The 114357-nt window shown below is 60.1% G+C and carries 102 protein-coding genes and 4 tRNA genes (1 of these 106 only partly in view); 54 read left to right on the top strand and 52 right to left on the bottom strand.

The features are described 5' to 3' along the window. From AACY31_RS18005 to AACY31_RS17990, 4 genes are all read right to left on the bottom strand, one after another. Positions 1–678, bottom strand: the 5' portion of a protein-coding gene (locus AACY31_RS18005; protein WP_339481714.1) for a C4-dicarboxylate transporter DctA. It extends 636 nt beyond the left edge of the window; 678 of the gene's 1314 nt are visible here — the first part of the coding sequence; it begins with the start codon at positions 676–678; the stop codon falls past the left edge of the window. A 460-nt stretch (positions 679–1138) separates the two neighbouring features. Continuing rightward, on the bottom strand, positions 1139–1669 hold the full coding sequence (locus tag AACY31_RS18000) for a hypothetical protein (RefSeq protein ID WP_339481713.1): 531 nt from the start codon (positions 1667–1669) through the stop codon (positions 1139–1141). 208 nt (positions 1670–1877) lie between these two features. Continuing rightward, positions 1878–3131 carry a serine hydroxymethyltransferase gene (gene glyA, locus AACY31_RS17995; RefSeq protein WP_072347783.1) on the bottom strand — a complete coding sequence of 418 codons (1254 nt, stop codon included), beginning with the start codon at positions 3129–3131 and terminating at the stop codon, positions 1878–1880. Positions 3132–3324: 193 nt separating this feature from the next. Further along, on the bottom strand, positions 3325–7173 hold the full coding sequence (locus AACY31_RS17990) for a sensor domain-containing protein (protein ID WP_339481712.1): 3849 nt from the start codon (positions 7171–7173) through the stop codon (positions 3325–3327). A gap of 271 nt (positions 7174–7444) precedes the next feature. On the opposite strand from AACY31_RS17990, the gene ettA reads away from it, so the two are divergent. Further along, positions 7445–9109 (top strand): energy-dependent translational throttle protein EttA, encoded by a 1665-nt coding sequence (gene ettA / locus AACY31_RS17985; protein WP_339481710.1) that lies wholly within the window; start codon positions 7445–7447, stop codon positions 9107–9109. Between the two features lie 87 nt (positions 9110–9196). On the opposite strand, the gene lanM is transcribed toward ettA, so the two are convergent. The 9 genes from lanM to AACY31_RS17940 all read right to left on the bottom strand — a co-directional run bounded on the left by lanM (position 9197) and on the right by AACY31_RS17940 (position 18438). Beyond that, positions 9197–12280 (bottom strand): type 2 lanthipeptide synthetase LanM, encoded by a 3084-nt coding sequence (lanM, locus tag AACY31_RS17980; protein ID WP_339481709.1) that lies wholly within the window; start codon positions 12278–12280, stop codon positions 9197–9199. An 85-nt stretch (positions 12281–12365) separates the two neighbouring features. Next, the gene (locus AACY31_RS17975; RefSeq protein ID WP_339481708.1) at positions 12366–12521 is read right to left on the bottom strand and encodes a hypothetical protein; all 156 of its coding nucleotides are present in this window, start codon (positions 12519–12521) and stop codon (positions 12366–12368) included. A gap of 146 nt (positions 12522–12667) precedes the next feature. Further along, the gene (locus AACY31_RS17970; RefSeq protein ID WP_339481706.1) at positions 12668–12811 is read right to left on the bottom strand and encodes a hypothetical protein; all 144 of its coding nucleotides are present in this window, start codon (positions 12809–12811) and stop codon (positions 12668–12670) included. 203 nt (positions 12812–13014) lie between these two features. Next, positions 13015–13506 carry a GreA/GreB family elongation factor gene (locus AACY31_RS17965; RefSeq protein ID WP_339481705.1) on the bottom strand — a complete coding sequence of 164 codons (492 nt, stop codon included), beginning with the start codon at positions 13504–13506 and terminating at the stop codon, positions 13015–13017. Positions 13507–13574: 68 nt separating this feature from the next. Then, positions 13575–13931 (bottom strand): hypothetical protein, encoded by a 357-nt coding sequence (locus tag AACY31_RS17960; RefSeq protein ID WP_339481704.1) that lies wholly within the window; start codon positions 13929–13931, stop codon positions 13575–13577. 115 nt (positions 13932–14046) lie between these two features. Beyond that, positions 14047–14616: a hypothetical protein gene (locus AACY31_RS17955; protein WP_339492094.1), complete on the bottom strand. Its 570-nt coding sequence runs from the start codon at positions 14614–14616 to the stop codon at positions 14047–14049. Then, positions 14613–15875, bottom strand: coding sequence for an AAA family ATPase (locus AACY31_RS17950; RefSeq protein WP_339481701.1), 1263 nt, complete (start codon positions 15873–15875; stop codon positions 14613–14615). Before AACY31_RS17950 ends, AACY31_RS17955 begins: the two co-directional genes overlap by 4 nt. 132 nt (positions 15876–16007) lie before the next feature. Further along, a complete protein-coding gene (locus tag AACY31_RS17945) occupies positions 16008–17861 on the bottom strand; it encodes an Lnb N-terminal periplasmic domain-containing protein (RefSeq protein WP_339481700.1) in 1854 nt (617 codons plus the stop codon). Between the two features lie 88 nt (positions 17862–17949). Further along, positions 17950–18438 carry a DUF3015 domain-containing protein gene (locus tag AACY31_RS17940; RefSeq protein WP_003185616.1) on the bottom strand — a complete coding sequence of 163 codons (489 nt, stop codon included), beginning with the start codon at positions 18436–18438 and terminating at the stop codon, positions 17950–17952. A gap of 273 nt (positions 18439–18711) precedes the next feature. Between AACY31_RS17940 and AACY31_RS17935 the strand changes: the two genes are divergently transcribed. From AACY31_RS17935 to AACY31_RS17920, 4 genes are all read left to right on the top strand, one after another. After that, entirely contained in the window at positions 18712–21150 is a 2439-nt protein-coding gene (locus AACY31_RS17935; RefSeq protein WP_339481699.1) for a Lon protease family protein, read from the top strand. Between the two features lie 358 nt (positions 21151–21508). Further along, on the top strand, positions 21509–21850 hold the full coding sequence (locus AACY31_RS17930; RefSeq protein ID WP_339481697.1) for a PA4575 family protein: 342 nt from the start codon (positions 21509–21511) through the stop codon (positions 21848–21850). A 132-nt stretch (positions 21851–21982) separates the two neighbouring features. Then, positions 21983–22471 carry a TIGR00645 family protein gene (locus AACY31_RS17925; RefSeq protein ID WP_339481696.1) on the top strand — a complete coding sequence of 163 codons (489 nt, stop codon included), beginning with the start codon at positions 21983–21985 and terminating at the stop codon, positions 22469–22471. Between the two features lie 204 nt (positions 22472–22675). Continuing rightward, positions 22676–23293, top strand: coding sequence for an FKBP-type peptidyl-prolyl cis-trans isomerase (locus AACY31_RS17920; RefSeq protein ID WP_003205746.1), 618 nt, complete (start codon positions 22676–22678; stop codon positions 23291–23293). A 133-nt stretch (positions 23294–23426) separates the two neighbouring features. Here AACY31_RS17920 and AACY31_RS17915 read toward each other — a convergent pair whose 3' ends face one another. From AACY31_RS17915 to AACY31_RS17905, 3 genes are all read right to left on the bottom strand, one after another. Continuing rightward, positions 23427–23684, bottom strand: coding sequence for a PA4570 family protein (locus AACY31_RS17915; protein ID WP_339481694.1), 258 nt, complete (start codon positions 23682–23684; stop codon positions 23427–23429). A gap of 206 nt (positions 23685–23890) precedes the next feature. After that, complete coding sequence (locus tag AACY31_RS17910; protein ID WP_339481693.1) at positions 23891–24235, bottom strand: zinc ribbon domain-containing protein YjdM; 345 nt, start codon at positions 24233–24235, stop codon at positions 23891–23893. A 205-nt stretch (positions 24236–24440) separates the two neighbouring features. Beyond that, positions 24441–25409, bottom strand: a complete 969-nt coding sequence (locus tag AACY31_RS17905) for a polyprenyl synthetase family protein (protein WP_339481691.1) — start codon at positions 25407–25409, stop codon at positions 24441–24443. A gap of 239 nt (positions 25410–25648) precedes the next feature. Between AACY31_RS17905 and rplU the strand changes: the two genes are divergently transcribed. From rplU to AACY31_RS17880, 5 genes are all read left to right on the top strand, one after another. Further along, positions 25649–25963: a 50S ribosomal protein L21 gene (gene rplU, locus AACY31_RS17900; protein ID WP_003176051.1), complete on the top strand. Its 315-nt coding sequence runs from the start codon at positions 25649–25651 to the stop codon at positions 25961–25963. 35 nt (positions 25964–25998) lie between these two features. Continuing rightward, positions 25999–26256 carry a 50S ribosomal protein L27 gene (gene rpmA, locus AACY31_RS17895; RefSeq protein WP_003176049.1) on the top strand — a complete coding sequence of 86 codons (258 nt, stop codon included), beginning with the start codon at positions 25999–26001 and terminating at the stop codon, positions 26254–26256. 190 nt (positions 26257–26446) lie between these two features. After that, a complete protein-coding gene (cgtA, locus tag AACY31_RS17890; RefSeq protein WP_339481689.1) occupies positions 26447–27670 on the top strand; it encodes an Obg family GTPase CgtA in 1224 nt (407 codons plus the stop codon). A 325-nt stretch (positions 27671–27995) separates the two neighbouring features. Then, positions 27996–29114, top strand: coding sequence for a glutamate 5-kinase (proB, locus tag AACY31_RS17885; RefSeq protein WP_339481724.1), 1119 nt, complete (start codon positions 27996–27998; stop codon positions 29112–29114). A gap of 9 nt (positions 29115–29123) precedes the next feature. Beyond that, on the top strand, positions 29124–29579 hold the full coding sequence (locus tag AACY31_RS17880) for a CreA family protein (RefSeq protein ID WP_339481687.1): 456 nt from the start codon (positions 29124–29126) through the stop codon (positions 29577–29579). A 580-nt stretch (positions 29580–30159) separates the two neighbouring features. Here AACY31_RS17880 and rpsT read toward each other — a convergent pair. Continuing rightward, positions 30160–30438 carry a 30S ribosomal protein S20 gene (gene rpsT, locus AACY31_RS17875; protein ID WP_003185593.1) on the bottom strand — a complete coding sequence of 93 codons (279 nt, stop codon included), beginning with the start codon at positions 30436–30438 and terminating at the stop codon, positions 30160–30162. Positions 30439–30692: 254 nt separating this feature from the next. Between rpsT and murJ the strand changes: the two genes are divergently transcribed. The 6 genes from murJ to ispH all read left to right on the top strand — a co-directional run bounded on the left by murJ (position 30693) and on the right by ispH (position 38069). Further along, positions 30693–32231, top strand: a complete 1539-nt coding sequence (gene murJ / locus AACY31_RS17870; protein ID WP_339481685.1) for a murein biosynthesis integral membrane protein MurJ — start codon at positions 30693–30695, stop codon at positions 32229–32231. A 129-nt stretch (positions 32232–32360) separates the two neighbouring features. Further along, on the top strand, positions 32361–33299 hold the full coding sequence (gene ribF, locus AACY31_RS17865) for a bifunctional riboflavin kinase/FAD synthetase (protein ID WP_339481683.1): 939 nt from the start codon (positions 32361–32363) through the stop codon (positions 33297–33299). A 13-nt stretch (positions 33300–33312) separates the two neighbouring features. Further along, positions 33313–36144: an isoleucine--tRNA ligase gene (gene ileS / locus AACY31_RS17860; protein ID WP_339504905.1), complete on the top strand. Its 2832-nt coding sequence runs from the start codon at positions 33313–33315 to the stop codon at positions 36142–36144. Next, positions 36137–36649, top strand: a complete 513-nt coding sequence (gene lspA, locus AACY31_RS17855) for a signal peptidase II (RefSeq protein ID WP_339481680.1) — start codon at positions 36137–36139, stop codon at positions 36647–36649. The genes ileS and lspA overlap by 8 nt, the downstream gene beginning before the upstream one ends. Next, positions 36642–37079: an FKBP-type peptidyl-prolyl cis-trans isomerase gene (gene fkpB / locus AACY31_RS17850; protein ID WP_339481679.1), complete on the top strand. Its 438-nt coding sequence runs from the start codon at positions 36642–36644 to the stop codon at positions 37077–37079. The genes lspA and fkpB overlap by 8 nt, the downstream gene beginning before the upstream one ends. Positions 37080–37121: 42 nt before the next feature. Next, the gene (gene ispH, locus AACY31_RS17845) at positions 37122–38069 is read left to right on the top strand and encodes a 4-hydroxy-3-methylbut-2-enyl diphosphate reductase (RefSeq protein ID WP_339481678.1); all 948 of its coding nucleotides are present in this window, start codon (positions 37122–37124) and stop codon (positions 38067–38069) included. Here ispH and AACY31_RS17840 read toward each other — a convergent pair. After that, on the bottom strand, positions 38023–38562 hold the full coding sequence (locus tag AACY31_RS17840) for a GspH/FimT family pseudopilin (protein ID WP_339481677.1): 540 nt from the start codon (positions 38560–38562) through the stop codon (positions 38023–38025). The genes ispH and AACY31_RS17840 overlap by 47 nt on opposite strands. Before the next feature lie 120 nt (positions 38563–38682). Between AACY31_RS17840 and AACY31_RS17835 the strand changes: the two genes are divergently transcribed. The 9 genes from AACY31_RS17835 to AACY31_RS17795 all read left to right on the top strand — a co-directional run bounded on the left by AACY31_RS17835 (position 38683) and on the right by AACY31_RS17795 (position 47201). After that, the gene (locus AACY31_RS17835) at positions 38683–39156 is read left to right on the top strand and encodes a GspH/FimT family pseudopilin (RefSeq protein ID WP_339481675.1); all 474 of its coding nucleotides are present in this window, start codon (positions 38683–38685) and stop codon (positions 39154–39156) included. Further along, entirely contained in the window at positions 39153–39614 is a 462-nt protein-coding gene (gene pilV / locus AACY31_RS17830) for a type IV pilus modification protein PilV (protein ID WP_339481673.1), read from the top strand. Before AACY31_RS17835 ends, pilV begins: the two co-directional genes overlap by 4 nt. Beyond that, positions 39611–40327: a PilW family protein gene (locus tag AACY31_RS17825; RefSeq protein ID WP_339481671.1), complete on the top strand. Its 717-nt coding sequence runs from the start codon at positions 39611–39613 to the stop codon at positions 40325–40327. The genes pilV and AACY31_RS17825 overlap by 4 nt, the downstream gene beginning before the upstream one ends. An 11-nt stretch (positions 40328–40338) precedes the next feature. Then, on the top strand, positions 40339–40809 hold the full coding sequence (locus tag AACY31_RS17820) for a pilus assembly PilX family protein (protein WP_339481669.1): 471 nt from the start codon (positions 40339–40341) through the stop codon (positions 40807–40809). Beyond that, entirely contained in the window at positions 40796–43900 is a 3105-nt protein-coding gene (locus AACY31_RS17815) for a pilus assembly protein (RefSeq protein WP_339481667.1), read from the top strand. Before AACY31_RS17820 ends, AACY31_RS17815 begins: the two co-directional genes overlap by 14 nt. Positions 43901–43911: 11 nt before the next feature. Then, positions 43912–44313 (top strand): type IV pilin protein, encoded by a 402-nt coding sequence (locus tag AACY31_RS17810; protein WP_339481666.1) that lies wholly within the window; start codon positions 43912–43914, stop codon positions 44311–44313. 57 nt (positions 44314–44370) lie between these two features. Then, the gene (gene thiO, locus AACY31_RS17805) at positions 44371–45471 is read left to right on the top strand and encodes a glycine oxidase ThiO (protein WP_339481665.1); all 1101 of its coding nucleotides are present in this window, start codon (positions 44371–44373) and stop codon (positions 45469–45471) included. 182 nt (positions 45472–45653) lie between these two features. Then, complete coding sequence (locus tag AACY31_RS17800; protein WP_185047044.1) at positions 45654–45818, top strand: hypothetical protein; 165 nt, start codon at positions 45654–45656, stop codon at positions 45816–45818. Positions 45819–46835: 1017 nt separating this feature from the next. Then, positions 46836–47201: a DUF6124 family protein gene (locus AACY31_RS17795; RefSeq protein WP_339492085.1), complete on the top strand. Its 366-nt coding sequence runs from the start codon at positions 46836–46838 to the stop codon at positions 47199–47201. Positions 47202–47282: 81 nt separating this feature from the next. On the opposite strand, the gene AACY31_RS17790 is transcribed toward AACY31_RS17795, so the two are convergent. The 4 genes from AACY31_RS17790 to AACY31_RS17775 all read right to left on the bottom strand — a co-directional run bounded on the left by AACY31_RS17790 (position 47283) and on the right by AACY31_RS17775 (position 51583). Next, the gene (locus AACY31_RS17790; RefSeq protein ID WP_339504901.1) at positions 47283–48629 is read right to left on the bottom strand and encodes a sigma-54-dependent transcriptional regulator; all 1347 of its coding nucleotides are present in this window, start codon (positions 48627–48629) and stop codon (positions 47283–47285) included. Next, positions 48626–50215 (bottom strand): two-component system sensor histidine kinase NtrB, encoded by a 1590-nt coding sequence (locus tag AACY31_RS17785; protein WP_339481662.1) that lies wholly within the window; start codon positions 50213–50215, stop codon positions 48626–48628. The genes AACY31_RS17790 and AACY31_RS17785 overlap by 4 nt, the downstream gene beginning before the upstream one ends. After that, a complete protein-coding gene (locus AACY31_RS17780) occupies positions 50205–50441 on the bottom strand; it encodes a PP0621 family protein (RefSeq protein WP_339481661.1) in 237 nt (78 codons plus the stop codon). The genes AACY31_RS17785 and AACY31_RS17780 overlap by 11 nt, the downstream gene beginning before the upstream one ends. Positions 50442–50566: 125 nt before the next feature. Further along, positions 50567–51583, bottom strand: coding sequence for an outer membrane protein assembly factor BamD (locus tag AACY31_RS17775; RefSeq protein WP_339481660.1), 1017 nt, complete (start codon positions 51581–51583; stop codon positions 50567–50569). 150 nt (positions 51584–51733) lie between these two features. On the opposite strand from AACY31_RS17775, the gene rluD reads away from it, so the two are divergent. The 8 genes from rluD (at position 51734) to AACY31_RS17735 (ending at position 58754) form a co-directional block, all read left to right on the top strand. Then, positions 51734–52696: a 23S rRNA pseudouridine(1911/1915/1917) synthase RluD gene (gene rluD, locus AACY31_RS17770; protein ID WP_339481658.1), complete on the top strand. Its 963-nt coding sequence runs from the start codon at positions 51734–51736 to the stop codon at positions 52694–52696. Next, positions 52693–53418 (top strand): peptidoglycan editing factor PgeF, encoded by a 726-nt coding sequence (gene pgeF, locus AACY31_RS17765; RefSeq protein ID WP_339504899.1) that lies wholly within the window; start codon positions 52693–52695, stop codon positions 53416–53418. The genes rluD and pgeF overlap by 4 nt, the downstream gene beginning before the upstream one ends. A gap of 130 nt (positions 53419–53548) precedes the next feature. Then, positions 53549–56113 carry an ATP-dependent chaperone ClpB gene (gene clpB / locus AACY31_RS17760; RefSeq protein ID WP_339492079.1) on the top strand — a complete coding sequence of 855 codons (2565 nt, stop codon included), beginning with the start codon at positions 53549–53551 and terminating at the stop codon, positions 56111–56113. Positions 56114–56570: 457 nt separating this feature from the next. Then, a tRNA-Asn gene (locus tag AACY31_RS17755) sits at positions 56571–56646 on the top strand. 7 nt (positions 56647–56653) lie between these two features. Further along, positions 56654–56730 (top strand) — tRNA-Pro (locus AACY31_RS17750). Positions 56731–56735: 5 nt separating this feature from the next. After that, a tRNA-Lys gene (locus AACY31_RS17745) sits at positions 56736–56811 on the top strand. Positions 56812–56904: 93 nt separating this feature from the next. Then, positions 56905–56981 (top strand) — tRNA-Pro (locus AACY31_RS17740). Between the two features lie 147 nt (positions 56982–57128). After that, on the top strand, positions 57129–58754 hold the full coding sequence (locus tag AACY31_RS17735; RefSeq protein ID WP_339481653.1) for a methyl-accepting chemotaxis protein: 1626 nt from the start codon (positions 57129–57131) through the stop codon (positions 58752–58754). A gap of 128 nt (positions 58755–58882) precedes the next feature. Here AACY31_RS17735 and AACY31_RS17730 read toward each other — a convergent pair whose 3' ends face one another. From AACY31_RS17730 to AACY31_RS17710, 5 genes are all read right to left on the bottom strand, one after another. After that, positions 58883–60181, bottom strand: a complete 1299-nt coding sequence (locus tag AACY31_RS17730; protein WP_339504896.1) for an NAD(P)/FAD-dependent oxidoreductase — start codon at positions 60179–60181, stop codon at positions 58883–58885. Positions 60182–60250: 69 nt separating this feature from the next. Continuing rightward, positions 60251–60424, bottom strand: coding sequence for a DUF3094 domain-containing protein (locus AACY31_RS17725; protein ID WP_003185543.1), 174 nt, complete (start codon positions 60422–60424; stop codon positions 60251–60253). A gap of 52 nt (positions 60425–60476) precedes the next feature. Continuing rightward, positions 60477–61004 (bottom strand): MOSC domain-containing protein, encoded by a 528-nt coding sequence (locus AACY31_RS17720; RefSeq protein ID WP_339492077.1) that lies wholly within the window; start codon positions 61002–61004, stop codon positions 60477–60479. Then, entirely contained in the window at positions 61001–61627 is a 627-nt protein-coding gene (locus tag AACY31_RS17715; RefSeq protein WP_003205682.1) for a DUF1780 domain-containing protein, read from the bottom strand. Before AACY31_RS17715 ends, AACY31_RS17720 begins: the two co-directional genes overlap by 4 nt. Positions 61628–62246: 619 nt before the next feature. Beyond that, positions 62247–63146: a LysR substrate-binding domain-containing protein gene (locus tag AACY31_RS17710; RefSeq protein WP_339481648.1), complete on the bottom strand. Its 900-nt coding sequence runs from the start codon at positions 63144–63146 to the stop codon at positions 62247–62249. Positions 63147–63296: 150 nt separating this feature from the next. On the opposite strand from AACY31_RS17710, the gene AACY31_RS17705 reads away from it, so the two are divergent. From AACY31_RS17705 to AACY31_RS17695, 3 genes are all read left to right on the top strand, one after another. Further along, on the top strand, positions 63297–63710 hold the full coding sequence (locus AACY31_RS17705) for a tautomerase family protein (protein WP_339481646.1): 414 nt from the start codon (positions 63297–63299) through the stop codon (positions 63708–63710). Between the two features lie 37 nt (positions 63711–63747). After that, a complete protein-coding gene (locus tag AACY31_RS17700; protein WP_339504893.1) occupies positions 63748–64434 on the top strand; it encodes an energy-coupling factor ABC transporter permease in 687 nt (228 codons plus the stop codon). 63 nt (positions 64435–64497) lie between these two features. After that, positions 64498–64713 (top strand): hypothetical protein, encoded by a 216-nt coding sequence (locus AACY31_RS17695; protein WP_339481642.1) that lies wholly within the window; start codon positions 64498–64500, stop codon positions 64711–64713. On the opposite strand, the gene yacG is transcribed toward AACY31_RS17695, so the two are convergent. From yacG to pilB, 5 genes are read right to left on the bottom strand one after another with little or no spacing between them, the layout of a single operon-like run. Beyond that, on the bottom strand, positions 64710–64910 hold the full coding sequence (gene yacG, locus AACY31_RS17690; protein WP_339481640.1) for a DNA gyrase inhibitor YacG: 201 nt from the start codon (positions 64908–64910) through the stop codon (positions 64710–64712). The two genes, AACY31_RS17695 and yacG, sit on opposite strands and share 4 nt — an antisense overlap. Then, positions 64907–65530 (bottom strand): dephospho-CoA kinase, encoded by a 624-nt coding sequence (gene coaE / locus AACY31_RS17685; RefSeq protein WP_339481639.1) that lies wholly within the window; start codon positions 65528–65530, stop codon positions 64907–64909. Before coaE ends, yacG begins: the two co-directional genes overlap by 4 nt. Further along, the gene (locus tag AACY31_RS17680) at positions 65530–66399 is read right to left on the bottom strand and encodes a prepilin peptidase (protein WP_339481638.1); all 870 of its coding nucleotides are present in this window, start codon (positions 66397–66399) and stop codon (positions 65530–65532) included. Before AACY31_RS17680 ends, coaE begins: the two co-directional genes overlap by 1 nt. Before the next feature lies 1 nt (position 66400). Continuing rightward, positions 66401–67618 (bottom strand): type II secretion system F family protein, encoded by a 1218-nt coding sequence (locus AACY31_RS17675; RefSeq protein WP_339504891.1) that lies wholly within the window; start codon positions 67616–67618, stop codon positions 66401–66403. A gap of 2 nt (positions 67619–67620) precedes the next feature. Continuing rightward, positions 67621–69321, bottom strand: coding sequence for a type IV-A pilus assembly ATPase PilB (gene pilB / locus AACY31_RS17670; RefSeq protein WP_339481635.1), 1701 nt, complete (start codon positions 69319–69321; stop codon positions 67621–67623). Between the two features lie 224 nt (positions 69322–69545). Here pilB and AACY31_RS17665 point away from each other — a divergent pair, with 224 nt between their 5' ends. Both AACY31_RS17665 and AACY31_RS17660 read left to right on the top strand, forming a co-directional pair. Continuing rightward, complete coding sequence (locus AACY31_RS17665) at positions 69546–69980, top strand: pilin (protein ID WP_339481633.1); 435 nt, start codon at positions 69546–69548, stop codon at positions 69978–69980. Positions 69981–70297: 317 nt separating this feature from the next. Beyond that, positions 70298–70651, top strand: a complete 354-nt coding sequence (locus AACY31_RS17660; RefSeq protein WP_339481631.1) for a BON domain-containing protein — start codon at positions 70298–70300, stop codon at positions 70649–70651. A 335-nt stretch (positions 70652–70986) separates the two neighbouring features. Here the strand turns inward: AACY31_RS17660 and AACY31_RS17655 are convergent, their stop codons facing one another. Further along, positions 70987–71286 (bottom strand): DUF2845 domain-containing protein, encoded by a 300-nt coding sequence (locus AACY31_RS17655; protein ID WP_339481630.1) that lies wholly within the window; start codon positions 71284–71286, stop codon positions 70987–70989. A gap of 1 nt (position 71287) precedes the next feature. Beyond that, positions 71288–74221: a DUF748 domain-containing protein gene (locus AACY31_RS17650; RefSeq protein ID WP_339481722.1), complete on the bottom strand. Its 2934-nt coding sequence runs from the start codon at positions 74219–74221 to the stop codon at positions 71288–71290. A gap of 852 nt (positions 74222–75073) precedes the next feature. Here AACY31_RS17650 and AACY31_RS17645 point away from each other — a divergent pair. After that, complete coding sequence (locus AACY31_RS17645; protein ID WP_339504888.1) at positions 75074–76510, top strand: alanine/glycine:cation symporter family protein; 1437 nt, start codon at positions 75074–75076, stop codon at positions 76508–76510. 409 nt (positions 76511–76919) lie between these two features. Here AACY31_RS17645 and AACY31_RS17635 read toward each other — a convergent pair whose 3' ends face one another. From AACY31_RS17635 to dksA, 12 genes are all read right to left on the bottom strand, one after another. Next, positions 76920–77936 carry a class I SAM-dependent rRNA methyltransferase gene (locus AACY31_RS17635; RefSeq protein WP_339481628.1) on the bottom strand — a complete coding sequence of 339 codons (1017 nt, stop codon included), beginning with the start codon at positions 77934–77936 and terminating at the stop codon, positions 76920–76922. A 97-nt stretch (positions 77937–78033) separates the two neighbouring features. After that, a complete protein-coding gene (gene acs, locus AACY31_RS17630) occupies positions 78034–79971 on the bottom strand; it encodes an acetate--CoA ligase (RefSeq protein WP_339481626.1) in 1938 nt (645 codons plus the stop codon). A gap of 244 nt (positions 79972–80215) precedes the next feature. Beyond that, positions 80216–81880, bottom strand: coding sequence for a glucose-6-phosphate isomerase (pgi, locus tag AACY31_RS17625; protein WP_339481625.1), 1665 nt, complete (start codon positions 81878–81880; stop codon positions 80216–80218). Positions 81881–82205: 325 nt separating this feature from the next. After that, a complete protein-coding gene (gene panC / locus AACY31_RS17620) occupies positions 82206–83066 on the bottom strand; it encodes a pantoate--beta-alanine ligase (RefSeq protein WP_339481624.1) in 861 nt (286 codons plus the stop codon). Next, positions 83063–83863: a 3-methyl-2-oxobutanoate hydroxymethyltransferase gene (gene panB, locus AACY31_RS17615; protein ID WP_339481623.1), complete on the bottom strand. Its 801-nt coding sequence runs from the start codon at positions 83861–83863 to the stop codon at positions 83063–83065. Before panB ends, panC begins: the two co-directional genes overlap by 4 nt. A 266-nt stretch (positions 83864–84129) precedes the next feature. Beyond that, positions 84130–84615, bottom strand: coding sequence for a 2-amino-4-hydroxy-6-hydroxymethyldihydropteridine diphosphokinase (folK, locus tag AACY31_RS17610; RefSeq protein ID WP_339481621.1), 486 nt, complete (start codon positions 84613–84615; stop codon positions 84130–84132). A gap of 3 nt (positions 84616–84618) precedes the next feature. Further along, positions 84619–86016 carry a polynucleotide adenylyltransferase PcnB gene (locus AACY31_RS17605; protein ID WP_339492072.1) on the bottom strand — a complete coding sequence of 466 codons (1398 nt, stop codon included), beginning with the start codon at positions 86014–86016 and terminating at the stop codon, positions 84619–84621. Between the two features lie 716 nt (positions 86017–86732). Then, on the bottom strand, positions 86733–88166 hold the full coding sequence (locus AACY31_RS17600; RefSeq protein ID WP_339481618.1) for a sigma-54-dependent transcriptional regulator: 1434 nt from the start codon (positions 88164–88166) through the stop codon (positions 86733–86735). 22 nt (positions 88167–88188) lie between these two features. Continuing rightward, positions 88189–91143 carry a sensor histidine kinase gene (locus AACY31_RS17595; protein WP_339481617.1) on the bottom strand — a complete coding sequence of 985 codons (2955 nt, stop codon included), beginning with the start codon at positions 91141–91143 and terminating at the stop codon, positions 88189–88191. After that, entirely contained in the window at positions 91127–91303 is a 177-nt protein-coding gene (locus tag AACY31_RS17590) for a hypothetical protein (RefSeq protein WP_003176118.1), read from the bottom strand. The genes AACY31_RS17595 and AACY31_RS17590 overlap by 17 nt, the downstream gene beginning before the upstream one ends. A 78-nt stretch (positions 91304–91381) precedes the next feature. After that, positions 91382–92272, bottom strand: a complete 891-nt coding sequence (gene gluQRS, locus AACY31_RS17585; RefSeq protein WP_339481616.1) for a tRNA glutamyl-Q(34) synthetase GluQRS — start codon at positions 92270–92272, stop codon at positions 91382–91384. Between the two features lie 150 nt (positions 92273–92422). Continuing rightward, entirely contained in the window at positions 92423–92866 is a 444-nt protein-coding gene (gene dksA / locus AACY31_RS17580) for an RNA polymerase-binding protein DksA (RefSeq protein WP_339481615.1), read from the bottom strand. Between the two features lie 350 nt (positions 92867–93216). On the opposite strand from dksA, the gene AACY31_RS17575 reads away from it, so the two are divergent. Both AACY31_RS17575 and sfsA read left to right on the top strand, forming a co-directional pair. Next, positions 93217–94389, top strand: a complete 1173-nt coding sequence (locus AACY31_RS17575; RefSeq protein WP_339481614.1) for a pyridoxal phosphate-dependent aminotransferase — start codon at positions 93217–93219, stop codon at positions 94387–94389. Further along, the gene (gene sfsA / locus AACY31_RS17570) at positions 94389–95135 is read left to right on the top strand and encodes a DNA/RNA nuclease SfsA (RefSeq protein WP_339481613.1); all 747 of its coding nucleotides are present in this window, start codon (positions 94389–94391) and stop codon (positions 95133–95135) included. The genes AACY31_RS17575 and sfsA overlap by 1 nt, the downstream gene beginning before the upstream one ends. On the opposite strand, the gene AACY31_RS17565 is transcribed toward sfsA, so the two are convergent. After that, the gene (locus tag AACY31_RS17565; RefSeq protein WP_339481611.1) at positions 95091–95408 is read right to left on the bottom strand and encodes a Rieske (2Fe-2S) protein; all 318 of its coding nucleotides are present in this window, start codon (positions 95406–95408) and stop codon (positions 95091–95093) included. The genes sfsA and AACY31_RS17565 overlap by 45 nt on opposite strands. A 248-nt stretch (positions 95409–95656) precedes the next feature. Between AACY31_RS17565 and AACY31_RS17560 the strand changes: the two genes are divergently transcribed. Genes AACY31_RS17560 through AACY31_RS17545 form a run of 4 tightly spaced genes read left to right on the top strand, consistent with a single transcriptional unit; the run spans position 95657 to position 99210 of the window. After that, entirely contained in the window at positions 95657–96535 is an 879-nt protein-coding gene (locus AACY31_RS17560) for a heme/hemin ABC transporter substrate-binding protein (RefSeq protein ID WP_339481610.1), read from the top strand. A 50-nt stretch (positions 96536–96585) separates the two neighbouring features. Beyond that, the gene (locus AACY31_RS17555; protein WP_339481720.1) at positions 96586–97569 is read left to right on the top strand and encodes a FecCD family ABC transporter permease; all 984 of its coding nucleotides are present in this window, start codon (positions 96586–96588) and stop codon (positions 97567–97569) included. Beyond that, positions 97569–98336, top strand: coding sequence for a heme ABC transporter ATP-binding protein (locus AACY31_RS17550; protein WP_339481607.1), 768 nt, complete (start codon positions 97569–97571; stop codon positions 98334–98336). The genes AACY31_RS17555 and AACY31_RS17550 overlap by 1 nt, the downstream gene beginning before the upstream one ends. Before the next feature lie 22 nt (positions 98337–98358). Further along, a complete protein-coding gene (locus AACY31_RS17545; protein WP_339481606.1) occupies positions 98359–99210 on the top strand; it encodes a ChaN family lipoprotein in 852 nt (283 codons plus the stop codon). 240 nt (positions 99211–99450) lie between these two features. Here AACY31_RS17545 and ltrA read toward each other — a convergent pair whose 3' ends face one another. The 4 genes from ltrA to AACY31_RS17525 form a co-directional block, all read right to left on the bottom strand. Continuing rightward, the gene (gene ltrA, locus AACY31_RS17540) at positions 99451–100743 is read right to left on the bottom strand and encodes a group II intron reverse transcriptase/maturase (RefSeq protein WP_339504886.1); all 1293 of its coding nucleotides are present in this window, start codon (positions 100741–100743) and stop codon (positions 99451–99453) included. Positions 100744–101412: 669 nt separating this feature from the next. After that, positions 101413–101685: a TfoX/Sxy family protein gene (locus tag AACY31_RS17535; protein WP_339481604.1), complete on the bottom strand. Its 273-nt coding sequence runs from the start codon at positions 101683–101685 to the stop codon at positions 101413–101415. 220 nt (positions 101686–101905) lie between these two features. Beyond that, positions 101906–102247 (bottom strand): pentapeptide repeat-containing protein, encoded by a 342-nt coding sequence (locus AACY31_RS17530; RefSeq protein ID WP_339481603.1) that lies wholly within the window; start codon positions 102245–102247, stop codon positions 101906–101908. Between the two features lie 88 nt (positions 102248–102335). Beyond that, positions 102336–103892 (bottom strand): bifunctional aminoglycoside phosphotransferase/ATP-binding protein, encoded by a 1557-nt coding sequence (locus tag AACY31_RS17525; protein WP_339481602.1) that lies wholly within the window; start codon positions 103890–103892, stop codon positions 102336–102338. 129 nt (positions 103893–104021) lie between these two features. Here AACY31_RS17525 and mrcB point away from each other — a divergent pair, with 129 nt between their 5' ends. From mrcB to AACY31_RS17510, 3 genes are read left to right on the top strand one after another with little or no spacing between them, the layout of a single operon-like run. Continuing rightward, a complete protein-coding gene (gene mrcB / locus AACY31_RS17520) occupies positions 104022–106340 on the top strand; it encodes a penicillin-binding protein 1B (protein WP_339481600.1) in 2319 nt (772 codons plus the stop codon). Between the two features lie 16 nt (positions 106341–106356). Beyond that, the gene (locus tag AACY31_RS17515; RefSeq protein ID WP_339504883.1) at positions 106357–107070 is read left to right on the top strand and encodes a hypothetical protein; all 714 of its coding nucleotides are present in this window, start codon (positions 106357–106359) and stop codon (positions 107068–107070) included. Next, the gene (locus AACY31_RS17510; RefSeq protein ID WP_339481598.1) at positions 107070–107399 is read left to right on the top strand and encodes a YqcC family protein; all 330 of its coding nucleotides are present in this window, start codon (positions 107070–107072) and stop codon (positions 107397–107399) included. Before AACY31_RS17515 ends, AACY31_RS17510 begins: the two co-directional genes overlap by 1 nt. 6 nt (positions 107400–107405) lie before the next feature. On the opposite strand, the gene AACY31_RS17505 is transcribed toward AACY31_RS17510, so the two are convergent. Beyond that, the gene (locus AACY31_RS17505) at positions 107406–107822 is read right to left on the bottom strand and encodes a DUF4124 domain-containing protein (protein WP_339481718.1); all 417 of its coding nucleotides are present in this window, start codon (positions 107820–107822) and stop codon (positions 107406–107408) included. A 407-nt stretch (positions 107823–108229) separates the two neighbouring features. Here AACY31_RS17505 and AACY31_RS17500 point away from each other — a divergent pair, with 407 nt between their 5' ends. The 6 genes from AACY31_RS17500 (at position 108230) to msrQ (ending at position 114208) form a co-directional block, all read left to right on the top strand. Beyond that, positions 108230–109954, top strand: coding sequence for an acetolactate synthase 3 large subunit (locus AACY31_RS17500; RefSeq protein ID WP_339481597.1), 1725 nt, complete (start codon positions 108230–108232; stop codon positions 109952–109954). Between the two features lie 2 nt (positions 109955–109956). After that, positions 109957–110448: an acetolactate synthase small subunit gene (ilvN, locus tag AACY31_RS17495; protein ID WP_003205610.1), complete on the top strand. Its 492-nt coding sequence runs from the start codon at positions 109957–109959 to the stop codon at positions 110446–110448. A gap of 45 nt (positions 110449–110493) precedes the next feature. Beyond that, positions 110494–111510: a ketol-acid reductoisomerase gene (gene ilvC, locus AACY31_RS17490; protein WP_339481596.1), complete on the top strand. Its 1017-nt coding sequence runs from the start codon at positions 110494–110496 to the stop codon at positions 111508–111510. Between the two features lie 143 nt (positions 111511–111653). Continuing rightward, complete coding sequence (pssA, locus tag AACY31_RS17485) at positions 111654–112499, top strand: CDP-diacylglycerol--serine O-phosphatidyltransferase (protein ID WP_339481595.1); 846 nt, start codon at positions 111654–111656, stop codon at positions 112497–112499. A 75-nt stretch (positions 112500–112574) separates the two neighbouring features. Beyond that, on the top strand, positions 112575–113588 hold the full coding sequence (gene msrP, locus AACY31_RS17480; RefSeq protein WP_339481593.1) for a protein-methionine-sulfoxide reductase catalytic subunit MsrP: 1014 nt from the start codon (positions 112575–112577) through the stop codon (positions 113586–113588). Beyond that, the gene (gene msrQ, locus AACY31_RS17475; RefSeq protein WP_339481592.1) at positions 113588–114208 is read left to right on the top strand and encodes a protein-methionine-sulfoxide reductase heme-binding subunit MsrQ; all 621 of its coding nucleotides are present in this window, start codon (positions 113588–113590) and stop codon (positions 114206–114208) included. Before msrP ends, msrQ begins: the two co-directional genes overlap by 1 nt. The last annotated feature ends 149 nt before the right edge of the window (positions 114209–114357 follow it).

Here is a 114357-nt window from a genome sequence, read left to right as displayed (position 1 = left end):
CAGACCGACGAGGCTGCCCAGGTGCTGTAGCGACTCCAGGCCATATTTGCTGGTGGTGAAGGCAATGGCCCCGAAGACGCCGATCGGGGCCAGGCGCACGATCATGCCCATGATGCGGAAGATCACGTGGCTGAGTTCGTTGATCAGGCGTGAGATACCGCAAGCGGCATCACCGACGAGATTCAGCGCGCTGCCAAACAGCACGGCAAACAGCAACACCTGCAGGATGTTGTTTTCCGCGAACGCTCCAATCACCGAGGTCGGGATCAGGTTCATCAGGAACTGGGTGGTGGTGACCATGTGCTGGCCGCGTTGGGCGATATCGTTCACGTCCGCGCTGGAGAGCTGCTCCAGGTGGATATTCGCGCCGCTGCCAATGCCTGTACTGAAAGCAAGGACCAAGCCGATGACCAGGGCGATGGAGGTGAGTATTTCGAAGTAGATGACCGACTTGAGGCCGATGCGCCCGACCTTCTTGAGATCACCGGCGCCGGAGATACCGCTGACCACCACGCAGAACACGATCAGGCCGATGAGCATCTTGATCAGCTTGATGAAGCCGTCGCCGAGGGGTTTGAGCTGTGCTGAGTATTCGGGAAGGGTAAGCCCGCAGACGATGCCGAGCACCAGTCCGAGGACAACTTGAAGGAAGATCGACCGCGAGCACCATTTGAGCATGGGAGGGATTCCTGGTTCGGTGTCCTTGTTCGCCAGGGAGGGCTGGCGTCGGGACTTCATTATTGTGGTCTTACCGGTTTGTCCAGTGCAGGCGCAGTCTAGGTGCTGTTTTTACGGGGATGCAAGCTTGATTGTGATGATTTGGCTTTACCGGTCTGACCAGTTGAGGTGAAAGGCTTGTGCTTGAGCCTTTTCTCGGCTGAAAAAAATTTGCCGCCAGATGCCTGAGCCAATAGTGAGGAGATCACACCAGATTGTGGCGAAAGCGCGCTCCCGCTGGGCCGGTAGGCGCTGCGTAGGAGCTGTCGAGTGTAACGAGGCTGCGATCTTGTCCCAGACAATTAAGTCGCGAGCGAAAGATCAAGATCAAGATCAAGATCAAAGGATCGCAGCCTTCGGCAGCTCCTACAGGGCAACCCAGTTCCCTCGCCAAGTGTAAGAGTGTTCTACGCGTTCTTTTTTAAGGGATGCTCAGAATGAACGTCGCTTTTGACTGTTCTTTCGTCTCGGCAAGATAGAGATAAGGCGAACCTCGCAACCTTAATCCCCCTACATGTTTTTTATTGGCGGTCATGAGCGAAATGAGTGTGTGGCCGGACTTGATGTTTTTCGGCGTAATGACATTCTGTTGAAAGTCGATAAGGGTAAAAAACGTCGGTTTTTTTGTATCTGCATCCTTTGCACCAAGTACTTCAAACCAGCTTTTACTGAGCAATTTGTTGTAGTGCTCGCCGGTGTTTTTTATGGTCAGGAGGTAGCCACCCTCCGTGTGCCGGAAATGCAGTCGCAAGGGCTCGCCGCGTGTTCTAGGCTCTTCGGCGCGCATGCCAAGCAGGTGTGAGTGATCTTGGGTCTGGGGTTTGCCGGTAAAAAAACCACCGCTGAAAGCGCTGACGGTCGCCAACGCGGGTTTGCCGTGCAGCCTTTCCAGTAGATTGACGTGAGCGCTGAACATATCAAGGGTTGCATGAAAGGAATGTTCACTGTCCATGTGAATATTGACTCCTGAGTTGATTGGTAAAGTTAAAGTGGAACGAGCTGGATCTTATTGAGTTATTAGTCGTTTGTGGGGCTGTCTGTATTGCAGGACGTTAAAGGCAGGGTGGTATTAGTTGTTTGATCGTATGTTTATCGCGCCAATAAAAAAAGGCCCGCATCTTTCGATGCGGACCTTATTTAACTGCGTTCTAGCGGGCGAATTAAGCGCCGTAGACCGGCAGCTTCTTGCAGATAGCCTTGACCTTCTCACGTACGGCGTCGATGACCGCTTCGTTGTTCAGGTCCGCCAGGATGTCGCAGATCCAGCCAGCCAGTTCCTTGCACTCGGCTTCCTTGAAGCCGCGAGTGGTCACGGCCGGGGTGCCGAAGCGCAGGCCCGAGGTGACGAACGGAGAGCGTGGGTCGTTTGGCACCGAGTTCTTGTTGACGGTGATGAACGCCTTGCCCAGCGCCGCGTCGGCGTCTTTGCCGGAAATCTCTTGCTTGATCAGCGAGAGCAGGAACAGGTGATTTTCAGTACCGCCGGACACCACGTCGAAGCCGCGTTCGATGAACACGCCGGCCATGGCCTTGGCATTCTTCACCACTTGTTGCTGGTAAGCCTTGAACTCAGGTTGCAGGGCTTCCTTGAAGCAGATCGCCTTGGCTGCGATCACGTGCTCCAGCGGGCCACCCTGGGCGCCCGGGAAGACGGCGGAGTTCAGCTTTTTCTCGATGTCGGCATTGGCGCGCGCCAGGATCAGGCCGCCACGTGGACCGCGCAGGGTCTTGTGGGTGGTGGTGGTGACCACGTCGGCGAATGGCACCGGGTTCGGGTAGACGCCAGCGGCGACCAGGCCGGCAACGTGGGCCATGTCGACGAACAGGTAGGCACCGACCTTGTCGGCGATCTCGCGGAAACGCGGGAAGTCGAGGACCTGGGAATAGGCGGAGAAACCGGCCACGATCATTTTCGGCTTGTGCTCGAGGGCCAGGCGCTCGACTTCGTCGTAGTCGATCAGGCCGTTGCCGTCGATGCCGTACTGGACGGCGTTGTACAGCTTGCCGGAGGAGGAAACGCTGGCGCCGTGGGTCAGGTGACCGCCGTGGGCCAGGCTCATGCCCAGGATGGTGTCACCGGCCGACAGCAGCGCCAGGTACACGGCGGAGTTGGCTTGGGAACCTGCGTGCGGCTGGACGTTGGCATAGTCGGCACCGAACAGTTGCTTGGCGCGGTCGATGGCCAGTTGCTCGACCACGTCGACGTACTCGCAACCACCGTAGTAACGCTTGCCCGGGTAGCCTTCGGCGTACTTGTTGGTCAGTACCGAGCCTTGAGCTTCCATCACCGCTGGGCTGGTGTAGTTTTCCGAAGCGATCAGCTCAATATGCTCTTCCTGGCGCTGAGCTTCTTGCTCCATGGCGGCAAAGAGATCGGCGTCGTACTTGGCAATAGTCAAATCACGGCTGAACATGGCGGTCCTCAAGGATCGGGGGCAGAAAAGGGGAGCATTCTACATCAACCGGTTTTGGAAGGCATATGAAAGGGCGTCATGTCGCGGACGAATGGGTTTCAAGCAAGAGGGGCGTTGCCTGTACTGGCCTCATCGCGGGCAAGCCTTGCTCCCACAGAAGCCCGCGAGAGGCCGACCCAGATAGTACAAGGCTTCAGTCGAGCATGAACAACGCATCATTGCTGAACTGCGCTTCAAACCGGGTGGCCGGCATCGGGCGGCCGAACAGGTAGCCCTGGACTTCGTCGCAGCCGTGTTCGCGCAAAAAGTCCAGTTGCTCGTGGGTCTCGACACCTTCGGCGATGACCGCCAGGTTGAGGCTATGGGCCATGGCGATGATCGCCCGGGCGATCTGCGCATCTTGCTCGCCGGACGGCAGGCCGTCGACGAAGGAGCGGTCGATCTTGAGCACGTCGATGGGGAATTGCTTGAGGTAGTTGAGCGATGAATAGCCGGTGCCGAAGTCATCGACGGCAATGCTCAGGCCCAGGTTTTTCAGCCCGGCCAGGATCTGCATCGCCTCGCTGACTTCGCGCATCAGGATACTTTCCGTCAGTTCCAGCTCCAGGCAGGCTGGGGGCAGGCCGGTGCTGCGCAGGATATTGGCGATGCGCGTGCCCAACTGGCCGTCGGAGAACTGCCGGGCCGAAATGTTGACCGAGACCTTCGGCACCCGGACCTTGGCCAAGTGCCAGGTCCTGAGCTGCCGACAGGCTTCGGTGATGACCCAGTCGCCGACGTCCACCACCAGGCCGAGTTCTTCGAGCACCGGGATGAAGTCCCCTGGCGGCACCAAGCCGCGTCGCGGATGGCGCCAGCGCAGCAGGGCCTCGGCACCGGTCAAGCGCTTGCCATCACCGCTGAACTGCGGCTGGTAATACAGCACGAACTCGTTCTGTTCCAGGGCGTGGCGCAGGTCGCTTTCCAGCTCCAGGCGCTCCAGGGCGCTGGCGTTCATGTCGGCCTGATAGAACTGGAAGTTGTTTTTGCCGCGCTCCTTGGCGTGATACATGGCCGTGTCGGCGTTCTTCATCAACTGGCTCAGCTCGTTGCCGTCCTGGGGGCTCAGGGCGATACCGATACTGGCGGTGACGAAGAATTCCCGGCCCTCGAGCACGAATGGCCGGACCAGGCTGGCGAGGATCTGCTCGGCAACGTTGATGGCCCGGTTCAGCGCCATTTCGCGGTTGGCGCGCGGTTGCAGCAGCAGGGTGAATTCATCGCCACCCATGCGTGCCACGGTGTCGTCGTCGGCGACGCAGCCGAGCAGGCGCGTGGCCATTTCCTTGAGCATCCGGTCGCCGGCGGCATGCCCCAGGGAGTCGTTGATCGGCTTGAAGCGGTCCAGGTCGAGGAACATCAGCACGACCCAGGTCTTCTGCCGGTCGGCCGATTGCAGCGCGGTGTGCAGGCGATCCTGGAACAGCGTGCGGTTGGGCAGGTGAGTCAGGGCGTCGTAATAGGCCAGGCGATGAATGCGCTGCTCGCTGGCCTTGCGCTCGCTGATGTCGCTAAAGAAGCATACATAGCTGGCCAGGTCGCCTTCGTCATCCAGCACGGCCGTGATGCCGACCCAGGCCGGGTAATGTTCGCCATTGCGGCGCTTGAGCCAGACTTCGCCTTCCCAGGTGCTGTACTGTTGCAACTGCTTGAGCACGTAGCGCAAGTGGGCTTCCTGCTGTTCGTCCACGGTCAGCATGTTGGGCAACTGGTCCAGCACTTGCGACACGGCATAACCGCTGACGCGACTGAAGGCTTCGTTGGCCTGGACAATGTAGCCGGCCGGGTCGGTGATCAGGATCGCCGAGGTCGAGTGCTCGAAGACCGTCGCGGCCATGCGCAGGTCTTTTTCGGCGCGACGCTGCTGGCTGATGTCGCGACCGACGCCGAGCACGCCTTCGAACGCGCCGCGTTCATCCCACACCAGTACCAGCCGCAGCTCGATGGGAATCTTGCGCCCGTCGGCACGCAGGCAGTCGAACAGGAACAACTGGGTCTGCATCTGGTTGCGCAGCTCGGCCAGTTGTTCGGGCTTGTCGAGGGCCTTGCTGACCCGGTCCATCAGGTTGTAGATGCCGGTCAGTTGTTGCGGATTGGCGATGATCGATTGCCAGCCGTTCTGGAAGATCCAGTCGGCGGTATAGCCCAGCACGGCTTGCACCGACGGGCTGACGTAGTTGAGCGAAAGCGTGTTGTCGGTGGAGAAAATCACGTCGCTGATGCTTTCGGCGAGCATTCGGTAGCGTTGCTCGCTGTCACGCAGCGATTCGCTGGCCTCGATCTGCTCGGTGACGTCCTTGGCCACGCCGATGATTCGTGTCACCTGGTTGTCCCGGTCTCGGGCCAGGGCCTGTTCGCGGATGTCGAAGCAGCGCCATTTGCCATTGCGATGGCGAAAGCGTAGTTGGCATTGCAACAATTGCGTGTACCCGCCCCGCCGTTGTGCCTGGCGCAGGCTGTGGTAGTGATCGGCATCGTCGCTGTGCAGCAGAATTTCCCAGAAGTATTCGCCCATCTGGTGCAGTTCGGTGCGGTCGTACCCCAGGGTCTGGCCCAGGTGGTGGTTGCTGAAGATCATCCGCTGGCTAATGACGTCCTGCACATAGAGATGATCCGGCACGGTGCGCACCACGTCGGACCAGAACCCCTCGCGTTCGAGCAACGAGAGCTCGATCAGCTTGCGGCTGGTGATGTCGCTGATGCTCAGAATGACCGCGTTATGGTCTTGCTGTTTTTCCGGCAGACGCAGCACCAGCCACAGGTGCTGGTCGCGGCCATGGGCGTCCTGGAGCTTGATTTCCAGTTCCAGTTGCTTGTGTTGATCGAGCAGCGCTTCGAGCAGCGTCGAGCCAACGGGGTTGTTGTCCTGTGCCCCCTTGCCGACCAGCAGTTGCCAGGCCTGATCGCAGGAGTCGACGTTGAGCAGTTTCAACGCCATCTGGTTGACTTCGGTAACGCGGACTTCCTGGCGCAATTGCTCGAGTTGATGGGAGGTTTTTGTCCAGGCGCGCAATTGATCACCAGTGTGCAGGCCGACCCGCTCAAAAAAGGCCTTGAGCCCCGACAGGTCGAGCACGCACAGGGCCACGCCAGTGCCTTCGAAAATATCCTGGTAGCGCCGCCGACCTTCATGCAACTGGCGCTGACGTCGGCGCATGTTCAAGAGCGCAATCACCGGTAACAACGAAAATGCCAGGCCCAGCAGGCATTTGCCGATGAAGGCCGGTAGCAGTTGTTCGATCACCTGGCGACGGTCGAACAGCCCACGCAGTTGCCAGTCGCTGCTGCTCAGGGGCACTGTCAGTACGGTGTTTTTCAGGTCATCCGGGGATAGATGGGTAGGGCTGCTCGAGGGCAGGCTTTCGTCGCGGCTGATGATCTGCTGGTTGAGACGGTTTTCCACCAGCCACAGCGGGCGCAGCCCCATATCGGTCTGCTTGGTCAGGGTGGCGAAAAAGTTCGGGTTCAGTCGCAGGGCCCAGTAGCCACGGCTGCTACCGCTGGCCTGGTGCAACAATAGATGCACGACGGAGCCGTCTTCGGCATTGCTGAAATAATGGGCCTGGGCCCGGCTGCGCCGCACCAGTTCGCCCAGGTAATCGGCGTCGTGGCTGTCGGCGTCGCTGTCACTGAGCACTCGGCCGGAGGGGCTCAGCAGGGCCAGGCTGCGCAATTCGGGGAGCGATTGCTGGAGCTTGCGAACCAGGGCTTGCTGTTCGTCGGCCGTTTGAGGTTGTTCGACGATCGGTAGCAGGTTGAGGGCGATTTGCGCGTTCAGGGCCATGTTCAGGCTGACCTGCGCGGCGAGATCGGCGGTGTAGTCGATGGTGTATTGGCGCTGTTGCTGTTGGGTTTCGTGCAGTTGGTCGAGCAATTGCCAGAACAGCAAGCCGAGCAACAGCAACACCAGCGTGGCCAGCGCACTCTTCAATGTCCCGCGCAGGGGCGAGCCGGGCACGACAGCGGGTGCGCGAGGGGGCAGGGGCGGAGTGACGTTGGACAAGCTGTAATCCTGCAGTTTGCTGGACTGGCGCGACGTGCACTATAAGCCGGACGCCCGAAGGGCGGCTAGCATGCCTTGACTTGTGGCGAAGTGCCAGTCCCTGGCGGCTAGACCTTGACCGACGGTTGAGGTAGCTTTGCCGGTCAAACAAGAGCGTTCCAGCTCCAGATTCCCAGGCTCTATCCACGCGCAGGCATTGATGACCGTCAAGTGCCGGTGCCGCGCATGGCCTGGCTCGTTCTTTTCACTTGTCACTGACGCTAGGTTCACCATGGCTCAATACGTCTTCACCATGCATCGGCTGAGCAAAGTTGTTCCGCCGAAGCGGGAAATCCTGAAAAATATTTCACTGTCCTTCTTCCCCGGCGCCAAGATCGGCGTACTGGGCCTCAACGGTTCGGGTAAATCCACGCTGCTGAAGATCATGGCCGGTGTCGATAACGAATTCGACGGCGAAGCCCGCCCGATGCCGGACCTGAACATCGGCTACCTGCCCCAGGAGCCGCAGCTGGACCCGAGCAAGACCGTCCGTGAAGTGGTCGAGGAAGCGGTCAGCGTGATCAAGGACGCCCAGGCGCGCCTCGATGAAGTCTATGCCGCCTACGCCGATCCGGATGCCGACTTCGACAAGCTGGCCGCCGAACAGGCCAAGCTCGAAGCGATCCTGCAGGCCAGCGACGGCCACAACCTGGACCGCCAGCTGGAAGTCGCCGCCGATGCGCTGCGCCTGCCGGCCTGGGACGCGAAGGTCGAACACCTGTCCGGTGGTGAGAAGCGTCGCGTGGCCCTGTGCCGCCTGCTGCTGTCGGCCCCGGACATGCTGCTGCTCGACGAACCGACCAACCACCTGGACGCCGATTCCGTCGCCTGGCTCGAGCACTTCCTGCACGACTTCCCAGGCACTGTGGTTGCGATCACGCACGACCGTTACTTCCTGGACAACGTCGCCGGCTGGATCCTGGAACTCGACCGCGGCGCAGGCATTCCGTACGAGGGCAACTATTCGGGCTGGCTGGAAGCCAAGTCCGATCGTCTGGCCCAGGAATCCAAGCAGCAGTCGGCCCATGAAAAAGCCATGAAGGAAGAACTGGAATGGGTGCGCAAAGGCGCCAAGGCCCGCCAGTCCAAATCCAAGGCTCGCCTGCAACGCTTCGAGGAAATGCAATCCCAGGAATTCCAGAAGCGCAGCGAAACTAACGAGATCTACATCCCGGCCGGTCCGCGCCTGGGTGACAAGGTCATCGAGTTCAAGAACGTCACCAAGGGTTATGGCGACCGCGTGCTGATCGACAACCTGTCGTTCGCCATGCCTAAAGGCGCCATCGTGGGTGTGATCGGGGGTAACGGCGCGGGTAAATCCACGCTGTTCCGCATGCTGATGGGCAAGGAAACGCCGGATTCGGGCAGCATCGAAATCGGTGAGACCGTGCAACTGGCCTGCGTCGACCAGAGCCGCGAAGACCTGGAAGGCAGCAAGACCGTGTTCCAGCAGATCTCCGACGGTTCCGACCAGATCCGCATCGGCAACTATGAAATCCCGTCGCGCACGTATGTGGGTCGCTTCAACTTCAAGGGCGGCGACCAGCAGAAGTTCGTCAAGGACTTGTCCGGTGGTGAGCGCGGTCGCTTGCACCTGGCGTTGACCTTGAAGGAGGGCGGCAACGTCCTGCTGCTCGATGAACCGTCCAACGACCTCGACGTCGAAACCCTGCGTTCCCTGGAAGAGGCATTGCTGGACTTCCCGGGCGCCGCCATTGTGATCTCCCACGATCGGTGGTTCCTCGACCGCGTGGCGACCCACATCCTGGCATACGAAGACGACTCGCAAGCGGTGTTCTTCGAAGGCAACTACACCGAGTACGAAGCCGATCGCAAGAAACGCCTCGGCGAAGCTGCTGCCCAGCCGCATCGCGTACGGCACAAGAAATTGGCCTGATTCGGTCGGTTGCATAAAAAACGGAGCCTTCGAAAGGCTCCGTTTTTTTATGTAAGCAAATCCATTGTTAGAGCTTAATTGGCAGGGCTACCCGAGCACCGCGAAATCGAGCGAGAGAACGTTGGGGATCGTCGGGTCGATCTCATACAGCAATGCGTAGCCTGCGCCTGTAATTCCCGTCAGCAGACTGACATCGGGCACCCGGTCGCTATCGAGATAAGGCCCTTCGAAAAACTGCCGGGCGACTTCGTCAAGTGCCTCTCTGACTCTGCCCATGCCTTCAGGATTATCTGAATGCCGATACAAGTCATACAGACAGATCAGATTGCCGAAATCACCATGACAAAGGTTATAGCCCTCGCCAAACCCATGCGCCCAGAGATTGTTCTCGCATCGTCGTATATCGTCGAGCACTGTCTGCCGGGTCGCTTCGTTCAGGGCATCCCCCATTGACTCCATGAGCTGTCGCCTGGCGATGAGGATACCTCCGTCACCGTGGCACCATTTGGACGTATGGTCCACCGGCCCGAGGTTTCGCAGGTCCAGCCAGAAACCATCCCGACTCAAGCGGTTTTCACCCTCAAGCACCTGGATGGCCAAGGGCACCAAAGCCGGGTCGCCGGTCACGTCATAGGCTTTGCACAATGCATGGATGACGCCGGAGAGTCCATGGGACAGGCCCGTCAAAATGACGGAGCGATCGCTGCGTCGTAGCAGTTGGCCGTCTTCAATCAGGATTTGATCCTTGATGTAGTCGACCATGCGTCGAATGGCCGGCAGCACATCCTGCTGTGTAGACAACGCATGGATATTGGCCAGCAGCGTCACCGTTCCACAACAACCTCCCAGGAAGTCGAACTCATAATTTTCAGGAGGCACTTCGATCAGTTGGGCCAACAGATCAGCAATTTTTTCATCGTGCCAGGCATCTCCCGTGACCTGGCGACGATTGATGAGCAGATAAATGTAAGCCCCCAGGCCGTGATAAGCACTGACCGTCAAATCGGTTTTGAAAAAGCCGAAGCGTTGTTCCAGTGAGTACAGGACTTGATCCAGGCGCGACAGAAAGACGGGTTGACCACTCACTTTAAACAGGCTCAGGTAAAACAACCCAATCCCGGCGATACCGGAGTAAAGCCCGTGATCCATGGGCGACGGGTATTTTCTGCGCGTCGTGGGATGCGTATGAAAATACAACCAGCTTACGTCCGTTGTTGTTCCCACTACCGCGAGTGCCTCAAGGCGGGAAGTGATGCTCGAGATGGCGTTGAGTCGGTCCGCCTTGAGCGTCTTTTTTACGTCCCCAGGCACCTGCGCGACACGGGATGACGGATGTCCAAGCGGCTCTGGAAACAAACAGATTTCGAGCAATGTGCGTTGTAAAGCCCAGTCTTTTCGGGACAGGTTGGCGATCTTTTGTAGACAGCTTTTTATCGGTGGCTCCACGGTTGCCATCTCTATTGTTTCACCCTGTGCGCTCGTAAAATGGTTGGCGCTCAGAGGCAGGGTGAAACACGGAATGCTGGATCTCTGCAGGTCGGCTATTTCATAGCGGGGAATGCCCATTTTCCGATAGGGTTCTTTCAGGTCTTTCCACAGGGTTGCGAGCAGAAGTTCTCTGTCGAGCATGTTTTGTGTAAAGCGTGGATGACGGATCAACCCGATAAAATCGGCATAGCGCTGAGAATTTTTGAGCAATACGCGGGTGGTCAGTTCACCTGCGGATTGTTCCAGCATCCGCATGATCTTGTATCGATGAAGCATCAATTCCTTATAGGCATATTCAAAACCTTGGAACAGTTCGGTTTTATAGGCTTCCAGTCCCTTGCGCTCACCCTGCAAAAGCGGCAGGTGTTTTTGTATCAGCTGATGCTCGAATGAGGTTTTACGCAAATGATAAAAGCCATCCTCGAAAACCAGCGAATGGCGGGTGGCGATGAATAGCTCTTGCCGACTCAGCCCGCTCTGGTCGTTATTGGGGTGCTGTGAAAAGGGGAGAAAGCCGCTGGAGCATACTGACTGCTGGACCGATTTAAAGCTGTTGGACAATGCACTGTCAGCGGGCAGGTCGCTCAGCAGGTCGCTGGTGGAAGCGGTGAATAAGCACTCAAGGTCAATCATGACCGGACTGCTGCCGCACGCAATAATATTCTCGTAGTGAAAGTCGATGCCGTTCAATGCATGAATGACAGCTATCTGCGCGCCCATTTTCTTATAGAACAGTTCAACGTCCGCTGCGTTGTCGCAGGGCACGTTGTCGATTTTTTCCACCCAGCTACGCCGCTCACGGCTGAGAATCCTTGGTGCGCGGATGGAAAAACAATCCGCTTCTGTCCATTCATGCAGTTGGCCGAGAAGGCGGTTGAAGAAAAGCGCCTCTCGGCTTGCCCTCGGTTTGTAGACCAATGAAATCGCGCAGATTTTAACCTGACAGACCGTTTCACCACGGCCGTGGGGGTCCCCCAGGCCGAGTTCAATAGCGTCGATTTGTCGAGACGGAACAGAAAACTCAGCTTCCAGCGACTCGATATCGGCAGCGAAGTCGAGAATGACCGCATAAAGATAGTTGAGGGTGTCTTCCAGCAGATCAAACAACAACGTCGCCAGCACCGGGTAGGCTTCGAAGAACTTCAGCAGCGGCAATGTGCGCAGCTGTTCATGGAACGTGCTCAAGTCAATGTCATCGCCGCGGGCGATTCGCGTGTTCAAATAATGGACCAGGCTTTGTTCTGACGTGCGGCCAACCCGAGCCAGGACATAGGCTTCCAGGCTTGTAAAAAAAGCGTGCTCGTTAATGTGTGTTGACGCATGGGGATAGCGCCCGTCCGCTTGGAAAGTATCGATGAAATAAAGAAAAAAACGATAGCTAAACCAATAGAAATTATCTTTGTCGCTCGAGCTTGTTGTTGTATGTATATTAATACTGTCAAGCCGAGCAAGCTTTCCCTTCAGGGTGTTCAGGACGGTTTCACCGTCGACAGGCAGGTGCTCGTTGTTGGCGGGGGCATTGATATGAGAAAACAGTTGTTCCCTGCCCACTCCAAAGTGATCCAGCAAGGCCTGATCATCAGTATGTAGACGGTTCAGGTTGTTTTCAAAAAGGGCAACGCAACCTTCGGAAGAAAATCCGTACTTCCCTCGCTGATTCAACTTTAAAGCATTGACAAGCATGCCGTAGCTCCTGACATGGATAGAGCAGGCGCTGCCTGCTCTATATTAACGTTTGTTGCAAGTTTCGATGGTCAGTCAGGCGTTATTAACACCCAAGTGTCGAACACCCAATGTTGGTGCAGGTTCCGAAGGTGTTGCATTCCATCGTCGTTGCCAGGATCTCGCCAGTGTTGGCGGGCGCTTGATAGGCGTTGAACTCGAAATCGAAGTCACCGGACATGTTCAGGATTTTTTCGCTCATAGGTAGTTCCTCATCAGGTTATACAATCTAATACAGTGACCAGCGGTCAATCGGGTGCCGGAAAGCCCCCGAGCTGTAGGATGTAATGAAGTTGTTTAGGGGGATTAGGAGGTATCAAATACCTGCGCTGCAGGTTATTACAGGGTTTAACAAAAAATCGCGGTGCACTCTATGGTGCCGCATTTGATAATGGTCAGCGCCGCTGATTCGATACCGAGGTTGTTCACCTGTTGGTAGGACTTTAGGTCGCTGTCGAAGTCACCAGGCATTGCCAATATTCGTTCGCTCATTATGTGTTTCCCTTTTTTGTTGTGCACGGGTTGAAGTGCGGGAAAACAGTAGCACGCTGTTGGTTTAACACAAATTTGTCGTTATAACTTTATGTTGCGGTTACATGTTGCTGCAGGTGTGTAAGTCAGTGTTCTCTAGTTGCAGTTCGACGGAGCTGGTGCGCGTTCTTGTCACCGCACCGACAAAACTCTGTCGTCCAGGATCACTCAAGGCCGATAGCAATGACTTCAATGATGAGATTCCCGGCTGGCCGCTCCCAAGTCACCTCATCCCCTGGCTTGGCCCCCAGCAACGCCCGCCCCAGCGGCGAGCCCCAGTTGATCAGCCCATTGGCCGCATCGGCCTGGTCTTCCCCGACCAATTGCACCCGCTGCTCATGATCATGCTCATCGACAAAGGTCACCCAGTGTCCGATCCGCACTTGATCGGACGAAGTCGGTGCAACAACCTGGGCGCTTTGCAGGCGCTGCGTGAAATAGCGCAGATCCCGTTCAAGGTCGGCGATCCGTTGCTTGTCCGCCAGCTCCCCTCTTGTCGCCTGCTGGCCATGCAACGCCTGCAACTCGGCGACCCGGGCCTGTAGCTGGGTAAGCCCGGTGGGCGTGACGTAATTGGGTTGCGCACTGACTTGGCGTTCGACCGGCTGGTCGGCCTGGGCTGCGGCGTTGTCTTCGTTGACGAAGGCGCGACTCATGGCATTTGCTCCTCTATTGGAGTTTGATGGTCGCAGGGTTTTAGTTTCGACGGATGTCTGCACGCGACTTACGGCGAACGATAAGCCCGGGCGGCGTCCTGGTCTTTCTGTTGCTGCCAGGCCCGTTCGCGTTCGTCCCAATGGCGCTCGCGATAGGCATTGCGCTCTTCGCTCTCGCGCATGGCCTGGCACTGGCGCAAACCATCGCTCCAGCCCTCGGCATAGCGAGGGTCCTTGAGGTAACGCGGCACGTCTTTCCTGAATTGGCCGGTGATCACCCCGGCCGCTTGCCGGCCACTGCTGCAACCGTCGTCGTAGCCGTCGGCGAACGCCGGTGGATAACCCCGGGCGATCAGGTCTTCGTGGGTGGTTTCACAGCCGCTGACCAGCAACATCACACTCAATATCGTTACCGCGCGCCACATGCCTGTCTCCCTACCGCATTGGCGGCCTTACAAGGAGAGTCTAGAGGTGAAGTTGTTGGCGAGTGGTGAAAAAACGATCAAAAAAGTCTGTTGTTGTAGGCCAATGAGCCTGTCTTCATAGGGCCGCTTTTTCGACGGCATCCGCAATCAACGGCGCAACTTCACGGAGTCCTTCGAGGGTCAGCTTGTTTTGTTTGTACATGTTGTACCAACTCTGGCGCCAGCGAATGACGCGCTCACCGTCGCGCAATTTAAGTCGCTTGAGCGTGTACTCGGCTTTTTCACGGTAAGCCGGAGGAATCGCATCTGTGGTGCGCATTTGAAGTGATGGCAAGATGATTTCGAACCAGTCTTTACCGACCTCATAAGGGTCAAGCACCGTGTCATCAGCCGTCTTCTTGCTCGAATTCAGAGTGCTGGAGGCGAAGCGGTAATTGTTCCACTCATAGGTCAGTCCCGGATGATTTTTGTAACTGAGGTAGTGGTCGACCGTTCCGCCAGTAGGGTCAAGCATGGCCGCATAGGCACATAGGTTGGCGTAATGATCGGCCAGTGCTTGCGAGCATTTGTTCCAGAGCGGTGAGGGACGAGGAGCGCCCGGATTATCCTTGAGCCATTGTGTTCCGGGTGTCCTGACATTTTTATCAAAATCGACGGGTTCCTTTGGTCGGGTCACCGGGATCATTGATTACCCTCGCCATTGAACTTCAGGAGGCCGCTCTCGATCAGCCAGCGTGGCCAGAACTCATCGTGGGCAGGAAGCAGTTTTTGTAGCGCCCTGTGGATGGACGCACGGGTCTTGAGTCCTTCAGGTAGTTGCTTCTCGCCACGCATGAACGCTTCGGCCGCCTCGATGGCTTTTTCTGCCTCCAGGGAGCGCGCCTGTTCCAGTCCAAACGTGTCAGAGACCAACCAACTGCTGGCGTCACCCTGGGCCGCCCAGTGGCCTTGTGTCAGCGTGACTTTATGGTCCTGGATCGACAATTGAATCTGATCGTCCTGCTCTTCATCGAATACCGGCTCAAGGGAGGCGGCGACAAGCGGCGAGTGCGTAGCAACCAGGAGTTGGGGGGGCGCGGCGCCGTGGCTCCCGCGCAAGGTCTTGATAGCTTGCAAGAGGCTGGGCATCAGCGTGCGTTGCCACCTTGGATGTAAATGAGTCTCGGGCTCGTCGAACAGGATGACAAACCGACGCTCGGGTTTTTTGTCGAGCAGCTCGGCAGCTGCCTGGTGTTCATACCAGGCCCACACAAGAAAGTAAGCCAGGCCCAATATTCGTCTTACGCCTGCCGAGGCCAGCGTGACAGGCACGTTCTGATTGCCGATGGTGAGTGTCGGTCGTTCTCGACCCTCACCCAGGTAGACGCGTCTGGGCGCTCCGACGCATAGCGGTTCAGTGGCGGGGGAGAGGTCGCGCAAGGCGTTTTCCAGCGCTTTGAATTGGGGTTTGCGGCCGTTTTGCCAGTTGACCCAGTCACGCTCCAACCCTTCACAGACTCTTTGCCCGTTGACATCGAGGCCATCCCACACAGCGTCGGCGGAGAAGTGATACGCGGCGGGCCGATCCTTATCGGAGCGCCAGTAATTGCGGGCCGGATCCCATACGGAAAAGCCGCCGTCGATGCGTACGTAAACCACGATGCCGGGCATGGTGGGACGGCTTTGTTTCAAGGGCCAGGAGCTGTCTTCGCGTTTATAGGTCGATACGACAGGCTGAGCGACGCCGGATTTACCTTTTACAACGTATTCAATTGACGACTTGCCGGGGTTTACGGGAAGCGCTGGCGTATTGGCCCAAGTGCGCGTCAACGCCCACCAGGCCAAGTCCAGCAAAAAGCTTTTCCCCAGGCCATTGTCGCCCGTAATCAGATTGATTCGTGGCGCCCAGTTAACTTCGAGCTCAGGAGCAGGCCCCACGTTTTTCATGTGCAGATAATCAAGCATCGCAGCATTCAATTCCGACTAAAGGTTTATCCAAGCCAATCTACTTGATTTTGGCTGACTTCGAAATGAGCCCGGACCCTCGCCTGATTCGACTTGAGGTGGTGCTTCGTTTCCCCGTTCTCTCGCTCAGATTCAATAGTGGTACCACTTCACCTCGAGCATCACCTCGTTCTCCGGCGAGGCCAATTGGCTGAACTCCCGCTGGGCACTCAGGCGCAGGCCCAGGTTGCGGGACAATTCCCATTGCTGATTGAGGCTCAGGCTGCGACGCACTTCGCCGTTGACGAAATAATCACCCTTGGCTTCCAGGCTCAGGTTGCCCAGTGGGTTTTTCCACAGCACACCGCTATTGAAGCCGGCGGCCGGGGCGATGAATTGGGCGAAGTCGTTGTTGTGCTCGACCCGCACCGTGCCCAGGGCAAAGCCCAGCAGCTCTTCCCCCAGCGCCCAGGTGCCGCCGGCGCCGCCGTTGATGTGGCTGACCAGGGTTTCATCGTCGTGCTTGCCTGGCACCCGCTCCAGGCCGCCGGTGACCTGCCAGGACAGCGGTTGCAGCAGCTCGTTGCGTGGGGTCAGGGAGCGAATGGTCGCCAGGTCCAGTTGTTGCACCTGCCAGTCATTGCCTTCGTACTGGCGCAGTTTCAATTGCAGGATTTCGATCTGTGCCCCCAACGGGAAACTTTCGGCGTTGTCGTTGAGGTCGTGATAGGCCATGCGCAAGCCATACTCGCCGAACGCCCGACCGCCCCGCGTGCCGAGGCCGACCTGCCAGGTGCGCGATGGGTGACCGTCCTCGGGCAGGCCTGGTTGCGGGATATCGAGTTCCGGCGCGGGGTTCTGGTTGATCGCCCGCAACAGTTCGAAACTACGCTGGGCGCGTTGTGGATCGCGTTCCTGGCCGTTGGCGCGATAGCGCTCCAGGCGATAGGCCGCATCGATGATCAGCGCCTGGCGTTCGCGCGGCAACACCTTGAAACCGGGGGCTTGCAGTTGCTGCTGGTCGGCGCTGACGTTCAGTACCCATTGCTGTTCGTCATCGCTGAGCGGTTCGGCGCGGCTGAGCAGTTCCCGTTCACGGGACGGTCGATACTGGATGCTTTCCACCAGGCCAGCTGCTTTTACTGCCTTGACGGTGTCGGTGGGAATTGCCGTCAGCGGGAATTGTTCGGTCAGGCGCAGACTGGGCCGGGCCACTTGCAGCAATTCGAGCAGGCGATAAGAACAATTTTCGTCGAAGAAAAAATAGTCGAACTGAATCTGCTTGAGTTCCCAGACGTGCTCGACCATGCGTTCTGTTTCCGCCTGGCTCAGGTTCAGGCGGTATTCCCACAGGTCGCGGTTCTCCAGGCTACGATACTCGGAGAGTTTTTCCTGGTACGGCACCAGCGCGAACAGGCCAGGATAGCCGCCCATCAGGCCCTTCCAGGCATAGAGAATGCTGTTGTCCGAGCCTTCGATGTAGGCGCCGAAATTGATCGCATAGCTGAGCAGGGCGGTCTTGTCGCTTTGTACATCGGCCTGGTCGATGCGTAGCAGGGTGTGGCCGAACATCGAGGACGGGCTGTTCAGGTACGCAGCGGGGAAAATCAACACCGCGCTGTGGGGCGAGACGTCCTTGAACCACTGAGTGAACTCGTTGCAGTTGACGGTCGGCAGGTCCGTCAGGTTGAGCTGGGCCTTGAGCCAGCGCGTTCGCGCCGGGTACACGCACTGGGCATGCTGCTGGCCGGCGCTGGCCGGGCCGTACAGGGCTTTTAGCGTGGCGGTCAGTTCACGGTCGGGATGTTCGTTGCCATCGGGCGCGAGGAAAAACTTCTTGTCGTTGATATAGCTACGCCAACCGCCGAGCTTGGCGGTTTCGTAGTGGCCCAGGGAAATCCAGAAGCGGTCATTGGCCAGTTGCTGCAAACGTTGAGGGTCGACATGAGGCGCGGCGGACAGCGGGGCGCACACACAGAGCGCCAGCCAGGCAAGACGTTTGAGCATAGTCGGCTACTTGGAAAGGCGAAAAATAAAGACCGAAGGGGCCCCAAAAAGAAAACCCGCTCCCCGAGAGGAGCGAGTGGTGTCGAGCTTAAGCTTGAGTGGCGTATTTGGCCAGGCGAGGATCGCTTTTCAGCACGGCCAGAGTGTTGGTATGCACGTCTTCGGCGGTCACGTCAGCTTTGCTGAAGATCTGTTGGAAGTGCTCGTGGGTGACGGCAGAGAAATGTGCGCGGTCTTCCGGCGCTACGCCCAGTACCACGGCATAGGTGGTCAGCGCTTCGCCTTGACCTTTGGCCATGTCCTCGGACAGCTCGTTCATCATGCCATTCATGGCCAGCCAGGACTTGCCACCATAGGTCAGTGCCGCATTGGTCGAGCAACCGTTGGTGCCGGATGTCATGCCGAAGGTAGCGTTACCGGAAGTGCCGTTGGTGGTGGATGCGAGGAAGTGTGCCGGAGTGCCACGCTGACCTTCGAACAGCATGTTGCCCCAGCCGCAATCCGGACCGCCTGGCGCCTGAGCCATGGCGTTGATGGATACAGCGGTGAAGAGAGTACCGAGAAGAATCCGTTTCATAGCTATGTTCTCTTTATGTGCATACCGATGGACAGGGTTTGGCCCTACAGCAGCCAGTGGGCCGGTTATTGTTCCAGCCGCGCAGTTTGGAGTTTAGGCACGATCCTGGGGTTCCGTGGCATTTTGCAAAAACATTACGGGGGATCACCTGCCTACCGGGCCCCGCCCGAGGTTTTCCCGTTGACTATGCTTTGGGCTGAGGCGCTCCTTGCCAGTCAGGTACAGGCGGCGCCAGAATGCCGCTATCTGCCCCGCCTGATGTAAGGAAGCCCGATGCCTGATCCTGTTGCTGCCAGCTTGCGTCTAGCGCCCGAAGCGCTGACCCGTCCGTTTTCCGCTGAACAGTTCAGCTTCTCTACCACCAATGATCTGGAGCCCTTCCGCGGTGTGCTTGGCCAGGAACGTGCGGTCGAAGCCTTGCAGTTCGGCGTGGCCATGCCGCGCCCCGGTTACAACGTATTCGTCATGGGCGAGCCCGGCACTGGCCGGTTTTCGTTTGTCAAACGCTACCTCAAGGCCGAAGGCAAGCGCCTGCAGACCCCGGCGGACTGGGTCTACGTCAACAATTTCGATGAGCCCCGCGAACCCCGTGCCCTGGAACTGCCGTCGGGCACGGCCGGTGCTTTCATCGCCGACATCAACGGCCTGATCGACAACCTGCTGGCGACTTTCCCGGCGGTGTTCGAGCACCCGTCCTACCAGCAGAAGAAAAGCGCCATTGACCGCGCCTTCAACCAGCGCTACGACCGGGCCCTGGATGTGATCGAACGCCTGGCGCTGGAGAAGGATGTCGCGCTGTACCGTGACAGCAGCAACATCGCCTTCACGCCAATGAGCGAAGGCAAGGCCCTGGATGAAGCGGAATTCGCCCAGTTGCCGGAAGCCGAGCGCGAGCGTTTCCATGAGGACATCTCGGGCCTGGAAGAGCGCTTGAACGAAGAACTCGCCAGCTTGCCGCAATGGAAGCGCGAGTCCAGCAACCAATTGCGCCACCTCAACGAAGAAACCATCACCCTGGCCCTGCAACCGTTGCTGGCACCGCTGTCGGAAACGTACGCGGAGAACGCTGCGGTCTGCGGCTACTTGCAGGCCATGCAGGTCTATCTGCTCAAGACCGTGGTCGAGCAATTGGTGGACGACAGCAAGACCGACGCCATCGCCCGCAAACTGCTGGAGGAGCAGTACGCGCCGAGCCTGGTGGTCGGGCATCCGTTCAGCGGTGGTGCGCCAGTGGTGTTCGAGCCGCACCCGACCTACGACAACCTGTTCGGTCGGATCGAATACAGCACCGACCAGGGTGCGCTCTACACCACGTACCGGCAGTTGCGCCCGGGCGCCTTGCACCGGGCCAACGGCGGTTTCCTGATTCTGGAAGCGGAAAAAATGCTCAGCGAACCGTTTGTGTGGGATGCGCTCAAGCGCGCCCTGCAATCGCGCAAGCTGAAGATGGAGTCGCCGCTGGGTGAGCTGGGCCGGCTGGCCACGGTGACCCTGACGCCACAGCACATCCCGTTGCAGGTCAAGGTCGTGATCATTGGCGCTCGCCAGCTCTACTACGCCTTGCAGGACCTGGACCCGGACTTCCAGGAAATGTTTCGCGTGCTGGTGGATTTCGACGAAGACATCCCGATGGGCGACGAGAGCCTGGAGCAGTTTGCCCAGTTGCTCAAGACCCGCACTTCGGAAGAGGGCATGGCGCCGCTGACTGCCGATGCGGTGGCGCGCCTGGCGACCTACAGTGCGCGCCTGGCCGAACACCAGGGACGCTTGTCGGCGCGCATCGGGGACCTGTTCCAACTGGTCAGCGAGGCGGATTTCATTCGCCAACTGGCCGGTGACGAGATGACTGACGCCGGCCACATCGAACGTGCCCTCAAGGCCAAGGCCACCCGCACCGGGCGCGTCTCGGCACGGATCCTCGACGACATGCTGGCCGGGATCATCCTGATCGACACCGCTGGCGCGGCTGTGGGCAAATGCAACGGGCTGACAGTGCTTGAGGTCGGCGACTCTGCGTTTGGTGTGCCGGCGCGGATTTCCGCCACGGTGTACCCGGGCGGCAGCGGCATTGTCGACATCGAGCGGGAGGTCAACCTTGGCCAGCCGATCCACTCCAAGGGTGTGATGATCCTTACCGGTTACCTGGGTAGCCGTTATGCCCAGGAATTCCCGCTGGCGATCTCGGCCAGCATCGCACTGGAGCAGTCTTACGGTTACGTGGACGGCGACAGCGCGTCCCTGGGCGAGGCTTGCACGCTGATTTCAGCTTTGTCGAAGACGCCGCTGAAGCAGTGCTTCGCCATCACCGGTTCGATCAACCAGTTCGGCGAAGTGCAGGCGGTGGGCGGGGTCAATGAAAAGATCGAAGGCTTCTTCCGCCTCTGCGAAGCCCGCGGGTTGACCGGTGAGCAGGGGGCGATCATTCCCCAGGCCAACGTCGCGACCCTGATGCTCGATGAGAAAGTACTGGCCGCCGTGCGCGCCGGGCAATTCCACGTTTATGCCGTGCGTCAGGCCGACGAAGCCCTGAGCCTGTTGGTGGGCGAGCCTGCTGGCGAGCCGGATGAAAACGGTGAATTCCCGGAGGGCAGCGTCAACGCCCGCGTGGTGGAACGGCTGCGGGTGATCGCGGAGATGATCAGCGAAGACGACATCAAGGAAGCGGAAAAGGAACTGGCACAGCAGGCATTGACGGAGGCCAAGCCGGCTTGAGGCTTTCCTGACCGCAGCAAGACCCCCTGTGGGAGCGAGCGTGTGGGAGAACAGCCTGTGGGAGCAAAGCTTGCTCGCGATAGCGTTTGTCCAGTCAACAGAAGTGTTGCATGTGACCACCCCATCGCGAGCAAGCTTTGCTCCCACAAGCGCTCGCTCTGTTTGGTGGATTCCCTCTAAAACGCCACCACTTTGGCGTCAATATTCACACTGTGACCGCTCGGCGCATTCTGGTCTCGAAAGTCCTTGCGACCAGAACTTTTCTTCTATCCTCAGCTCAAGGATAACGAGAGTCATCGATCGGATCGAAACAGCCTCCTCCTGGGGCTGAATACCGGATCTACCGAGGGGCGCCGCCATGTCGCGCAACCTTTGCCTCACTCGTCAATGCCTGGGCCTTGTCACCCGTATCGAATGCGCCATTCGCCCCCTGGCGGGGGATACCGGGATGTGGACCTTGCTCTTCGCCGCCGGAATGGCTGGCGAACAACCCTCCGCCATCAAGGCCCAAGGGCCATTCCCCGGCCCGACTGCCGCCGAATCCATCCTCGACACCATTGTGCAGAACCTGACATTGCACGGCTACGAGCTGGCCGACGACCCGCAGATATGGTCCCTGCACATGCAAGCCCAGCTGCGTGAAATCAATGGAGGCCGTTGTCGCAACGTCGGTGGCTTCGAGTTTCGTCCGCTGCATTAAAGGCCAGCACTGCACGGGCACCGGCAGTAAAATTTTGACACAAGGGCAGGGATCAGGGAGGGTCCCGACGTTTGTGGGGCCGATCGTGGCTGATATACTCGCCGCGATTTTTCAGCCCAGGTGTGAGATTCAATGGAACGCTTTATCGAAAACGCAATGTACACCTCCCGTTGGCTGCTAGCGCCGATCTACTTCGGGCTGTCCCTGGGCTTGCTAGCCTTGGCGCTGAAATTCTTCCAGGAGGTCTTTCACGTCATCCCCAACGTGTTTTCCATGGCTGAGTCCGACCTGATCCTGGTGCTGCTGTCGCTGATCGACATGGCACTGGTGGGTGGCCTACTGGTGATGGTGATGATTTCCGGCTACGAGAACTTCGTCTCGCAACTGGACATCGCCGAGGACAAGGAAAAGCTCAACTGGCTGGGCACCATGGACTCTTCATCGCTGAAGATGAAAGTCGCCGCCTCGATCGTGGCTATTTCCTCCATCCACCTGCTGCGCATTTTCATGGACGCCAAGAACGTCGATCCCGAGCACCTGATGTGGTACGTGATCATCCACATGACTTTCGTGGTCTCGGCATTTGCCATGGGGTACCTGGACAAACTGACCAAGCACTGAGGCCCGTTCACCGCGCTGGCGCAACGCCCGCCTGGCAAATTGCAGGCGGGCGTTGTCGTTTCTGGCAGGTCGCTTTGACGCCGGGGGGGCTCGTCACCAGCAGTGGCATCTGTGCTAGTCTGCTCGCCCTTTTGGTTCCGGGCGCTCCGGGAGACGCCGTGGCACACGGCAACTCTCGAGCCGTCCGCACAGCGGAGCAGCATCATGTCCGAAGTTAACCTGTCCACCGACGAAACCCGCGTCAGCTACGGCATTGGCCGTCAGTTGGGCGACCAACTGCGCGACAACCCGCCACCGGGCGTGAGCCTGGATGCGATCCTGGCCGGCCTGACCGACGCGTTCGCCGGCAAGCCAAGCCGCGTGGGCCAGGACGAGATGTCCGCCAGCTTCAAGGTCATTCGTGAAATCATGCAAGCCGAAGCCGCAGCGAAGGCTGAAGCCGCCGCTGGCGAAGGCCGTGCGTTCCTGGCCGAAAACGCCAAGCGTGAAGGCATCACCACTCTGGCTTCCGGCCTGCAATTCGAAGTGCTGACCCAGGGTGAAGGCGCCAAGCCGACCCGTGAAGACCAGGTGCGTACCCATTACCACGGCACCCTGATCGACGGCACTGTGTTCGACAGTTCCTACGATCGTGGCCAGCCAGCCGAATTCCCGGTAGGCGGCGTGATCCCAGGCTGGACCGAAGCACTGCAACTGATGAATGCTGGCAGCAAATGGCGCCTGTACGTGCCAAGCGAACTGGCTTACGGCGCTCAAGGCGTTGGCAGCATTCCACCACACAGCGTGCTGGTGTTTGATGTCGAGCTGTTGGACGTACTGTAAGGCCCTGTCCGGTTTTACCGCCGGATAAAAACTGTGGGAGCGAGCTTGCTCGCGATGGCGGTGTGTCAGTAACGAAAATGTCGACTGACCGACCGCCATCGCGAGCAAGCTCGCTCCCACAGGTTCTTTGTGCTCATCCGTGGAACCTGCCGCTGAAATCACCCGTGGGGCGCAACGCCCGGGCGTAGCAGAACAGGAACAGGTTGCGCACCAGTTCCTTGAGCACCATCGGCTCACTGGAGTTGAGACTGTTGAGGTCCAGATCCCCCTGGTCCTGCAGCTCGTTCAAGGCTTCTTCTTCAAGCACCGCACAGACTTCCCCGGTTTCCCGATGCAGGATCCTGAGGTAGGGGTGTGGGCGGTCCAGCCAGGCATCGATCAAATAAGTCATGGTTCTCATCTCCTTGATGGGGTTCGATGAGAATAATTCTTATTCGCTAAATAGCAAGTCTCTATTGGCGTTGCGATTGTTTTTCTGACGATGGGTTATGGCGGCTCAGAACGGCTGGCGCTTGGATAGCGCCCGAGAAATGGGGTCGAAGCGGAGAGGGCGAAGTTCCATCCCACATGTGGGGTGTGGGATGGAATACAGCAGGATCAGACTTTTCTGACGAACTCGGATTTGAGTTTCATCGGGCCGATGCCGTCGATCTTGCAGTCGATGTCATGGTCGCCATCGCACAGGCGGATGTTCTTGACCTTGGTGCCGACCTTGACCACCAGCGACGTGCCCTTGACCTTGAGGTCCTTGATCACGGTGATGGTATCGCCGTCCTGCAGGACGTTGCCGACCGAATCTTTCTTCATCACGGTATCGTCGGACACTGTTTCAGCTTCGCCGCTGGCGGACCATTCGTGGGCACACTCCGGGCAGACCAGTTGAGTACCGTCTTCGTAGGTGTATTCGGAATTGCATTTCGGGCAGGGAGGCAACGTGCTCACTAAGGTTCCTTGGGTATCAGGAGGGCAAAAGGGCGCACATTATATAGGGTTTTGTTGCAGAGGAGGGGCGGTGCTGCGTTCGAAGCCCTGTGGCGAGGGGACTTGTGGGAGCAAGGCTGCCCGCGATACAGGCGACTCGGTGTCTGAAGGACCGCATCGTCGCCATCGCGGGCAAGCCTTGCGCCCACGAAAAGCCCCTTGTGGATCAGTGGGTACGCGCCACCGCAAACTCGCTCAGTTCCACCAGCGCATCGCGGTATTCGCTGGCCGGCAGGGCGTCGAGGCATTTGATCGCGCGGGCAATGTAGTCCCGGGCCAGTTTGGCGGTGTAGTCCAGCGAGCCGGACGCTTCAACTGCGACACGGATGCTTTCCAGGTCTTCGATCCCGCCTTTCTGGATCGCCTGGCGGACCAGAGCGGCCTGTTCTGGTGTGCCTTCGCGCATGGTGTAGATCAGCGGTAGGGTCGGCTTGCCTTCGGCCAGGTCGTCACCGACGTTCTTGCCCAGGGTCTCGGCATCGCCCTTGTAGTCGAGCAGGTCGTCCACCAACTGGAAGGCCACGCCCAAGTGGTCGCCGAAGGTGCGCAGTGCTTCGCTCTGCTCGGCGCTGGCACCGGCCAGGGCGGCGGCGCTGTGGGTCGAGGCTTCGAAGAGCATCGCGGTCTTGCCGCGGATGACTTCCATGTAGGTTTCTTCCGTGGTGCTGGCATCGCGCACCTTGGACAATTGCAGCACTTCGCCTTCGGCGATGATGCGTGTGGCCTGGGACAGGATTTTCATCACCGGCATCGAGCCCAGTTCGACCATCATTTCGAACGAGCGCGAATACAGGAAGTCGCCCACCAGCACGCTGGGAGCATTGCCCCACATGGCGTTGGCGGTCGAACGGCCGCGCCGCATGCCGGACATGTCGACCACGTCATCGTGCAGCAGGGTCGCGGTGTGCAGGAATTCGATGGTGGCGGCCAGCAGGCGCATGTCGTCGCCTTCGCGACCCAGGGCCTTGCCGCACAACAACACCAATAAAGGCCGCAGGCGTTTACCGCCGGCCGATGTGATGTAGTCGCCGATTTTCGATACCAGCGGCACTCGGGAAGTCAGCTGCTTCTTGATGATGCCGTCGACGGCGCTAAAATCGTCCGCCACCGTGCGGTAGAAAGCTTGGGGTTGCATCAGCGACAGGTGCTCCAGAAGGGTTGCGCGGCATGCTAGGACCCCCACCCAGGCCTGTCAAGGCGCGATGGACGGCTACTTGCAAGGCTGTTGCGCCTTGCGTACAATCGCGCACCCTGAACTTCCTGGGCAGCACCTGCCTTACGCAATTGCATTAGGGCCTTCCAGCCCATGCAGCCATGCCAGCCAATACCTCTTCTTATAAAGCGCTGGGTGAGCAGGATTATCGGAGAAATACCATGTCGTACGCAGTAATTGTTACTGGTGGCAAGCAATACAAGGTCGCCCCAGGTGAATACCTGAAGATCGAAAAACTGGAAATCGCTACCGGCGAATCCGTGACTTTTGATCGCGTTCTGTTGGTCGCCAATGGCGATGACGTGAATATCGGCGCTCCAGTCGTTGCTGGCGCTACCGTTGTGGCTGAAGTGATCTCCCAGGGTCGTCACGATAAAGTCCGCATCATCAAGTTCCGTCGCCGTAAGCACCACATGAAGCGTATGGGCCACCGCCAGTGGTACACCGAGATCAAAATCACCGGTATTCAGGCTTAATTTCAGCCTAATTCCTCACTAGGAGAATTGAACTCATGGCACACAAAAAAGCTGGTGGTAGTACCCGTAACGGTCGCGACTCAGAAGCCAAACGCCTTGGCGTGAAGATGTATGGTGGCCAGAAAATCATTCCGGGCAACATCATCGTGCGTCAGCGCGGCACCCAATTCCACGCCGGTTACGGTGTTGGCATGGGTAAAGATCACACCCTCTTCGCGAAAATCGAAGGCGTGATCAAGTTTGAAGTAAAGGGCGCGTTCAACCGCCGTTACGTGAGCGTTGTCGCAGCTTAATTGCGAGATCGCTGGAAAAGCCCTGTCTTGCGACGGGGCTTTTTCGTTTGTGGGGTGAGTCTCTTGCAAAACTGTTTGTATGGGCTGTCGGCGCTGCGGTTGGGGCGTGTTATCAGGTCGCTGCGCTCATTTTTGCAAGAGTCTTATGTCTTGTTTTTTTGGCTCGTCCGTATGGCGAGAGGCGTGTGTCATGAAGTTTGTTGATGAAGTATCGATTCGAGTAAAGGCTGGCGACGGCGGCAATGGTTGCATGAGTTTCCGTCGGGAAAAATTCATTGAAAACGGTGGTCCTAACGGTGGTGACGGAGGTGACGGCGGCTCGATCTACATGCTCGCCGACGAAAACCTCAACACCCTGGTTGACTATCGTTACACCCGGCACTTCGATGCTGAGCGTGGCTCCAACGGCGGCAGCACCGACTGCACCGGCAAGAAGGGCGAAGACCTGGTCCTGCGCGTGCCGGTCGGCACCACGGTGATCGATTCCGCGACCCAGGAAGTGATTGGCGATCTGACCAAGGCAGGCCAGCGTTTGCTGGTCGTCCATGGCGGCTGGCACGGCCTGGGCAATACCCGCTTCAAATCCAGTACCAACCGTGCGCCACGCCAGACCACGCCGGGCAAGCCGGGCGAGCAGCGTGACCTGAAACTGGAAATGAAAGTGTTGGCCGACGTGGGTCTGCTGGGTCTGCCGAACGCCGGTAAAAGTACCTTCATTCGCTCGGTGTCGGCGGCCAAGCCGAAAGTGGCCGATTACCCGTTCACCACTCTGGTGCCGAACCTGGGCGTGGTCAGCGTCGATCGCTGGAAGAGTTTCGTGGTCGCGGACATCCCGGGGTTGATCGAAGGCGCTTCCGAGGGCGCGGGCCTGGGGATTCGTTTCCTCAAGCATTTGTCCCGTACCCGTCTGTTGCTGCACCTCGTGGACATGGCGCCGTTGGATGAGACCAATGCCGCCGATGCTGCCGAGGTCATCGTCAACGAACTGACCAAGTTCAGCCCGGCCCTGGCCGAGCGCGACCGTTGGTTGGTGTTGAACAAGTGCGACCAGATCCTTGAAGAAGAGCATGAGGCGCGGGTCAAGGAAATCGTTGATCGCTTAGAGTGGGAAGGTCCGGTCTACGTGATCTCGGCCATCGCCAAAGAGGGCACCGAGCGCCTGTGCCACGACATCATGCGTTACCTGGAAGATCGCGCTGACCGCCTGGCCAACGATCCGGCCTACAAGGAAGAGCTGGCCGAACTCGATCAGCGCATCGAAGATGAGGCTCGTGCCCAGTTGCAGGCGCTGGACGACCAGCGTGCCCTGCGTCGCAGTGGCGTCAAGTCGGTCCATGACATTGGTGACGACGATTGGGACGAAGAAGATGTGGATGACGAAGACGGTCCGGAAATCATCTACGTTCGTGACTGATCTTGTGCTGATGCCGCCCAGTTGGGGCTAAGGCCCATGTGGGCGAACCTGTGGGAGCAAAGCTTGCTCGCGATAGCGATTTTACGGCCGGCAAAGATGTTGGGTGTGATGACGTCATTGCGAGAAGGTTTTGCTCCCGCAGGCTCATCCCTCCAAGGATTCTCGGGGGCAGGTTCAAGTGTTTCGGTGCGGTGTTATCATCGCAACCAGCCGGTTTCCAAGGCGCCGCTCATTCGAGCGGCGTTTTGGTGTCTGTAAGACGCAAATACGAATAATCCTATGGGCGGCGCTGGGTCGCGCCGTTCGCTGGCAAAGGTTGAAGATGATGCGGAGCAAGGTGACGGGGGCGCGGCGCTGGGTCGTGAAGATCGGCAGCGCACTGCTGACAGCGGATGGCAAGGGCTTGGATCGTCAGGCGATGACGGTGTGGGTCGAGCAGATGGTGGCCTTGCATGAGGCTGGCGTCGAGCTGGTATTGGTCTCTTCGGGGGCTGTGGCAGCCGGTATGAGTCGTTTGGGCTGGGCGTCGCGACCCAGCGCGATGCATGAGCTGCAGGCTGCCGCCGCCATTGGCCAGATGGGCTTGGTGCAGGCTTGGGAATCAAGTTTCGCCGAGCACGGTCGCCATACGGCGCAGATCCTGCTGACCCACGACGACCTGTCCGACCGCAAGCGCTACCTCAATGCCCGCAGTACCTTGCGGGCGCTGGTGGAGCTGAAAGTCATCCCGGTGATCAACGAGAACGACACGGTGGTTACCGACGAGATCCGTTTCGGCGATAACGACACCCTGGCCGCGCTGGTGGCGAACCTGGTGGAAGCGGACCTGCTGGTGATTCTCACGGATCGCGACGGCATGTTCGACGCCGATCCGCGCAACAATCCCGATGCCAAACTGATCTACGAAGCCCGTGCCGACGATCCGGCGCTGGACGCGGTGGCGGGCAGCACTGGTGGTGCGCTGGGCCGTGGCGGCATGCAGACCAAGCTGCGCGCTGCGCGTCTGGCGGCGCGGTCCGGGGCTCACACCATCATTGTTGGTGGACGCTTGGAGCGGGTGCTGGATCGTCTGAAAGCCGGCGAGCGCATCGGCACCTTACTCTCCCCGGAGCGCGGCATGTTGGCGGCACGCAAGCAGTGGCTGGCTGGGCATCTGCAGACCCGTGGCACCTTGGTGCTGGACGCTGGCGCGGTGTCGGCTCTGTCCCAGGGCAACAAAAGCCTGTTGCCGGTCGGTGTGAAGCTGGTCCAGGGCAGTTTCCGTCGGGGCGAAATGGTGGTGTGTGTGGCCCCGGACGGTCGCGAGATCGCTCGGGGCCTGGCCAACTACAGCGCGCTGGAAGCGCAGAAAATCATCGGTCAGTCGTCTGATGCGATTGTCGGTCTGTTGGGTTACATGGCGGAGCCCGAGCTGGTTCACCGTGACAACTTGATCCTCGTCTAAGGAAAAATCATGAGTTTGGCAAAAGGGTTGATCGGCTTGCTGTTGGCAGTACCGCTGCTGGCTTCGGCCGAAGAAATTGGTCGGGTGTCGACGGTGTTCAAGTTTGTCGGGCCGAACGATCGGATCGTGGTCGAGGCGTTCGACGATCCCAAGGTGGACGGCGTGACCTGTTACCTGTCGCGGGCCAAGACCGGCGGCGTGAAAGGCGGTCTGGGCCTGGCCGAGGATCGCGCCGAGGCGTCCATCGCCTGCCGTCAGGTGGGGCCTATCAGCTTCAAGGGTGAGCTCAAGGATGGCGAAGAGGTATTCCGCGAGCGCACTTCGCTGGTGTTCAAAACCATGCAAGTGGTGCGATTCCTCGACAAGAAGCGCAATACGCTGGTGTACCTGGTCTACAGTGATCGCGTGATCGAGGGCAGCCCGCAGAACGCGGTGACGGCTATTCCGATCTTGCCTTGGCGTTAAGTCGCGAATAGCGGGCGAGCCGATCGGCTCGCTTTTTTTTTCATGGATTTGTTGTGCTTTTGGCGCGAAGGGATTCGTGTGCGTGTGTTTTTGTTGTTGTTTGCATTGGGGTGTTCGGTTTTTGTCGGGGCTTCGGCGTTGGCGGCGTTCCGGCTTCGGTGGGGTAGTCGCCAGAGGGTCCTTGGCGCGACACCTGCAAAAAAGACTTTCCAGTGGTGCGAAGGGCGCTGGTTCGCGCTGACTTATGAGTGCGTGCCGCCTCGGGGCGAGGGAAATTGTAACGGGTGTCCAGATTGGTGACCGGTTCAGTCCTTCGCCCAAGCCGGTGGTTTTCAGTTTTGGGGGGTAGTGCGGGGCGTTAGTGCAGGTGTCTGTTTTCACTGGCGCCATCGCGAGCGGGCTCGCTCCCACAAGGGGCCTGTGGTGAGCAGTGGATATACAGCGTCCGAGAACCAATGTAGGGGTGAGCCTGTGCGCTCAGTATTGGGACAAGCGGATCCATCGCTCCCGCAAGGAGGGGTATTAAACCGCAGGCAATAAAAAACCGACCCTGAGGTCGGTTTTTTAATGAGCGTGTCGCTTAGGCAGCAGCGGCAACGTTCAGGGCCTTTACGTGGCCATTCAGGCGGCTCTTATGACGAGCAGCCTTGTTCTTGTGGATGATGCCTTTATCGGCCATACGGTCGATAACTGGCACAGCCAGAACGTAAGCAGCTTGAGCTTTTTCAGCGTCTTTTGCGTCGATGGCCTTAACTACGTTCTTGATGTAGGTACGGACCATGGAACGCAGGCTGGCGTTGTGGCTGCGACGCTTCTCAGCCTGTTTTGCACGTTTTTTGGCGGAAGGTGTGTTGGCCACCGTCGAGCTCCTCGAAAGACTTTTTGGGAAATAGCAAACAAAATAGGCCGCGAATCATGCCGATGAGTTGAAGTCTTGTCAAGGGCGGGTGACGCGTTCCGCTGAATGGCAGGTGCTGCGCACCGAAGGATTTCTTTCCGGCGTGCGACCTGTAAACTCGCGGGCTTTGGCTCTGCACTGTTTAGCGGCGCGGAGTATCGCACAAGTGGGCGCGTTGTTCGCCTGCTGTTTATCGACAGGCAAAAACTCTTTTCATGAATCTGCTCAAATCGTTGGCTGCCGTCAGCTCTATCACGATGCTTTCCCGCGTCCTGGGGTTCGTTCGCGATACGTTGATTGCGCGGATATTTGGTGCCGGGATGGCCACCGACGCCTTCTTCATCGCCTTCAAATTGCCCAACCTGCTGCGGCGGATCTTCGCTGAGGGGGCGTTCTCCCAGGCCTTCGTGCCGATCCTGGCGGAATATAAAAGCCAAAAGGGCGACGAAGCGACCCGCACATTCATTGCCTACGTCACCGGTCTGCTGACGTTGGTGCTGGCGCTGGTCACGGCTGCCGGTATGCTCGCCGCGCCCTGGGTGATCTGGGCCACGGCCCCGGGTTTCACTGACACCCCGGAAAAGTTCCAGCTCACCTCGGACCTGCTGCGGGTGACCTTTCCTTATATATTGCTGATTTCCCTGTCGTCCCTGGCGGGGGCGATCCTCAATACCTGGAACCGCTTTTCCGTACCGGCCTTCGTGCCGACCTTGCTCAATGTCAGCATGATCGTGTTCGCAGTATTCCTGACGCCGTATTTCGATCCTCCGGTGATGGCCCTGGGCTGGGCAGTGCTGGTGGGCGGCCTGGCGCAATTACTCTATCAACTGCCGCACCTGAAAAAGATCGGCATGTTGGTGCTGCCACGGCTGAACCTGCGCGACAGCGGCGTGTGGCGGGTGATGAAGCAGATGTTGCCGGCGATCCTCGGGGTGTCGGTGAGCCAGATTTCCCTGATCATCAACACCATCTTTGCCTCCTTCCTGGTGGCCGGCTCGGTGTCGTGGATGTATTACGCCGACCGTTTGATGGAGTTGCCGTCCGGCGTGCTGGGTGTGGCCCTGGGTACGATCCTGCTGCCAACCCTGGCCAAGACCTACGCCAGTCAGGACCGCCAGGAATACTCGCGAATCCTCGACTGGGGCCTGCGCCTGTGTTTCGTGCTGGTCTTGCCCTGTTCCCTGGCCCTGGGAATCCTGGCTGAGCCGCTGACGGTTTCGCTGTTCCAATATGGTCAATTCAATGCGTTCGACGCCTTGATGACCCAGCGTGCGTTGATCGCATACTCGGTGGGCTTGCTCGGGATCATCGTGATCAAGGTGCTGGCGCCGGGGTTCTATGCCCAGCAGAACATTCGCACACCAGTGAAAATCGCCATTTTCACCCTGGCGATGACCCAATTGTTCAACCTGTTGCTTATCGGCCCGTTGGCCCACGCCGGCCTGGCCCTGGCGATCAGCGCCGGCGCGTGTCTCAACGCCGGGTTGCTGTTTTACCAGTTGCGCAAGCAGAAGATGTATCAACCGCAGCCGGGCTGGGGCAAGTTCGGCCTCAAGCTGCTGGTCGCCGTGGCGGTGATGTCGGCGGTTTTGCTGGGGGCGATGCATTTCATGCCGGCTTGGGGCGAAGGGCAGATGCTCGAGCGTTTCCTGCGCCTGGGGGCTCTGGTGGTTGCCGGCGTGGTGGCGTATTTCGGCATGTTGCTGCTGATGGGGTTCCGTCTGCGCGACTTCAACCGCAAGGCCTTGAGCTGAGGAGCGGCCCTCGATAATCCCGGGTCGGGCAGTGGTTTTGTCGGTTCGATCACTTTGGGGTGCGGTGTTGCCTGTCGTCGACCGCCGGGTGTGGTTATAATCGGCCACTTTATGAGCAAGAAGCGCGTTATGCAGCTGGTTCGAGGCCTCCACAACCTGCGCCCCCAACATCGGGGCTGTGTCGCCACTATTGGCAACTTTGACGGTGTTCACCGTGGTCACCAGGCTATCCTGGCGCGGCTGCGCGAGCGTGCGCTGGAATTGGGCGTGCCGAGCTGCGTGGTAATCTTCGAGCCGCAGCCGCGGGAGTTTTTCGCCCCGGAAACCGCCCCGGCCCGTCTGGCCCGGTTGCGGGACAAGCTGCAACTGCTGGCCGCCGAAGGCGTCGACCGGGTCCTGTGCCTGGCCTTCAACCAGCGCCTGAGCAAGCTCAGTGCCGCCGAATTCGTCGATACCATCCTGGTGGGCGGTCTTGATGTGAAGCATCTGGAAGTCGGCGATGATTTCCGCTTTGGCTGCGACCGCTCCGGGGATTTCGATTACCTGCAACAGGCCGGTATGACCCAGGGCTTCACTGTCGAAGCGGCGCAGACGGTCGAGATCGATGGCTTGCGTGTCAGCAGCACCCAGGTCCGCAATGCCCTGGCGGCTGGCGACTTCGAATTGGCCGAGCGCTTGCTTGGCCGGCCGTACCGGATTGCCGGGCGGATCCTGCACGGGCAGAAACTGGCGCGCCAATTGGGCACGCCGACGGCCAACGTGCAACTCAAGCGTCGTCGTGTGCCGCTGACCGGGGTGTTCCTGGTGAGTGTCGAGATCGACGGCAAGACCTGGCCCGGCGTCGCCAACATCGGCGTGCGACCCACGGTCCAGGGCGATGGTAAGGCCCACCTTGAAGTACATGTTCTGGATTTTGCCGGCGATCTGTATGACCGGCGTTTGACGGTGGTTTTCCACCATAAGCTGCGTGAAGAGCAGCGTTTTGCCTCTCTGGAGGCGCTCAAGACGGCGATCCATGCAGATATCGCCGCCGCCCGTGCCCTTGCCGCAACCAGCGCCAATCGCTAATGAAGAGCCTTAAATGACCGACTATAAAGCCACGCTAAACCTTCCGGACACCGCCTTCCCAATGAAGGCCGGCCTGCCTCAGCGCGAACCACAGATTCTGCAGCGTTGGGACAGCATTGGCCTGTACGGAAAGTTGCGCGAAATTGGCAAGGATCGTCCGAAGTTCGTCCTGCACGACGGCCCTCCGTACGCCAACGGCACTATCCACATCGGTCACGCGCTGAACAAGATTCTCAAGGACATGATCATCCGCTCCAAGACCCTGTCGGGTTTTGATGCGCCGTATGTCCCAGGCTGGGACTGCCACGGCCTGCCGATCGAGCACAAGGTCGAAGTGACTCACGGCAAGAACCTGGGCGCGGACAAGACCCGCGAACTGTGCCGTGCTTACGCCACCGAGCAGATCGAAGGGCAGAAGTCCGAATTCATCCGTCTCGGCGTGCTGGGCGACTTCGCCAACCCGTACAAAACCATGGACTTCAAGAACGAAGCCGGCGAAATCCGTGCCCTGGCGAAAATCGTCGAGGGTGGCTTCGTGTTCAAGGGCCTCAAGCCGGTGAACTGGTGCTTCGATTGCGGTTCGGCCCTGGCCGAGGCGGAAGTCGAGTACGAGAACAAGAAGTCCTCGACCATCGACGTCGCGTTCCCGATCGCTGATGAAGACAAGCTGGCCGCGGCCTTCGGCCTGGGCAAGCTGGCCAAGCCGACGTCGATCGTCATCTGGACCACCACCCCGTGGACCATCCCGGCCAACCAGGCGCTGAACGTCCATCCGGAATTCAACTACGCCCTGGTCGACGTCGGCGACAAGCTGTTGGTGCTGGCCGAAGAGTTGGTCGAATCCTGCCTGGCGCGCTACAACCTCGAAGGATCGGTGGTCGCCACCGCGCCAGGTTCGGCGCTGGAGCTGATCAATTTCCGTCATCCGTTCTATGACCGCCTGTCGCCGGTGTACCTGGCCGACTACGTGGAACTGGGCGCAGGCACTGGCGTGGTTCACTCCGCGCCGGCCTATGGCGTCGACGACTTCGTGACTTGCAAGAAATACGGCATGGTCAACGACGACATCCTCAATCCGGTGCAGAGCAATGGCGTGTACGCACCGTCGCTGGAGTTCTTTGGCGGCCAGTTCATCTGGAAAGCCAATCCGGCCATCGTCGACAAGCTGACCGAAGTTGGCGCGCTGCTGCACACCACCGTCATTGAACACAGCTACATGCACTGCTGGCGGCACAAGACCCCGCTGATCTACCGCGCCACCGCGCAGTGGTTCATCGGCATGGACAAGCAGCCCACCAGCGGCGACACCCTGCGCCAGCGTTCGCTCAAGGCCATCGAAGAAACCCAGTTCGTGCCGGCCTGGGGCCAGGCGCGCCTGCACTCGATGATCGCCAACCGTCCGGACTGGTGCATCTCCCGCCAGCGCAATTGGGGCGTGCCGATCCCGTTCTTCCTGAACAAGGAAAGCGGCGAGTTGCACCCGCGCACCGTCGAACTGATGGAGATCGTGGCCAAGCGCGTCGAAGCCGAAGGCATCGACGCCTGGTTCAAGATGGATGCCGCCGAGTTGCTGGGTGACGAAGCGCCGCTGTACGACAAGATCAGCGACACCCTGGACGTCTGGTTTGACTCTGGCACCACCCATTGGCACGTGCTGCGCGGTTCGCACCCAATGGGCCACGAGACCGGCCCGCGTGCCGACCTGTACCTGGAAGGCTCGGACCAGCACCGCGGCTGGTTCCACTCGTCGCTGCTGACCGGTTGCGCCATCGACAACCACGCGCCGTATCGCGAGTTGCTGACCCACGGTTTCACGGTCGACGAGTCCGGCCGCAAGATGTCCAAGTCCCTGGGCAACGTGATCGCACCGCAGAAGGTCAACGACACCCTCGGCGCCGACATCATGCGCCTGTGGGTTGCGTCCACCGATTATTCCGGCGAGATGGCCGTTTCCGAGCAGATCCTGCAGCGCAGCGCGGACGCCTACCGGCGCATCCGTAACACCGCGCGCTTCCTGCTTTCCAACCTGACCGGTTTCAACCCGGCCACCGACCTGCTGCCGGCCGAAGAAATGCTTGCGCTGGACCGTTGGGCCGTGGACCGTACCCTGTTGCTGCAACGCGAGTTGCAGGAGCACTACGGCGAGTACCGTTTCTGGAACGTCTACTCCAAAATCCACAACTTCTGCGTGCAGGAGCTCGGTGGTTTCTACCTCGACATCATCAAGGACCGCCAGTACACCACTGGCGCCAACAGCAAGGCCCGTCGTTCGTGCCAGACCGCGCTGTTCCACATCAGCGAGGCGCTGGTGCGCTGGATCGCACCGATCCTGGCGTTCACCGCCGACGAGCTGTGGCAGTATCTGCCGGGCAAGCGTAACGAATCGGTGATGCTCAACACCTGGTACGAAGGCCTGACCGAACTGCCGCAAGGCTTCGAGCTGGACCGCGCGTATTGGGATCGCGTGATGGCGGTCAAGGCGGCGGTCAACAAGGAGATGGAAATCCAGCGCGCGGCCAAGGCCGTCGGTGGCAACCTGCAGGCCGAAGTGACCCTCTACGCCGAAGACGCCCTGAGTGCCGATCTGGCCAAGCTGAGCAACGAGCTGCGCTTCGTGCTGATCACCTCCACCGCCAGCGTTGCACCTTTCGTGCAGGCGCCGGCCGATGCAGTGACCACTGAAGTCAGCGGCCTGAAACTGAAGATCGTCAAGTCGAACCACACCAAGTGCGCCCGTTGCTGGCACTGCCGCGAAGACGTTGGCGTGAACCCGGAGCATCCAGAAATCTGCGGTCGTTGCGTCGACAACATCAGCGGCACCGGTGAGGTTCGTCATTATGCCTAACGCGGCGGGCCGCTTCGGGCGGCTGGGCTGGCTCTGGTTGAGTGTGCTGGTACTGGTCATCGACCAGGCCAGCAAACACTACTTCGAGAGCTCGCTGACCATGTACCAGCAGATCGTGATCATTCCCGACTACTTCAGCTGGACCTTGGCCTACAACACCGGGGCGGCATTCAGCTTCCTGGCCGACAGTTCGGGCTGGCAGCGCTGGCTCTTCGCCTTGATTGCCGTCGTGGTCAGCGCCGTGCTGGTGGTCTGGCTCAAACGTTTGGGGCGCAATGAGACCTGGCTGGCGGTGGCGCTGGCCTTGGTGCTCGGTGGCGCCTTGGGCAATCTCTATGACCGCATCGCCCTGGGCCACGTCATCGATTTCATTCTGGTGCATTGGCAGAACCGCTGGTATTTCCCGGCGTTCAACTTTGCCGACAGCGCCATCAGCGTGGGTGCCGTGATGCTCGCCCTGGACATGTTCAAGAGCAAGAAAACCGGAGAAGCCATCCATGACTGAGCAGCGTATCGCTCAAAACACTGAAGTGAAGCTTCACTTCGCCCTGCATCTGGAAAACGGTGACACCGTCGACAGCACCTTCGACAAGGCCCCGGCGGTGTTCAAGGTCGGTGATGGCAACCTGCTGCCAGGCTTCGAAGCGGCGATCTTCGGCTTCAAGGCTGGCGACAAGCGCACCGTGGTCGTACCGCCAGAAAACGCCTTTGGTCAGCCCAACCCGCAAAACGTGCAGACCATGCCACGCTCCCAGTTTCAGGACATGGAACTGTCCCAGGGCTTGCTGGTGATCTTCAACGACGCGGCCAATACCGAGCTGCCGGGTGTAGTGAAGGCTTTCGACGACGCTCAGGTGACCGTGGACTTCAACCATCCGCTGGCGGGCAAATCCTTGACCTTCGAAGTTGAAATCCTTGAGGTCAAGGCGGTTTAAGAGTTAACGGCAATTAGCGCTCCCACAGACACGAGGCACAGCATGCAAATCAAACTCGCCAACCCCCGTGGCTTCTGCGCCGGTGTGGACCGGGCGATCGAAATCGTCAACCGCGCCCTGGAAGTTTTCGGGCCGCCGATCTACGTGCGCCACGAAGTGGTCCACAACAAATTCGTCGTTGAAGACCTACGCAGCCGCGGCGCCATTTTCGTCGAGGAACTGGACCAGGTGCCGGACGACGTCATCGTGATCTTCAGCGCCCACGGAGTTTCCCAGGCGGTACGCACCGAAGCCGCCGGTCGTGGCCTGAAGGTCTTCGACGCGACGTGCCCATTGGTGACCAAGGTGCACATCGAAGTGGCGCGCTACAGCCGTGACGGTCGCGAATGCATCCTGATCGGCCATGAAGGCCATCCGGAAGTCGAAGGCACCATGGGCCAGTACGATGCCAGCAACGGCGGTGCGATCTACCTGGTCGAAGACGAGGAAGACGTGGCGGCCTTGCAGGTTCGTAACCCTGAGAGCCTGGCTTTTGTTACCCAGACGACCCTGTCCATGGACGACACCAGCCGTGTGATCGATGCCCTGCGCTCGCGCTTTCCGGCCATCGGCGGGCCGCGCAAGGATGATATCTGCTACGCCACCCAGAACCGCCAGGATGCGGTCAAGCAACTGGCTAACGAATGCGATGTGGTGTTGGTCGTCGGCAGCCCTAACAGTTCCAACTCCAACCGCTTGCGTGAGCTGGCCGAGCGCATGGCCACACCGGCCTACCTGATCGACGGTGCCGAGGACATGCAACGCAACTGGTTCGACGGGGTCGAGCGCATTGGCATCACCGCCGGCGCTTCCGCGCCGGAAGTCCTGGTGCGCGGCGTGATTCAGCAGTTGCAGGCCTGGGGCGCAACGGGTGCCGATGAACTGGCCGGTCGCGAGGAGAACATCACGTTCTCGATGCCGAAAGAGCTGCGCGTGCGCTCCTTGCTTTAAGTCCTTTCTCGCACAGCGCCTGTTCGGCTTCGACGCTTTCCAGGTGGACGCGGCCGGAGGGCGCCAGTATCACTTGATGGTGGCTGACCGGTCCGCGCTTGGCGCAGACATGCAGCCTGCCGGCCAGGAATGCGCCGCTGGGGTACAGGGCTGCTCCCTGGTTGCCGAACCACACCCTGCGTCTCATCGGCTGGTTGCCGATCACACGGGCGTTTGCGGTGCGTTCCATCAGCAAGGTTTTCTCCTTGTTGTCCAGCATGATTCGCCAGCCCTTGCCCCAGTCATTATCTATTCCTTGGATCAAAACTCGATGGTTACGCGTGATGGCTTCGCTGCGGGCAATGCGTAACCCGCTGATCAGCAATTGCGCGGTGTCCTCGCGTTCGATGGATTCGATCAGCTCTTTGTAGCTCGCGCCGGCCCACGGCAGAACAATTGCGGCGATTGCCAGTCCCATGAGCAGTTCGATCAGGCTGAAGCCCTGTTGATACATGACGTCTCCTCCCTGGAGTACGAAAACGACGAGCGCGGTAAACCGAAACAACCGCACATACGGCGGTGGTTTGTTCTAGCGTGTAGAAGCAGGTATAGCCGACGGCAACGGAGGGCATCGATGGATCTTCGTACAAAAGGTTTCACGCTGATCGAGGTGCTGGTGGCCCTTGGCGTGTTGCTGATCCTGATCACCATGGCGGTGCCGTCATTCACCGGCTCGCTGCAGAGCACCAAGGCTGATACCGAGATCGGCGACTTGCGCCGGGCGTTGAACTTTGCCCGGATGGAGGCGATCGACCGTGGTGTCACTACACGCATTCGTCCCACGGCCCAGGACAGTGTCTGGAGCGGCGAACTGACGGTGTATGACAGTACGGGAACGCAGGCCATTGTATTGCGGGTTGTTCCAGCAATGAGCAGCGGCGCGACTCTGACGCTAACCTCAGAGGTGAACAATATTGATTTCAACAACCTCGGCGGGTTGTCGGCACCGGCCACGCCGGTGAGTTTCAATTATGTACGCGGGGCGCAGAGCAGGACGCTGAGTGTTTGTCTCAATGGAAGAATCGTATTGGGTGGAAGTTGCGGATGAGGGGTTGCAGTAAGAGGGCACAGGCCGGCATGACCTTGATCGAAGTGCTGGTGGCGGTGCTGATTCTCGGCGTCGGTTTGCTGGGGGCGGCGATGATCCAGCTCAATGCGCTCAAGTACACCGACAGTTCGCGCATGACCAGCCAGGCCAGCTTCATTGCCTACGACCTGCTGGACCGCATTCGCGCCAACTCCGGTGCCGACTACACCCTCACACCGCCCAGCTCGCCGAACCTCAACGTGGCCCGGGACCAGGACCTGTACGATTTCAAGACCAATATCATTGCCTTCGGCGGCGCCACGGCCACTGGCACCATTGCGCTGAACCAGCGGGTCTATACCATCACCATTTCCTGGGACGACGACCGGGCCGCCAACACCACCAACGCGGCCGAGGCACGGCGCAGCTTCGTGCTGACCAGCCGCGTCGCTGTCGATCCGCTAGGAACGAAGCCATGAACAGGCACAGTCGTGGTTTTGGCCTGATCGAGCTGATGATCGCGCTGGTGCTCAGCCTGATCGTCGTGCTGGGTGTCGTGCAGATTTTCATTGCCGCCAAAAATACCTATGTCAGCCAGAGTGCCGCCGCGGTGATGCAGGAGGACGCGCGATTTGCCTTGAGCAAAATGGTCCAGGAGATTCGCATGGTGGGCATGTTCGGTTGCCTGGCGACCATCATCGACGCTTCAACGGATAACAGTTTCGCTGCCAGCCAGACCACTCCAATCCGCTGGGATAACACCAACCGGAGATTGACCCTGGTAACAGCGGACATTGGGAGTGGCGGCAGCGTGCCGACCTGGACCGTCGCCTCCGATTGCCGTACCTCGGCGACGGCCTACTCGAAAGCACGGGTGCCAGCGGCGGGGCAGTTGGCCTTCCCGATCCGCCGACTGGTCTACAGCTTCAACAACAACCAATTGCTGCTGGGCAGCGGCACCGGCAATCCGCCGACCCTGTCGGTGCTGGTGGACAACGTACGGGCGTTCGACGTGATGTTTGGCGTGGCCGGCAGCGCCACGGACATCGCAGCGTCGAGCTACACCGGCAACCCGGCAGACCCGGCACTGATCCGCAGCGTGCGCCTGAGCCTGACGCTCTTTGATCCGAGAAACACCGTGCGCGAGCAGACCTTCAATGTGGTTGCCGCTTTGCGCAACCGGCTTCTATGAGGGGGCGATCGATGAGTCTCAAGCATCGCCAGCGGGGCATGGCACTGCTGGTCAGCCTGGTTTTCCTGTTGTTGCTGACGCTGATTGGCCTGTCGTCGATGCAGAGCGCCACGCTTCAGGAAAAAATGACCAGCAGCGTCATGCAACGCAACCAGTCCTTCCAGATCGCCGAGGCTGCGTTGAGGGTGGGTGAGAGTGCGGTGCAGGTCGAGACCTATTCCTTGCCCGTCTGTACCACCACGATCCAATGTGCGCCGCCGCCCGAGTCGGCGACCGTTAAGGCGGCAGGGCATTATTCATCCTCGGGGGTGACCTGGGTTGCCGCTGCCGGCGGGTTTTATGGTGTGCAGAACATCGGCACTACGCTTGCGGCGGTCAACGTCCCGGTCAATACCTCAGCGACGCTGTACCGGATCACGGCGGTGGCGGTGGTGGGCAATAACCAGCGCAGCGTGGTGGAGAGCATCTATGCGAAATACTAAGGTGCTTCGCGGCAGGTGGCAGGCGTTGTGGGGGGCGTTGCTGGGCCTTTACCTGGCGGCCCCGGTCTATGCGTTCACGCCTTCGGATTCGCCCTTGTTGAGTGCGGCCGCCGTTACGCCCAACGTGATGCTGCTGATCGATGATTCGGGGAGCATGAACAACATTATCTGGGCGGCGGGGTTTGATCCGAATGTGTCCCGGCCGACTGTTTATACATGCGAGTCGAATAATCACTGCAACAGCATTGCCAGACTGGATATGGACGATGGCAATGTTTTGCTGGCGAGCCTGTCCCGAGGCGGTTGTTCCAAGGCGGGCAACTGGTATGGCTTTTATCGAAGCGATCTTGGAGATGTCTGCCTGAGACTCCCCGACCCGGTGGGTAACGGGAATACGCGTTACACAGCCAAATACCTGTCTTATTTGCTGACCTTGTCCAATGGGTCGAACCGGGACTTCACCAGCGGCTCAATACCTGATGACTACCGAATCAACGTGGCACAGAGCGTGTCCAACGATCTGGTCGCCAATAACCGCGCCCTACGCATCGGCCTCGCCACCTTCAACCCACCCAGCTTCAGCAACTCCGGCCCTGGGGGCTACATTGCCCGTGCCATCAGCGACCTGTCGCCGGTCAGCGGCAGCGTGACCCAGGCCCAGGCCAACAGCAACTACAGTGCCCTGATCAATGCGATCAACGGTTTGGGTGCCGTGGCGAATACGCCGCTGGCCGAGAGCTATTACGAAGTCACCCGCTACTTCAGGGGCATGGCGCCTTACTTCAACGGCACGCCGAGCACCTACACCAGCCCGATCCAGTACCGTTGCCAGAAAAATTTCGGCGTGGTGATCACTGACGGTCTACCCACCTTTGATCGGACGTTCCCCACCAACGACCCGCTGGGCTTGGCTCGGCTGCCGAATTGGGATGGCATCAACAACGATGGCGCCGATCTCAATGGTGATGGCGAGGGTGACACGCTTTACCTGGATGACATCGCCAAGTTCGCCTTCGACATCGATATGCGTTCCACCGGCACCGACGCCACCGGCCAGAGCTGGAATGCCACGGATTTTCCCCGGCAGTACCTCAATACCTACACCGTGGGGTTTACCGCCAGCAACCCGATGTTGTCCGACGCCGCTCGCTATGGCGCAGGCAAGTATTACCAAGCGAGCGACAGCGAAGGCCTGAACTCAGCATTGGCCTCCGCCCTGAGCGATATCACTTCCAAGGCCGGTTCCGGGGGCGCTGGTACGACCAACGCCGCCACGTTGTCCAGTACCTCCAGTTACTACCAGACCACCTATAACCCCAAGGACTGGCGCGGTACGCTCCGGGCGTTCGGCTTCACCGCGACAGGTACGGTCAACAGGGCCGCGGTGCAGTGGACCACCGACACCGCCATCGTGCCCGGCGCCACGGCACCGATTTACCAATCCTGGAACACGGCGACCAACGTGCCCGTGACCCTGGCCTACAGCAACTTTTCGACGGCTCAGCAAACCAGCCTCAGCCAGAGCCTACCGACGGGGGTCACCGGTAACGACCTAGTGGAGTGGAGCAAGGGCGTCAACAAAACCGGTTTGAAGGTGCGCAGTGTCTTGCTGGGGGACATCATCAATTCGCCGCTGGTACTGGCATCACCCAATGAACAGACCGCTGCGGATTTGCTCAACGACACCAGCTACAGCACGTACCTGACGACCAAGGCGGCGAACATGAACACCAGCCTGGTGGTGAACGCCAACGACGGTTTTTTCAGCGTCATCAACAGTGCAAACGGTACGCGGCGCTATGCTTATATGCCGTCGAGCGTGCTGCCATCGTTGCAGAGCATTGCCGACACTACCTACGTCAATGGTGTGAGCCACAAGTTTTTAGTGGACGGACAGATCGGCGTATTCGATACGCAATCGGGGAGTGCCTGGAAGACGGTGGCCTTGGGTGGCACCGGTGCCGGGGGCAAGACATTCTTCGCGGTCCAGCTGTTCGATGCGACGGCGGGCAATGTGTTGCGGGCATTGTGGGAAATCAGCGCGCCAGCCGTTGCCAACACGACCAACGCCTTCAATGACCTGGGTTACGCCTACGCCCGCCCCGAAGTCGCCCGCCTGGCGGATGGGCGCTGGGCGGCGTTCATCTCCAACGGCTACGGCAGCAACAGCGGTGTCGCGGCGTTGTACGTGGTGGATATCCGTGACGGCTCGTTGATCAGGAAAATTGTTGTTAACAGCAACGAGACCGGTAATGGCTTGTCGTCGGTCAAGCTGCGGGTCAACTCCCAGAATGTGGTGCAGGCGGCATACGGTGGCGACCTGAAAGGGCGGATGTGGAAGTTCGACCTCAGCGGCACCTCTCCGACCACCTGGGGCGTGGCATTTTCCGGCCAGCCGTTGTTCACCGCCCCCGGGGGCTCGACCCAGCCGATCACCGTTCAACCGCTGCTGGCGGACAACCCGCAGGGCGGTACCCAGGTGTTTTTCGGCACCGGCAAGTTCAACGAAACGGCTGATAAACTCAACAAGGACCTGCAAGGGTTCTACTCGATATGGGACGCCACCGGCGGTGCCGGGCAAATCACCGTGTCGAGCCTGCAGGCCCAGTCGATCACGGGTGTGTTCTCAGGCAACACGGGGCAGTTCGTGACCACCAGCCAGACCGACGTGGCTTATCCGACGAAAAAGGGTTGGTACCTGCCGTTGGTGTACAACAATGCGCTGACCGGGGAGCGGGTAATCAACCCGGCCAACCTGGTGCTAGGGCGCGTGGTCTTTACCACGGCCGCCGTGGACACCACCGACCCGTGCGCCAGCTTCGGTACCGGCAAACTGATCGAATTGGATGCGTTCAACGGTAAGATGCTCAACTATGCGGTGCTCGATACCAACGGTGATGGCACACTCAACAGCTCCGACACGATTTCCAGCGGGGTGGTGTTCACGGGTGGTATCCCGACCTTGAGCGCTGTGGTCAGCGCCAGCGGGGCCACCAACATGATCGTCAACGACTCCAGCGGCAATATCACCGAGCTGCTGGAAAAATCCGTGGGCGGCAGTCGTCGCATCATGTGGCGGCAAATACAATGAAGAGGCAAGGCATGCGCAGATCCAACCGGGGTTTCACCTTGATCGAAATCATGATCGTGATTGCGATCATCGGTATCGTGATCACCATTGGCTATCCGAGCCTGACCGAATACATGAAGAAGGGCCGGCGCACCGAAATTGCCGGGCTGTTATCAGAGCAGGCGCAGATTCTCGAGCGCTACTACTCGAAGAACAACCGCTACACCGAAGCGACTGGCCTGAGCCGCGGCAACGATTTCTACACCATTAACCTGGTACCAACGGACCAGAGCTTCATTCTGACGGCTGTGCGCAAGAGCGGCTCGTCCATGGCGACGGACAAATGCGGTGACTTCAAGATCACCAATACCGGGGTACGAAGCATCGAAAATGCTGCCGCCGGGGTGACCCCCAAGGATTGTTGGGGCCGCTGAGTTTCTTTTATCCGGGCGCGTTTTTGCGCTCTTTGTTTTAGTGAGTCGAATCAGAACATGACCAGGCAACAGCAAGTGGTGATTGTCGGCGGCGGAGTCATTGGCCTGCTGACGGCGTTCAATCTGGCGTCAGAAGGGCAGCGTGTGCTGCTGCTGGACCGTTCCAGTGTCGGTCAGGAATCGTCCTGGGCCGGCGGCGGTATCGTGTCGCCGTTGTACCCCTGGCGCTACAGCCCGGCGGTCACGGCGCTGGCCCATTGGTCGCAGGATTTTTATCCACAGCTGGGCGAGCGCTTGTTCGCCACTACCGGGATCGATCCGCAAGTGCATGTCACCGGTCTGTATTGGCTGGACCTGGACGATCAGGACGAAGCGCTGGCCTGGGCCGAGCGGCAAGGGCGCCCGATGCGGGCTGTGGATATTACGGCTGTCCACGATGCCGTGCCGGTGTTGGGCGCGGGTTTTTCCCGGGCGATCTACATGGCCGACGTGGCCAACGTGCGCAATCCCCGGTTGGTGAAGTCCCTCAAGGCTGCCTTGCTGGCGCTGCCGAACGTCACGCTTCATGAGCAGTGCGAAGTCAGTGGGTTCATTCGCGACGGTGGGCGTGTAGTGGGCGTGCACAGTTCTGCTGGCGAAATTCGTGGCGATGAGGTGGTGCTGGCCGCCGGTGCCTGGAGTGGCGAGTTGCTCAAGACCTTGGGCTTGAAGTTGCCGGTTGAGCCGGTCAAGGGCCAGATGATTCTGTACAAGTGCGCGTCGGATTTTCTGTCGAGCATGGTCCTGGCCAAGGGGCGTTATGCGATTCCGCGTCGTGATGGGCATATTCTGGTTGGCAGTACGCTGGAGCGTGAAGGCTTTGACAAGACCCCGACGGATACGGCGCTGGAGAGCCTGAAGGCTTCGGCACAGCAGTTGATTCCAGCGTTGGGCGGTGCCGAGGTGGTCGGGCATTGGGCTGGGTTGCGGCCTGGGTCGCCTGAAGGCATTCCTTATATCGGCGAGGTGCCGGGGGTTGCGGGGCTGTGGTTGAATTGCGGGCATTATCGCAATGGGCTGGTGTTGGCGCCGGCGTCGTGTCAGTTGTTTACGGATTTGATGTTGGGGCGTGAGCCGGTGATTGATCCTGCGCCGTATGCGCCGGCGGGGCGGTTGTAAGGTTCGGTTTTTCCTGTGGGAGCGAGTTTGCTTGCGATGGCGGTGTGTTGATCGAGTACATATCCCTTGCTGCGGTAACGGCTGCCTAGGGTTCCGCCCTTACGGCGGCTCACTTTTGGAAGAGCGCCAAAAGTAAGCAAAAGCGCTTTGCCCCACCACTCGGTGCCTCGCCTAGGCTCGGCATGCCCTCACTCCGGCATTGCTCCGTGGGCCGCCGCGAAGGGCCATCCATGGCCCAGCGCGGCTATCCCGGCATCCATGCCGGGATGCCCACGGATCAATGCCTGCGTTCGGCCATCGTGGTTAACGGGGCGCCCGAGATCAACGTCCGCCCCGAGGCGGCCTAGTAGCCGACCTGGCTCTCCCGGTCGTACACCCGTCAAATCTGTTTGAGCAGGACCTGTGGGAGCAAAGCTTGCTCGCGAGGCGGCCTGACAGCCGGCCTGGTTCTCCCGGTCGTACTCCGATCCCATTGTGGGAGCGAGCCTGCTCGCGAAGACGGCGGTACATCCAAGGCTGATGCAAGCTGATCCACTGCTATCGCGAGCAAGCTCGCTCCCACAGGGATTTGCAGTGGCCAAAAATCTGTAGATCGTCGCCGACCCAGTGTGGGAGCGAGCTCGCTCGCGAAGACGGCGGCACAGGCGATGAATATGTTGAATGCTCCGGCCCCTTCGCGAGCAAGCCCGCTCCCACAGGAGAAACGCGATCACCCTAAATCAGGTCGGCTGTTAGGCCGCCTCGCGGTGGACGTTGATCTCGGGCGCCCCGTTAACCACGCTGGCCGAACGCAGGCATTGTGGAGTGGGCATCCCGGCATGGATGCCGGGATAGCCGCGCTGGGCCATGGATGGCCCTTCGCGGCGGCCCACGGAGCAATGCCGGAGTGAGGGCACACCGAGCCTAGGCGAGGTGCCAAGTGGTGGGGCAAAAGCGCTTTGGTTACTTTCGCGCTTTTCGAAAGTGACCCGCCGTCAGGGCGGAACCCTAAGTAGCCGTTACCGCAGAAACGGATATACACACCGCCCTCACAGCCGACCAAGCTTTGTGGGAATGGTCGGACAAGATTCTGATTCGAGCCGAATTTTCCGACGAGTTCTGGCGGTTGCCGGGTGGGAAGAACTCTGGCTAACCTTTTCCCGTCGCTGCCAATTCAGCGTCCGGGCGTCGCGGCCCGTTAACTTGGTGCATAATTCCAGCCGACGACGGTGCTTCGGTATTTGTCGTTGTGTCATGGTTGGCTGTGCGTGGGATACCTTCGGGTATGCCGAAGCTCCAAGTTCGGTCCGCGAACCTGCGTACAGCTGCCACCTCCAATCGCGTCGCGGCGATCGGTGACAGCTCCAAAAACTTGGAGATGCACAATGATTAAAGATACACCCAACCCCCCAGAAACAGGTTCCTCGTCAACCCACGTCGATCCTGATCACCAAAAGCTCGATGAAGCCGCCAAACGCGCCCTCGACTATTACCTCGGCCCAAAGCCCGAAACCAAAAAGAAACCCGCCTCAAACCAGTTATTCACTGTCGTGGCCGGCATCGACACCGAATGCCTCCTCACCAACCTCAGCGAAACCCTGGCCTCCGCCAACGCAACAATCAGCGATCTGGCTTTCGAGCTTGACGGTTCGAGACGGTATATTGCCTTGGGGGTACTGCAGTTGATTGAGCTGAGTGAATTACTGGCCAATCGTGTTCTGGACGAGCAGGCGCCTGCGGACGGAAGATAGTCGCGGCGGCAAACATGAAACCCGTGGCAAGGGAGCAAGCTCCCTCGCCACAGGGGTAAGCGTGAGCTTCAAAACCGTGGCTCAATCCAGCCCAAGCTTCTTCAACCGATACCGCATCGACCGAAACGACAACTTCAACCGCTGCGCCGCCGCCGTGCGGTTCCAGCGGGTTTCCTCCAGCGCCTGGAGGATGAGCTTGCGCTCGACGTCTTCCAGGTAATCCTCCAGGTTGTCGACCTGCATCAAATCGGGATTACCTGCCTCAGTAGTACTATTGCCCTCGGCCAAACGCAGATCATCCGCTTCGATCTGCTGCTGTTCGCAAAGGGTGTAGGCCCGTTCGAGCATGTTCTCCAGTTCCCGCACGTTGCCCGGGAAGCGGTAACTCCTGAGAGCGTCCAACGCCTGGGGATGCAACTTGGCCGGTGGACTACCGGTGTTGGCTGCCAGGCGCTGAAGCATGTGGTTGGCCAGCAGCTCGATGTCTTCACGGCGTTCACGCAACGGCGGGACGCGCAGTTCGATGACGTTCAGCCGGTAATACAAATCCTGGCGAAAGCGCCCGGCGGCGACTTCGGCGTCTAGGTCTTTGTGGGTCGCACAGAGTATGCGTACATCCACCACTTCTTCCTGTTGGCCGCCAACGGCGCGCACGGCCTTTTCCTGGATGGCTCGCAGCAGCTTGACCTGCATCGCCAAGGGCAGGTCGGCCACTTCATCGAGGAACAAGGTCCCGCCATGGGCGGCCTGGAACAGCCCCGGCTTGTCTTCGATGGCGCCGCTGAAACTGCCTTTTCGATGGCCGAAAAACTCGCTTTCCATCAGCTCCGTGGGAATCGCCCCACAGTTGACCGGTACAAAGCCCAGGTTGGCACGAGGGCCTTGTTCGTGGATCAGCCGGGCGACCAGTTCCTTGCCGCAGCCCGATTCCCCGCTGATGTACACCGGAGCCTGGCTGCGGGCGAGTTTTTCGATCTGCTTGCGCACGCTGAGCATGGGGGGCGAGTTGCCCAGCAGGCTGCGCTCGAGGGTGGTGCCCGGCGTGGTAACCGGCGGCAGGCGCAGGGCACTGGTGACCAGCTCCCGCAGCCGACCCAGGTCGACCGGTTTGGTCAGGAAGTCGAAGGCGCCAGCCTTGAGGGCGTCGATGGCGGTTTCCAGGCTGCCATAGGCGGTGATCATCGCCACGGGCAGTTGGGGGTAACGTTGCTGGATGTGCTGCACCAGTTCCAGGCCGGTGCCATCGGGCAGGCGCATGTCGGTCAGGCAGAGGTCGAAGGCATCCCCCGCCAGTAGGGCTTGGGCCTCGGCAAGGTTCTTGGCGCTGCGGGTGTCGAGTTTCATCCGGCCCAGGGTGATGTCCAGGAGTTCGCGGATGTCCGGTTCGTCATCGACGATCAGGATTCGTTGCCGTGAGCGATTGTTCAAATCTGTTTCCGTCCGTGAGCAAAGGTGATGCGAAAGCAGCCGCCGCCTTGGCGTGGTTTGAAGTCTAGGCGGGCCTGGTTGCTTTCGCACAGCTCACGGGACAGATAGAGCCCAAGGCCGGTGCCCTGGCTGCTGGTGGTAAAGAAGGGTTCGAACAAATGCGCCTGCTGCTCGGGTGTTACACCGGGGCCGTTGTCGATGATGTCCAATGTGGACAGCTGGCTGTGGGGGTCGATGAACAGTTTCAGCCAGGCCTGGGCCTGTTCGTGGGCCATTGCGCTGTGGCGCCAGGCGTTGCGCAGCAGGTTATCAACTACCTGGGTCAACTGGTCGGGGTCCATCAGCGTGGTGTAGTCGCCCGGGTCGATGCTCAGGTGCAAGTGCTGGTGCTCGGCCATGCTTTCGCGGGCCTGCCGGACGAATGGGTCGAGCCAGGTCCGCAGGTCGAGGCGTTGAGGGGTGGTTTGCTGGCGGCGAGACAGCTGCAGGACGTTTTCAATGACGCGATTCATTCGTTGGGAGTGATCTTGAATAATCTGCGTCAGACGCCGATCCGCGTCGTTCAGTTCCTCGGATTCGCGCAGTAATTGCGCTGCGTGGCTGATGGCGCCCAAGGGGTTGCGGATTTCATGGGCAATGCCAGCAGTGAGGCGCCCGAGGGAGGCGAGTTTCAGTTGCTGGGCCTGCTGGGCAACCTGGGCCAGGTCCTCAAGGAATACCAGGAACTGCTGCTGGTCGTAATGCCCCAAGGCGATGAAGCTCGGTTGTAGGGTCAGGCCTGTGCCGGTCACGGTCAGGCTGGGGGGGCGCAGGCTGGGGTTGTTCAGCCACAATTGCAGGCGTTCGACCAGGGCGGTGCAATAGTCATCGATCCGCTGGCCGACCAGGTCGTGCATGCCCAGCAGGTTCAAGGCGCTTTCGTTGGCTAATTGCACGCGCCGCTCGCGGTCGAGCACCAGGATGCCGGTGCGCATGCGTTGCAGGATCAGTGCGTTGAGCGCTTCGAGGCCGATCACCTCGCTGGCCCGTTGCTCGGCCAGGGTTTCACTGGCTTCCAGTCGCCGGGTCAGGCCCTGTACCAGCAGGGCGGCGGCAAAGCACAATGCCCCCAGGGTGCCGGCTTGCAGATAACTGCTGGGACGGTTTGAGTCGCTCAGGCCAAGGAAAAAAGTCGACCCGACGATACCGATCGTGGCGACAGCGGCGATCAACAGGCCGACCCGGCTTCGCAACAGCGTATTGCCGATGGCCACCGAGACAATGAGCAGGTTGCCGATGGCACTGGGCACACCGCCCGCGGCGAAGAACAGCCACGAGAGCAGCAGCACGTCGGTGACTGCCAGGCCGAACAGCCGGGCAGGGCGGCGGGTGTTCTCAAGGAACACCACCAGCAGGATATTCAGCACCAGATACAACCAACTGCCACTGCGCAGCAGGTCGTCATTGGCGAACTCCAGCAGGCGGTTGTCCAGTTTGCTGGAAATCAGCAGCACCAGGGTGATGCCGATGCTCAGGCGATACAGGTGATAGAGGCGCAGCAGGCGCTGTGCCTGTTTTTCGCGCGGGTTTGAGGCCTCAGCGCTCACGACTGCCTGGGCCTTGCTCGAGGTGAGCCTGGCTGCAATACCACTGTTGTTCGAGGGCCAGCGCCCGGTCACGGGGCAGGTGTACGCCGCAATGGGCGCAACGGACCATGGGCGGTGCGTCCTGTTCCTGGGGTGGACGGGACGCGCGGGCGCTGGTCTTCTTCACCCCGCGAAAGATCCAGATAGCTGAGGCGACGACGGCGAACAAGATCAATAAACGAAGCATGATGGGCGGCTTTTTGACTAGAGATCAGGCAGTTTAGCCAAGGACAGGAACGGCGCACAGCGCAATAAAACCCAGGCATAAAAAAAGGGAGACCATCGGGTCTCCCTTTTGTGAATACCTTGGTCTTAGTCGAACAGGCCAAAGGTCAGGTGGCTGAACCAGGAGCGGTCGCTGGACTCGCTTTCAGGCTCTTCTTCCTCGATCACGTCGCCATTTTCATCCTTGGGCTTGAGTTCGTTCGGGATGGCTTCCTTGGCATCCTGGAACTGGCGCTGTACGTCCTGGTTGGCGCGTGTCTCTCCTGGCGGCAGGGGTGGGCGGGACTCGATCAGGCCCAGGGTCGCCTTGCTCAGCCACGAACGGTTGTCCGCTTCGTCGACCTTTGGGGTGAACTGGCCATCGACCAGAGAGGGGTGATCCGGGTAGTTCAGCTTGAGGGTTTCCAGGCTGGTGGCCGCCAGTTCGTCCAGGTGCAGGCGCTGGTAGGCTTCGGTCATCACCGCCAGGCCGTCACCCACCGAAGGGGTTTCCTGGAAGTTTTCCACTACATAGCGGCCGCGGTTGGCGGCGGCGACGAAGGCCTGGCGAGTCAGGTAGTAGTCGGCCACGTGGATTTCGTAGGAGGCCAACAGGTTGCGCAGGTAGATCATGCGCTGCTTGGCGTCCGGCGAGTAGCGGCTGTTGGGGAAGCGGCTGGTCAACTGGGCGAACTCATTGTAGGAGTCGCGCGCGGCGCCCGGGTCACGCTTGGTCATGTCCAGCGGCAGGAAGCGTGCCAGCAGGCCGACGTCCTGGTCGAAGGAGGTCAGGCCCTTGAGGTAATAGGCGTAATCGACGTTCGGGTGCTGCGGATGCAGGCGAATGAAACGCTCGGCGGCGGACTTGGCGGCTTCCGGTTCGGCGTTCTTGTAGTTGGCGTAGATCAACTCCAATTGGGCCTGATCGGCGTACCGACCGAACGGATACCGCGACTCCAGCGCCTTCAGTTTGGCGGTGGCGCTGGTATAACTGTTGTTATCCAGGTCGTTCTGCGCCTGTTGGTACAGTTCGACTTCGCTCAGGTTTTCGTCTACGACTTCCTTCGACGAGCAAGCAGCAGTCAATGCGAGGATGGCGATCAGCAGCAGGTGTTTCACTTGCATGGCGGCTTGCGTCCCTATGACGGCCGCTGTCTTGGGCGGGGCCGTCCTGTTATGATGAGCGCCCCGTTGAAAGCCTCGGGGCAAAAGACGCCGTATTTAACCACAAGCGCGCAGCCGAAACCAAAGGCTGTGCCGACGCCCAGTCCGAGCATGTCCGATAAAATAGAACTTCGCGCAGAGGTGCCGTCCGAATTGGGCGGCCAACGCCTCGATCAAGTCGCCGCACAACTCTTTGCCGAGCACTCTCGCTCGCGCCTTTCCGCCTGGATCAAGGACGGCCGCCTGACTGTGGATGGGGTGGTGATCCGCCCGCGCGACATCGTCCACGGCGGCGCCATTCTTGAACTGACTGCCGAACAGGAGGCCCAGGGAGAATGGGTCGCCCAGGACATTGCCCTGGACATCGTCTACGAAGACGATGACATCCTGGTGATCAACAAGCCTGCGGGCCTGGTGGTCCACCCGGCCGCCGGCCACGCCGACGGCACCCTGCTCAATGCCTTGCTGCACCACGTACCGGACATTGTCAATGTGCCGCGTGCCGGCATCGTCCATCGCCTGGACAAGGACACCACCGGTCTGATGGTGGTGGCCAAGACCATCCAGGCGCAGACACAGTTGGTCACACAGCTGCAAAGCCGCAGCGTCAGCCGCATCTATGAATGCATCGTGATCGGGGTCGTCACCGCGGGTGGCAAGATCAACGCCCCCATCGGTCGTCACGGCCAGCAGCGCCAGCGCATGGCGGTGATGGAGGGCGGCAAGCAGGCGGTCAGCCATTATCGCGTGCTGGAGCGTTTCCGTTCCCACACCCATGTACGGGTCAAGCTGGAAACCGGCCGGACCCACCAGATTCGTGTGCACATGGCCCACATCAACTTCCCGTTGGTGGGCGACCCGGCCTACGGCGGTCGTTTCCGCATTCCGCCGGCTGCCAGCCAGACCATGGTCGAATCGCTGAAGAATTTCCCGCGCCAGGCGCTGCATGCACGTTTCCTGGAGCTGGATCACCCGACGACCGGTAAGCGCATGAGCTGGGAGTCGCCGTTGCCGGATGACTTCGTCTGGCTGCTGACGTTGCTCAAGCAGGACCGCGAGGCGTTCATCGGATGAATGACTGGCTGATACCCGACTGGCCTGCGCCGGCCCGGGTCAAGGCCTGCGTCACGACCCGTGCGGGTGGGGTCAGCCTGGCGCCGTTCGACAGCCTCAACCTGGGTGACCATGTGGGCGACGACCCTACGGCCGTCGCCGAAAACCGTCGTCGCCTCACTGATCAATTCGCCATCACCCCGGCCTGGTTGCAGCAAGTCCATGGCATTGCCGTGGTCGAGGCTGATCCGAGCCAGGTGGCGACCGCCGATGCCAGTTGGACCGACACGCCGGGTATCGCCTGCACGGCGATGACGGCGGACTGCCTGCCTGTGCTGTTTTGCAACCGTGCCGGCACCCGTGTCGCGGCGGCCCATGCCGGCTGGCGCGGGCTGGCGAACGGCGTGCTGGAAGCCACCCTCGACAGCTTTGCTGTGCCCGCGGATGAAATCCTTGCCTGGCTCGGCCCGGCCATCGGTCCGCAGGCGTTTGAAGTCGGGCCGGAAGTCCGTGAAGCCTTCATCGTGCAACTGCCCCAGGCGGCACAAGCCTTTGCCGCGAGCCGCAACACCGGCAAGTTCTTGGCCGATATTTACGCGTTGGCACGGCTGCGCCTGGCCGCACGCGGTGTCACGGCCGTCTACGGTGGCGGTCTCTGCACCGTGACTGACCCTCGTTTCTTTTCCTTCCGCCGCAACCCGCGCACCGGTCGCTTTGCTTCGCTGATCTGGATCGAACGCTAGACTTCTCTGATCTGTATCAAGGGCGCCCGGCTTGAATCTTCCAGAATCGACCGCATCTATAACGGTATCTGGCAGGTTTCTTCATTCAGGATGTTTCCAAGGTCCGGCCTGCTCATTAGGAAGGTGATCCATGCGTATTGATCGTTTAACCAGCAAATTACAGTTGGCCCTGTCCGATGCCCAGTCCCTGGCCGTCGGCCTGGACCATCCCGGTATCGAACCGGCGCATTTGATGCAGGCCATGCTCGAACAGCAGGGCGGTTCCATCAAGCCCTTGCTGATGCAGGTCGGCTTTGACGTCAACAGCCTGCGCAAAGAGCTGGCTAAGGAACTCGACCAGTTACCCAAGATCCAGAACCCCACCGGTGACGTGAACATGTCCCAGGACCTGGCGCGGCTGCTCAATCAGGCCGATCGCCTGGCTCAGCAGAAGGGCGATCAGTTCATATCCAGCGAGCTGGTGCTGCTCGCCGCCATGGACGAGAACAGCAAACTCGGAAAATTGTTGCTAGGCCAAGGCGTGAGCAAGAAAGCCCTGGAAAATGCCATCAACAACCTGCGTGGCGGCGAAGCGGTCAACGACGCCAATCACGAAGAGTCGCGCCAGGCGCTGGACAAATACACCGTCGACCTGACCAAGCGCGCCGAGGAAGGCAAGCTCGACCCGGTGATCGGTCGCGACGATGAAATCCGCCGCACGATCCAGGTGCTGCAACGCCGTACCAAGAACAACCCGGTACTGATCGGTGAGCCTGGCGTCGGTAAAACCGCCATCGCCGAGGGCCTGGCCCAGCGCATCATCAACGGCGAAGTGCCGGACGGCCTCAAGGGCAAGCGCCTGTTGTCCCTGGACATGGGGGCCTTGATCGCCGGTGCCAAATACCGTGGCGAGTTCGAAGAGCGCCTCAAGGCCCTGCTCAATGAGCTGTCCAAGCAGGAAGGGCAGATCATCCTGTTCATCGACGAACTGCACACCATGGTCGGTGCGGGTAAGGGCGAAGGCTCGATGGACGCGGGCAACATGCTCAAGCCTGCGTTGGCCCGTGGCGAGTTGCACTGCGTCGGCGCGACCACCCTCAACGAGTACCGCCAATATATAGAGAAGGACGCAGCCCTCGAGCGGCGCTTCCAGAAAGTGCTGGTGGAAGAACCGAGCGAGGAAGACACCATCGCCATCTTGCGCGGCCTTAAAGAACGCTACGAAGTTCACCACAAGGTGGCGATCACCGATGGCGCGATTATCGCGGCGGCCAAGCTCAGCCACCGCTACATCACCGACCGTCAGTTGCCGGACAAGGCCATCGACCTGATCGACGAGGCGGCCAGTCGCATCCGCATGGAAATCGACTCCAAGCCCGAAGTGCTGGATCGGTTGGAGCGGCGCCTGATTCAACTCAAGGTCGAGTCTCAGGCTCTGAAGAAAGAAAGCGACGACGCGGCGAAGAAGCGTCTGGAAAGGTTGCAGGAAGAGATCGTTCGTCACGAGCGTGAGTATTCCGACCTCGAGGAAATCTGGAACTCGGAGAAAGCCGAAGTCCAGGGCTCGGCGCAGATCCAGCAGAAGATCGAACAGTCCCGTCAGGAACTGGAAGCGGCCCGCCGTAAAGGCGACCTCAACCGCATGGCCGAGCTGCAATACGGGGTGATCCCGGACCTGGAGCGCAGCCTGCAAATGGTCGACCAGCATGGCAAGAGCGAAAACCAGTTGCTGCGCAGCAAGGTCACCGAGGAAGAAATCGCCGAAGTGGTCTCCAAGTGGACCGGCATTCCGGTGTCGAAGATGCTCGAAGGCGAGCGTGACAAGCTGCTGAAGATGGAAAGCCTGCTGCACCAGCGCGTGATCGGTCAGGAAGAGGCGGTGGTGGCGGTGTCCAATGCCGTGCGCCGCTCCCGTGCCGGGCTGTCGGACCCTAATCGGCCGAGCGGTTCGTTCATGTTCCTCGGCCCGACCGGGGTCGGTAAAACCGAGCTGTGCAAGGCGCTGGCCGAGTTCCTCTTCGACACCGAAGAGGCCATGGTGCGCATCGACATGTCCGAGTTCATGGAGAAACATTCCGTGGCACGGCTCATCGGTGCGCCACCGGGTTATGTCGGTTATGAAGAGGGCGGTTACCTGACCGAGGCTGTGCGTCGCAAGCCGTACTCGGTGATCCTGCTCGATGAGGTCGAGAAGGCGCACCCGGACGTGTTCAATATTCTGCTGCAAGTGCTGGAGGATGGTCGCCTGACCGACAGCCACGGGCGCACGGTGGACTTCCGCAACACGGTGATCGTGATGACCTCCAACCTCGGTTCGACGCAGATCCAGGAACTGGTGGGCGACCGCGAGGCGCAGCGCGCGGCGGTGATGGACGCGATCTCTACGCACTTCCGGCCGGAGTTCATCAACCGGGTCGACGAAGTGGTGATCTTCGAGCCGTTGGCCCGTGATCAGATTGCCGGCATTACCGAGATCCAGTTGGGTCGCCTGCGCAGTCGCCTCACCGAGCGTGAGCTGAAACTGCAATTGAGCGACGAGGCGTTGGACAAGCTGATTGCGGTGGGTTACGACCCGGTCTATGGCGCACGGCCGCTGAAGCGGGCGATCCAGCGCTGGATCGAAAACCCGCTGGCGCAGTTGATCCTGTCGGGTCGATTCATGCCGGGCGAAACCGTGACCGGTACAGTGGAGAACGACGAAATCGTCTTCAACTGAGTAGAGTGCCGAGGCTTTTGTGGCGAGGGAGCTTGCTCCCGCTGGAGGGTGTCGTAGGAGTTGTGTAGGAGCTGTCGAGTGCAACGAGGCTGCGATCTTTCCTCTGACGCCAGGGTCTGAAGCGAAAGATCAAAAGATCGCAGCCTTCGGCAGCTCCTACACAGTCCATCGCTTGCCACAGGGCGTGTTTGCTTTGCGAGGCCATTTTTTTCATCAGACCGTTGAACTCAAAGGAAAAGGCTTGTAAAGTGCGCCCCGCAGTCAGTCACCCCAAGGGTTACTTCTCGCTGAGAAGGAATCGAAAATAAGTTGCAAATCATTGTCTTGAAAGCAATTTAAGGGGTTGACAGAGGTTTTTAAAATTGTAGAATAGCGCGCCTCAGACACACGAACGCAGCGATGCGTAAGAGTAGAAGAGGTTGAAGCTTGCTTCAATGTTGTAGCTTGAAATATCAGTTCCGTGATAGCTCAGTCGGTAGAGCAAATGACTGTTAATCATTGGGTCCCAGGTTCGAGTCCTGGTCACGGAGCCATTTCAAACGGGGTATAGCGCAGTCCGGTAGCGCGCCTGCTTTGGGAGCAGGATGTCAGGAGTTCGAATCCCCTTACCCCGACCATTTTTGGGTCGTTAGCTCAGTTGGTAGAGCAGTTGGCTTTTAACCAATTGGTCGTAGGTTCGAATCCCACACGACCCACCATTTTTGAAACCAGCTCGCTGGAATCGAATCTTAAGATCAGAGGCCAAAAGCGCTGATCGAGAAGGCGACTTGCAAAGGTCGCCTTTTTTTTACCGGGGTATAGCGCAGTCCGGTAGCGCGCCTGCTTTGGGAGCAGGATGTCAGGAGTTCGAATCCCCTTACCCCGACCATATTAAAAATCCTCGTATCGAAAGATACGGGGATTTTTTTTGCGTGCGATAAAGCAGATTAGACTTAAGACATCGTACAACTTGCCGATAACCCGCCGACAGGGGCCTGGCCCCACTTCAGGCCAACAATAAAAAAAGGCATTCCCTATGGTTCTTCGTCAACTGAATATCGCCCCTCGTGCCGCGTTGGGTTTTGCCTTGATCGCCGTGCTGGTGGCGTTGCTCGGGGTGTTCGCGCTGGGACAGATGTCGAGTATTCGTGACAGTGAAGTAGCGGTGCAAACCCAGTGGTTGCCGAGCATTCGCGGCGGTGATGAGATCCGCGAATGGATGTTGCGGATCCGCACCATTTCCCTGCGCATGGCCCTGGACCAGGACTCGAAGAACATTGCGGTGTATCGCGGGCAGATGGACACGCGGGACAAGGAGCTGGGCGAAAAAATCGCTGCCTACGAAAAGCTCGTCGTGACGCCTGAAGGCAAGGCGCTTTATGACCAGTTCAAGCAAACCTTCGCCGCTTACCGTACAGGTATCGCCCAATCCTTCACCCTGGCAGAACAAGGGCGTCGGGATGAGCTGATCAAGCTGCTGCTGGTGGACATGAAAACCGTGGTGGACGGTTCCGGCAAGCAGCTCAACGACCTGGCGGAGCTGTTCTCCAAGCAGGTTTCCATCGAGAGCCAGAAGTCCCAGGCGCACTACACCAGTTCCCGCATGATCGTCAGTCTGTTCGTTGTGCTTGCCGCCCTGGCCACGGTGGCCCTGGCCATGCTGCTTACGCGCAGTATCGTCAAACCCTTGGGTGAGGCACTCAATGCTGCGGAGAACGTCGCCCGGGGTGACCTGACCCGGCCAATCGAGACCGATGGTAACGACGAAGTGAGCCGCTTGCTCAAAGCGTTGGCAGTCATGCAGCAGAATCTGCGTGAGACGTTGCAGGGCATCAGCGGTTCTGCCGCGCAACTGGCCACCGCAGCCGGTGAGCTGAACACCGTCACGCTCGACAGCACCCACAGCCTGCAACAGCAGAACAATGAAATTGAACAGGCCGCCACTGCCGTCACCGAAATGACCACCGCCGTGGAAGAGGTGGCGCGCAATGCGGTTTCCACCTCCGATGCCACGCGTCAGTCCAGTGAGTCTGCGTCCCTTGGGCAGCAGCGGGTCAGCGACACGGTCGAAGCTATTGGCGCCCTTGCCAGCGATGTGCAAGTGACTGGCGGCTTGGTGCAATCCCTGGCCAACCAGTCGCAGGATATCGGCAAGGTGTTGGACGTGATCCGCGCCATTGCCGAGCAGACCAACCTGCTGGCCCTCAACGCGGCCATTGAAGCGGCCCGGGCAGGTGAGAGCGGGCGTGGGTTTGCGGTGGTGGCCGATGAGGTGCGGGCGCTGGCTTATCGCACGCAGCAATCGACCCAGGAAATCGAGCAAATGGTCCAGGGCATGCGCAGCGGTGCCACCCAGGCACTCGATTCCATGCAGGCCAGCTCCAGTCGCGCCGCCAGTACCCTGGCCATGGCAGAGCGGGCAGGGGACGCGCTGCAGACCATCACAGAGTCGGTCACTGAAATCCACGAACGCAACCTGGTGATCGCCAGCGCTGCCGAAGAGCAGGCGCAAGTGGCCCGTGAGGTGGATCGCAACCTGGTGAACATTCGTGATTTGTCGGTGCGCTCGGCTTCCGGCGCGGACCAGACCAGCGCGTCCAGCCATGAGTTGTCGCAGCTGGCCAATTCGCTGCACACGATGGTGCAGCGGTTTCAGGTTTGATTGATTGGCTGTGCAGATCGAGTTTTATCGTTTAGATAAATATTGATTTCACTGCCGTCTTCGCGAGCAGGCAATGCACTTCTAAAACTCAGCGCCCCCACAAGCGGTTGACGCTTCGCTTTTTATCCTCAGTGCAGCTTGAGCCGAGGCTCAGTTCCGCGCCCGATCTTGCTGCCCAGCATCAGCATGGCCGTGCGGAACATGCCGTATAGCGCCATTTGGTGCATGCGATACAGCGACACGTAGAACATCCGCGCCAGCCAGCCTTCGAGCATCACGCTGCCGGTCAGGTTGCCCATCAGGTTGCCCACCGCCGAGAACCGCGACAGCGAGATCAGCGAGCCGTAGTCGGTGTATTTGTACGCGGGCAGGGCCTTGCCCTCGATCCGCAGTTTCAAGGACTTGGCCAGCAGCGAGGCCTGCTGATGCGCGGCTTGGGCGCGAGGCGGTACGTTGCGCTCGCTGTCGGGTTGCGGGCAGGCGGCGCAGTCACCGAAGGCGAAGATGTTCTCGTCGCGGGTGGTCTGCAAGGTGGGTAGCACATGCAGTTGGTTGATCCGGTTGGTCTCCAGCCCGTCGACGTCCTTGAGGAAGTCCGGGGCGCGAATCCCGGCGGCCCAGACTTTCAGGCTTGCGTCGATCACTTTGCCGTCCGCGGTAATCAGGCTGTCGGCGGTCACCTGGCTGACGGCGGCGTTGGTCATGACGTTGACGCCGAGTTTTTCCAGGGTCTTGTGCACCGGTCCGCCGATACGCTCTGGCAGGGCTGGCAAGACGCGTGGGCCCGCCTCGATCAGGGTGATGTGCATGTTCTCTGGTTTGATCCGGTCCAGGCCATAGGCGTGCAGTTCGTGGGCGGCATTATGCAACTCGGCGGCCAGTTCGACCCCGGTCGCACCGGCTCCGACGATGGCGACGCTGATGCGCTCGACGATATCGGTCTGCCCGGCGTGGGCCCGCAGATAGTGGTGAAGCAATTGCTGATGGAAGCGCTCGGCCTGTTTGCGGGTGTCGAGGAACAGGCAATGCTGCGCTGCGCCTTCGGTGCCGAAGTCATTGGTGGTGCTGCCGACGGCAATCACCAGGGTGTCGTAGCCCAGTTCCCGGGCCGGCAATAGCTCGACGCCGGCCTCGTCATAGGTGGCGGCCAGTTGGATTCTCTTGCGCTCGCGATCCAGGCCGCTCATGCGTCCCAGCTGGAACTCGAAGTGGTTCCATTTTGCCTGGGCGACATAGTTGAGTTCGTCTTCGGAGGAGTTCAAGGAGCCGGCGGCCACTTCGTGCAGCAGTGGTTTCCAGATGTGGGTCAGGTTCGCGTCGACCAGCATCACACTGGCCGTGCCACGCTTGCCCAGAGTCTTACCCAGACGGGTGGCCAACTCCAGACCGCCGGCGCCGCCGCCAACGATGACAATACGATGAGTCATGGGGATATCTCGCAAGGCTAAAGGAAATCGGTGCCGTTACCCGCGCGAGCGGCAGTGTGACTGGGCGGCTCATAGCGTCAGGTAACTGATCAGTCGGCTCAACAGGCCCAGGCCGATAGTCACGGCCAGTACCACCACCAGGAGCATCCAGGGCCGAAAAGGCCGGCGCTCGACTCGGTGCTGGGACAGTTGCAGGTACTCTTCGACATGCTTCTGGTCATCAGGGTTCAGGCGACTGGTCATATAGGCCTCGTCAGGTAGACGTTGCGGAATGTGAAGACGCTACAGCGTCCGGCTAGCCGGCCTTGAAAGCCGCGTAGCCGCTCGCCGGAACGGGTTCGACGATCAGGTTGTCGTCCAGGCGAATGATTCCACTTTTTAACACCCGGGCGGTGATTCCGCCATGGCCGCGTACAGCCTGGAACGTACCTTCGCCGAGGTTTCGCTCCAATCGAGTACAAGGCTGGCACCAGCCGGTGGTTTCAAAAATGGCTTGGCCAATGCGAAAGCGCCGGCCCTTGAGGCTGAACAGATTGATGCCGCTGGCCACAATATTGCGTCGCAGTTCCTGTGGCAGCACAGGCCGGTCCTCGGGACGGCCCATCAGCGAGCTGATCACGGCCAGGTGCTCCCATTGGATGAGCGTCACTTGCCGCGCATTGCGCACGCCGGGGCGCGCATGATCGCCGGTGAGCCCAGCTTCCAGGCGGGCTTCCACGGCGTCCAGCTCGATCATGGGCGCATGGCCCTGGGGGCGTACGCCAATCCAGCGTACGCGACCTTGCTGGGGCACAGCTGCGATCAGTTCCTGCAAAGGGCTCACAGGCTGATCCCGACATCGAACACAATGCTGCGACCCAGGTTGCTTCGCAGAAAGTCCGGCGCGTCGGGGTGGGCGAACAGCACCCGGGCAAACGTCGGCCCCACCAGTGACAGCGAGCGCCAGCCCTGGCGCAGGTATTCGGTCGGCGGTGGGAAGTGACTGTTGAGGTCCAGCACTTCGCGCTTGAGGCTGGCAAAGGCGATGATGTCCAGGTCGCCCAGGTCCATGCCGCGCTCGGTGTAGTTGTGAGCTTTCTTGCGCAGGGTCGGGGCCAGCCGCATCAGGAACTCATTGGCCGGGATCCGTCGCGGCTTGGCCTCGCGACGCACCAGTTGGCTCAGGGAGAAGGCGCTGCGGCGGCGTTGCAGTTCATCGCGCCATTCGTCATTGAGGCGCCGGCCCTCGTCGAGCACGAAAAACACCTCGAAATTGGCATCGCGAAACAACACATCCGGCGGCTCGCCGGCCGGCGCGAACTCGTCGGCGCGATAAGGCACGTTCAGCCCTTGCAGCAGACGCTGGCAGACCCAACGCTCACGCTCCCATTTGCGGGCATTGGAGAGAAAGGCGTTGGCTTGCTCGGCCGCGATGGTCAGCAGGCGTAAGTAATCGGAATCATCCATGAGCCCAAGCTTAGCGTTCAAATGTGATCAAAAAAAATAAAGCTTGCTGTGAAAGGGGAAAATTTGCGCTCAGGCCAGGTAATGCTATTCACTTGGAGCCTACAGCAAGGGGTCGAGCCTCTATGCCTCTGCACCACCGCTTTCGCGAGCTTGCTCGCGATAAGGCCGACACATCCAACATCACCGTAAACTGCACCACCGCTTTCGCGAGCAGGCTCGCTCCCACAGGAGAAACGCGGTCCCACCAAGAACCAGGTCGGCTACCAGGCCGCCTCGCGGTGGACGTTGATCTCGGCGCCCCGTTAACCACGCTGGCCGAACGCAGGCATTGTGGAGTGGGCATCCCGGCATGGATGCCGGGATAGCCGCGCTGGGCCATGGATGGCCCTTCGTGGCGGGCCCACGGAGCAATGCCGTAGTGAGGGCACACCGAGCCAAAGCGAGGTGCCGAGTGGTGGGGCATGTAGCGTTTTGCTTACTTTTGCGCTTCTCAAAAGTGAGCCGCTGTAAGAGCGGAACCATAAGCAGCCGTTACCGCGAAAACGGATATACACGCGACCCCTGAAACAGATCGAGGAATGGAAGGCCCAATCTCCGATAACCGCTCAAGTGAACAGCATTACCCCCAGGCAGGTCCCAGCAGGCCATCCTGTTCAGCCTGACACGCCAACCAAGCGCAGAACAAATCCAGCTTCTTGCTCTGCTGCGCGCTGCGCTTGGCGATATAGACGTAGCGGCTCGGGCGAAACCCGAACGGTGCCACCAGGCGACCCAAGCGAATGTCGTCGGCCACCAGGTGCCACGGGGCGACACAAATCCCCAGGCCGGCAATGGCCGCCTCCAACGTAAAGTAATAGTGCTCGTATTCCAGTCCGGCCGGTGCGGTGGCCTGGTGTCCAGTCGCATCCCCCCAGTTTGCCCAGGCATCCGGACGGGTTTTGGTGTGCAGGAGGGGATGGCTGAAAATCGAGCCCAAGTCGGTTAATTGAATGCGCGCGGATAAGGTCGGCGACAACACGACACCCAATCGTTCAGGAAACAGCCGGACGGTGTTTTTTTGTTCGTCCACGATGCCCTGTTCAGCCGTGATCATCACGTCATATCGGTCCCGCCCCGGATCGCTCCCGTGAACCGGTGAGCTCAGGCGAATCTTGATTTCCGGGTAAGTCGTATTGAAGTCGAAAAGACGCGGTATCAGCCACTTGACCGTAAACGTGCTGAAACAGGACACGTCCAAGGTACCTGTCGTCGTGTCTCGGACCCTGCTCACCGCGGCCTCGATCTGATCCAGTGCGGCCGTCAGTTCTGGCAGCAGTTCTCTTCCGGCAACGGTGAGCTGAGGTTTGTTTTTTGGGCCTTCGAACAGGTCCACACCCAGGCTCAGCTCCAGTTGGCGTACCTGGCGACTCACAGCGCCAGGCGTGACAGACAGCTCCTCGGCGGCAGCGATCATTTTGCCCAGTCGGGCAGCGGCCTCGAAGGTGTGCAGTGCATTCAATGGGGGGAGGCGACGTTTCATAAAGTGACTTTAACTCAATTATATTGAGCGTATAAATCGATATCAGGCGCCGGGCGGATTTTGCAGAATCCCATGCACCTTCAATTTCTAACGATTGCTCGAAGTCGCCAGGATTGAGGGGTATTCCCCATAAAATTGAGATTACCTCACATGCCATTCGTTCGTACCGTCGTCATCAAGGGCACCAGCCAGCAGCAACGTCAGCGCATCGTCGATGGGATACATCAAGCGCTGGTCGAGAGCATTGGTATGCCCGAGGATGAATTGTTCAGCTTGGTCACGGACTATGACCCTGAGCAGTTCTTCTACAGCCGCACGTTTAATGGTGTGGATCGTTCAGACCGTTTGATCGTGATTGAGATTACGATGCGCAGGGGCCGCAGTGATGCGATGAAGCGCGAGCTCTACAAAAAAATCGCGGACAATCTCGGGGTTCAAGCCCTGGTTCGTCCGCAAGACGTTTTCATCTTTATGCACGAGAATGACTATTCGGATTGGTCGGTAGGCTTTGGTAAGTTTGCAATGACCTTGGTACAACAGCCAGGAAGTGTCGCTACTGAGTAGCGCACGGACGGCGTTCAAGTTCTCGCAGGAGTAGCCCATGATCGGTGCCGAACTGCTTTCACCGCAGACCCTGGCGGCCGGTTGGCTGATGTATGTGCCGGTGTTGGTCTGGGCCGTGGTGCGGACACCGTGGGTCGAGCTGTTCACCGACAGCCGTCGCCAGCACCTGTTGTTCGGTACGGTGCTGGCGTTGTTCGTGCTGTGGCTGGTGCGCCGGGATTTTGATACGGGTGTCTCGTATCACTTCATCGGCATGACTGCCGTGACGCTGTTGCTGGACTGGCCGTTGGCGATCCTGGGTGGCCTGTGCGCGCAGCTTGCGCTGGTACTGCTGGGGCGTCAGGACATGGCGGCGGTCGGGGTCAACGGTGCGCTGCTGATCCTGCTACCGGTGCTGGTCACTGAGTGTTGCGCGATCCTGGTGGAGCGCGCCCAGCCGCGCAATCTGTTCGTGTATATCTTCTGTTCGGGGTTTCTCGCGGCCGCGCTTTCGGCGTTGGCGTGCCTGCTGCTGGGGCTCGGCCTGCTGTGGTACGACGGTATATTCGCCATGCCTTACTGGCTGGAAGATTTTGTCGGCTACCTCTGGTTGATCATCTTCCCCGAGGCCTTCATCAACGGCACGGTGATCAGTGCATTGGTGGTGTTCAGTCCCGAATGGCTGGAGACCTTCAACCGCACGCGCTACCTGTCGGCGCCGTGGAACGATGATGACAAGCCTTGATTCACGTCAAGGCTGCACCACCACACGCCCTTCATGCTTTGGAAAATTTCCAGGAGCACAACCATGAGTGTTTATGAGTGGGCAAGACAAGAGATCAGGCGTAGCCACGACGCCGCCATGGAGATTGGTTTTGACCCGGGCTTGAGCCTGCGCGCCTTGCTCACTGCGATCGTGCAACAGAGCAAGACAGTGCGCAGCCCTGAAGACCTGGCCGATGAGTTGAGTTTCCTGGCGGAAAACCTCGACGATGAACAGGACTACGGTTTCATGCGGCCTTAATGGCGAGGCTCGAAGTCCTCGCTGAACAGCTCGTCCTCGGCATCGGGGCTGACCGGAATCTTGTGTTCTTCCGACGCCCAGGCGCCGAGGTCGATCAGTTTGCAGCGATCAGAACAGAACGGCCGGAATTTACTCTCCGGGCTCCATTCCACAGGGGCGCCACAGGTTGGGCAATCAACGGTTGGGGTTTGGCTCATGATTGGCCTCCACGCAAAGTAAGGTAAAAGTGATGCAGGCGCTCGACCTCGCTGTGCAGCCAGGCGAGGTCGCGATCGTTGACCACCACGTCGTCGGCATGGCTCAGGCGATCCTGGCGGCTGGACTGGGCCTTGAGGATCGCCTGGACTTGCTGCTCGCTGGTCTGGTCGCGCTGCAACGTACGTTCGATCTGCAGTTGTTCCGGCGCATCGATCACCAGGATCCGCTGGGTCATGGTGTACTGCCCTGACTCGATCAGCAGCGGTGATACCAGGATCGCATAGGGCGATTGTGCCTGGGCCAGATGGTGGGCGATTTCCTCGGCGATCAGCGGATGCAGCAGCGCCTCGAGCCAGCGGCGTTCATCGGCGTTCTCGAAGATCAGCTTGCGCAGCGCCGCCCGGTCCAGGGCGCCGTCGGCCTGCAATACGCCGGGGCCGAAGTGCTCGGCGATTTTCGCCAGCGCCGGGCGCCCGGGCTCGACCACCCAGCGCGCCGCATGATCGGCGTCGATGACGTGCACGCCCAGGTCGATGAAATGCTGGGCCGCCGCGCTCTTGCCGCTGCCGATGCCACCGGTCAGGCCGAGAATCCAGGTTTTTTTTGCTGAGGTATTCATTAAAAACCGACAGACTGCCAATAGAAGTCGGTTATTTGACCACCCCAGAGCAAGGCAATCCAGCCGGCAATGGCCAGATAAGGTCCAAACGGAATCTGCGTCGACCCGGGAGCATCACGCAAGCGCAGCACAATCACCCCGACAACGGAACCCACCAGCGACGACAACAGCAGCGTCAGCGGCAGGATCTGCCAGCCCCCCCAGGCGCCGAGCATCGCCAGCAGCTTGAAATCACCATAGCCCATGCCTTCCTTGCCGGTGATCAGCTTGAACACCCAGAACACCGACCATAGCGCCAGGTAGCCGGCCACCGCCCCCCACATCGCTTGGTTCAAGGACACGAAGAGCCCGAAGCTGTTGATGATCAAACCCAGCCACAACAACGGCAGCACCAGGGTATCGGGCAGTAATTGATGCTCGACGTCAATCAGGCTCATGCCCAGCAGGCCCCAGGTCAACACCATCACCATCGCGGCGTGCCAGCCAAAGCCGAAATGCCAGGCAACGAACGCCGATAACGCACCGCAGGCCATTTCGGTCAGGGGGTAACGCCTGCCGATGGGCGCGGCGCAGTTCGAACAACGGCCGCGCAGCATCAGGTAGCTGAGCAGCGGAATGTTTTCCCAGGCGCGAATGCGATGGCCACAGTGCGGGCATTGGGAGTGGGGCAGCATCAGGTTGTAGACCGGGCCCGGGGTTTCGGCAGGCAGGCCCAGCAGGTCGTGGGCCTGCAGGCGCCATTCGCGGTTGAGCATCTTCGGCAGGCGCCACACCAGCACGTTGAGGAAGCTGCCGATGATCAGGCCAAGCAGTGCTGCAACGAGCACGAAAGCCAGGGGATACAGCACGAAAAATTCGCTCAGGGGCATGTCAGATCGCAGAGCCGAGTTGAAAGATGGGCAAGTACATGGCAACCACCAGGCCACCGACGACCACCCCCAGGACCACCATGATGAAGGGTTCCATCAGGCTGGTGAGGTTGTCCACCAGATTGTCCACCTCGGCCTCATAAAAGCTCGCCACCTTGTCGAGCATGTCGTCCAGCGCACCGGACTCCTCGCCGATGGCGGTCATCTGGACCGCCATGTTCGGAAAGACGCCTGAGGCACGCATGGAGAAATTCAACTGCATGCCGGTCGAAACGTCCTGCTTGATGCGTTGCACGGCACGTTTGAACACCACGTTGCCGGTGGCGCCAGACACCGAATCCAGGGCTTCCACCAGTGGCACGCCGGCGGCGAAGGTGGTGGAAAGCGTACGGGCGTAGCGGGCCACGGCGGATTTGTACAGCAAGGTGCCTATCAACGGCAGCTTGAGCAGCCATTTGTCGCGCCAGTCGCGAAAGCGCTCCGAACGCCTGAGCGCGTACTTCACGCCAAAAAACATCCCCACCAATCCGCCAAGCATCATCCACCACCATTGCTGCATGATTTCCGACAGACCTATGACCATTACCGTGAAGGCAGGGAGTTGCGCGCCGAGTCCAGAGAATACCGATTCGAATTGCGGCACGACCTTGACCAGGAGGATCCCCGTGACCACTGCGGCAACGAGGATCACGGCCGCAGGGTAGGTCATGGCTTTCTTGATTTTGGCCTTGAGCGCTTCGCTCTTTTCCTTGTAGGTCGCGACCCGGTCCAGCAGCGTGTCCAAGGCACCGGCCTGTTCGCCGGCGTCTACCAGGTTGCAGTACAGCTCGTCGAAATATTGCGGGCACTTGCGCAGCGCCGCAGCGAAGCTGTTGCCGGCGGCGACTTCCTGCTTCACCGTGTCCACCAGCTTACGCATGTTGGGGTTGTCGAAGCCTTCGCCAATGATATCGAACGCCTGCAACAGCGGCACGCCAGCCTTGAGCATCGTGGCCATCTGGCGGGTGAAGAGGGCGATATCCAGCGGCTTGATGCGCTTGCCCTTGCTGAAGATCGAGGTGGATTTCTTGCGCACCTTCTGCGGGTTGATGCCTTGTTTGCGCAGCTGTGCCTTGACCAGCGTCGGGCTTTGTCCCGTCAGCTCGCCACTCATTCTTGTGCCTTTGCGGTCCTTGCCTTCCCAAGTGTAAACATCGGTTTTGACTGACTTGACCGCCATGTTCAATCCTTGGTGACCCGGTTGATTTCTTCGAGGCTGGTGACGCCCTGCATCACTTTGAGCAGTCCCGACGTGCGCAGGTCATTGAAACCGTCCTTGCGCATTTGCAGGTCGATTTCCAGCGAGTTGCCCTCGGCCATGATCAGCCGTTGCAGCTCGGGCGTGTTCTTGACCACTTCGTAAACCCCCACGCGCCCTTTGTAACCAAGGTTGCACTGTTCGCAACCGACCGGCTCATAGATCGTGAATGTGCCGATGCGTTCCCGAGGGAAACCCTCCTTGAGCAAGGTTTCCTCGGGAATCTCGATGGCCGTCTTGCAGTGACTGCACAGCTTGCGCGCCAACCGCTGGGCGATGATCAGGTGCACGGCGGTGGCGATGTTGAACCCCGGAATGCCCATGTTCTGCAGGCGGATCAGGGTTTCGGCGGCGCTGTTGGTGTGCAGGGTAGAGAGCACCAAGTGCCCGGTCTGGGCGGCCTTGATGGCGATCTCGGCGGTTTCCAGGTCGCGGATCTCGCCCACCATGATCACGTCCGGATCCTGGCGCAGGAACGAGCGCAGGGCCTGGGCGAAATCCATCCCCTGGCGCGGATTCACGTTGACCTGGTTGATGCCTTCCATGTTGATCTCCACCGGGTCTTCGGCGGTGGAAATGTTGATGTCCACGGTGTTGAGGATATTCAGCCCGGTGTAGAGCGACACGGTCTTGCCCGAGCCGGTCGGACCGGTCACCAGGATCAGCCCTTGGGGTTGCTTGAGGGCGGCCATGTACAGGTCTTTCTGGTCCGCTTCGTAGCCCAGGGCGTCGATGCCCATCTGCGCGCTGGATGGGTCGAGGATCCGGATCACCACCTTTTCGCCCCAAAGCGTGGGCAGGGTGTTGAGCCGGAAATCGATGGACTTGGTTTTCGACAGGCGCATTTTCAGGCGCCCGTCCTGGGGTTTGCGCCGCTCGGAAATATCCAGGCTGGCCATGACCTTCAGGCGGGCGGCGATGCGGTTGGCCAGTTGGATCGGCGGCCTGGCCACTTCCCGCAATATCCCGTCGGTGCGCACCCGCACCCGGTAGATTTTTTCATAGGGCTCGAAGTGCAGGTCGGAAGAGCCGCCCTTGATCGCGTCCAACAGCATCTTGTTGACGAAGCGCACCACGGGCGCGTCGTCGGTGTCCTGGCCGGCGATGGAATCCTGCCTGGTGTCGTCGATCGATTCGATGTCCAGGCCGTCGAGGTCGACATCGCTCATGCCTTCCAGGCCGGTGCTGCTGGATTCGAAGAACTTTTCGATGGCGTCGCTGAGCTTGTCGTCCTCCACCAGGATGGCTTCGGTGGTCAGGCCGGTGCTGAACTGGATGTCGTTGATGGCCTGGTGATTGGTGGGGTCGGAGATGCCCACGAACAATTTGTTGCCACGGCGCCACAGCGGCAGGGCGTGATGCTGGCGCACCAGTTTTTCGCTGACCAGGTCGCTGGGTTGGGCTTCTTTGTCCAGGCTGTTGAGGTCCAGCAGGGCGACGCCGAAATGCTCCGAGGCGATCTCCGCGACCTGGCGGCTCTGGACCAGTTTGTTCTGCACTAGGTAGCTGACCAGGGGGATATGACTGAGTTGGGCCTGTTGATGCGCCTGTTGCGCACTTTGCTCGGTGAGCAGTTCGGCCAACACCAATTGCTTGGTCAGGCCGCTGAGGGCGATGTCATTCATGGGAATCCCGGCGGCGAACAATTCATGACTTATAGCCTAGTCAAGGCTTGGCGCCAAACCAGCGGGGCAGGGTGACAAAAAACGTCAGATAGTGCGGTTGTTGAGGTAGGACGTGGCCGTTGTGCGGGTTCTAAACCCTTTATTGATGGGGTTGCAGGGTTGGCATATGCCCTGCAATGACCGTTTCAGGTCATGAGATTTCGACTCATGCATGGGAGATGTTTATGAATAAGCAGAGTGGTTTTACCTTGATCGAACTGCTGATCGTCGTGGCGATCATCGGCATTCTGGCGACGTTTGCGTTGCCGCAATATTCCAAGTACCAGGCGCGGGCCAAGGCGACGGCGGGACTGGCGGAAATTTCTGCGCTAAAGGTGCCGTATGAGGACGCCATGAATCAAGGTACTGATCCAACGGCAGAGAACATGAACGTAACTACGCCTACCAGCAACTGCGAACTCACAATCACGGGTACGGCTTCGGCCGGGTCAGGCACCGTCGTTTGTAAGCTGGTTAATTCACCTGCCGCTGTGGCGGGTAAGACGATCACACTCTCCCGCTCGGCGGCAGGCGCGTGGACGTGTGGCTCTGATGCCGATCAAGAATTCTTGCCGGCCGGCTGCACCGGTGGCGCAGCGGCACCTGCCGGAAAAAAATAAATTCGAACTTGATTTGGTCTGGGCTGCGTAGCGGCCCTTTTTTATGGATGCTGGGTACTCAGGAGGGAACAATCTAGGGCCTTACAGAGACCCTTCGCAATTCATAAGCTTAGAAATAGGCCCAAACCCGCAAGTTGCATGTTCAGAATCACCGCTTCATGCATATTGCATGATCGCGAAAAAAACCAATTCGCTTAACTTTATGATTTATAAGTAATTAGTTGATTCTTCAAAGCTGGCACAGCGTTCGCACTACTCCAGTTAACCCTGCCGGGATGCACCTCCGGCGGTTTCTGAGAAAAACAGGAGTTACTCGTATGAAGAAGTTCGCTATCACTGCCGCCGCTGCTACCGCATTGACCCTGAGCATGGCTAGCGCATTCGCCGAGACCACTCAAGCAACTCAGGCGCCAATGATGCTGGCTGCGGGCGAAGTGACAGAGGCCAAAGAAGACGTTTCCGATACCTGGATCACCACCAAGGTCAAAGCTGACCTGGTCACTGAAAAAGGCATTCCAGGCACTGATATCAAAGTCGAAACCAATAAAGGTGTTGTATCCCTGTCTTCGACTACTGCAGTCACGGATGCGCAAAAAGACACCGCCGTAGCGATCGCCAAAAAGATCAAAGGCGTGCAAGCCGTATCGGCTGATGGCCTGAAATCCGAGTAAGGCTGAGACTTCTCGCCTGGACTGGGAGAAGGCGCGGCAAGCGGGCCAGGTTATACGTTTGCCGTTGCTTTGGAGTTCATGCGAAAGGCCACACGGACGTGGCCATTACAGGCCCCCGGCATTCGTGTCGGGGGCCTGTTCTATTCCGGGGAGGGAAAGGTGCGGTGAAGTTTGTGGGGATGTCTGGGAAACCGAGTTGCGCTTTTCGCGAGCAGGCTCGCTCCCACATTTAAATGCGTTCGGCTTGAAGAAACCCGTTCCACTGTGGGAGCGAGCCTGCTCGCGATGGCGCCGGTCCTTTCAACACCATTCCAACGGATGGGATAGGAGGCCTTTCACCGCCCCCGCTTGCTGGTGATCTGCACCAGCCGATTCCCCTCGAAACGCAGGTACTGATACATGCCGCTGTTGGGGCCGTAGGTCCATTCCTCCACCGGGTATTCCTCCCGGCGATTGACACTGCGCTTGTAGCCCAGGTCATCCCGCGCCGCTGGCTCCCCGCACTTTTGCAACACTTCGCTCGAGCGGTCGCCGACGCTGATCAACTGGCTGGCGCAGCGCAGCGTGTCGGCAGCCGCGGCCTGGCCGGTGGCCAGCAGCAATAGACCTACGCAGAGCCCGAACCAGGGTTTCATCTTATTCGGCATCCAGATGCATCGGGGTAATAACCCGGCCATCGCTCTCGGCCTGGCCGAGGCTCGCGTCGATGAAATAGACGCGGTCGTCTGCCAACTGGCCTTTGTCCACCAGGAAGTCCTTGATGCTGCTGGCCCGCTCCTGCCCCAGTTGGCGCAAGAGCACGTCGCTGCCGCTCCAGAACTTGATCACGCCTTCACGCAGTTTCTCGATGCGCGCCTTTTTATCCAGTTGCGTCCATTCGGCAGGCGGCTGGGTCTTGAGGCGGGCGCGATAGATGCCTTCGAGCAACGGTGCCTTTTCATCCTCGGGTACCTGTATCAGGGAGGCCTGGGCCGGTACTTTGTCGCCCCGACGCTGCAGTATCTTGTAGTAGTTGTACTGGTATTCACGTTCCAGGCGCTGGGCGGCAAGCAGCGGACCGTCGCTGCTTTCGGCGGCGGTGCCTTCGATCTCCAGACGCAGCTCCGGACGTTTGCCAAGGGCTTCGGACAGTTTGAGCAACGTGCCTTCGTTGTCCTTGCTCAGGTCGCTGGAGCCCGGCGCAAACGCGACGTTGCCCAGGTCCTCCGAGCCGCCGCCGGCCACCAGCCCACCGATGAGTTTGAACGGCGCCTGGGCCGCTCGGACCACCAGGTTGCGCAGGGTCTGCCAGACGATTGGCATGACACTGAATTGTGGATCGTTGAGGTCGCCGGAAACCGGCAGCTCGATGGAAATCTTGCCCTCGGAGTCCTTGAGCAAGGCGACGGCCAGTTTCAGCGGCAGGCTCACGGCGTCCGGGCTGTCGACTTTCTCCCCCAGTTGCAGTTGCTCGACCACCACTTTGTTCTCTGCCTGGAGCTTGCCCTGGGTGATCCGGTAATGCAGGTCGAGATTGAGCCGACCCTTGCGGATGCGATAGCCGGCGAACTTGCCGGAATAGGGCGTCAGGGTCGTCAGCTCGACCCGTTTGAAACTGGTGGCGATGTCGAGGCTGGCCATCGGATCGAAGGGGTTGAGCGCCCCCTTGATAGTGACCGGGGCATAGCGATCGACCTTGCCCTTGATGTCCACGCTGGCCGGTTTGGCCTGGCGACTGTCGATGGTGCCGATCTGGCCGTTGAGCTGCTGGATGGCGGTGGCGAAATTGGGCGTCAGGCTGAAGTCGGCGAAGTTGGCCGAACCGTCATTGATGGCGATGCCACCGATGTGGATGGCCAGCGGTTTTTCCTGGGACGACGGTTTTGCCGCGGTTTTCTTGGCGCCGCTGTCGGTCGGTTGTGGGATCAGCAGGTCATCGACGTTGGTGGTACGGTCGTCATTGATCATGAACCGCGCGTAAGGCTGGAACAGGTTGACCTTGTCGATGGACAGGCTGTCACCGTGCTGATAACTCAGCCCTTCGAGGACCAGGCTCTGCCACTTGAGGAAGTCGCGGGTCTTGAGCGTGTCGAGGGTGTGCAATTGATCGACCTGGGCGCGACCGGTGACGGCAAATGCCAGCGGCTCGGTGCTTTTGAGATCGACCGCCAGGTCACTGCCGAGCATCCCGGAGCGCAGCTCCAGGCGAATGAACGGGTTGATGTACGACTGGGCGAGGCGCAGGTCGACGTCCTGGGTCTTGACCTTGAGCTTGGCGGTGATCGGGTTCAGGTTGACCTCGCCGTCGGCCAGGATCTTGCCCTGTTTGCCTATACCGGTGTCCAGCTTGAGGGTAAAGGGCGAGCCGTTGAGGGTGTCGTAGTTCTGCAGGTCGAGGTTCAGCGGACCGACCTCCAGTGCCACGGCGGGTTGGGCCTGACGGTCAGCCAGGTGCACCCGATAGTCGCGCAATTGCACGTCCTTCAACATCACTTGCCATGGTTTGCTGGGCGGCGCCGGTTCAGCTTTTGGCGAGTCGGCCGTTGCCGGGGCGGATGCCGGCTCAGCCTTGACCTGCGGTTTGGCCGGCTGGCTGGCGAAGAGTTTCTGCCAGTCCAGCTGCCCGTCCGCTTCGCGAGCGGCCCAGGTTTCCAGCTTCTGGCTGCGGATCTTGCCCACGATCACTTGCTGCTTGGCCAGGTCCACCGTGGTTTCACTGACATCCAGGCGTTCGAGTTTCACCAATGGACGGCCATCGGGCGCCTTGATGGAGAAGGGCGCGACACTGACAGCGGCATTGCTGAGCAGCAGCTCAGTGCCCTTGGCCAGGTTGAGTTTGTAGTCGGTGCTGAGGTTCAGGATCCCGTTTTCCAGAACCAGCGGCACGGCGTCGCGCACATAGGGCCACCAGGCTTTCATTTGGCCGCCAGTGACTTTGAGCGTGCCTTGGGAGGCAATCGGTGTGAGGCTGAAATTACCGGTCCAGTCGATCTGCCCGCCCTCGGGGCCTGTCGCCACCAGGGTCATGTCGGCGTTGTCGTCGGGCAGGGTGCTGAGGTTTTTCAGCTCGAAGTCGAGGGTGTCGTAGAGAAACTCAATGGGCTCGCTGGGGCGCAGGTCCTGGAAATGCACATAACCGCCGGCCAACTTGATCCGGTCGACCCGCAGGGGGAACGGTTTGGCCTCGGGGTCGGCGGGCGTCGGTTCGCTGGCCGGCAGCTTGAACAGGCCCAGCAGGTTCAACTGACCGTCCTTGGCGAACACTACGTCGGTCTTGGGCTTGTCCAGCTCGATGTCGACCAGGTGCAGGGCGCCGGACCACAGGCTGTCGAGTTGCACATTGGCGTACAGCCGTTCGAAGCCGATCTGTTCCTTGCCCGGTTCGCCGATATTCAGGCCCCAGAGGGTGAGTTCGAGGCTGAAGGGATTGAGTTCTATACGTTGGATATGCGCCGGCACCGTCGCAAGGGCGGCCAATTGCTGGTTGGCGATGCGCAAGGCGATGCCCGGCAAAATCAGAAAGCCCAACAGGCTGTAGAGGGCCAGTGCGGTCAACAGGGCGCCGATGGCGCGAATCAATCCTTTGGGCATGTGCGGCTTCATCTTGGTGTGAATTCGGAATGCCTTGGAGTATGGCATGCGTTTACGGTTCCGAAGCCAGTGGGAATTATGAGATTTTGTCTGGTTTTCTCGGTGAAAATTCCGGCGTGGGCCTAGCAGGTCGACCAGGCCGAAGAAGCTGAAGGCATAGCGCAACGGCTTGGGCGAGCAATACAGGCGCGTGACGTACTTGATGGCGAACAGTGCGGTGAAGCCCCATTCCAGGCCGATTAGTTGCGCGCTGTACTGGCTGTGAATGCTGTCGAGCATGACCACCAGCAGGCTGGCCAGGATGACCAGTAACAGCCAGCGATCGAAGCGTTGGCCGGCCGCGGTGTCGGTGTGGAAGATGATGTACAGGCGCTGGCGCTAGTTGGCTGGGCTGTCCAGGGTCGGGCTCGGGCTCCCCTGTTCTGCGGGTGGCCGCGGATATGCACGTCAGAGCGTGGCTGCACAAGCGTTCGGTAGGGGCGGACCGGGGGACTGAGCTGGTGCACCCTCCCGAGGCGTCTTTTCGGGCGGGGCTTTGTACCGTTGCGGATCACGAGGGGAGGTTCGGCACCCTGGGCGCTGCCGCGGCGGCCATCCGGAAAATCGTCGAAGTTATTGCAATAAAATAACAAGTCGTCTGCTGAAAAACTGCATTTTTCTGCCTGAGACTTTCGTTCGGCTATGATTGCAAAACGTTACAGTCTGGCACGGGCGTTACTCCATTACCTGTGATTGCCCCGGACTGCCAGCCTCAGGGGAGGCTCGCGGAGGAAATGGACAGGCGCAAGAGTTTGCAACCACAGGCTGTGCGTGCCAGTGCATGTCGCGCGCGCGACAAACAAAAGGAATGCCATGACGACCATAATCGACGCACTCAATACCTTTTTCTGGGGCTATGTCCTGATCTATGTACTCCTGGCGGTTGGGGTCTTCTTCACCATCCGCCTCGGGTTCCTGCAGTTCCGCCATTTCCCCGAATTTTTCCGTTCCGTGCTGCGCGCCCCGGCAACCGACAAGAGCGGTATCACGCCGATCCAGGCGCTGTGCACGAGTCTGGCCTCGCGCGTGGGCACCGGCAATCTGGCCGGGGTGGCCGTGGCCATCACCCTGGGTGGACCTGGCGCGATCTTCTGGATGTGGATGGTGGCTCTGGTCGGCATGGCCACCGCCTATTCGGAAAGCACCCTGGCCCAGTTGTTCAAGGTGCGCACCGAGAGCGGTGAGTTCCGCGGCGGTCCGGCGTTCTACATTGCCAAGGGCCTGAATGCCCCCTGGGCGGCAACGATCTTTTCCATCTGTCTGATTCTGACTTTCGGTTTGGTGTTCAGTGCCGTGCAGGCCAACTCGATCGCCGATGCAACGCTCGGTGCCTTCGGCGTGCCCAAGTTGGCCACCGGGGTTGTCCTGGCCCTGATCTCCGGCGTGGTGATCTTCGGCGGTATCAAGAGAATCGCGCAGATTGCCGAATGGGTCGTGCCTTTCATGGCTGGTGCCTACCTGCTGATGGCGTTGTACGTAATCGGCAACAACCTGTCCGAGGTCCCCGCGGTGCTGGCGACTATCGTCAAGAGCGCCTTCGGCCTGGAAGAGGCGGTCGGCGGCATTGCCGGTGCCATGCTCAATGGCATCAAGCGCGGGCTGTTCTCCAACGAGGCCGGCATGGGCTCGGCACCGAATATCGCCGCGGTAGCGGTTGCCAATCCGCACCATCCGTCCTCCCAAGGGCTGGTGCAGGCGCTCGGGGTGTTCATCGACACGTTGCTGATCTGTACCGCCACCGCGCTCATGATCCTGCTTTCCGGGGTGGTCGCGAGCCCGGAGCTGACGGGCATTCACCTGACCCAGGCAGCGATGAGCGACCACATCGGTGGGGCAGGGACCTACTTCATCGCGATTGCCATCTTCTTCTTTGCCTTCACCTCGATCATTGGCAACTACACCTACGCTGAAAATGCCATGGTGTACTTGAAGTTGAACAACCGTGCCGGGCTTACCGTACTGCGTACGCTGGCCTTGCTGATGGTGGTCTGGGGGGCTTATGCAAGCGTGGCCACGGTCTTCGATGCCGCCGATGCCGCGATGGGGCTGATGGCTACCATCAACCTGGTTGCGATCTGCCTGCTCTCCGGCCTGGTGGCCAAGCTGACCCGCGACTACTTCGCGCAGAACCGTGAGGGCACACCTGCTCTCAACTTGACGGACTATCCGGAGCTCGCTGGGAAAATCGATCAGGAGATATGGGGCGAACAACCCGCGACCGCGGCGCACGTTCTGGGTAGTAAAGCTTAGGACAGCGCCCCGCGGCGTAGCCGGTGACAGGGTTACGCCAGCGGCTTCTGTAATGCTCGTTCAGTTCAAAATGGAGTGCCGCTGCCCTGACGTGTTGACTGCTCATCGGGCACCGGTGGGCTCTGCGCCAGCCCGATGGCCGTCATCCGGACACGTCGAAAAAACAAATCTCCTTCGCCCTGTACCCAACTAGTGTTCTCAAAATCAGAATCCATCGACACCAGGATCGTATCCACCAGCTCGCGTCGCGGGTGATCCTTGGGGATCCGCTGCTCCAGCGTCGTTTAGCTGAACAGGTCGTTTTGCTTGAGATCGGGTCCACGCATCGGCTCGGTCTTCCGCCGACATTGAGGAACATGGCGGGTAGTTTGCCTGATCCCAATTCGGTCCGGCCTTTTTCAACGGCCTGCTAGAGCTGGAGGATCAACGTCTTGAGCGGCGGCTGCTGGTCCCGGGAGGGGAAATCGCTGCCGGGCGTCAACACGCTCCACTCGCGCACCGGACGGCCGGCTTTTTCCGCACAACGCAACACCTGCTCGCGCCAGTCGTCCATGGGCACTTTTGCCAGGTTGTTGCAGCAGATCAGCACGCCATTGTCGGCGGTGGTGAGCAGCGCCGGTTTCAGCAGGCTTTGGTAGTCGCGCAACAGGTCGACGGTGCCGAACGCACTTTTGGCCCAGGCAGGCGGGTCGAGCAGCACCAAATCATACTGGCGTTGCTCCAGGCGCACGTAGCTGGGCAGTTTCTGCCCACGCCGCTGGCTGATAGGCAGGCCGGCCAGTTGGCGGATCGCCGGAAAGTAATCCGACTGCACGAACTCCATCGGCGGCAAATCGGGGTTGAGCAGGCCGTTTTCGCGGCCCACCGCCAGGTTGCCTTCGGCGAAGTCCAGGTTGCACACCTCCCGCGCACCACCGGCCGCAGCGCTCAGGCCGACGCCGCAGGTGTAGGCGAACAGGTTCAACACGCTTTTATTGCGGCTGTGTGCCTTGACCCAGCCCCGGGCGTTGCGCAGGTCCAGAAACAGCAGTGGGTCCTGCCCGGCATGGCGACCGCGGACGCGATAATTCAAGCCCCATTCATGGCCGACCAGGTCTTGCAGGGCGGCGTCGTCCGCCTGATAGACGGTGTCTTGACGGTCGACGCGCGAATTGCCCCGGGCGCGGTCGTTGTAGACCAGCAGCGTTTCCAGGCCCAGCCGTTCGTTGACGATGCCGTGCAGTTGCAGCAGGTCGTCGCGCTCCAGCGACTGATGGAAGCTCTGTACCAGCAGTTGTGGACCGTAGCGGTCGATGGTCAGGCCGGGCGCACCTTCCTGGCTGCCATGGAACAGGCGATAGCAGTCGGTGCCTTGTGGGTGCAGTTGGCCGAGCAGCTCCTGGCGCTGGTCGAGGGCGGCGCGCAGCGCCTGATTCAAGGAAGACATGCCGGGCGCGCCTTAGAGAAATGAAGCGCGGGAGTTTAGCAGTTATGGCTGGCGTGGTCCCTGTGGGAGCGAGCAAGCTCGCTCCCACAGGGAATCCTCAGCGATTGAGGCGTTTGTCGATCAACCCTTCCACCACACTTGGATCGGCCAGGGTCGAGGTGTCGCCGAGGCTGTCGAGTTCGTTGCAGGCGATCTTGCGCAGGATGCGCCGCATGATCTTGCCCGAACGGGTCTTGGGTAGCGCCGGTGCCCACTGGATCAGTTCCGGTTTGGCGAAGCTGCCGATTTCCTTGCTGACGTGGGCCAGCAATTCGTTCTTCAGCGCCTCATTGGCCTCGACCCCGTTCATCGGCGTGACAAAGGCATAGATGCCCTGGCCCTTGAGGTCGTGGGGGTAACCGACGACAGCCGCTTCGGCAATGTTGTCGTGCAGTATCAGGGCGCTTTCCACCTCGGCGGTACCAATGCGATGCCCGGAGACGTTGATCACGTCGTCGATGCGCCCGGTGATCCAGTAGTCGCCGTCTTCGTCGCGACGCGCACCGTCGCCGGTGAAGTAATAGCCGGGGTAGGGTTTGAAGTAGGTGTCGACCATGCGTTGATGATCGCCGTAGACGCTACGAATCTGCCCGGGCCAACTGGATTTGATCGCCAGTACGCCGCTGCCGGGGCCATTTATTTCCTTGCCCACTTCATCCAGCAAGACCGGTTGCACGCCGAACATCGGCCGGGTGGCGCAGCCTGGCTTGAGCCGGGGGGCACTCACCAACGGGCTGAGCATGATGCCGCCGGTTTCGGTCTGCCACCAGGTATCGACAATCGGGCAGCGCTGTTCGCCTACCGTGTTGAAATACCATTCCCACGCCTCCGGGTTGATCGGCTCACCTACACTGCCGAGCAATCGCAGGCTTTTGCGGGACGTTTCCTGCAACGGTCCGGCCCCTTCGCGCATCAGCGCGCGCAGGGCGGTCGGTGCGGTGTAGAAGATGTTGACCTGATGTTTGTCGATCACCTGCCAGAAGCGCGAACTGCTCGGGTGGCTTGGCACGCCCTCGAAGATCAGCGTGGTGGCGCCATTGGCCAGCGGGCCATAGACGATGTAGCTATGGCCGGTGACCCAGCCGACATCGGCGGTGCACCAGAACACTTCGTTGTCGCGGTAGTCGAGCACGTACTTGAACGTCATTGCCGCTTGCAGCAGATAGCCGCCCGTGGTGTGTAGCACACCCTTGGGTTTGCCAGTGCTGCCGGAGGTGTAGAGGATGAACAACGGGTCTTCGGCGTCCATCGGTTCGGGTGGGCAGTCGTCGCTCATCTCGTGCATGGCCTGGTGGTACCACAGGTCACGGCCTTCAACCCAGTTCACCTCGCCCTGGGTACGCTCGACCACCAGTACGGTGCTGACGTTCGGGCAGCTTTCCAGGGCCTTGTCGACGTTACGCTTGAGCGGTACGAAGCGCCCGCCGCGCACACCTTCGTCAGCGGTGATCACGGTGCGGCAATCGGCGTCGAGAATCCGGTCGCGCAGCGAGTCCGGTGAGAAGCCGCCGAACACCACGGAATGCACCGCGCCGATGCGGGTGCAGGCGAGCATGGCGTAGGCGGCCTCGGGGATCATCGGCATGTAGATGCAGACCCGATCGCCTTTATTCACGCCACGGCTTTTCAGCACGTTGGCCAGGCGGCACACATGGTTGTGAAGTTTTTTGTAGGTGATTTCTGCCGATTCGGCGGGGTCGTCGCCTTCCCAGATGATTGCCGTCTGGTCGCCGCGCGTTTGCAGGTGACGGTCAATGCAATTGGCGCTGACGTTCAGCTTGCCACCGGCGAACCAGGTCGCGTCGCCGTTCTTGAGGTCATAGCGCTGGACGGTTTGCCAGGGCGTCATCCAGTCGAGAAAGCGGGTGGCCTGCTCGGCCCAGAAGGCGCTGGGGTGTTCGATGGATTCTTTATAGAGCCGCTTGTACTCGTCCTGACTCAATTGCGCAGCCCGGCGGACGGCATCGGCTTGGGGGTACTGGCTGATATCGAACATGACGGTTCCTTATTCTTGTTTTGCGACAAGAGGAGCTGCACGACCCTCGTAGGAGCTGCCGAAGGCTGCGATCTGTTCTCTCATGCCACTTGAGTGCCGAGTGAAAGATCAGATCAAGATCAAAAGATCGCAGCCTTCGGCAGCTCCTACAGTACCGTGTACTCCACGGTTTGCGGGTAACCCGAGCCGTTGGAACTGTCCTGAACGAGAGGTGACAGGGCGGGTGAGCCGCCCTGTCAGACTATCACCCGCGGTGACGTCCGCGGAAGTAGTTGATCAAGCCCTGGGTCGAAGCATCTTCGGCCAAGCTTTCTTCGCGGCCCACCAGGCGGTTGTAGACGCCTTTGCCCAGTTCCTTGCCCAACTCCACGCCCCATTGGTCGAAGGCGTTGATGCCCCAGACCACGCTTTGCACGAACACCTTGTGTTCATACAGCGCCACCAGTGCGCCGAGGCGACGGGGGCTGATGCGTTCGACCACCAGGGTGTTGCTCGGACGGTTGCCTGGGATCACCTTGTGGGAGGCCAGTTTCTGCACCTCTTCTTCGCTGGCGCCTTTGTCCCGCAGCTCGGCTTCGGCTTCGGCGCGGGTCTTGCCGAGCATCAGCGCCTGGCTCTGGGACAGGCAGTTGGCGTACAGCCACTGGTGATGATCGGAAACCGGGTTGAAGCTGACGATCGGCACGATGAAGTCGGCCGGGATCAGCTGGGTGCCTTGGTGCAGCAACTGGTGGTAGGCGTGCTGACCGTTGCAGCCGACGCCGCCCCAGATCACCGGGCCCGTGTCGGTCGACACGGGTGTACCGTCCTGACGCACGCTCTTGCCGTTGGATTCCATGTCCAATTGCTGCAAATGCTTGGTGATGTTACGCAAGTAGTGGTCGTACGGCAGGATCGCATGGCTCTGCGCGCCCCAGAAGTTGCCGTACCACACGCCCAGCAATGCCAGCAGCACCGGCATGTTCTGCTCGAATGGGGCACTCTGGAAATGCTGGTCCATGGAATAGGCGCCGGAGAGCAATTCCTTGAAGTTCGACATGCCGATGGCCAGGGCGATCGGCAGGCCGATGGCCGACCACAGCGAGTAACGCCCGCCGACCCAGTCCCACATCGGGAAGATGTTTTCTTCACGGATGCCGAAGGCTACGGCGGCGGCGTTGTTGCTCGACACGGCGATGAAGTGGCGATACAGCTCCGCTTCGGAGCCACCCTGGGCCAGGTACCAGGCGCGGGCGGCCTGGGCGTTTTTCAGGGTTTCGAGGGTGTTGAAGGATTTCGACGAGACGATGAACAGCGTGGTCTCGGCGCGCAGCTTCATGGTCAGTTCATGGAACTCACTGCCGTCGATGTTCGCCAGGTAGTGGCAGCGAACGCCTTTTTGCGCGTAGGACAACAGCGCTTCGGACACCAGCTCCGGGCCGAGGAAAGAACCACCGATGCCGATGTTCACCACGTCGGTGATCGGCTTCTCGGTGTAGCCGCGCCACAGGCCGTCGTGAATGCGGCCCACCAGGTCGGTGATCTGGTTCAGCACTTTATGCACGTCCGGCATCACGTTGACGCCGTTGACCAGCAACTTGTCGCCCACTGGCCGACGCAGGGCCGTGTGCAGGGCAGGGCGGTTTTCCGAGGCGTTGACGATTTCGCCTTCGAACAGCGACTTGATCGCGCCCTTGAGGTCGACGTCGTTGGCCAGGCCCACCAGCAGGTCGCGGGTCTGGGCGTTGATCAGGTTTTTCGAGTAGTCGAGAAACAGACCGCAGCTCGACAGGGTGAATTGAGTGAAACGCTGCGGATCGGCATTGAACGCTTCGCGCATGCTGAAATCCTGCATGGCTTTGCGGTGGTCATTCAGCGCTTGCCAGGCTGGCAGAGCGGTCACGTCATGAGGGGTTCGGTAATACGCCATCGCTGCGGGTTTCCTTTTTACTTGAACGACCTTTTGTACACTAAAAATTCCGGCGCGGCTCCAGGTGGGCGTCCGGACACTGCATCGACACGATCGCCGGACGCAGGGCGACTACAGTAAACCTCGTGTTGCGATCTGTCTTGGCTTTGTCTGACCGATTCCCGGTACTTTTTTATACAACGGGGCGGGAAGGGGGGCGCTGTGGGAGCAAACGCTTGCTCGCGACGAAGTGGTCAAGTTCGACACGCATGTCGAGTTTCAGACCGCTATCGCGAGCAAGCGTTGTTCCCACAAGGCCCATCCCCGGATTGGGGCGGGTGTGGGTTCAGGCGGGCGTGTCGAGGTTCAGGTGCAGGTTGTCGATCAGGCGCGTGGTATCGAGGAAGGCCGCCACCAGAATCACAAGGTCACGGTCCTCGCCCAATGCCGGGCGCAAGGTCTTGGCGTGACGGATTTCCAGGTAGTCGGGACGCAGGCCGGCGGCTTTGAGTTGCTTGAGCTGCTCATCGATCAGCGCCGGGAAATCTCGTCGGCCCTGTTTGATGGCCTCGGCGATCTGGCTCAGGGCACGATAGACCACGGGCGCGACGGCGCGTTGATCCGGGCTGAGAAAGCCGTTGCGCGAGGACAGCGCCAGGCCGTCCTCGGCGCGAACCGTCGGCTCGCCGATGATCTGGATCGGCATGTTCAGGTCATGGACCAGTGCGCGAATCACTGCCAGTTGCTGGAAGTCTTTCTGACCAAACACCGCCAGGTCAGGCTGGACCATGTTGAACAACTTGCTGACCACCGTCGCCACACCTTCGAAATGCCCTGGACGGCTGGCACCGCACAAACCTTCGGACAATTGCGGGACGCTGACCCGGGTCTGCCCGGCCATGCCATCGGGGTACATCTCTTCGACGCTGGGGGCAAACAGCAGATGGCAGCCGGCCTGGAGCAGCTTTTCCTGGTCGGCCGCCAGGGTGCGGGGGTATTTTTCCAGGTCTTCGCCGGCACCAAATTGCAGGGGGTTGACGAAAATACTCGCCACCACGAAGTCGGCCCGTTGCGCGGCCTTGGTGACTAGCGCCACGTGGCCTTTGTGCAGGTTGCCCATGGTCGGCACGAAGGCGATACGTTTGCCTTCGTCGCGGGCACGGGCCACGGCGGCCCGCAGTTCGCGTACGGTTTTGACGGTGTTCATGCAGAAAACCCGTGTTCGGCGCCAGGGAACGTCGCAGCCTTGACTTCGGTGACGTAGGCACCCAGGGCACCCTGGATGGACGTTTGCCCAGCCATGAAGTTCTTCACGAATTTGGGCACATGACCGGTGATCGATAGCCCGAGCATGTCGTGCAGCACCAGCACCTGGCCATCGGTGGCGTGGCCGGCGCCGATTCCGATGACCGGAATCTTCACCGCCTGGGTGATTTCTTCTGCCAGCTCGCTGGGCACGCATTCGAGCACCAACATCGCCGCGCCAGCCTGCTCCAGTGCAATCGCATCGGCGCGCATCTGCCGCGCCTGGTTCTCATTGCGGCCCTGGACTTTGTAGCCACCGAGGATATTGACCGCTTGTGGGGTCAGGCCCATGTGCGCGCACACCGGGATACCCCGCTCGGCCAGCAGCCGAATCGAATCGGCCAGCCACAACGCGCCTTCGACCTTGACCATGTGGGCTCCGGCCTGCATCAGCATGGCGCTGTTGGTCATGGTTTGTTCGAGGGTGGCGTAAGCCATGAACGGCAGGTCGGCGAGAATCAGTGCATCGGTGTTACCGCGTTTGACGGCGGCCACATGGTAGGCCATCTCGGCGGTGGTCACCGGCAGCGTGCTGTCGTGACCTTGCAGCACCATGCCGAGGGAATCGCCCACCAGCAACACTTCGACACCGGCCTCATTGCAGGCGTGGGCGAACGTTGCGTCATAGCAGGTCAGCATGGTGATTTTTTCACCTTTTTGCTTGAAACCTTGCAGCGTGGTCAGGGTAATAGCTGGCATGAAAAAGTCCTCATTAGGCGCTCGTGAACTACTGCGAGTAACGCGCATGATTCGTCATTGATACAGGCGCACCTTCTATCCATGGTGCTTGTAAGGCCTGGATTGCGCCCTTCAGCGCCGCGTTGGCGGCAACGGGACGCCTATAGTCGTGAGGAGCACTCGGGAAGTCAATTGGATGTGTTACCGCCGGGTGTTACCGGGGTTACTGATGCGTTTCAGCGTCGAGGCGTGTTTTGGATTTGACTGCTGGCACCCTCAGGGGGGCATCAGTTCGCAGGCAAGCGTTCCAGGCCGGCGAATGGGCACGCCGCAAGGAGATCCTTGAGTAAGCGCCCATCGGCCAGGCGCAGGTCGGCGGGCGCCAATTCCGCCAGCGGATACAGCACGAAGGCCCGGGCCTGCAGGTGGTAGTGGGGGACCTTGAGGCGAGGCTCGTCGATCAGGTGATCGCCGAACAGCAGGATGTCCAGGTCCAGGGTGCGCGGGCCCCAGCGTTCGAGGCGTTCGCGACCTTGTCCGGTTTCGATGGCTTGCAGCGCATCGAGCAGGTCCAGCGGTGCCAGGCTGCTGTCCAGCGCCGCCACTGCGTTGGTGTAGCGCGGCTGGCCGGGCAGCAGGGAATCGCTTTGATAAAACGCCGAGACCCTCACCCGTTGGGTGCCGGGCAATTGCGCCAGCGCCTGGATGGCGCTGCGCAATTGTTCGGCGGGTTCGGCCAGGTTGCTGCCCATGCCGATATAGATGCGTTCCATCGATTACTCGCCCGATGCGCTTGGTGCACCGGCACGCTTGCGTTTGGCTCCGCTGCTGCGACGGCGCTTGCGTGGGCCGCTGGCGCCGTCATCCTTGCCGCTGAGCTCGCGAATCATGTCGCGGCGCTCGCTGTCGTTGGCGTCCTGGTAATCGGTCCACCATTCGCCCAGGCCATCGGTCTGCTCGCCTGCGCTTTCACGCAGCAGCAGGAAGTCGTAGCCAGCGCGGAAACGCGGGTTGTCCAGCAGCAGGTCGGCACGTTTGCCGCTGCGCCGTGGCAGGCGTTCCTGCATGTCCCAGATCTCGCGGATCGGCATCGTGAAGCGTTTTGGAATGGCAATGCGCTGGCACTGTTCGGCGATCAGCTCGTGGGCCGCTTCCTGCATCGCCGGGATCGGCGGCATGCCGCGATCTTGCAGGCGCAACACCCGGGCCGGCAGGGCAGGCCAGAGCAACGCGGCAAACAGGAACGCAGGTGTCACCGGCTTGTTCTGCTTAATGCGCAGGTCGGTGTTGATCAGTGCATCGCTGATCAGGGTGTGGGTGTAGGTCGGGTTGTGCTCCAGAGCCTCGGCACTGGCGGGGAACAGCGGGTCGAATAACTGCAGGTCCACCAGCATCTCGAAGGTGTCTGCCGCGTTACCCGACAGGAACAGCTTGAGCACTTCCTCGAACAGGCGCGCAGAAGGGATTTCCCGCAGCATCGGCGCCAGTTCGCGAATCGGCACGGCGCTGTGTTTTTCGATGCCGAAATCCAGCTTGGCGGCGAAACGCACGGCCCGCAGCATTCGCACCGGGTCTTCCTGGTAGCGCTGCTTGGGGTCGCCAATCAGGCGGATCAGGCGATTGCGAATGTCGTGTACGCCGTTGGCGTAATCGAGGATGCGCTCGCTGACCGGATCGTAATACAGGGCGTTGATGGTGAAGTCGCGGCGTTGCGCGTCTTCTTCCAGCGTGCCGTAGACGTTATCGCGCAGGATGCGCCCGCTCTCGTTGCGGGAAGACTGGTTGCTGTCTTCCTCTTCATCGTTTTGCGGGTGATTGGCGCGGAAGGTCGCCACTTCGATGATTTCGCGACCGAAGTGGATGTGGACCAGCTTGAAGCGCCGGCCAATGATCCGCGCATTGCGAAATTCGGCCCGTATTTGTTCCGGCGTGGCGCTGGTGGCGACGTCGAAATCCTTGGGGGTGATGTTGAGCAGCATGTCGCGCACGCAGCCACCGACCAGGTAAGCCTGGTAGCCGGCGTTCTGCAAACGTTCGACGATGTTCACCGCATAACGGCTGAACTGGGCCTTTTGCAATGAATGCTGGCCGCTGTTGAGCACTTCAGGCGTGCTGCGAATGTGTTGCGTACGACGCAAGGGAGAACGGAATGACTGGAACAGCTTCTTCAGCATGGGATGCACTGTTTGAAGGAATATTCGGCCAAAAACGAAGAGTGACCGCATGATGGGCCGAGATTCTAGCATTTAGTCGAGGGATGGTGTAGGACGGAGCAATTTAGAGCTGCAAGCTTCAGCGACAAGCCTTGTAGGCTACGGGGAGGCGGGAACGACAGAAACCACAAGGGGAGCCGAAGCTCCCCCAGAATTAGTTGCGTGCTCTATTTTTATTATTGGTTTTGGGCTTCTTGTTTTTGTTGAGTGCCCGCGTCACGAGGTTTTCCCTTCGTGACCCTCCCAATCGGGAGCCAAGAGCAAACGGATTGCTTTGGTCGCTGTGTTGCAGTGATCAATCGATCCAACCAGTTCAGGCACCTGTCTTGAGACAGTTTTTATTGTTCTCGGCCTGGTTGTGGGGCAAGCCCCAAATACAACGCCTCTCCAAAAGAATCAGTTAGCTGCGCCTCTCGCCGTCTTGTTTTTATTGTGCGTGAGTCGATTCGTCTTATTTTTATTGTCTTTTGCATTGCTTGTTATTGTTCTTGTACCAAAGCTATAGCAGGGTGCGTGCCAACTTTTGCGTGGCCCAGCGAAATCGGGGGTTCTAGGGTTATAACTATTTTTTCGGGGCGAAAAAAAGCCGGGGTTTCGTTACCGTAAACCCCGGCTTCTGTTACGTGAAAAAGCTGAGGTAACAGTTTTTTCACATTCGGCGGTGTTACCCCCACACCTCAGCTTTCGCTGGTCGCTCCGGTCTTGCGCCGTGGAATTCCCAGGCGCTGGCGACGTTCCCACAGGCACTTGCGGCTTACGCCCAGTTTGCGTGCCAGTTCGGTCTCGGTCATGTGGTCCTGGTGCTCCAGGACGAAGTGCTGGAAGTAGTCCTCCAAGGACAGGTCTTCGGTGGGTTCGTGGCTGGTGTTGTTGGCAGCACCGCCCTGTTGCGGGGCCAGGCCGATGAATTCTTCGTCGTCCAGGTCGCTCAGTTCGATGTCGATGCCCAGCAAGTCGGCAGAGATTTCCGGGCTCTCGCACAGGATTACCGCCCGCTCGACCGCGTTTTCCAGCTCTCGAACGTTACCCGGCCAGGCGTAATGACGAATGGCCTGTTCGGCGTCCGGGGCGAACTTGAGATCGGTGCGGTTGACCCGCGCGCTCTGGCGAGCCAGGAAGGCCTGGGCGATTTCATTGACGTCCGCGCCACGCTCGCGCAGGGCGGGGAGCTTCAAGGCGATCACGTGCAAGCGGTAATACAAGTCTTCGCGGAACTGGCCGATCTTTGCCAGGCTCTTGAGGTCACGGTGGGTGGCCGCGATCAGGCGGACATCGACCTTTTGCGACTGCACCGAGCCGACCCGGCGAATTTCGCCTTCCTGAAGCACCCGCAGCAACCGCGCCTGGGCTTCCAGTGGTAGCTCGCCGATTTCATCAAGGAACAGCGTGCCGCCGTCCGCCGCTTCCACCAGCCCGGCGCGTCCGGCGCTGGCGCCGGTGAACGCGCCTTTCTCGTGACCGAACAGTTCAGACTCAATCAGGCTTTCCGGAATCGCCGCGCAGTTCACCGAGATCATCGGTGCCTTGGCCCGGCGTGACAGGTTGTGCAGGGCACGGGCTACCAGCTCCTTGCCGGTACCGGACTCGCCCTGGATCAGGACATTGGAGTCGGTCGGCGCCACTTTGCGGATCTTGCCGTACAGGTCCTGCATGGGCGGGCAGGAACCGATGATGCCGATTTCGCCATTATTGTTGCTGGCGCCGGCTTTCGCCGAGGCACTGGCCTTGCCAACGGGCTCCACCGGGTTGCTGGTCGCCGTCTGTCGGTCGCGCAGGATGCGGGCCACGGCCTGGAGCATCTCGTCGTGGTCGAACGGTTTGGCGATGTAGTCCACCGCGCCCATTTTCATGGAGTCGACCGCCGAGCGCAGGCTGGCGTAACTGGTCATGATCAGCACGGGGGTGCCCTGGCCAAGCTTGATCAGCTCGGTACCCGGGGCACCAGGCAGGCGCAGGTCGCTGACGATCAGGTCAAACGTTGGAATGCTGAAACGTTCTTGTGCTTCCTGCACTGAACCGGCTTCGCTGACCTGGTACTGGTTGCGTTCCAGCAGGCGGCGCAAGGCGGAGCGGATAATTGTTTCGTCTTCGACGATCAAAATGTGCGGCATTGATTCGATTCTCTCGACGGTCTCAGTTCACAGCGGACGTCGCTTCGACATGACGCGGCAAGGTCACCCGGATACGGGTGCCGCGTTGGCTTTGTACATCAGCCGGGCTGTCGATGGTGATTTGTCCATAATGCTCTTCAACGATGGAATAGACCAGTGCGAGGCCCAGACCGGTGCCTTCGCCAGGATCCTTGGTGGTGAAGAAGGGTTCGAACAATCGGTCCATGATGTTCTGTGGGATGCCGCTGCCTTCGTCTTCGATGATCAGGTCGACCGTGTGTTCGAAGGCTTCGCTCTTGACCCGCACCGCGCTGCCGGCCGGTGACGCGTCCCGCGCGTTGGATAGCAGGTTGATCAACACCTGGGCGAGCCGCTGGGGGTCGCCATCGACCCAATGCTCCGGATCGCACAGGTTGAAGAATTGCACCTCGAAATTGCGCCGGTTGAGCGCCAGCAGACCAATGGCATCCTGGGCCACTTCGGCCAGGCAGACGGGCTCGTCATTGTGTTGGTGACCGCCGGCATGGGCGAAGCTCATCAGCGACTGGACGATGCGCGACACGCGTTTGGTCTGTTCGAGAATCTGGCCGCTGATTTCCGTCAGCTCGCCGTCGTCCTCGCGTTCTTCGCGCAGGTTCTGCGCCAGACAGGCGATGCCGGTGATCGGGTTACCGATTTCGTGGGCCACCCCGGCAGCCAGCCGACCGATGCTTGCCAGTCGTTCGGAGTGGACCAGCTTGTCTTCGAGCATCTGGGTATCGGTCAGGTCTTCGACCAGCAGCACCAGGCCGCTGTTACCGGGTGCCAACGGCTCGTCGATCGCTGCCTTGTGCAGGTTCAGCCAACGGGTCTGGCCGTCGAGGGCCAGGTGCTGTTTGTGCAAGTGCTCGTCCGGCAGGTCGATGAAACCTTGCAACAAACCTTTCCACGGCTCGCCCAGGGTGCTCAGGCGTGAACCGACCACGCGCTGGGCCGCGATCCCGGTGAGTTCTTCCATGGCCTTGTTCCACATCAGGATTTCCTGGTCCTTGGCCAGGGAGCACACGCCCATCGGCAGTTCCTGCAGGGTCTGGCGGTGGTAACGGCGCAAGGCGTCCAGTTCGGCGGCAAGGCCCGTGAGGCGCGAATGGTAATCCTCGAGGCGGCTTTCGATGAAGTGGATGTCCTCGGTGACGTAGTTTTCGCCGCCGGCCTTGTAGGGCAGGAATGTCTCGACCATGTCCTGGGCCACGCTGGGGCCCATCAGGCCGGACAGGTTGGCCTCGATCCGGTCCCGCAGGCGACGCAAGGCATACGGGCGACGTTCATCGAAGGGCAGGTAGAGGTCGCGCAGGGCCTGTTCGACTTCCTTTTGCGCGGCCTTGGCGCCCAAAGGCTTGGCCAGTTGCGTGGCAAACTCCTGGGGCGAGGCGGCGTGCAGTTCACGACGCTGCGGGCGGCGGACATTGTCCACCGCGCAGGCTTCGGCGGCGCTGGCCTCTTCGCTGCTGGCGTTGGTGAACAGCGAGATCAGGGTGAACATCAGCACGTTCGCCGCCAGGGAGGCGATGGCCGCCATATGCCAACTGGTGTCGTCGAGCACATAGATCATGTTCAACAGCGGAATATAGAAGCCTTGCAGGTTGCCCATCAGCGGCAACAGCATCGCGACCAGCCATACCAGGATCCCTGCCAGCAGGCCGGCGATGAAGCCGCGACGGTTGGCGGTCGGCCAATACAGCACCGACAGCACGCCGGGCAGGAACTGCAAGGTGGCAACGAAGGCGACGATACCTAGGTTGGCCAGGTCCTGTCCCTCACCCAGCATCAGGTAAAAACCGTAGCCGGCCATGATGATCGCGACGATCAGCGCCCGCCGTGTCCATTTCAGCCAGCGGTAGATATTGCCTTCGGCCGGTGGCTGGTAGAGCGGCAGCACCAGGTGGTTGAGGGCCATGCCCGACAATGCCAGCGTGGTGACGATGATCAAGCCACTGGCCGCCGACAGGCCTCCGACATACGCCAGCAACGCCAGGGCCTTGCTGTTGGCGGCGATGCCGATGCCCAGGGTGAAATATTCCGGATTGGTACTGGCGCCCAGCTTCAAGCCGGCCCAGAGGATCAGCGGTACCGCCAGGCTCATCAGCAGCAGGAACAGTGGCAGGCCCCAACTGGCGCTGACCAGCGAGCGTGGGTTGAGGTTTTCGGTAAAGGTCATGTGGTACATGTGCGGCATCACGATGGCCGATGCGAAGAACACCAGCAACAGCGTGCGCCATGGGCCTTCCTGCAAGGGCGTGTGCAGGGCGGCGAGGGCTGTCTGGTTCTGCAGCAGCCACACTTCCAGCTGTTGCGGGCCATCGAACACGCCGTACAGGGCATAGAGACCGACACCACCGATGGCAATCAGCTTGATCACCGATTCGAAAGCGATGGCGAACACCAGGCCTTCGTGTTTCTCCCGTGTGGCGATGTGTCGGGAGCCAAAGAAAATCGTGAACAGGATGATCAGCACGCAGAAGCTCAGTGCCACCCGGTGCTGCACCGGCTCGCGGGTCAGGATGCTGATGGAGTCGGCCACGGCCTGGATCTGCAGGGCCAGCAGCGGTAATACCCCGACCAGCATGAAGATCGTGGTCAGCGCGCCGGCCCAGGTGCTGCGAAAACGAAAGGCGAATAGGTCGGCCAGCGACGACAGTTGGTAGGTGCGGGTGATTTTCAGGATCGGGTAGAGCAACACCGGCGCTAGCAGGAACGCGCCCGATACACCGAGGTAACTGGAGAGGAAACCATAGCCGTACTGGTAGGCCAGCCCGACCGTGCCATAGAACGCCCATGCGCTGGCATAGACACCCAGCGACAGGGTGTAGGTCAGCGGGTGGCGGATGATCGCCCGGGGGATCATGCCTCGTTCGCTGATCCAGGCTACGCCGAACAGCACTGCCAGGTAGGCGGCGCTGATCAGGATCATCTGGGTCAGGCTAAAGCTCATCGGCATCTTTTTGGCTCTGCAGGATGAAGGTCACGACAATCAGGATCAGCCAGAGCAGATATGGCCGATACCAGGCACCCGTGGCATCGATCCACCAATCCATGATGGCCGGGGAGAACAGATAAATCCCCACTACCAGGAGCAGGACCAAGCGATAGATATACATCCCGGCCTCTCTAATTTATGCGCGTGCCCAAAAAACGTGCGGCGATGGTAACGGATGGGCGCCAAGCTGCAAGGGCCGTCAACGTATTTGCGCTTCGGGCAGGCTCAGTGTGCGCGGGATCTTGCCCGCATCCCAGTGGCGAATGCCCCAAGCCAGCAGTTCCCGTGGGCTGGCATCGACCAGTTCGATACCCGGTTGCTGGCCCAGCGCACGCAATGCCCGTAACAGCAGTGCCGTGGCCTGATCGGCCGCCAGGGGCGGTGACCGGTAGGATTTACCGAGTTTGTGCCCGTCGGGCTGGGTGATCAGCGGCACATGCAGGTAACGCGGTTGCGGCAACCCGAGCAGTTCTTGCAGGTAGAGCTGGCGCGGCGTGGAGTCCAGCAGGTCGGCGCCGCGCACGATATCGCTCACCCCTTGCCAGGCGTCGTCCAGGACCACGGCCAGTTGATAGGCGTAGAGCCCGTCGCGGCGGCGGATCACGAAGTCACCGACCTCACGACCCAGGTGCTGGCGGAACTCGCCCTGGACCCGGTCAGTGAAGTGGTACTCAAGCTCGGGGACGCGCAGGCGGATGGCGGCGTTCTCGGTGCCGTGCCCGGCGTTGCGGCACAATCCCGGGTAAATGCCCTGGTAGGCTTCCAGTTGTTTGCGCGAACAGGTGCAGGCGTAGGCCAGGCCTTGGCTGAACAGCCGGTTGATGACCTGATCGTAGGCGTCATGGCGCTCACTCTGGCGAACCATCTCGCCGTCCCATTCGAATCCGTAGCTTTCCAGTGCCTTGAGAATCGCCGCTTGTGCGCCCGGTTCCTCCCGGGGCGGGTCGAGGTCCTCCATGCGCAGCAACCAGCGCCCGCCCACGGCCCGGGCATCCAGGTACGAGGCCAGTGCGGCGACCAGTGAACCGAAGTGCAAGTGGCCGCTGGGGGTGGGGGCGAAGCGTCCGATGTAGGGGGTGGTGGCAGTCATAGGGCGAATGTTACTGGGTCCGGGCGGGCAGAGGCATACATCTTGTGATCACGGTATTCCCCTGTGGGAGCGGGCTCACTAGGCTTGGGTAAACAACGCAAACAAAAAACGGAGCGTATGAACGCTCCGTTTCGGTGACAGCCCCGGCGATTACTTGCCGACCTGTTTTTCCTTGATTTCCGCCAAGGTCTTGCAGTCGATGCACAGGTCGGCCGTCGGGCGGGCTTCCAGGCGGCGAATGCCGATCTCGATGCCGCAGGACTCGCACCAACCGTATTCTTCGTCTTCGATCAGTTGCAGGGTCTTGTCGATTTTCTTGATGAGCTTGCGCTCGCGATCACGGGCGCGCAGTTCGAGACTGAACTCTTCTTCCTGACTGGCACGGTCGGCCGGGTCGGGGAAGTTGGCCGCTTCGTCTTTCATGTGATCCACGGTGCGGTCGACTTCCTGCATCAAGTCCTGTTTCCACTTGTTCAGGATCTTGGTGAAGTGCGCGCGCATGGGGACGCCCATGTACTCTTCGCCAGCTTGCGGGACGTAAGGCTCAAACCCGCTGAGCGCGTTATTTTGATTTTGCTTTGCTTGGGTGGGCATGAATGGACCGCCTCTACTCTTGTAATCCACTACGCAGGATTGCTCCATCACCGACACCTGCCGGCCCTGCGGCTGCAAGCGGGCGAACTTACCAGATCAAATCGGGCCGCGCCACTCCCGGTTGTCGAGCCTGCGGTGGCTGGGGCCTGTAAAACGTGACCGGGTTCGCTTCGGTGAGAATGTAAACCTGCTCAATGCTTGATTCTAGTCAAGCCTGGGCCAGTCGCGGGAGTCATTTCCTGCAATCCACGGCCTCAGACCGCTCGCGGTTTGCGCGCGTTCCCGCAGTTGTTTCTGACTTGGCTGGAGAGTTGGGTAGAATCGGTTCTTTTTCCCCTGAAGGAAGGCCAATGGCTCAGCCCTACAGTGCGCGCAGCCGCGCCATCGAACCTTTCCATGTGATGGCGTTGCTGGCCCGTGCCAACGAACTGCAGGCCGCCGGGCATGACGTCATCCACCTGGAGATCGGCGAACCGGACTTCACCACCGCCGAGCCGATCATCCAGGCAGGTCAGGCCGCGCTGGCGGCGGGCAAGACCCGTTACACCGCGGCCCGTGGCATTCCCGAGCTACGCGAGGCCATCGCCGGTTTCTACGGCCAGCGCTATGGGGTGGAGATTGACCCCCGGCGCATCCTCGTGACCCCGGGCGGGTCCGGAGCGTTGCTGCTGGCCAGCGCCTTGCTGGTGGACCCAGGCAAGCATTGGCTGCTGGCCGACCCGGGTTATCCGTGCAACCGTCATTTCTTGCGTCTGGTCGAAGGGGCGGCGCAATTGGTGCCGGTGGGGCCGGAGGTGCGTTACCAATTGACGCCAGACCTGGTGAACCGCCACTGGAACCAGGACAGCGTCGGTGCGTTGGTGGCCTCACCGGCCAACCCGACCGGGACGATTCTCTCCCGGGACGAGCTGGCCGGACTGTCCAAGGTCATCAAGGACCACAACGGCCATCTGGTGGTGGACGAGATCTATCACGGCCTGACCTACGGCACCGATGCCGCCAGCGTGCTGGAAGTCGATGACGACGCCTTTGTCCTTAACAGTTTCTCCAAGTATTTCGGCATGACCGGCTGGCGACTTGGCTGGCTGGTGGCCCCTTCGGCGGCTGTCAGCGAGCTGGAAAAGCTCGCGCAGAACCTCTACATCAGTGCGCCGAGCATGGCCCAGTACGCCGCCCTGGCGTGTTTCGAGCCCGCGACCATCGAGATATTCGAGCAGCGGCGGGCCGAGTTCGCGCGGCGTCGTGACTTTCTACTGCCGGCCTTGCGTGAATTGGGCTTCGGTATTGCGGTGGAGCCGGAAGGGGCGTTTTACCTCTATGCCGACATCAGTGCGTTCGGCGGCGATGCCTTTGCGTTTTGCCAGCACTTCCTGGAAACCGAGCATGTGGCCTTCACGCCGGGCCTGGATTTCGGCCGCCATCAGGCCGACCACCATGTGCGTTTCGCCTACACCCAGAGCCTGCCGCGGCTACAGGAAGCGGTGGCACGAATCGAACGCGGACTACGGAGCTGGCAAGGCTGATGCGTTTTTCTCCTGCGTTGGAAGAAGGTCGCTTGATTCGACGTTACAAGCGTTTTCTCGCCGATATCGAGACTGTTCATGGCGAACTGCTCACTATTCACTGCCCTAACACCGGATCGATGCTCAATTGCATGGCTGAAGGCGCGCGTGTCTGGTTCAGTCGCTCCAGCGACCCCAAGCGCAAGTTGCCCGGAACCTGGGAAATCGGCGAAACCCCTCAAGGGCGGCTCGCCTGCATCAATACCGCGCGGGCCAACGCGTTGATCGAAGAAGCCTTGCGCGCCGGCGTCATCAGCGAACTGAACGGGTTCACCGGGCTCAAGCGTGAAGTGGCTTATGGTGTGGAAAACAGCCGTATCGATTTTCGCCTGGACTACGACCAAGGCTCGGCCTGGGTCGAAGTCAAAAGTGTCACGCTGGGGTTCGATGGCACGAATGTGGCGGCGTTTCCCGATGCGGTGACCCTGCGCGGGGCCAAGCACCTGAGGGAACTCGCCTGCCTGGCCCGGGAAGGTGTGCGGGCGGTGCAGCTGTATTGTGTGAACCTGAGTGGCATCCAAGCGGTGCGCCCGGCACAGGAAATCGACCCGGTGTACGCCGCGGCCCTGCGTGATGCGGTGGCGGCGGGTGTGGAGGTGCTGGCCTACGGGGTCACGCTGACGACCGAGCAGATGTGGGTGGACCGCGCGTTGCCAGTGTTGCTAGAGCTCGACCCAGATGCCTTGCTCGTCCTCCCGGCTGTCTAGGGCCGCGAGGAACTGACCGGCGCAGGGGCCGGCCACGCATTCACCGCTCTCGATCAGAAACAGCGCGCCGTGGGTGGCGCATTGGATCAGGCTGGCGCTGGGGTCGAGGAACTGGTCGGGTTGCCATTCCAGCGGCACGCCACGGTGCGGGCAGCGGTTGAGATAGGCATACACCTGGCCGGCACGCCGCACGGCCAGTACTTTGCGCCCATCGAGGTCGAAACCGCGACTGCCGTTGTCGGGCAATTGGGCGGCGGTACAAAGAAGCTTCATGGGTGTCCTTGGTAAAAAACTGTGGGGGCGAGCTTGCTCGCGAATGCGGTGTGTCATACAGCACTGCGTTTCCTGACACTCTGCATTCGCGAGCAAGCCCGCTCCCACAGGGTTCTTTCATTTATCTGGGAAGATCCACGCTTGACGGTCAAATGAAAACAATTATCAAATGGCGCCTTCTTCACAGGTGGCTGAGGATACTTGGCCATGCCCGGTCCTGTGAAAAACTTCTTTGAGGAAGCTGCCCGATGCGCCTGAACATCCGCGTTGTTACGTTCTGTGTCGCACTGCTGCTCAACCAGGGGGCCAGCGCGGCCCAATTGCCGCAACGCTGGGTCAGCGCCGGCGGTGCCGTGTCGGAGTGGGTCAGTGCGCTGGGGGGCGAGTCGAAGCTGGTCGGCGTGGACTCCACCAGCCAGCATCCTGAGCCCCTGCGGGCCTTGCCCAGTATCGGCTACCAGCGACAGCTGTCGGCGGAGGGCGTGCTGAGCCTGCGTCCGCAGATCCTGGTCGGCACCGAGGAAATGGGACCTCCGCCCGTACTGGCGCAAATTCGCAGCGCCGGCGTGCAGGTTGAACTGTTCTCGGCCACACCAGACCTGCCGGCCTTGCAGGGGAATTTGCGGCATCTGGGACAACTGCTGGGGGCCGAGGGCGAGGCGGCGCGGTTGTTCGACCTTTATCAAAAACAACTCACCCAGCAACAGGCTCGGGTGGCCGAAGCCCAGCGCAAACAAAAGGCTCCCGGCGTATTGCTATTGGTGGGCAGTTCCGGCGGCAAGGCGCTGGTTGCTGGCAAGGGCACTTCCGCTGATTGGCTGTTACAGCAGGCCGGCGGTCACAACCTGGCGACCCACAGTGGTTACAAATCTTTTTCCGTCGAAACCCTGGCCAGCCTGAATCCGCAAGTGCTGGTCTTTGCCGACCGTGCCTTGAACGGTGAAGAAGCGCGTGCGGCGCTGTTCAGGGAAAACCCGATTCTTTCCTCGACCCGTGCCGCCAGGGACGGGCGCGTCATGGAACTTGATCCAACGCTGCTGGTCGGTGGGTTGGGCCCGCGGTTGCCACAATGCCTGGTGACACTGACGGCGGGCTTCTATCCGGCTGCGCCGGCCACGGCGCCATGACCTCGTTGGTCAAGCCACGCACCTTGTTCATCGGCCTGGGTCTGCTGTGCCTGCTGGCAACCTGGCTGTCCCTGGCCCTGGGGCCGGTAAGCTTGCCGCTGCTCGACACCTTGCGCGCCGCCTTGCGTCTGTTGGGTTTGCCGGTGGCCGTCGATGGCCTGGAGCAGGCCGAACTGATCCTCGGTCAGATCCGTTTGCCGCGTACCTTGCTGGGGTTGGCGGTGGGCGGGGTGTTGGCGTTGTCCGGTGTGGCGATGCAGGGTCTGTTTCGTAACCCACTGGCGGACCCGGGGTTGGTGGGCGTCTCCAGCGGTGCGGCTTTGGGCGCAGCCTTCGCCATTGTCGGTGGCTCGGCGCTGGGTGGGTTGCCCGAAGCCTTTGGCCCCTACGTGTTGTCGTTGTGCGCATTCCTTGGCGGGCTTGGTGTTACGGCACTGGTCTATCGTCTCGGTCGACGCAACGGCCAGACCCATGTCGCGACCATGCTCCTGGCCGGTATTGCCCTGACCGCACTGTCCGGTTCCGCCGTTGGTCTATTGACCTACCTGGCGGATGACGCGACCCTGCGCACCCTGACGTTCTGGAACCTAGGCAGTCTCAACGGCGCCAGCTATGCGCGGTTGTGGCCGCTGCTGCTGGTCAGCGCCGGTGTGGCGCTCTGGCTGCCTCGCCGGGCACGGGCGCTCAATGCGCTGTTGTTGGGTGAGTCCGAGGCCGCCCACTTGGGTGTTAACGTCGAAGCCCTCAAGCGTGAGCTGGTGTTTTGTACGGCGCTGGGGGTCGGCGCGGCCGTGGCGGCGGCGGGCATGATCGGTTTCGTCGGGCTGGTGGTGCCGCATCTGGTGCGCCTGGTGGCGGGTCCTGACCACCGGGTGTTGCTGCCCGCTTCAGTGCTGGCGGGTGCGAGTTTGTTGTTGCTCGCCGACCTGGTGGCACGCTTGGCGCTGGCCCCGGCGGAATTGCCGATCGGCATTGTCACGGCCTTCATCGGCGCGCCATTTTTCCTTTATCTATTGGTACGAGGGCGCGCCTGATGCTGCGAGCGCAGAACTTGCACATCCACCGTGGCCGGAAAACCGTGCTGGCGGAGATCGATCTGCTGCTCAATCCCGGCGAAGTGCTCGGTGTGCTCGGGCCCAACGGTGCGGGTAAAAGTACCCTTTTGGCGGGCCTGTGTGGCGAATTGCGCCCGGCCCAGGGGCAGGTCTGGCTCGATGACCGGCCGCTGGCTCAGTGGCACGGTGCCGAGCGCGCCCGGCGCCTGGCGGTCTTGCCGCAGTCCTCGACCCTGGATTTTGCCTTCCGTGTCGAGGAAGTCGTCGGCATGGGGCGCCTGCCGCACCAGAGTGGTCGGCTGCGCGACGAGCAAATTGTCGCTGCCGCGCTGCAAGCGGCAGACGCTGCGCATCTGCACGGTCGCAGTTACCTGGCGTTGTCCGGCGGCGAACGTCAGCGGGTGCACCTGGCGCGGGTGTTGGCGCAGTTGTGGCCAGGTGAAGCGGGGCAAACACTGTTGCTGGACGAGCCGACCTCGATGCTCGATCCGCTGCACCAGCACACCATTCTCCAGGCGGTGCGTGAGTTTGCCAGTCGCGGCGCTGCGGTGCTGGTGATCCTGCATGACTTGAACCTGGCGGCGCGTTACTGTGATCGCCTGTTGCTGCTCGCGTCCGGTCGACCGGTGGCCCTGGACACGCCCCGGCACGTGCTGCGCCCGGAACCGCTCAAAGCGGTGTTTGGCCTGGACGTGCTGGTGCAAGACCATCCGGAGCGAGGGCATCCATTGATCATTGCCCGCTGAGGGCGCCCTGGAGGATACGGACGTGCGCCTGCTCCTGATTCTGGCATTGAGTGTGCTGACGGCGTGTCAGAGCATCGCACCGCCTCCACTCGGCGGACGAATCCGTGATGTACACAATGGCCAGGCCGTGACGCCCCAGGCATTGGTCGAACGCTTGGCAACGGCGCCGCGGGTGGTGGTGGGGGAGCGGCACGACAATCCTGATCATCACGCGCTGCAGCTATGGCTACTCCAGACTTTGGCCGGGCAGCGGGCCCAGGGCGGCCTGTTGCTGGAAATGCTCACCCCCACCCAGCAGCCACGCATTGATTCGGTCCGCCAGTTACCCGTCTTGCCGAAGGATCTGGCCGGCGCACTGGGCTGGTCACCCGGCTGGGATTGGGGCCTGTATGGCCCTGTCGTCGAGTTTGCCCTGGCGCAACGCTATCCGTTGTTGGCCGCCAATCTGGATGCCGCCGAGATCCAGCGTTTCTATCAACAAGCACCGGGTTTGATGGGTACTCGTTCCAATGCAGCCACTGTGAAGGATGAGTTGTTGGGGCAAATCCGTGAATCGCACTGCGGTTTGCTGCCAGAGTCGCAAATGCCGGCGATGCTGGCCGTGCAGCAACAGCGTGACCGACGCATGGCCGAACGCCTGCTGCAAGCGCCGATACCGGCACTGTTGTTCGCCGGTGCCTGGCATGCTCGAAAGGATGTTGGTGTGCCGCTGCATGCATTGGATCTTGGCGCCAGCGAGGCACCAATCGTTCTGATGCTGGCCGAGGAGGGCAGCGAGGTGACGTCAGCCATGGCGGATTACGTGTGGTATACGCCGGCCATGCCGCCACAGGATTACTGCGCGCAGATGCGTGAATCCAACCCAGCCCGGTAGGAGCTGCCGAAGGCTGCGATCTTTTGATCTTTTGATCTTTTGCTTGGGATTCAAGTGTCTGGGGAAAGATCGCAGCCTCGTTGCACTCGACAGCTCCTACGCAGCTCCTACGCAGCTTGGAGCGATGTGTGAGAAGGAGCGCTTCTTCCAGGATCGGCATAGGGGACGGCCTTCATAGGCCGTTCCCCTGCCACACCACCCGGCATGCGGGTCCGCACCGGGCGGTTCGAGAGATTGAGGTCAGGAGAGACGCGGTAAACCCAAGCTATCGAACCAAGCGATAGTCAACACACGATTCAGCTCGTACCGGCTGTTGTTCCACCAACGGCGAGCATTCCCCGCGATCTTCTTCGCGACTTCCACACTCGCCCCCAGTGCCCGCAATGCCTGATAGGTCGTCGTTCCGCGCTTCCATTGCTTGAGCTGGATCGCTCGTAATCGGTGCCGTATCCATTCGTCCAGCTCGCGCCAGACGGCTGGGGTTTGCGACAGTCCGAAATAAGCTTTCCAACCCAGAATGTAAGGGCGCAGATCATCGACGATCTGCTGCAAACTACGGCCACATGAGCGTCGGGTGTGCCAGCGTATTCGCTGCTTGAACTGCTTTTGCGCTTTAAATGAGACGGCTCGCTTGGCTTCGCCCTGAGAGGCCCAGAAGGCGTATCCCAGAAACTTGCGACCAAACGCACTCGCCACCGCACTCTTGCTCTCGTTGACGCTCAAGTGCAGCTTTTCATACAGACGCTTCAGCAAGGCCATCACCCGCTCCCCTGCCTTCTTGCTGCGAACATACACATTCGCATCATCGGCATAGCGCACGAAGCTATGGCCTCGGCGCTCAAGCTCCCGATCCACTTCGTCCAGCAGCACATTCGCCAGCAACGGCGACAGCGGACCGCCTTGCGGCGCCCCGCAGCGGCTTTTCTCGACGACTCCATTGATCTGCGTTCCCGCATCCAGATACGCCCGAATCAGCCGGATAACCGCCCGATCCGCAATTCGCTTGCGTAAACGATCAATCAAAATGTCGTGGTCGACCCGATCGAAGAACTTCTCCAGATCAACATCCACTACCACTTTGCGCCCTGAAGACACATGGCGCTGAGCCGCCAAAACGGCGTCCTGCGCACTGCGCCCCGGACGAAAGCCGTAGCTGTGTTCACTGAAGGTTGGATCGAGCAGTGGCTGCAAGACTTGCAGCAACGCTTGTTGGATCAGCCGGTCGATGACCGTTGGAATGCCCAACTCGCGTTCGCCGCCGTCAGGCTTGGGAATGACCACGCGCCGTACCGGACTGGGCCGGTAGACGCCTGAAAGAAGCTGTTCGCAAATCGCAGGCCATCGGCTCTGCAAGTGTTCGGCAGTCTGCTCAATGTCCAGACCGTCGACTCCAGCAGCCCCTTTGTTGGCCCTGACTCGTTTCCAAGCCCGTTTCAGGTTCGCTCTCGCAAAGGCCCGTTTCAGCAGCCCTTGTCCTGCGTTGTAGGATTCATCTTGCGGGCAATTGACCTCGTCGCTGATGGAGGCACTCACGGCTTCACCGCTCGCGTCCTCACATCCGCCCCACGTTTGGCAGGCTTCTGACTTCCGGTCTTTCGCATCAACATGGCCTATAGCGCTTTCTCTCGTTCGGCCCTTCGTCAAAAAAAAAAAAAAAGACTAATACGGCCTCTGCTGACTTCTCGCTCCGGTTTGCACCGTCGCCCTTTCAGGCATAAGGCGAGATCTCCCCAGGTAAGAACGCAATCCTTCACCGCACAGCCGCCGGATCTACGCAGCCGCCCTTTGACCACAAGAGTTTCGCGGTTTTTGGCCCGCTCACCCTGGTCGGCTTCGCCTTATATCCGGTTCTTGTTCATCGGCTCACGGCTTCGCTCCACGCTTCCTCCCCACACTCGGTCGCCCTCATGCAGTTGCGCTTCACTTCATTCGCTGTGGTCAGCTTATGGCGGGACTTTCACCCACAAGATTGCGCCCATGCTGGGCGCACCAAAAAAAGACCCGGCAAAAGCCGGGTCAAATAACCGTGATTAGCCTGATGAGGAGATATCTGAGAGTCCGAACCAAGGGCTGTTCAAATATCGACCAGTCTCGCGACCGGATGCGGTAATCATAGCGATTCTCATTACCATGTCAAACATTGTTTTGTGATTCGTCGAAATAACCTCGCGGCCAAGGTTCGTGCTGGAAACGAAAGGGGCGTCAGGCCTTGTGGCGCGTCGCAATGGCGTCCAGCTGTTTATTCAGGGCTTCTTTGCGCTCGGCGGGAATGTCATTCCAATGCACATCCATCAACGCCCCCTCGATGGCGTACAGCAACACCTTGGAGGCCCGGAAGCCCCGAGTGCGCACGGCGCGATAGGCGTCCACCGCGCCAAGCCGGCGTAGATCGGAAGCGCTGTGGATGCCGACAGCGTGCAGCCACTGGGCTGATGTCTTGCCCAGATTCTTCAGGTGTTGCAGTTCATCATTCATCGAGCCTCCTTGCGACGGCCGATCGGTGCAGTGGGCAAGCTTCTGAGCAGTGTAGCGGTCAGTAGGAAAAGCGTGATTCTTTGGTCGGATTCAACGCAAAAGCTTCTAATGCATTACGCACGATGAGATGGGAAAGGGCTGCATTCTCCAGCGCAAGCGGGGGCGCTGGAGATCCGTTCGGTGGTGGCAGGTCCGCGGGTTGGCCGACCCGATTTACCTGTCAGCGGCTGCGATAGCGCAGGCGGGTGCCGAAGTTCATCGACATCAGGATCTCGTCCGCAGACAACTCGGGCGGGAAGTAGGCGCCGGATATTTGCGCATGGGCCAGGCTCGCGCCTTCCAATGATGACTTGCGAAAATCGATGCCACGCAAATCGGCGGAGCGGAAGTAGGCGTCGCTGAAGTCAACGTCGTCCGCGTTCAGTTCTCGCAGATCAAGGCCTCGAAAGTCGCCGTCGCGCATGTCGACCGGGCCTTGTGGGCGTTCGCTGTTGAACCCGGCAATATCGTCTTTGCGCAGCAAGGCATAAAGCGGGTTGTTGAGAAGCTTGGGGAGGCTCATTTCATATCACCTGTTGGTTTTATGACGCCATTATAGTGCCACTATTTGGCGGCCGTGAAGCCGGGCATCGCTTCACGGCCGAAAATAGTTATAGGCCTGGCAGGCGCTGACGGATCTGCGCGACAACGATGTCGAGTGTGCCGCTTTCGTTGGTTTGGACCCGTTTGCTGCAGAGAATTTCCGCCGGGGTCAGGGCTTCACGACTGGATTGTTGTGCGGCAATGACCGCCAGATTCGCATCGGAGGGGTCTTTCTGGTCTGCCTGACGCTGTGCCAGACGGCTTTCGATGACCGCTTGCGGCGCGTTGCAGTCGAGGATCAGGAACGGAGCACCGGTGGCCTCGGCGATTTTCGCTGCTGCGTCGCGTTGATCGTGCTTGAGGTAAGTGGCATCGATCACCACCGGGAAGCCGGCGTGCAGGATCACCGCGGCGATTTCATGCAGGCGGGTGTAGGTGGCGCTGCTGGCGTCGCTGCTATAAATGCCGGCCTGTGGATCGTTGGGAACCTGTTGCTGGCCGAACAGGCGTTTGCGCTCCACGTCCGAACGCAGGCGAATGGCGCCCAGCGCCTCTACCAGGCGCATCGCGACATGGCTTTTGCCGACGGCCGAGACGCCGTGGGTGATGGCCAGGAAGCGCGAAGGGATGGTGCTGTAGTTTTCGGCCAGGTTGGCGTAGTTGCGGTACTGGCGCAGGGTAGTGGCACGCTGCACCGGATCGGCTTCGGCCGGCATGCTGAACAGCGCGACTTTGGCCCGGACGAGGGCGCGATATGCTTTATAGAAGTTCAACAACTCCAGGCCCTGGTAGTCACCGGTCAGTTCCAGGTACTGGCTGACGAAGCGCCGTGCCAGCGATTTCAGGCCGCGGTCCTCCAGGTCCATCGCCAGGAATGCGGTGTCGGCGTAGACGTCGGTGAAACGGAACGGTTCGTTGAACTCGATGCAGTCGAAAATCACCACCTTGCCGTCAATCACGGTGGCGTTGCCCAGGTGGATATCACCGTGGCATTCGCGGATGAAGCCTTCGGCCTTGCGTTGGGTGAACAGCGGCTTGAGGCGTTCGAAGCTGCTTTCGGCCCAGGCTTGCAGGGCTTCGAGTTGCAGCAGGTCGGCCTTGTCGTTGAGAAACGGGCGGATTTGTTCGAAGTTCTGCAGCACCGGTGCCATCACGCTTTGCGGGGTGCCAGCGTCGTTTGCGGCGGGAACCTTGGGCGTGGAGAGGTGGAACTGGGCAATCTGCGCGGCCATTTCGTCAATGTGCGCGGTGGTCAGTTCGCCGTTGGCTTGCAGCGTGCTGAGCAGTTCGCTCTGCGGGAACTGACGCATCTTCAAGGCGTACTCGATAGCCGGGCCGTCGCCACCCAGTTGGGGCACTTCGGCGCTGCCGGTAATCGGCAGGACGTCCAGGTACAGGTCCTGCGTCAGGCGCTGGTTGAGGCGCAACTCCTCACCACAGAAGTGTTTGCGCGCCTCGAGGCTGGTAAAGTCGAGGAAACCGAAGTTGACCGGTTTTTTGAATTTGTAGGCGTATGGCCCGGTGAGCAATACCCAGGAAATATGGGTCTCGATGACCTGGAACCCTTCGACGGGATGCGGGTAGAGGGCCGGGTTTTGCAGGGCTGCGATCAGGGATTGGCTCACGGGCGATCCTTCATAGACTGGAAAAAAGCAAGGCCGTCATTATGGCGGCAAGCGACGCGAACGCAAACCGGATGGGCTGTGTGGCTGGGCTCATGTTGAACCGCGACAAAGTGCGTATAATCCGCCGCCATGACTCGTACCCGATCCCCCCGTACCCCCAAGAAACCACCCGCCAGCCGGCTGCGGCCCTGGCTGGGCTGGGCCCTTAAACTCAGCCTGGTGGGCCTCGTCGTGCTCGCCGGTTTTGCGGTCTATCTCGATGCCGTGGTCCAAGAGAAGTTCTCCGGCAAGCGCTGGACCATTCCGGCCAAGGTCTATGCCCGGCCGTTGGAGTTGTTCGTCGGGCAAAAACTGAGCAAGGATGATTTCCTGACCGAGCTCGATGCCTTGGGTTATCGCCGTGAAAGCGTGGCCAATGGTCCGGGTGCGGCCTCGGTCAATGGCAATACCATCGACCTCAATACCCGCGGCTTCCAGTTCTATGAGGGCATGGAGCAGGCACAACCGGTACGGGTGCGTTTTTCCGGCGATTATGTCGCTGCGCTGACCGGCGCCAAAAACGCAAGCCTGTCGGTGGTGCGCCTTGAGCCGCTGCTCATCGGTGGCCTGTACCCCAAGAACCTCGAAGACCGGATCCTGATCAAGATCGACCAGGTGCCGCCGTTCCTGCTCGATACGCTGATCGCCGTCGAAGATCGCGATTTCTACCATCACTTCGGCGTCTCGCCCAAGTCGATTGCCCGGGCCATCTGGGTCAACACCTCCTCGGGCCACATGCGCCAGGGCGGCAGTACCCTGACCCAGCAGTTGGTCAAGAACTTCTACCTGACCAACGAACGCAGCCTGAGCCGCAAACTGACCGAAGCCATGATGGCGTTGTTGCTGGAGCTGCACTACGACAAGCAGGAGATCCTGGAGGCCTACCTCAATGAGGTATTTGTCGGCCAGGACGGTCAACGGGCGGTGCACGGTTTCGGCCTCGCCAGCCAGTTCTTCTTCAGCCAACCGCTGTCCGAGCTCAAGTTGCATCAGGTGGCGTTACTGGTGGGCATGGTCAAGGGACCGTCTCTCTACAACCCGCGTCGTAATCCGGAACGTGCCCTCGAACGGCGCAACCTGGTGCTCGACCTGCTGCAGCAACAGGGGGTGGCGACGGTCGAGCAAGTCGAGGCCGCGAAAAAGATGCCGTTGGGCGTGACCAAACGTGGCAGCCTGGCAGACAGTTCGTTCCCCGGCTTCATGGACCTGGTCAAGCGTCAACTGCGGGAAGACTACCGCGACGAAGACTTGACCGAAGAAGGCCTGCGCATCTTCACCAGTTTCGATCCGATCCTGCAGATGAAGGCCGAAGCTTCGGTCGAGGACACGTTCAAGCGACTGAGTGGGCGCAAGGGCGCTGACGAAGTCGAAGCAGCCATGGTGGTGACCAACCCGGAAACCGGCGAAGTCCAGGCCATGATCGGCAGCCGGCAGGCCAGTTTCGCCGGTTTCAACCGGGCCCTGGATGCGGTGCGTCCGATTGGCTCGCTGATCAAGCCAGCGGTGTACCTCACCGCCCTGGAAAAGCCGAGCCAGTACACGCTGACCAGTTGGCTGTCGGACGAGGCGTTCTCGGTCAAGGGCGCCGATGGCCAGGTCTGGAAACCACAGAACTACGATCGTCGTTCCCACGGCACGGTCTTCCTGTACCAGGGGCTGGCGCATTCCTACAACCTGTCGACGGCTCGCCTCGGGCTGGAAGTTGGCGTGCCGAATGTACTCAAGACCCTGGCGCGCCTGGGGGTGAGTCGCGAATTCCCGGCGTTCCCGTCGATGCTGTTGGGGGCCGGTGGCCTTGCGCCGATCGAAGTGGCGGCCATGTACCAGACGCTGGCCAACGGCGGTTTCAATACGCCGATGCGCGGGATCCGCAGCGTGCTGACCGCTGATGGCGAGCCCCTCAAACGGTACCCGTTCCAGATCCAGCAACGTTTCGATCCAGCCTCCATTTACCTAGTCCAGAGCGCGATGCAGCGGGTCATGCGTGAAGGCACCGGCCGTTCGGTTTATAACGTTCTCCCCCGGACCCTGACCCTGGCGGGCAAGACCGGCACCAGTAACGACTCGCGCGACAGCTGGTTCGCCGGTTTCAGCCAGGACCTGCTGGCGGTGGTCTGGCTCGGACGTGATGACAACGGCAAGACTCCGTTCACCGGTGCTACCGGTGCGCTGCAGGTCTGGACCAGCTTCATGCGCAAGGCCGACCCGTTGCCGCTGGACATGCCGCAACCGGACAACATCGTCCAGGCGTGGGTCGATTCGCGCACGGGGCAAGGCTCCGATGCCAATTGCCCGGGCGCCGTGCAGATGCCGTATATTCGCGGCAGCGAACCGCCACCCGGTGCAGCCTGTGGCGGCACGAATCCCGCCGAATCGATGATGGATTGGGTCAAGGACTGGATGAATTAAGCAAAGAGGGTTTCAAGTGAACAAGTGGTTGATTGCAGCGGTAACGGCCGTGGCTTTGCTCAGTGGTTGCTCCACCGTACAACGCGGCTCGATTCCGGTCGTTGACTCCGGCACCGCTGTTTCCAACAGTGAGCGGGTCTCGGCCAATGGCGGTTTCCGTCAAACAACAGTGAAACGGCCGGCGCAGGTCCAGGCAATCCCTCAGGGCGACACCGGTGTCGTCGTGATGGTGCCTGGTGGCGGCGCGGCGACCTCGGCGCCGATCAGCAGCACGCCGATCACGCCGGGCCCGATGACCCCCGGCCCAATCCAAACCTCGCCGATTGATCAGGGCAGCTACAGCATGCCTTCGACGCCGAGCAGCATCCCGTCGGCAGGCGCTGGTGGTTTGTCCGCCGATGAACAGCTGGACGGCCCGGTGTTGGCCCTGCTGACCACGGCGCAACAGCAACAGGCCGGCGGTGACCTCAACGGTGCGTCTTCCAGCCTGGAGCGTGCCCAGCGTGTGGCGCCGCGCGAACCTCAGGTGCTTTATCGTCTGGCCCAGGTGCGCATGGCCCAAGGCGATGCGCCGCAAGCCGAGCAATTGGCTCGTCGTGGCCTGACATTCTCCAGCGGTCGCCCGGCACTTCAGGCCAGCCTGTGGGAATTGATCGCCCAGGCCCGTGAGAAACAGGGCGATTCCGCTGGCGCGGCATTGGCCCGTCAGAAGGCCAAGGTTTCGCTCTGATGGATACGCGTTTTCCTCAGATCGCCGATCAGTTGCTGTTGATCGAGCGGGAACTGCAGGTCCAGGGCTGGTGGAGCGATGTTTCACCTTCGGCGCACGCACTGGCCAGTGTCGAACCGTTCGCGGTCGACACCCTGGACTTCGAGCAATGGCTGCAGTGGATTTTCCTGCCCAGGATGAAAGCCATCCTGGAGAACGACCTACCGCTGCCTAACGCCTCGGGCATCCTCGCCATGGCCGAGATGGTCTATGCCCAGCGACCAGGGCAGGGCATCGAGTTGCAGCGGCTGCTGGCGCAGTTCGATCAGTTGATCAGCAACGCCGGCTGACCGGCGTTACTGACAGTTCTCTTCGATTTGCTTGCGGGTCTCGTCGATCCGCAGGTGCCGCTCTTCATCGCTGAGGCGGCGCATTTCCCCCTCCACGTCTTCGCGCACCCTGGGGTTGTTTTGCAATTGCGCCAGGTTGGTCCGGGCCTGTTCGCAGAACGCCTTGAGTTGGGCTTGCTGCTCGGCAATCTGTTTCTTGACCTGTTGGTCGATGGCCTTTTGGTCGCCAATGACCCCGCCAGACGGCGGTACTGCTGGTTTGGCGGGAGGCGGGGCGGACTTGATCACGGTCGTGGCCTCCGTGCCTTGGGGCGGCTGCGCGCCGAAGTGGGTAACGCCCTGGGCGTCCACCCATTTGTAGACCTGACCGGCTATGCACATTGGGCTTAGTCCAACGAGCAGGCTGGCCGCCAAGAAGATCATTCGCATGCTGTTTCCTTGTCATGGGTTGCGCAATTGAAGCTAACACAGTTGCCGTTTAAAGGTTTTTTCTTGCGTTCTCATGCGCTTACTTCGAATAAAGCACATAGACGACTTGACTTGAAGGAGGCGAAACAGAAGAATCCAAAGTCCGCTGTAGAGGGACTGCCAGAAGCAGACCCACTCAGCAGATCATGAGGCGCACATCCGCGCCGACCTGTTACACCCGCAACGCGTTACCTCGCGCTGGGTGGGAAAAGCCCGCAACACTTGGGACGATCCCAATACTTGCTCAGTCAGTGCTGACGTAGTCGGCGACCACCGTCGCTCATGCTCTGCCGAGAAGTAAACCTATTAAGACCCGTCCCTTTCTTGTGGGTCGGTATTCTGGCGTTTTAGAGGTGAACAACGTGGAGCTTTTATCTGGCGGTGAGATGCTCGTCCGCTTTTTGCGTGACGAAGGCGTCAAATATATCTACGGGTACCCTGGTGGTGCTCTTCTTCATGTCTATGATGCCCTGTTCAAAGAACCGGAAGTGACCCACATCCTGGTTCGTCACGAACAGGCGGCCACCCATATGGCTGACGGCTACGCTCGTGCTACAGGCAAGGCCGGCGTGGTACTGGTGACTTCCGGTCCAGGCGCCACGAACGCCATCACCGGTATCGCCACCGCGTACATGGACTCCATCCCGATGGTGATCATCTCCGGCCAGGTGCCCAGCACCATGGTGGGTACCGATGCATTCCAGGAAACCGACATGATCGGTATCTCCCGGCCGATCGTGAAGCACAGCTTCATGATCAAACACGCGTCGGAAATCCCGGAAGTCATGAAGAAGGCTTTCTACCTGGCAGAGTCCGGTCGTCCGGGCCCGGTCGTGATCGATGTCCCGAAAGACATGACCAACCCGGCCGAGAAGTTCGAATACATCTTCCCGAAAAAAGCCAAGCTGCGTTCCTACAGCCCGGCCGTACGCGGCCACTCCGGGCAAATCCGCAAGGCAGCCGAAATGCTCCTGGCGGCCAAGCGCCCGGTGCTGTACTCCGGTGGTGGCGTCATTCTCGGCGGTGGCTCCGCGCCGCTGACCGAACTGGCGAAAATGCTCAACCTGCCGGTCACCAATACGCTGATGGGGCTGGGCGCGTTCCCAGGCACCGACCGTCAGTTCATCGGTATGCTCGGCATGCACGGCAGCTACACCGCCAACCTGGCGATGCACCACGCCGATGTCATCCTGGCGGTTGGCGCGCGTTTCGACGACCGTGTCATCAATGGTCCGGCGAAGTTCTGCCCGAACGCCAAGATCATCCACATCGACATCGACCCGGCGTCCATCTCCAAGACCATCAAGGCAGACGTGCCGATTGTGGGTCCTGTAGAGAGCGTGCTGACCGAAATGGTCGCCATTCTCAAGGAAATCGGCGAGGTTCCAAACAAGGAGTCCGTGGCCAGTTGGTGGAAGCAGGTCGATGAATGGCGCGGTGATCGTGGGCTGTTCCCTTATGACAAGGGTGACGGCAGCGTGATCAAGCCGCAGACCGTGATCGAAACCCTGTGCGAAGTGACCAAGGGCGATGCCTTTGTGACCTCCGACGTGGGCCAGCACCAGATGTTCGCAGCGCAGTACTACAAGTTCGACAAACCCAATCGCTGGATCAACTCCGGCGGTTTGGGCACCATGGGCTTCGGTTTTCCGGCGGCCATGGGCGTCAAGTTGAGCTTCCCGGAAGCTGATGTCGCCTGCGTCACGGGCGAAGGCAGCATCCAGATGAACATCCAGGAACTGTCCACCTGCCTGCAATACGGTTTGCCGGTGAAGATCGTGATCCTGAACAACGGTGTGTTGGGGATGGTTCGCCAGTGGCAGGACATGAGCTACGGCAGCCGTCACTCACATTCGTACATGGAATCGTTGCCTGATTTCGTCAAGCTGGCAGAGGCCTACGGTCACGTTGGCGTGCGCATCACCGAATCGAAGGATTTGAAGTCGAAGATGGAGGAAGCGTTCGCCATGAAGGATCGCCTGGTGGTGATCGATATTGCGGTCGACACCAGCGAGCACGTCTACCCGATGCAGATCAAAGACGGCTCCATGCGCGATATGTGGCTGAGCAAGACGGAGCGTACCTAATCATGCGACATATTATTTCCCTGCTTCTGGAAAACGAACCGGGTGCGCTGTCTCGTGTTGTGGGCCTGTTCTCGCAGCGCAACTACAACATCGAAAGCCTGACCGTGGCGCCAACCGAAGACCCGACTCTGTCGCGTCTGACGCTGACCACCGTAGGGCACGATGAAATCATCGAGCAGATCACCAAGAACCTGAACAAGCTGATCGAAGTGGTCAAGCTGGTGGACCTGTCGGAAAGCGCTCACATCGAGCGTGAACTGATGCTGGTCAAGGTCAAGGCCACCGGCGCCCAGCGCGCCGAGATCAAACGTACTACCGATATTTATCGTGGGCAGATCGTCGATGTCAGCGCCAGCGTCTATACCGTTCAATTGACCGGTACCAGCGACAAGCTCGACAGCTTCATTCAATCGATCGGCACTGCCTCGATTCTGGAAACCGTACGCAGTGGCGTCACCGGGATTGCCCGTGGCGACAAAGTACTGAGCATCTAACCCAAATTAGCGAATGGCCTGAACGGCCGGATATAGGGGAAATTCATGAAAGTTTTCTACGATAAAGACTGCGACCTGTCGATCATCCAGGGCAAGAAAGTCGCCATCATCGGCTACGGTTCCCAAGGTCACGCCCAAGCGTGCAACCTGAAAGACTCCGGCGTTGACGTGACTGTCGGCCTGCGTAAAGGCTCGGCCACCGTTGCCAAGGCCGAGGCCCATGGCCTGAAAGTGACCGACGTGGCTTCTGCCGTTGCTGCAGCCGACCTGGTCATGATCCTGACCCCGGACGAGTTCCAATCGTCGCTGTATAAAAACGAAGTCGAACCGAACATCAAGAAAGGCGCCACCCTGGCCTTCTCCCACGGCTTCGCGATCCACTACAACCAAGTCGTGCCACGTGCCGACCTCGACGTGATCATGATCGCGCCGAAGGCCCCGGGTCACACCGTGCGTTCCGAGTTCGTGAAAGGCGGCGGTATCCCTGACCTGATCGCGATTTACCAGGATGCGTCCGGCAACGCCAAGAACGTGGCCCTGTCCTACGCTGCCGGCGTGGGCGGCGGTCGTACCGGCATCATCGAAACCACCTTCAAGGACGAGACCGAAACCGACCTGTTCGGTGAGCAAGCCGTTCTGTGCGGCGGTACCGTCGAGCTGGTCAAGGCCGGTTTCGAAACCCTGGTTGAAGCTGGCTACGCGCCAGAAATGGCCTACTTCGAGTGCCTGCACGAGCTGAAGCTGATCGTTGACCTCATGTACGAAGGCGGTATCGCCAACATGAACTACTCGATCTCCAACAACGCCGAATACGGTGAGTACGTGACCGGTCCGGAAGTCATCAACGCCGAATCCCGTCAGGCCATGCGCAACGCTCTGAAACGTATTCAGGACGGCGAATATGCCAAGATGTTCATCAGCGAAGGCGCTACCGGCTATCCTTCGATGACTGCCAAGCGCCGCAACAACGCCGCTCACGGTATCGAAATCATCGGCGAGCAACTGCGCTCGATGATGCCGTGGATCGGTGCCAACAAGATCGTCGACAAAGCCAAGAACTAAGTCGCGCACTTGATCGAAAAACGCGGCCTTGGCCGCGTTTTTTCGTTTGGGCGGTGGCTTCTGGTATAAAGCTGCATCGTTTGCGGTCGAACCGTCGTCCCAGACATCTGTCGAATTTTTCACACCGTTGCAAGGTATTGCCCATGAGCGAACGTCCCGACGAGCCAAGCCAGGCTCCTGACGCCGAAAGCCTGTTGCCCATCGATGAGCATGTCGAAGAAGGCCATGACGCTGAAGGCCGTAAGGTCCGGCATCGTGGCATCTATCTGTTGCCGAACCTGTTCACCACCGCGAACCTGTTCGCCGGTTTCTATTCCATCATCAACTCCATGAGTGCCCAGGCTGCCTTGAGCGCTGGTGATAGCGCAGGGGCGAGCCGTTACTTCGCATTTGCCGCCATTGCGATCTTCGTCGCCATGGTGCTCGATGGTCTGGACGGGCGCGTGGCTCGCATGACCAATACCCAGAGCGCGTTCGGCGCCGAGTATGATTCACTGTCCGACATGGTCGCTTTTGGCGTGGCTCCTGCCTTGCTGGCGTTCGGCTGGGCGCTGGGGGACATGGGCAAGGTCGGCTGGATGGTTGCCTTTGTCTATGTAGCGGGGGCGGCGTTGCGCCTGGCTCGTTTCAATACCCAGGTCGGCAAGGCTGACAAGCGTTACTTCATCGGCCTGGCCAGTCCAGCCGCAGCAGGTGTCGTGGCCGGTGTTGTCTGGGCATTCAGTGACTACGGCATCCAGGGGTCGAAAATGTCGTTCCTGGTGGCGCTGCTGGTGGCGGCGGCCGGGATGCTGATGGTCAGCAACATCAAGTACAACAGCTTCAAGGAGCTGGACCTGAAGGGGCGTGTGCCGTTCGTGGCGATTTTGGCGGTGGTGCTGGTGTTCGCAGTGGTGTTCAGTGATCCGCCGCGTATCCTGTTGTTGGTGTTCCTGGGCTATGCCGCCTCCGGACCGGTGCAATACTTGTTGCGTCTTCGTCGACGCTAAACGTTGCCTTAATGTAATTTCCCCCATACTCCGCAGTCTATTGGTGCATCTACCCTCCAATGCTGCGGAGTTGTCATGCTGATCAAGATCCCCAAGTCGTCCGACTGCCGTGAATCGGACATCACGCCCGAGTCTCTCTATCTATCCCGTCGGCAAATGCTCGGTGCAACCCTGGCTGGCCTCGCCGTCAGCAGCTTACCTCAATGGGCCAGTGCTACCGATGCGGCACGTTATGCCGATGTCGAGCCCGGCAAGGCGCCGTCCTGGTTTGCCGAGAAACTGCCTTCAGTCCAGTGGGATGCGGTCACGGTCAAGAATGAGTCCATCACACCGTTCAAGGACGCGACCCATTACAACAACTTCTATGAATTCGGAACCGGCAAGGGAGACCCGGCAGCCAATGCCGGGTCGTTGAAGACCGAGCCCTGGAGCGTGGTAGTAGACGGGGAGGTGGGCAAGCCGGGCCGCTATGGGTTGGAAGACTTCATGAAGCCTTATCAACTGGAAGAGCGGATTTATCGATTGCGCTGTGTCGAGGCCTGGTCGATGGTCATTCCGTGGATCGGCTTCCCCATTTCCGCGCTGCTCAAGCAGGTCGAGCCAACCTCCAAGGCCAAGTACATCCGCTTCGAAACCCTGCAGGATCCCAAGACCATGCCCGGACAGCGTTCTGGTTTCGCCTTGATCGACTGGCCGTATGTCGAAGGCTTGCGATTGGATGAGGCGATGAACCCGCTGGCCATCCTGGCGGTAGGGATGTACGGGCGGGAGCTGCCGAACCAGAACGGCGCGCCGCTGCGGTTGGTGGTCCCGTGGAAATACGGTTTCAAAAGTGTGAAGTCCATTGTGCGTATCAGTCTGGTGAGTGAGCAGCCGAAGACGACTTGGCAAAGCATTGCGTCTGACGAGTACGGTTTCTATGCCAACGTCAATCCGACGGTCGATCATCCGCGGTGGACCCAGGCGCATGAGCGTCGTTTACCTAGCGGGCTGTTCAGTCCCAATGTGCGCGATACGTTGATGTTCAACGGCTATCAGGATGAAGTCGCTTCTTTATATGCAGGGATGGACCTGAGTAAGGATTACTGATGCGTTTTCCAGCCTGGCGAATCGGCGTTTTCATCGCGACGGCGGTCTGGCCGTTGTTCTGGCTTTACGAGGCCTTGATGAACTCTCTGGGGCCTGACCCGGGCAAGGTGCTGGTGGATCGGCTCGGGTTGGGCACCTTGATCCTGTTGTTGATCACCTTGAGCATGACACCGCTGCAAAAGCTGACGGGATGGGCGGGGTGGATTGCGGTAAGGCGGCAATTGGGGTTGTGGTGCTTTACTTATGTGGTGCTGCATTTGAGTGGGTATGCGGCGTTCATATTGGGGTTCGACTGGTCGCAGTTGGGCGTCGAGTTGAGCAAGCGGCCTTACATTATTGTCGGGTCGCTTGGGTTTCTCGGCTTACTGGCGCTGGCGGTCACATCCAATCGCTACAGTCAGCGGCGGCTTGGCGTGCGCTGGAAGAAATTGCATCGCCTGGTTTATTTGATCCTGGGGCTTGGGTTGTTGCATATGCTGTGGATCGTGCGGGCAGATCTGAAGGAGTGGGCGATATATGCCTCCATAGGGGGCGTACTGTTGATGCTAAGAGTCCCGCCGGTTATGCGCAGGATCCCGCGTTTGCGGGGCAGGAAAACCCCTTCTGCAACAAAAACGTAATTAGGTGTTGACGGCAGATTCAGGACGTCTATAATTCGCCCCACTTCCGGCGCAGTCGAAACGGAAAACTCCTTGAGATTCAATGAGTTAAGTAGGTTTCGAAAGTGTTGGGCTTCAGGTCATCGAAGTCCGGAAGGAGCGGATAGAGC

Source organism: Pseudomonas sp. RL_105y_Pfl2_101, assembly GCF_963970585.1.
Lineage (GTDB): Bacteria > Pseudomonadota > Gammaproteobacteria > Pseudomonadales > Pseudomonadaceae > Aquipseudomonas.
The sequence above is the reverse complement of the archived record's forward strand: the minus strand, read 5'-3'. Positions and strand labels throughout refer to the sequence as shown.

What these genes read in the sequence shown, in the direction of transcription:
- AACY31_RS18000 (WP_339481713.1), bottom strand. Translation starts at nt 1,669, where the DNA reads ATGGACAGTGAACATTCCTTTCATGCAACCCTTGATATGTTCAGCGCT.
- glyA (WP_072347783.1), bottom strand. Translation starts at nt 3,131, where the DNA reads ATGTTCAGCCGTGATTTGACTATTGCCAAGTACGACGCCGATCTCTTT.
- ettA (WP_339481710.1), top strand. Translation starts at nt 7,445, where the DNA reads ATGGCTCAATACGTCTTCACCATGCATCGGCTGAGCAAAGTTGTTCCG.
- lanM (WP_339481709.1), bottom strand. Translation starts at nt 12,280, where the DNA reads ATGCTTGTCAATGCTTTAAAGTTGAATCAGCGAGGGAAGTACGGATTT.
- AACY31_RS17975 (WP_339481708.1), bottom strand. Translation starts at nt 12,521, where the DNA reads ATGAGCGAAAAAATCCTGAACATGTCCGGTGACTTCGATTTCGAGTTC.
- AACY31_RS17970 (WP_339481706.1), bottom strand. Translation starts at nt 12,811, where the DNA reads ATGAGCGAACGAATATTGGCAATGCCTGGTGACTTCGACAGCGACCTA.
- AACY31_RS17965 (WP_339481705.1), bottom strand. Translation starts at nt 13,506, where the DNA reads ATGAGTCGCGCCTTCGTCAACGAAGACAACGCCGCAGCCCAGGCCGAC.
- AACY31_RS17960 (WP_339481704.1), bottom strand. Translation starts at nt 13,931, where the DNA reads ATGTGGCGCGCGGTAACGATATTGAGTGTGATGTTGCTGGTCAGCGGC.
- AACY31_RS17955 (WP_339492094.1), bottom strand. Translation starts at nt 14,616, where the DNA reads ATGATCCCGGTGACCCGACCAAAGGAACCCGTCGATTTTGATAAAAAT.
- AACY31_RS17950 (WP_339481701.1), bottom strand. Translation starts at nt 15,875, where the DNA reads ATGCTTGATTATCTGCACATGAAAAACGTGGGGCCTGCTCCTGAGCTC.
- AACY31_RS17945 (WP_339481700.1), bottom strand. Translation starts at nt 17,861, where the DNA reads ATGCTCAAACGTCTTGCCTGGCTGGCGCTCTGTGTGTGCGCCCCGCTG.
- AACY31_RS17940 (WP_003185616.1), bottom strand. Translation starts at nt 18,438, where the DNA reads ATGAAACGGATTCTTCTCGGTACTCTCTTCACCGCTGTATCCATCAAC.
- AACY31_RS17935 (WP_339481699.1), top strand. Translation starts at nt 18,712, where the DNA reads ATGCCTGATCCTGTTGCTGCCAGCTTGCGTCTAGCGCCCGAAGCGCTG.
- AACY31_RS17930 (WP_339481697.1), top strand. Translation starts at nt 21,509, where the DNA reads ATGTCGCGCAACCTTTGCCTCACTCGTCAATGCCTGGGCCTTGTCACC.
- AACY31_RS17925 (WP_339481696.1), top strand. Translation starts at nt 21,983, where the DNA reads ATGGAACGCTTTATCGAAAACGCAATGTACACCTCCCGTTGGCTGCTA.
- AACY31_RS17920 (WP_003205746.1), top strand. Translation starts at nt 22,676, where the DNA reads ATGTCCGAAGTTAACCTGTCCACCGACGAAACCCGCGTCAGCTACGGC.
- AACY31_RS17915 (WP_339481694.1), bottom strand. Translation starts at nt 23,684, where the DNA reads ATGACTTATTTGATCGATGCCTGGCTGGACCGCCCACACCCCTACCTC.
- AACY31_RS17905 (WP_339481691.1), bottom strand. Translation starts at nt 25,409, where the DNA reads ATGCAACCCCAAGCTTTCTACCGCACGGTGGCGGACGATTTTAGCGCC.
- rplU (WP_003176051.1), top strand. Translation starts at nt 25,649, where the DNA reads ATGTCGTACGCAGTAATTGTTACTGGTGGCAAGCAATACAAGGTCGCC.
- rpmA (WP_003176049.1), top strand. Translation starts at nt 25,999, where the DNA reads ATGGCACACAAAAAAGCTGGTGGTAGTACCCGTAACGGTCGCGACTCA.
- cgtA (WP_339481689.1), top strand. Translation starts at nt 26,447, where the DNA reads ATGAAGTTTGTTGATGAAGTATCGATTCGAGTAAAGGCTGGCGACGGC.
- proB (WP_339481724.1), top strand. Translation starts at nt 27,996, where the DNA reads ATGCGGAGCAAGGTGACGGGGGCGCGGCGCTGGGTCGTGAAGATCGGC.
- AACY31_RS17880 (WP_339481687.1), top strand. Translation starts at nt 29,124, where the DNA reads ATGAGTTTGGCAAAAGGGTTGATCGGCTTGCTGTTGGCAGTACCGCTG.
- murJ (WP_339481685.1), top strand. Translation starts at nt 30,693, where the DNA reads ATGAATCTGCTCAAATCGTTGGCTGCCGTCAGCTCTATCACGATGCTT.
- ribF (WP_339481683.1), top strand. Translation starts at nt 32,361, where the DNA reads ATGCAGCTGGTTCGAGGCCTCCACAACCTGCGCCCCCAACATCGGGGC.
- ileS (WP_339504905.1), top strand. Translation starts at nt 33,313, where the DNA reads ATGACCGACTATAAAGCCACGCTAAACCTTCCGGACACCGCCTTCCCA.
- lspA (WP_339481680.1), top strand. Translation starts at nt 36,137, where the DNA reads ATGCCTAACGCGGCGGGCCGCTTCGGGCGGCTGGGCTGGCTCTGGTTG.
- fkpB (WP_339481679.1), top strand. Translation starts at nt 36,642, where the DNA reads ATGACTGAGCAGCGTATCGCTCAAAACACTGAAGTGAAGCTTCACTTC.
- ispH (WP_339481678.1), top strand. Translation starts at nt 37,122, where the DNA reads ATGCAAATCAAACTCGCCAACCCCCGTGGCTTCTGCGCCGGTGTGGAC.
- AACY31_RS17840 (WP_339481677.1), bottom strand. Translation starts at nt 38,562, where the DNA reads ATGTATCAACAGGGCTTCAGCCTGATCGAACTGCTCATGGGACTGGCA.
- AACY31_RS17835 (WP_339481675.1), top strand. Translation starts at nt 38,683, where the DNA reads ATGGATCTTCGTACAAAAGGTTTCACGCTGATCGAGGTGCTGGTGGCC.
- pilV (WP_339481673.1), top strand. Translation starts at nt 39,153, where the DNA reads ATGAGGGGTTGCAGTAAGAGGGCACAGGCCGGCATGACCTTGATCGAA.
- AACY31_RS17825 (WP_339481671.1), top strand. Translation starts at nt 39,611, where the DNA reads ATGAACAGGCACAGTCGTGGTTTTGGCCTGATCGAGCTGATGATCGCG.
- AACY31_RS17820 (WP_339481669.1), top strand. Translation starts at nt 40,339, where the DNA reads ATGAGTCTCAAGCATCGCCAGCGGGGCATGGCACTGCTGGTCAGCCTG.
- AACY31_RS17815 (WP_339481667.1), top strand. Translation starts at nt 40,796, where the DNA reads ATGCGAAATACTAAGGTGCTTCGCGGCAGGTGGCAGGCGTTGTGGGGG.
- AACY31_RS17810 (WP_339481666.1), top strand. Translation starts at nt 43,912, where the DNA reads ATGCGCAGATCCAACCGGGGTTTCACCTTGATCGAAATCATGATCGTG.
- thiO (WP_339481665.1), top strand. Translation starts at nt 44,371, where the DNA reads ATGACCAGGCAACAGCAAGTGGTGATTGTCGGCGGCGGAGTCATTGGC.
- AACY31_RS17800 (WP_185047044.1), top strand. Translation starts at nt 45,654, where the DNA reads ATGCCCTCACTCCGGCATTGCTCCGTGGGCCGCCGCGAAGGGCCATCC.
- AACY31_RS17795 (WP_339492085.1), top strand. Translation starts at nt 46,836, where the DNA reads ATGATTAAAGATACACCCAACCCCCCAGAAACAGGTTCCTCGTCAACC.
- AACY31_RS17780 (WP_339481661.1), bottom strand. Translation starts at nt 50,441, where the DNA reads ATGCTTCGTTTATTGATCTTGTTCGCCGTCGTCGCCTCAGCTATCTGG.
- AACY31_RS17775 (WP_339481660.1), bottom strand. Translation starts at nt 51,583, where the DNA reads ATGCAAGTGAAACACCTGCTGCTGATCGCCATCCTCGCATTGACTGCT.
- rluD (WP_339481658.1), top strand. Translation starts at nt 51,734, where the DNA reads ATGTCCGATAAAATAGAACTTCGCGCAGAGGTGCCGTCCGAATTGGGC.
- pgeF (WP_339504899.1), top strand. Translation starts at nt 52,693, where the DNA reads ATGAATGACTGGCTGATACCCGACTGGCCTGCGCCGGCCCGGGTCAAG.
- clpB (WP_339492079.1), top strand. Translation starts at nt 53,549, where the DNA reads ATGCGTATTGATCGTTTAACCAGCAAATTACAGTTGGCCCTGTCCGAT.
- AACY31_RS17735 (WP_339481653.1), top strand. Translation starts at nt 57,129, where the DNA reads ATGGTTCTTCGTCAACTGAATATCGCCCCTCGTGCCGCGTTGGGTTTT.
- AACY31_RS17730 (WP_339504896.1), bottom strand. Translation starts at nt 60,181, where the DNA reads ATGACTCATCGTATTGTCATCGTTGGCGGCGGCGCCGGCGGTCTGGAG.
- AACY31_RS17725 (WP_003185543.1), bottom strand. Translation starts at nt 60,424, where the DNA reads ATGACCAGTCGCCTGAACCCTGATGACCAGAAGCATGTCGAAGAGTAC.
- AACY31_RS17715 (WP_003205682.1), bottom strand. Translation starts at nt 61,627, where the DNA reads ATGGATGATTCCGATTACTTACGCCTGCTGACCATCGCGGCCGAGCAA.
- AACY31_RS17710 (WP_339481648.1), bottom strand. Translation starts at nt 63,146, where the DNA reads ATGAAACGTCGCCTCCCCCCATTGAATGCACTGCACACCTTCGAGGCC.
- AACY31_RS17705 (WP_339481646.1), top strand. Translation starts at nt 63,297, where the DNA reads ATGCCATTCGTTCGTACCGTCGTCATCAAGGGCACCAGCCAGCAGCAA.
- AACY31_RS17700 (WP_339504893.1), top strand. Translation starts at nt 63,748, where the DNA reads ATGATCGGTGCCGAACTGCTTTCACCGCAGACCCTGGCGGCCGGTTGG.
- AACY31_RS17695 (WP_339481642.1), top strand. Translation starts at nt 64,498, where the DNA reads ATGAGTGTTTATGAGTGGGCAAGACAAGAGATCAGGCGTAGCCACGAC.
- yacG (WP_339481640.1), bottom strand. Translation starts at nt 64,910, where the DNA reads ATGAGCCAAACCCCAACCGTTGATTGCCCAACCTGTGGCGCCCCTGTG.
- coaE (WP_339481639.1), bottom strand. Translation starts at nt 65,530, where the DNA reads ATGAATACCTCAGCAAAAAAAACCTGGATTCTCGGCCTGACCGGTGGC.
- AACY31_RS17680 (WP_339481638.1), bottom strand. Translation starts at nt 66,399, where the DNA reads ATGCCCCTGAGCGAATTTTTCGTGCTGTATCCCCTGGCTTTCGTGCTC.
- AACY31_RS17675 (WP_339504891.1), bottom strand. Translation starts at nt 67,618, where the DNA reads ATGGCGGTCAAGTCAGTCAAAACCGATGTTTACACTTGGGAAGGCAAG.
- pilB (WP_339481635.1), bottom strand. Translation starts at nt 69,321, where the DNA reads ATGAATGACATCGCCCTCAGCGGCCTGACCAAGCAATTGGTGTTGGCC.
- AACY31_RS17665 (WP_339481633.1), top strand. Translation starts at nt 69,546, where the DNA reads ATGAATAAGCAGAGTGGTTTTACCTTGATCGAACTGCTGATCGTCGTG.
- AACY31_RS17660 (WP_339481631.1), top strand. Translation starts at nt 70,298, where the DNA reads ATGAAGAAGTTCGCTATCACTGCCGCCGCTGCTACCGCATTGACCCTG.
- AACY31_RS17655 (WP_339481630.1), bottom strand. Translation starts at nt 71,286, where the DNA reads ATGAAACCCTGGTTCGGGCTCTGCGTAGGTCTATTGCTGCTGGCCACC.
- AACY31_RS17650 (WP_339481722.1), bottom strand. Translation starts at nt 74,221, where the DNA reads ATGCCCAAAGGATTGATTCGCGCCATCGGCGCCCTGTTGACCGCACTG.
- AACY31_RS17645 (WP_339504888.1), top strand. Translation starts at nt 75,074, where the DNA reads ATGACGACCATAATCGACGCACTCAATACCTTTTTCTGGGGCTATGTC.
- AACY31_RS17635 (WP_339481628.1), bottom strand. Translation starts at nt 77,936, where the DNA reads ATGTCTTCCTTGAATCAGGCGCTGCGCGCCGCCCTCGACCAGCGCCAG.
- acs (WP_339481626.1), bottom strand. Translation starts at nt 79,971, where the DNA reads ATGTTCGATATCAGCCAGTACCCCCAAGCCGATGCCGTCCGCCGGGCT.
- pgi (WP_339481625.1), bottom strand. Translation starts at nt 81,880, where the DNA reads ATGGCGTATTACCGAACCCCTCATGACGTGACCGCTCTGCCAGCCTGG.
- panC (WP_339481624.1), bottom strand. Translation starts at nt 83,066, where the DNA reads ATGAACACCGTCAAAACCGTACGCGAACTGCGGGCCGCCGTGGCCCGT.
- panB (WP_339481623.1), bottom strand. Translation starts at nt 83,863, where the DNA reads ATGCCAGCTATTACCCTGACCACGCTGCAAGGTTTCAAGCAAAAAGGT.
- folK (WP_339481621.1), bottom strand. Translation starts at nt 84,615, where the DNA reads ATGGAACGCATCTATATCGGCATGGGCAGCAACCTGGCCGAACCCGCC.
- AACY31_RS17605 (WP_339492072.1), bottom strand. Translation starts at nt 86,016, where the DNA reads ATGCTGAAGAAGCTGTTCCAGTCATTCCGTTCTCCCTTGCGTCGTACG.
- AACY31_RS17600 (WP_339481618.1), bottom strand. Translation starts at nt 88,166, where the DNA reads ATGCCGCACATTTTGATCGTCGAAGACGAAACAATTATCCGCTCCGCC.
- AACY31_RS17595 (WP_339481617.1), bottom strand. Translation starts at nt 91,143, where the DNA reads ATGCCGATGAGCTTTAGCCTGACCCAGATGATCCTGATCAGCGCCGCC.
- AACY31_RS17590 (WP_003176118.1), bottom strand. Translation starts at nt 91,303, where the DNA reads ATGTATATCTATCGCTTGGTCCTGCTCCTGGTAGTGGGGATTTATCTG.
- gluQRS (WP_339481616.1), bottom strand. Translation starts at nt 92,272, where the DNA reads ATGACTGCCACCACCCCCTACATCGGACGCTTCGCCCCCACCCCCAGC.
- dksA (WP_339481615.1), bottom strand. Translation starts at nt 92,866, where the DNA reads ATGCCCACCCAAGCAAAGCAAAATCAAAATAACGCGCTCAGCGGGTTT.
- AACY31_RS17575 (WP_339481614.1), top strand. Translation starts at nt 93,217, where the DNA reads ATGGCTCAGCCCTACAGTGCGCGCAGCCGCGCCATCGAACCTTTCCAT.
- sfsA (WP_339481613.1), top strand. Translation starts at nt 94,389, where the DNA reads ATGCGTTTTTCTCCTGCGTTGGAAGAAGGTCGCTTGATTCGACGTTAC.
- AACY31_RS17565 (WP_339481611.1), bottom strand. Translation starts at nt 95,408, where the DNA reads ATGAAGCTTCTTTGTACCGCCGCCCAATTGCCCGACAACGGCAGTCGC.
- AACY31_RS17560 (WP_339481610.1), top strand. Translation starts at nt 95,657, where the DNA reads ATGCGCCTGAACATCCGCGTTGTTACGTTCTGTGTCGCACTGCTGCTC.
- AACY31_RS17550 (WP_339481607.1), top strand. Translation starts at nt 97,569, where the DNA reads ATGCTGCGAGCGCAGAACTTGCACATCCACCGTGGCCGGAAAACCGTG.
- AACY31_RS17535 (WP_339481604.1), bottom strand. Translation starts at nt 101,685, where the DNA reads ATGAATGATGAACTGCAACACCTGAAGAATCTGGGCAAGACATCAGCC.
- AACY31_RS17530 (WP_339481603.1), bottom strand. Translation starts at nt 102,247, where the DNA reads ATGAGCCTCCCCAAGCTTCTCAACAACCCGCTTTATGCCTTGCTGCGC.
- mrcB (WP_339481600.1), top strand. Translation starts at nt 104,022, where the DNA reads ATGACTCGTACCCGATCCCCCCGTACCCCCAAGAAACCACCCGCCAGC.
- AACY31_RS17510 (WP_339481598.1), top strand. Translation starts at nt 107,070, where the DNA reads ATGGATACGCGTTTTCCTCAGATCGCCGATCAGTTGCTGTTGATCGAG.
- AACY31_RS17505 (WP_339481718.1), bottom strand. Translation starts at nt 107,822, where the DNA reads ATGATCTTCTTGGCGGCCAGCCTGCTCGTTGGACTAAGCCCAATGTGC.
- ilvN (WP_003205610.1), top strand. Translation starts at nt 109,957, where the DNA reads ATGCGACATATTATTTCCCTGCTTCTGGAAAACGAACCGGGTGCGCTG.
- ilvC (WP_339481596.1), top strand. Translation starts at nt 110,494, where the DNA reads ATGAAAGTTTTCTACGATAAAGACTGCGACCTGTCGATCATCCAGGGC.
- pssA (WP_339481595.1), top strand. Translation starts at nt 111,654, where the DNA reads ATGAGCGAACGTCCCGACGAGCCAAGCCAGGCTCCTGACGCCGAAAGC.
- msrP (WP_339481593.1), top strand. Translation starts at nt 112,575, where the DNA reads ATGCTGATCAAGATCCCCAAGTCGTCCGACTGCCGTGAATCGGACATC.
- msrQ (WP_339481592.1), top strand. Translation starts at nt 113,588, where the DNA reads ATGCGTTTTCCAGCCTGGCGAATCGGCGTTTTCATCGCGACGGCGGTC.